The sequence below is a fragment of the Aromatoleum sp. genome, assembly GCF_035254505.1.
Lineage (GTDB): Bacteria > Pseudomonadota > Gammaproteobacteria > Burkholderiales > Rhodocyclaceae > Aromatoleum.
The window spans coordinates 1-114,895 of record NZ_DATFAO010000066.1; the positions used below are offsets into that span (position 1 = coordinate 1).

102 protein-coding genes, 2 tRNA genes, 2 pseudogenes and 1 riboswitch (1 of these 107 cut by a window edge) are annotated in these 114,895 nt (G+C 63.4%); of the genes and pseudogenes, 44 read left to right on the forward strand and 62 right to left on the reverse strand.

Going from position 1 to position 114,895, the window contains the following annotated elements:
- Positions 1–246: 246 nt before the first annotated feature.
- Positions 247–1,352 (reverse strand): IS3 family transposase gene (locus tag VJ673_RS13220; RefSeq protein ID WP_414635654.1). Its coding sequence is split into 2 segments (ribosomal slippage): positions 247–1,094 and positions 1,094–1,352, totalling 1,107 coding nucleotides; the frame shifts between segments, so codons are not numbered across the junction.
- Between the two features lie 123 nt (positions 1,353–1,475).
- On the opposite strand from VJ673_RS13220, the pseudogene VJ673_RS24650 reads away from it, so the two are divergent.
- The 5 genes and pseudogenes from VJ673_RS24650 to VJ673_RS13235 all read left to right on the forward strand — a co-directional run.
- Positions 1,476–1,643 (forward strand): annotated as a pseudogene (locus VJ673_RS24650) (transposase); the annotation flags it as partial.
- Positions 1,644–1,873: 230 nt separating this feature from the next.
- On the forward strand, positions 1,874–2,134 hold the full coding sequence (gene tnpB, locus VJ673_RS13225) for an IS66 family insertion sequence element accessory protein TnpB (protein ID WP_324126580.1): 261 nt from the start codon (positions 1,874–1,876) through the stop codon (positions 2,132–2,134).
- A 149-nt stretch (positions 2,135–2,283) separates the two neighbouring features.
- On the forward strand, positions 2,284–2,883 hold the full coding sequence (locus tag VJ673_RS13230) for an IS66 family transposase zinc-finger binding domain-containing protein (protein ID WP_324126581.1): 600 nt from the start codon (positions 2,284–2,286) through the stop codon (positions 2,881–2,883).
- Positions 2,884–3,279, forward strand: a pseudogene (locus VJ673_RS24655) (IS66 family transposase).
- A complete protein-coding gene (locus VJ673_RS13235) occupies positions 3,233–3,832 on the forward strand; it encodes an IS66 family transposase (protein WP_324126582.1) in 600 nt (199 codons plus the stop codon). Before VJ673_RS24655 ends, VJ673_RS13235 begins: the two are co-directional and overlap by 47 nt.
- A 429-nt stretch (positions 3,833–4,261) precedes the next feature.
- Here VJ673_RS13235 and VJ673_RS13240 read toward each other — a convergent pair whose 3' ends face one another.
- From VJ673_RS13240 to flgA, 3 genes are all read right to left on the reverse strand, one after another.
- Positions 4,262–4,735, reverse strand: coding sequence for a flagella synthesis protein FlgN (locus VJ673_RS13240; protein WP_324126583.1), 474 nt, complete (start codon positions 4,733–4,735; stop codon positions 4,262–4,264).
- 10 nt (positions 4,736–4,745) lie between these two features.
- Positions 4,746–5,042, reverse strand: a complete 297-nt coding sequence (flgM, locus tag VJ673_RS13245) for a flagellar biosynthesis anti-sigma factor FlgM (RefSeq protein WP_324126584.1) — start codon at positions 5,040–5,042, stop codon at positions 4,746–4,748.
- A gap of 87 nt (positions 5,043–5,129) precedes the next feature.
- Positions 5,130–5,840 (reverse strand): flagellar basal body P-ring formation chaperone FlgA, encoded by a 711-nt coding sequence (gene flgA, locus VJ673_RS13250; protein WP_324126585.1) that lies wholly within the window; start codon positions 5,838–5,840, stop codon positions 5,130–5,132.
- Between the two features lie 253 nt (positions 5,841–6,093).
- Here flgA and flgB point away from each other — a divergent pair, with 253 nt between their 5' ends.
- The 12 genes from flgB to VJ673_RS13310 all read left to right on the forward strand — a co-directional run bounded on the left by flgB (position 6,094) and on the right by VJ673_RS13310 (position 16,380).
- A complete protein-coding gene (flgB, locus tag VJ673_RS13255) occupies positions 6,094–6,498 on the forward strand; it encodes a flagellar basal body rod protein FlgB (RefSeq protein WP_324126586.1) in 405 nt (134 codons plus the stop codon).
- Between the two features lie 16 nt (positions 6,499–6,514).
- Positions 6,515–6,922 (forward strand): flagellar basal body rod protein FlgC, encoded by a 408-nt coding sequence (gene flgC, locus VJ673_RS13260; protein ID WP_324126587.1) that lies wholly within the window; start codon positions 6,515–6,517, stop codon positions 6,920–6,922.
- A gap of 16 nt (positions 6,923–6,938) precedes the next feature.
- The gene (locus VJ673_RS13265) at positions 6,939–7,616 is read left to right on the forward strand and encodes a flagellar hook assembly protein FlgD (RefSeq protein WP_324126588.1); all 678 of its coding nucleotides are present in this window, start codon (positions 6,939–6,941) and stop codon (positions 7,614–7,616) included.
- A gap of 28 nt (positions 7,617–7,644) precedes the next feature.
- Positions 7,645–8,904, forward strand: a complete 1,260-nt coding sequence (gene flgE, locus VJ673_RS13270) for a flagellar hook protein FlgE (protein ID WP_324126589.1) — start codon at positions 7,645–7,647, stop codon at positions 8,902–8,904.
- 36 nt (positions 8,905–8,940) lie between these two features.
- A complete protein-coding gene (gene flgF, locus VJ673_RS13275) occupies positions 8,941–9,684 on the forward strand; it encodes a flagellar basal-body rod protein FlgF (protein WP_324126590.1) in 744 nt (247 codons plus the stop codon).
- Positions 9,685–9,821: 137 nt separating this feature from the next.
- Positions 9,822–10,604 carry a flagellar basal-body rod protein FlgG gene (gene flgG / locus VJ673_RS13280; protein WP_324126591.1) on the forward strand — a complete coding sequence of 261 codons (783 nt, stop codon included), beginning with the start codon at positions 9,822–9,824 and terminating at the stop codon, positions 10,602–10,604.
- A 10-nt stretch (positions 10,605–10,614) separates the two neighbouring features.
- Positions 10,615–11,289, forward strand: coding sequence for a flagellar basal body L-ring protein FlgH (locus VJ673_RS13285; RefSeq protein ID WP_324126592.1), 675 nt, complete (start codon positions 10,615–10,617; stop codon positions 11,287–11,289).
- A gap of 40 nt (positions 11,290–11,329) precedes the next feature.
- On the forward strand, positions 11,330–12,427 hold the full coding sequence (locus VJ673_RS13290; protein ID WP_324126712.1) for a flagellar basal body P-ring protein FlgI: 1,098 nt from the start codon (positions 11,330–11,332) through the stop codon (positions 12,425–12,427).
- A 1-nt stretch (position 12,428) separates the two neighbouring features.
- Complete coding sequence (gene flgJ, locus VJ673_RS13295) at positions 12,429–13,436, forward strand: flagellar assembly peptidoglycan hydrolase FlgJ (protein ID WP_324126593.1); 1,008 nt, start codon at positions 12,429–12,431, stop codon at positions 13,434–13,436.
- A 65-nt stretch (positions 13,437–13,501) separates the two neighbouring features.
- On the forward strand, positions 13,502–14,950 hold the full coding sequence (gene flgK / locus VJ673_RS13300; RefSeq protein WP_324126594.1) for a flagellar hook-associated protein FlgK: 1,449 nt from the start codon (positions 13,502–13,504) through the stop codon (positions 14,948–14,950).
- Between the two features lie 15 nt (positions 14,951–14,965).
- Positions 14,966–15,910, forward strand: coding sequence for a flagellar hook-associated protein FlgL (gene flgL / locus VJ673_RS13305; RefSeq protein WP_324126595.1), 945 nt, complete (start codon positions 14,966–14,968; stop codon positions 15,908–15,910).
- Positions 15,911–15,933: 23 nt separating this feature from the next.
- Positions 15,934–16,380, forward strand: a complete 447-nt coding sequence (locus tag VJ673_RS13310) for a hypothetical protein (protein WP_324126596.1) — start codon at positions 15,934–15,936, stop codon at positions 16,378–16,380.
- Positions 16,381–16,394: 14 nt separating this feature from the next.
- Here VJ673_RS13310 and fliR read toward each other — a convergent pair whose 3' ends face one another.
- The 13 genes from fliR to fliF form a co-directional block, all read right to left on the reverse strand.
- Positions 16,395–17,183 (reverse strand): flagellar biosynthetic protein FliR, encoded by a 789-nt coding sequence (gene fliR / locus VJ673_RS13315; RefSeq protein WP_324126597.1) that lies wholly within the window; start codon positions 17,181–17,183, stop codon positions 16,395–16,397.
- Between the two features lie 11 nt (positions 17,184–17,194).
- Positions 17,195–17,464, reverse strand: coding sequence for a flagellar biosynthesis protein FliQ (gene fliQ, locus VJ673_RS13320; RefSeq protein WP_324126598.1), 270 nt, complete (start codon positions 17,462–17,464; stop codon positions 17,195–17,197).
- A gap of 16 nt (positions 17,465–17,480) precedes the next feature.
- Positions 17,481–18,239 (reverse strand): flagellar type III secretion system pore protein FliP, encoded by a 759-nt coding sequence (gene fliP / locus VJ673_RS13325; RefSeq protein WP_324126599.1) that lies wholly within the window; start codon positions 18,237–18,239, stop codon positions 17,481–17,483.
- Positions 18,229–18,651 (reverse strand): flagellar biosynthetic protein FliO, encoded by a 423-nt coding sequence (gene fliO, locus VJ673_RS13330; protein WP_324126600.1) that lies wholly within the window; start codon positions 18,649–18,651, stop codon positions 18,229–18,231. Before fliO ends, fliP begins: the two co-directional genes overlap by 11 nt.
- Positions 18,652–18,795: 144 nt before the next feature.
- Positions 18,796–19,272 (reverse strand): flagellar motor switch protein FliN, encoded by a 477-nt coding sequence (gene fliN, locus VJ673_RS13335; RefSeq protein ID WP_324126601.1) that lies wholly within the window; start codon positions 19,270–19,272, stop codon positions 18,796–18,798.
- Positions 19,265–20,272, reverse strand: a complete 1,008-nt coding sequence (gene fliM / locus VJ673_RS13340) for a flagellar motor switch protein FliM (RefSeq protein WP_324126602.1) — start codon at positions 20,270–20,272, stop codon at positions 19,265–19,267. Before fliM ends, fliN begins: the two co-directional genes overlap by 8 nt.
- Positions 20,273–20,286: 14 nt before the next feature.
- Positions 20,287–20,853, reverse strand: coding sequence for a flagellar basal body-associated FliL family protein (locus tag VJ673_RS13345; protein ID WP_324126603.1), 567 nt, complete (start codon positions 20,851–20,853; stop codon positions 20,287–20,289).
- A 94-nt stretch (positions 20,854–20,947) separates the two neighbouring features.
- Positions 20,948–22,063: a flagellar hook-length control protein FliK gene (locus VJ673_RS13350; protein WP_324126604.1), complete on the reverse strand. Its 1,116-nt coding sequence runs from the start codon at positions 22,061–22,063 to the stop codon at positions 20,948–20,950.
- 385 nt (positions 22,064–22,448) lie between these two features.
- The gene (fliJ, locus tag VJ673_RS13355; RefSeq protein ID WP_324126605.1) at positions 22,449–22,904 is read right to left on the reverse strand and encodes a flagellar export protein FliJ; all 456 of its coding nucleotides are present in this window, start codon (positions 22,902–22,904) and stop codon (positions 22,449–22,451) included.
- Positions 22,905–23,006: 102 nt separating this feature from the next.
- Positions 23,007–24,410, reverse strand: coding sequence for a flagellar protein export ATPase FliI (gene fliI, locus VJ673_RS13360; RefSeq protein ID WP_324126606.1), 1,404 nt, complete (start codon positions 24,408–24,410; stop codon positions 23,007–23,009).
- Positions 24,407–25,105: a flagellar assembly protein FliH gene (locus VJ673_RS13365; RefSeq protein WP_324126607.1), complete on the reverse strand. Its 699-nt coding sequence runs from the start codon at positions 25,103–25,105 to the stop codon at positions 24,407–24,409. The genes fliI and VJ673_RS13365 overlap by 4 nt, the downstream gene beginning before the upstream one ends.
- Positions 25,106–25,141: 36 nt before the next feature.
- Complete coding sequence (fliG, locus tag VJ673_RS13370) at positions 25,142–26,143, reverse strand: flagellar motor switch protein FliG (RefSeq protein ID WP_324126608.1); 1,002 nt, start codon at positions 26,141–26,143, stop codon at positions 25,142–25,144.
- On the reverse strand, positions 26,140–27,801 hold the full coding sequence (gene fliF / locus VJ673_RS13375) for a flagellar basal-body MS-ring/collar protein FliF (RefSeq protein WP_324126609.1): 1,662 nt from the start codon (positions 27,799–27,801) through the stop codon (positions 26,140–26,142). The genes fliG and fliF overlap by 4 nt, the downstream gene beginning before the upstream one ends.
- Positions 27,802–27,975: 174 nt before the next feature.
- Between fliF and VJ673_RS13380 the strand changes: the two genes are divergently transcribed.
- From VJ673_RS13380 to VJ673_RS13395, 4 genes are all read left to right on the forward strand, one after another.
- Positions 27,976–29,136 carry a sensor histidine kinase gene (locus VJ673_RS13380; RefSeq protein WP_414635655.1) on the forward strand — a complete coding sequence of 387 codons (1,161 nt, stop codon included), beginning with the start codon at positions 27,976–27,978 and terminating at the stop codon, positions 29,134–29,136.
- A 2-nt stretch (positions 29,137–29,138) separates the two neighbouring features.
- Complete coding sequence (locus VJ673_RS13385; protein WP_324126611.1) at positions 29,139–30,557, forward strand: sigma-54-dependent transcriptional regulator; 1,419 nt, start codon at positions 29,139–29,141, stop codon at positions 30,555–30,557.
- Between the two features lie 110 nt (positions 30,558–30,667).
- Positions 30,668–30,991, forward strand: a complete 324-nt coding sequence (fliE, locus tag VJ673_RS13390; RefSeq protein ID WP_324126612.1) for a flagellar hook-basal body complex protein FliE — start codon at positions 30,668–30,670, stop codon at positions 30,989–30,991.
- Between the two features lie 72 nt (positions 30,992–31,063).
- Positions 31,064–31,154: riboswitch (cyclic di-GMP riboswitch) on the forward strand.
- A gap of 71 nt (positions 31,155–31,225) precedes the next feature.
- Positions 31,226–34,216, forward strand: coding sequence for a M10 family metallopeptidase C-terminal domain-containing protein (locus VJ673_RS13395; protein ID WP_324126613.1), 2,991 nt, complete (start codon positions 31,226–31,228; stop codon positions 34,214–34,216).
- A 15-nt stretch (positions 34,217–34,231) separates the two neighbouring features.
- Here the strand turns inward: VJ673_RS13395 and VJ673_RS13400 are convergent, their stop codons facing one another.
- The 26 genes from VJ673_RS13400 to VJ673_RS13525 all read right to left on the reverse strand — a co-directional run bounded on the left by VJ673_RS13400 (position 34,232) and on the right by VJ673_RS13525 (position 69,777).
- Positions 34,232–34,993 carry a flagellar brake protein gene (locus VJ673_RS13400; RefSeq protein WP_324126614.1) on the reverse strand — a complete coding sequence of 254 codons (762 nt, stop codon included), beginning with the start codon at positions 34,991–34,993 and terminating at the stop codon, positions 34,232–34,234.
- 29 nt (positions 34,994–35,022) lie between these two features.
- A complete protein-coding gene (locus tag VJ673_RS13405) occupies positions 35,023–35,346 on the reverse strand; it encodes an EscU/YscU/HrcU family type III secretion system export apparatus switch protein (RefSeq protein ID WP_324126615.1) in 324 nt (107 codons plus the stop codon).
- A complete protein-coding gene (gene fliK, locus VJ673_RS13410) occupies positions 35,336–36,637 on the reverse strand; it encodes a flagellar hook-length control protein FliK (protein ID WP_324126616.1) in 1,302 nt (433 codons plus the stop codon). Before fliK ends, VJ673_RS13405 begins: the two co-directional genes overlap by 11 nt.
- A 56-nt stretch (positions 36,638–36,693) precedes the next feature.
- Positions 36,694–37,032 (reverse strand): flagellar protein FliT, encoded by a 339-nt coding sequence (locus VJ673_RS13415; protein ID WP_324126617.1) that lies wholly within the window; start codon positions 37,030–37,032, stop codon positions 36,694–36,696.
- Positions 37,033–37,040: 8 nt separating this feature from the next.
- Positions 37,041–37,454: a flagellar export chaperone FliS gene (gene fliS, locus VJ673_RS13420; RefSeq protein WP_324126618.1), complete on the reverse strand. Its 414-nt coding sequence runs from the start codon at positions 37,452–37,454 to the stop codon at positions 37,041–37,043.
- Between the two features lie 21 nt (positions 37,455–37,475).
- Positions 37,476–38,882, reverse strand: a complete 1,407-nt coding sequence (gene fliD / locus VJ673_RS13425) for a flagellar filament capping protein FliD (RefSeq protein ID WP_324126619.1) — start codon at positions 38,880–38,882, stop codon at positions 37,476–37,478.
- Positions 38,883–38,900: 18 nt separating this feature from the next.
- A complete protein-coding gene (locus VJ673_RS13430) occupies positions 38,901–39,308 on the reverse strand; it encodes a flagellar protein FlaG (protein WP_324126620.1) in 408 nt (135 codons plus the stop codon).
- 91 nt (positions 39,309–39,399) lie between these two features.
- Positions 39,400–40,239: a flagellin N-terminal helical domain-containing protein gene (locus VJ673_RS13435; RefSeq protein WP_324126621.1), complete on the reverse strand. Its 840-nt coding sequence runs from the start codon at positions 40,237–40,239 to the stop codon at positions 39,400–39,402.
- A gap of 240 nt (positions 40,240–40,479) precedes the next feature.
- The gene (locus VJ673_RS13440; protein ID WP_324126622.1) at positions 40,480–41,322 is read right to left on the reverse strand and encodes a flagellin N-terminal helical domain-containing protein; all 843 of its coding nucleotides are present in this window, start codon (positions 41,320–41,322) and stop codon (positions 40,480–40,482) included.
- Between the two features lie 332 nt (positions 41,323–41,654).
- Positions 41,655–46,250, reverse strand: a complete 4,596-nt coding sequence (locus tag VJ673_RS13445) for a glycosyltransferase (RefSeq protein WP_324126623.1) — start codon at positions 46,248–46,250, stop codon at positions 41,655–41,657.
- A gap of 108 nt (positions 46,251–46,358) precedes the next feature.
- Complete coding sequence (locus VJ673_RS13450; protein WP_324126713.1) at positions 46,359–47,243, reverse strand: hypothetical protein; 885 nt, start codon at positions 47,241–47,243, stop codon at positions 46,359–46,361.
- Entirely contained in the window at positions 47,201–48,310 is a 1,110-nt protein-coding gene (locus tag VJ673_RS13455) for a radical SAM/SPASM domain-containing protein (RefSeq protein WP_324126624.1), read from the reverse strand. Before VJ673_RS13455 ends, VJ673_RS13450 begins: the two co-directional genes overlap by 43 nt.
- Before the next feature lie 164 nt (positions 48,311–48,474).
- Positions 48,475–49,533, reverse strand: a complete 1,059-nt coding sequence (locus VJ673_RS13460; protein ID WP_324126625.1) for an NAD-dependent epimerase/dehydratase family protein — start codon at positions 49,531–49,533, stop codon at positions 48,475–48,477.
- Positions 49,530–50,075, reverse strand: coding sequence for an NUDIX hydrolase (locus VJ673_RS13465; RefSeq protein ID WP_324126626.1), 546 nt, complete (start codon positions 50,073–50,075; stop codon positions 49,530–49,532). Before VJ673_RS13465 ends, VJ673_RS13460 begins: the two co-directional genes overlap by 4 nt.
- On the reverse strand, positions 50,072–51,232 hold the full coding sequence (locus VJ673_RS13470; protein WP_324126627.1) for a class I SAM-dependent methyltransferase: 1,161 nt from the start codon (positions 51,230–51,232) through the stop codon (positions 50,072–50,074). The genes VJ673_RS13465 and VJ673_RS13470 overlap by 4 nt, the downstream gene beginning before the upstream one ends.
- Before the next feature lie 9 nt (positions 51,233–51,241).
- The gene (locus VJ673_RS13475) at positions 51,242–52,912 is read right to left on the reverse strand and encodes a B12-binding domain-containing radical SAM protein (RefSeq protein ID WP_324126628.1); all 1,671 of its coding nucleotides are present in this window, start codon (positions 52,910–52,912) and stop codon (positions 51,242–51,244) included.
- Between the two features lie 58 nt (positions 52,913–52,970).
- Positions 52,971–54,833 (reverse strand): thiamine pyrophosphate-binding protein, encoded by a 1,863-nt coding sequence (locus VJ673_RS13480; protein ID WP_324126629.1) that lies wholly within the window; start codon positions 54,831–54,833, stop codon positions 52,971–52,973.
- Positions 54,834–54,836: 3 nt separating this feature from the next.
- The gene (locus tag VJ673_RS13485; RefSeq protein WP_324126630.1) at positions 54,837–56,327 is read right to left on the reverse strand and encodes an N-acetylneuraminate synthase family protein; all 1,491 of its coding nucleotides are present in this window, start codon (positions 56,325–56,327) and stop codon (positions 54,837–54,839) included.
- A gap of 10 nt (positions 56,328–56,337) precedes the next feature.
- Positions 56,338–57,747 (reverse strand): lipopolysaccharide biosynthesis protein RfbH, encoded by a 1,410-nt coding sequence (gene rfbH, locus VJ673_RS13490; protein ID WP_324126631.1) that lies wholly within the window; start codon positions 57,745–57,747, stop codon positions 56,338–56,340.
- Positions 57,744–58,823, reverse strand: coding sequence for a CDP-glucose 4,6-dehydratase (gene rfbG, locus VJ673_RS13495; RefSeq protein ID WP_324126632.1), 1,080 nt, complete (start codon positions 58,821–58,823; stop codon positions 57,744–57,746). The genes rfbH and rfbG overlap by 4 nt, the downstream gene beginning before the upstream one ends.
- Complete coding sequence (gene rfbF / locus VJ673_RS13500) at positions 58,805–59,578, reverse strand: glucose-1-phosphate cytidylyltransferase (protein WP_324126633.1); 774 nt, start codon at positions 59,576–59,578, stop codon at positions 58,805–58,807. The genes rfbG and rfbF overlap by 19 nt, the downstream gene beginning before the upstream one ends.
- Positions 59,579–59,705: 127 nt before the next feature.
- Positions 59,706–61,550, reverse strand: coding sequence for a GGDEF domain-containing protein (locus VJ673_RS13505; protein WP_324126634.1), 1,845 nt, complete (start codon positions 61,548–61,550; stop codon positions 59,706–59,708).
- A gap of 444 nt (positions 61,551–61,994) precedes the next feature.
- Positions 61,995–63,794, reverse strand: a complete 1,800-nt coding sequence (gene lpdA, locus VJ673_RS13510) for a dihydrolipoyl dehydrogenase (RefSeq protein ID WP_324126635.1) — start codon at positions 63,792–63,794, stop codon at positions 61,995–61,997.
- A 12-nt stretch (positions 63,795–63,806) separates the two neighbouring features.
- Complete coding sequence (gene aceF / locus VJ673_RS13515) at positions 63,807–65,501, reverse strand: dihydrolipoyllysine-residue acetyltransferase (RefSeq protein ID WP_324126636.1); 1,695 nt, start codon at positions 65,499–65,501, stop codon at positions 63,807–63,809.
- A 21-nt stretch (positions 65,502–65,522) separates the two neighbouring features.
- Positions 65,523–68,192 carry a pyruvate dehydrogenase (acetyl-transferring), homodimeric type gene (gene aceE / locus VJ673_RS13520; RefSeq protein WP_324126637.1) on the reverse strand — a complete coding sequence of 890 codons (2,670 nt, stop codon included), beginning with the start codon at positions 68,190–68,192 and terminating at the stop codon, positions 65,523–65,525.
- Positions 68,193–68,574: 382 nt separating this feature from the next.
- Positions 68,575–69,777 carry an ABC transporter substrate-binding protein gene (locus VJ673_RS13525; RefSeq protein ID WP_324126638.1) on the reverse strand — a complete coding sequence of 401 codons (1,203 nt, stop codon included), beginning with the start codon at positions 69,775–69,777 and terminating at the stop codon, positions 68,575–68,577.
- 231 nt (positions 69,778–70,008) lie between these two features.
- Here VJ673_RS13525 and VJ673_RS13530 point away from each other — a divergent pair, with 231 nt between their 5' ends.
- The 15 genes from VJ673_RS13530 (at position 70,009) to VJ673_RS13600 (ending at position 87,451) form a co-directional block, all read left to right on the forward strand.
- Positions 70,009–72,723, forward strand: a complete 2,715-nt coding sequence (locus tag VJ673_RS13530; RefSeq protein WP_324126639.1) for a PAS domain S-box protein — start codon at positions 70,009–70,011, stop codon at positions 72,721–72,723.
- Positions 72,695–73,333, forward strand: coding sequence for a response regulator transcription factor (locus VJ673_RS13535; protein WP_324126640.1), 639 nt, complete (start codon positions 72,695–72,697; stop codon positions 73,331–73,333). The genes VJ673_RS13530 and VJ673_RS13535 overlap by 29 nt, the downstream gene beginning before the upstream one ends.
- 42 nt (positions 73,334–73,375) lie before the next feature.
- A complete protein-coding gene (locus tag VJ673_RS13540; protein WP_324126641.1) occupies positions 73,376–73,975 on the forward strand; it encodes a c-type cytochrome in 600 nt (199 codons plus the stop codon).
- 109 nt (positions 73,976–74,084) lie between these two features.
- Entirely contained in the window at positions 74,085–75,725 is a 1,641-nt protein-coding gene (locus VJ673_RS13545) for a methyl-accepting chemotaxis protein (protein WP_324126642.1), read from the forward strand.
- Between the two features lie 111 nt (positions 75,726–75,836).
- Positions 75,837–77,699, forward strand: coding sequence for a thiamine pyrophosphate-dependent enzyme (locus VJ673_RS13550; protein ID WP_324126643.1), 1,863 nt, complete (start codon positions 75,837–75,839; stop codon positions 77,697–77,699).
- 5 nt (positions 77,700–77,704) lie between these two features.
- Positions 77,705–78,313: an indolepyruvate oxidoreductase subunit beta gene (locus tag VJ673_RS13555; protein WP_324126644.1), complete on the forward strand. Its 609-nt coding sequence runs from the start codon at positions 77,705–77,707 to the stop codon at positions 78,311–78,313.
- Between the two features lie 341 nt (positions 78,314–78,654).
- Positions 78,655–79,527, forward strand: coding sequence for a bifunctional methylenetetrahydrofolate dehydrogenase/methenyltetrahydrofolate cyclohydrolase FolD (gene folD, locus VJ673_RS13560; protein ID WP_324126645.1), 873 nt, complete (start codon positions 78,655–78,657; stop codon positions 79,525–79,527).
- Positions 79,528–79,531: 4 nt separating this feature from the next.
- Positions 79,532–80,035, forward strand: coding sequence for a 5-(carboxyamino)imidazole ribonucleotide mutase (purE, locus tag VJ673_RS13565; protein WP_324126646.1), 504 nt, complete (start codon positions 79,532–79,534; stop codon positions 80,033–80,035).
- Between the two features lies 1 nt (position 80,036).
- Positions 80,037–81,188, forward strand: coding sequence for a 5-(carboxyamino)imidazole ribonucleotide synthase (locus VJ673_RS13570; protein ID WP_324126647.1), 1,152 nt, complete (start codon positions 80,037–80,039; stop codon positions 81,186–81,188).
- A complete protein-coding gene (locus tag VJ673_RS13575; RefSeq protein WP_324126648.1) occupies positions 81,175–82,248 on the forward strand; it encodes an L-threonylcarbamoyladenylate synthase in 1,074 nt (357 codons plus the stop codon). Before VJ673_RS13570 ends, VJ673_RS13575 begins: the two co-directional genes overlap by 14 nt.
- A gap of 55 nt (positions 82,249–82,303) precedes the next feature.
- Positions 82,304–82,379 (forward strand) — tRNA-Ala (locus tag VJ673_RS13580).
- Positions 82,380–82,667: 288 nt separating this feature from the next.
- A complete protein-coding gene (locus tag VJ673_RS13585; protein ID WP_324126649.1) occupies positions 82,668–83,639 on the forward strand; it encodes a hypothetical protein in 972 nt (323 codons plus the stop codon).
- Between the two features lie 313 nt (positions 83,640–83,952).
- Positions 83,953–85,275, forward strand: coding sequence for a hypothetical protein (locus tag VJ673_RS13590; protein WP_324126650.1), 1,323 nt, complete (start codon positions 83,953–83,955; stop codon positions 85,273–85,275).
- Positions 85,276–86,129: 854 nt separating this feature from the next.
- Positions 86,130–86,498: a hypothetical protein gene (locus VJ673_RS13595; protein WP_324126652.1), complete on the forward strand. Its 369-nt coding sequence runs from the start codon at positions 86,130–86,132 to the stop codon at positions 86,496–86,498.
- A 374-nt stretch (positions 86,499–86,872) separates the two neighbouring features.
- Complete coding sequence (locus VJ673_RS13600; RefSeq protein ID WP_324126653.1) at positions 86,873–87,451, forward strand: recombinase family protein; 579 nt, start codon at positions 86,873–86,875, stop codon at positions 87,449–87,451.
- 177 nt (positions 87,452–87,628) lie between these two features.
- Here the strand turns inward: VJ673_RS13600 and VJ673_RS13605 are convergent, their stop codons facing one another.
- The 4 genes from VJ673_RS13605 to VJ673_RS13620 form a co-directional block, all read right to left on the reverse strand.
- Positions 87,629–87,925: a hypothetical protein gene (locus VJ673_RS13605; protein ID WP_324126654.1), complete on the reverse strand. Its 297-nt coding sequence runs from the start codon at positions 87,923–87,925 to the stop codon at positions 87,629–87,631.
- A 47-nt stretch (positions 87,926–87,972) separates the two neighbouring features.
- Positions 87,973–88,266 (reverse strand): hypothetical protein, encoded by a 294-nt coding sequence (locus VJ673_RS13610; RefSeq protein ID WP_324126655.1) that lies wholly within the window; start codon positions 88,264–88,266, stop codon positions 87,973–87,975.
- Between the two features lie 126 nt (positions 88,267–88,392).
- A complete protein-coding gene (locus VJ673_RS13615; protein WP_324126657.1) occupies positions 88,393–88,539 on the reverse strand; it encodes a hypothetical protein in 147 nt (48 codons plus the stop codon).
- A gap of 202 nt (positions 88,540–88,741) precedes the next feature.
- A complete protein-coding gene (locus VJ673_RS13620; RefSeq protein WP_324126658.1) occupies positions 88,742–89,116 on the reverse strand; it encodes a hypothetical protein in 375 nt (124 codons plus the stop codon).
- Positions 89,117–89,154: 38 nt separating this feature from the next.
- On the opposite strand from VJ673_RS13620, the gene VJ673_RS13625 reads away from it, so the two are divergent.
- The 3 genes from VJ673_RS13625 (at position 89,155) to VJ673_RS13635 (ending at position 91,644) form a co-directional block, all read left to right on the forward strand.
- Positions 89,155–89,682, forward strand: coding sequence for a helix-turn-helix domain-containing protein (locus tag VJ673_RS13625; protein WP_324126659.1), 528 nt, complete (start codon positions 89,155–89,157; stop codon positions 89,680–89,682).
- Positions 89,683–90,142: 460 nt separating this feature from the next.
- Positions 90,143–91,465, forward strand: coding sequence for a PIN-like domain-containing protein (locus VJ673_RS13630; RefSeq protein WP_324126661.1), 1,323 nt, complete (start codon positions 90,143–90,145; stop codon positions 91,463–91,465).
- Positions 91,462–91,644 carry a hypothetical protein gene (locus tag VJ673_RS13635; protein WP_324126663.1) on the forward strand — a complete coding sequence of 61 codons (183 nt, stop codon included), beginning with the start codon at positions 91,462–91,464 and terminating at the stop codon, positions 91,642–91,644. Before VJ673_RS13630 ends, VJ673_RS13635 begins: the two co-directional genes overlap by 4 nt.
- Here VJ673_RS13635 and VJ673_RS13640 read toward each other — a convergent pair.
- The 5 genes from VJ673_RS13640 to VJ673_RS13660 are packed head-to-tail and all read right to left on the reverse strand — an operon-like array spanning position 91,629 to position 99,947.
- A complete protein-coding gene (locus tag VJ673_RS13640) occupies positions 91,629–93,425 on the reverse strand; it encodes a GmrSD restriction endonuclease domain-containing protein (RefSeq protein WP_324126664.1) in 1,797 nt (598 codons plus the stop codon). The two genes, VJ673_RS13635 and VJ673_RS13640, sit on opposite strands and share 16 nt — an antisense overlap.
- 13 nt (positions 93,426–93,438) lie before the next feature.
- Positions 93,439–94,950: a DUF8370 family protein gene (locus tag VJ673_RS13645; RefSeq protein ID WP_324126665.1), complete on the reverse strand. Its 1,512-nt coding sequence runs from the start codon at positions 94,948–94,950 to the stop codon at positions 93,439–93,441.
- A complete protein-coding gene (locus VJ673_RS13650; protein WP_324126666.1) occupies positions 94,947–96,161 on the reverse strand; it encodes a restriction endonuclease subunit S in 1,215 nt (404 codons plus the stop codon). Before VJ673_RS13650 ends, VJ673_RS13645 begins: the two co-directional genes overlap by 4 nt.
- A complete protein-coding gene (locus VJ673_RS13655; protein ID WP_324126667.1) occupies positions 96,158–97,780 on the reverse strand; it encodes an HsdM family class I SAM-dependent methyltransferase in 1,623 nt (540 codons plus the stop codon). The genes VJ673_RS13650 and VJ673_RS13655 overlap by 4 nt, the downstream gene beginning before the upstream one ends.
- A 16-nt stretch (positions 97,781–97,796) precedes the next feature.
- On the reverse strand, positions 97,797–99,947 hold the full coding sequence (locus tag VJ673_RS13660) for a DEAD/DEAH box helicase family protein (RefSeq protein ID WP_324126668.1): 2,151 nt from the start codon (positions 99,945–99,947) through the stop codon (positions 97,797–97,799).
- Positions 99,948–100,388: 441 nt separating this feature from the next.
- Between VJ673_RS13660 and VJ673_RS13665 the strand changes: the two genes are divergently transcribed.
- The gene (locus tag VJ673_RS13665; protein WP_324126669.1) at positions 100,389–100,784 is read left to right on the forward strand and encodes a hypothetical protein; all 396 of its coding nucleotides are present in this window, start codon (positions 100,389–100,391) and stop codon (positions 100,782–100,784) included.
- Positions 100,785–100,836: 52 nt separating this feature from the next.
- A complete protein-coding gene (locus VJ673_RS13670; RefSeq protein ID WP_324126670.1) occupies positions 100,837–101,406 on the forward strand; it encodes a GIY-YIG nuclease family protein in 570 nt (189 codons plus the stop codon).
- Positions 101,407–101,473: 67 nt separating this feature from the next.
- Here the strand turns inward: VJ673_RS13670 and VJ673_RS13675 are convergent, their stop codons facing one another.
- Positions 101,474–102,454: a site-specific integrase gene (locus tag VJ673_RS13675; RefSeq protein ID WP_324126671.1), complete on the reverse strand. Its 981-nt coding sequence runs from the start codon at positions 102,452–102,454 to the stop codon at positions 101,474–101,476.
- Positions 102,455–102,544: 90 nt separating this feature from the next.
- Between VJ673_RS13675 and VJ673_RS13680 the strand changes: the two genes are divergently transcribed.
- Positions 102,545–102,620: transfer RNA gene (locus VJ673_RS13680), tRNA-Ala, on the forward strand.
- A gap of 54 nt (positions 102,621–102,674) precedes the next feature.
- On the opposite strand, the gene VJ673_RS13685 is transcribed toward VJ673_RS13680, so the two are convergent.
- From VJ673_RS13685 to VJ673_RS13695, 3 genes are all read right to left on the reverse strand, one after another.
- Complete coding sequence (locus VJ673_RS13685) at positions 102,675–104,378, reverse strand: RecQ family ATP-dependent DNA helicase (RefSeq protein WP_324126672.1); 1,704 nt, start codon at positions 104,376–104,378, stop codon at positions 102,675–102,677.
- 71 nt (positions 104,379–104,449) lie between these two features.
- Positions 104,450–104,911: a (2Fe-2S)-binding protein gene (locus VJ673_RS13690; protein WP_324126673.1), complete on the reverse strand. Its 462-nt coding sequence runs from the start codon at positions 104,909–104,911 to the stop codon at positions 104,450–104,452.
- Positions 104,886–107,201 (reverse strand): xanthine dehydrogenase family protein molybdopterin-binding subunit, encoded by a 2,316-nt coding sequence (locus tag VJ673_RS13695; RefSeq protein ID WP_324126675.1) that lies wholly within the window; start codon positions 107,199–107,201, stop codon positions 104,886–104,888. Before VJ673_RS13695 ends, VJ673_RS13690 begins: the two co-directional genes overlap by 26 nt.
- A gap of 174 nt (positions 107,202–107,375) precedes the next feature.
- Between VJ673_RS13695 and VJ673_RS13700 the strand changes: the two genes are divergently transcribed.
- Positions 107,376–107,636: an enoyl-CoA hydratase-related protein gene (locus tag VJ673_RS13700; protein WP_324126714.1), complete on the forward strand. Its 261-nt coding sequence runs from the start codon at positions 107,376–107,378 to the stop codon at positions 107,634–107,636.
- Positions 107,637–107,886: 250 nt separating this feature from the next.
- On the opposite strand, the gene VJ673_RS13705 is transcribed toward VJ673_RS13700, so the two are convergent.
- The 3 genes from VJ673_RS13705 to VJ673_RS13715 form a co-directional block, all read right to left on the reverse strand.
- Entirely contained in the window at positions 107,887–108,531 is a 645-nt protein-coding gene (locus tag VJ673_RS13705) for an HD domain-containing protein (protein ID WP_324126676.1), read from the reverse strand.
- Between the two features lie 149 nt (positions 108,532–108,680).
- Positions 108,681–109,127: a cupin domain-containing protein gene (locus tag VJ673_RS13710; RefSeq protein ID WP_324126677.1), complete on the reverse strand. Its 447-nt coding sequence runs from the start codon at positions 109,125–109,127 to the stop codon at positions 108,681–108,683.
- 32 nt (positions 109,128–109,159) lie between these two features.
- On the reverse strand, positions 109,160–109,615 hold the full coding sequence (locus VJ673_RS13715) for a carboxymuconolactone decarboxylase family protein (protein ID WP_324126679.1): 456 nt from the start codon (positions 109,613–109,615) through the stop codon (positions 109,160–109,162).
- Between the two features lie 117 nt (positions 109,616–109,732).
- Here VJ673_RS13715 and pdxR point away from each other — a divergent pair, with 117 nt between their 5' ends.
- Positions 109,733–111,142: a MocR-like pyridoxine biosynthesis transcription factor PdxR gene (gene pdxR / locus VJ673_RS13720; RefSeq protein WP_324126680.1), complete on the forward strand. Its 1,410-nt coding sequence runs from the start codon at positions 109,733–109,735 to the stop codon at positions 111,140–111,142.
- 74 nt (positions 111,143–111,216) lie between these two features.
- Here pdxR and acnA read toward each other — a convergent pair whose 3' ends face one another.
- From acnA to VJ673_RS13735, 3 genes are all read right to left on the reverse strand, one after another.
- Positions 111,217–113,874 carry an aconitate hydratase AcnA gene (acnA, locus tag VJ673_RS13725; protein WP_324126681.1) on the reverse strand — a complete coding sequence of 886 codons (2,658 nt, stop codon included), beginning with the start codon at positions 113,872–113,874 and terminating at the stop codon, positions 111,217–111,219.
- Positions 113,875–114,039: 165 nt separating this feature from the next.
- Entirely contained in the window at positions 114,040–114,567 is a 528-nt protein-coding gene (locus VJ673_RS13730) for an NADH-quinone oxidoreductase subunit B family protein (protein ID WP_324126683.1), read from the reverse strand.
- A protein-coding gene (locus tag VJ673_RS13735; RefSeq protein WP_324126684.1) for a hydrogenase large subunit crosses the window boundary here: on the reverse strand, positions 114,567–114,895 show its 3' end. It continues 1,228 nt past the right edge of the window; the window shows 329 of its 1,557 coding nt (coding positions 1,229–1,557); the start codon falls outside the window, past its right edge; its stop codon occupies positions 114,567–114,569. The genes VJ673_RS13730 and VJ673_RS13735 overlap by 1 nt, the downstream gene beginning before the upstream one ends.

Below are 114,895 nucleotides of genomic sequence, written 5' to 3' on the forward strand. Positions count from 1 at the left end.
CCATCCCGAACAGGACCGTGAAACAGGACCGCGCCGATGATAGTGCCTCTCGTGGGTGCGAAAGTAGGTCATCGTCAGACTACCTCATCCCAAAAAAGCCGCCGACCTCACACAGATCGGCGGCTTTTTTACGTCTACGGCATCACTGCGCTATAGAGTGGGCGTAGACGACTGTAAGCGTTCAGCCGTCCCGCCTTCCGTGACCTGCCCCCCGAATTCAGTACGAGGGTTGACCTGCTCCCCAATTTAGTCCGCAATCGACATAGAGTCTGCGGTTAAGAAACTGTGTGCAAATTGGTTGGGCGTCAGGTAGCCCAGCGAGCTGTGGGGCCGCTGGCGATTGTATTCCTGCCGCCAGTCTTCGATGACCTGCCGGGCGTGGCGCATCGACAGGAACCAGTGCTCGTTCAGGCATTCGTCCCGGAACTTGCCGTTGAAGCTTTCTATGTAGGCATTCTGCTGCGGCTTGCCCGGGTGGATGAAACTCAAGCGCAGCCCTTGGCTATAGGCCCATTCATCCAGCGCCTTGCCGGCGAACTCGAGGCCATTATCGACGGTGACCGACTTCGGCAGCCCTCGATTCTCTGCCAGCCGCTGCAGCACGCCAACGACCCGCCGGCCGGGCAACGAAGTATCGACTTCAATTGCCAGGCACTGCTTGGTGAAGTCATCGACGATGTTCAGGCATCGCAGCCGCCGACCATCGGCTAGGCCGTCCGAGACGTAGTCCATCGACCAGCTCTCGTTCGGTGCTGAAGGTGCGACCTTGATTTGGCGCTCGACGCCGGCGATGCGCTTGCGCTTTCGTTTGCGCACCATCAGGCCGGCTCCGTGATACACCCGGTACGTGCGCTTCCGGTTGATCTCCCAGCCTTCCCGGCAGAGCAGGACATGCAGACGGCGGTAGCCATAGCGCCGCTTCTGCGCCGCCAACTCGCACAGCCGCTCCTTGAGTTCCGTGTCGGCCGGCCGCTTGCCTTGATAGCGATACAGCGACCGAGAAATACCGATCAGCCCACAAGCCCGCGTGATGCCCATCTGCTGCGTTGCCATCAGATGCGAAACTGCTGCTCGCTTAGCTTGTGGGCCTACCACTTTCGGCCCACGACCTCTTTCAAGGCGGCGTTGTCCAGCATCGCTTCCGCCAACAGCCGCTTGAGCCGGGCATTCTCGGTCTCCAATGCCTTCAAACGCTGTGCGTCCGACACGGTCATGCCGCCGAACTTCGCCTTCCAGTTGTAGTAGGTCGCCTCGCTGATGCCGTGCTTGCGGCACAGCTCCGCCACCTTCAGGCCGGCTTCAGCTTCCTTCAGGATGCCGATGATCTGTTCTTCGGTGAAACGCTTCTTCATGCTGCCTCCCCAGGAGGCAGACTCTACATCAATGCCGGACTAATCTCGGGGAGCAGGTCACCCGGAGCGAGGAGCCGATCATGAGCATAGTGTCCGCGACATTTTTAGTGGACACGTGGACACATGGACTCAGCACTCATTCCTCTTCCCGCGCCTCGGACATGGCGGCGACATTCACCGGAATTCAAGGCACGGGTGATTGAAGCTTGTCTGCAACCGCCAATCTCGATTGCGACAGTGGCGTTGGCCAACCAACTAAACACCAATTTCGTGCGTAAATGGGTCAAAGCCCATCGCGAGCGGGCGCGGCTGGAGATGTCGGCGAACGGGAGAGACGCTTGTACGATAGCGCCGACTCAGGAGTCCGTGGCCGCCTTCGTAGTAGTAACGGTGCAGACGCCCGCCGCCGAGCCCTCGAGCGACATTCGGATCGAGATCCGGCGGGCGCAGACGGTGGTGCAGATCAGCTGACCCACATCGCAGCCATTGGCCTGTACGCAGCGGTTGCGCGAGTTGTTGCGGTGATCCGACCTGGGCAGGTGTGGCTGGCCGTCGAGCCAGTCGATATGCGGATGGGCATCGACGGGCTGTCGCGCAAGGTGCAGTGGGCGTTGGGCCGCGCGCCGTGTGACGGCAGTGCGTACGCCTTTCGCAATCGCAACGGCAACCGGATCAAGCTGCTGATCTGGGACGGCACCGGGGTATGGCTGTGCGGTCGACGACTGCATCAGGGGCGCTTCACCCTGGCCGCAGGGCGATGCGCCTGTCTGTACGCTGAGTGAGGCCCAATGGGACTGGCTGGTCAGGGGCGTGGATTGGCGGCGACTCGACGTCATGCCGTCTTTGCACTGACAGGTCTGAGCGCGCTGGATGGCACTAACGCCTTGTGGCCAAAGGGGTTAGTGCCCACCCCAATGGTATAATTCGAGGCATGAACTTGTGCGCTGATCCGGCCCTGAATCGTACGATTTCCGCTCTGCCGGATTGGGTTCAGACGCAGAGCCAGGCGCTGCAAACCGAACTGGCCCAGCGCGAGGCCGAGCTCAAGCGAGGGGAAGTCAAGATTCAGCAACTCACGTTTGAACTGGCCCATCACAAACGCATCCGGTTTGGCGCCAAGAGTGAAGCGTTCTCGTCCGAGCAGCGCGACCTGTTCGTTGATGCCGCCGACGAGGATGGCCCGGCCACTGCGGCCGAGTTGGCGCAGCGGCAGGAGTCGGGCAGCGCGCCGCGCCGGCCCAAGCCAACCGGTCGCAAGCTCCTGTCGCCAGAACTGCCCCGCATCGAGCATCGCCACGAATCGGCCTCATGCTCTTGTGGGCAGTGTGGCCGGGACTTGGTGCTGATCGGCGAGGACATCAGCGAACAACTGGACGTGGAGCCGGCGCGGTTCTTCGTCCATCGTCACATCCGTCCGCAGTACGCCTGTCGCTCGTGCGAAACGGTGACGGCAGCGCCGGTGATGCCTTCGCTGATCGACGGGGGCTTGGTCGCGCCGGGTCTGCATGCTTGGGTGCTGATCCAGAAGTAGGTGGATCATCTGCCTCTTGACCACATCGAGAAGATCAGCGAGCGCCAGGGCGTACCGATTGCTCGCTCGACCTTGGCGCAATGGGTGGGGCAGTTAGGGGTGGGGCTGTAACCGCTGGTCGATCGGCTGGTGGTCCTACTCAAACAGGGTGCGGTCCTACATGCCGACGAAAACACTGCTCCAGCAACTGGACCCCGACGAGGGCAAGACGAAACGAGCGTATCTATGGCCTACCGCAGCAACGACCTGCAAGGCGCGTCCAGGATCGTCGTGTTCGACTATCAAACCAGTCGTAGCGGCGTGCATGCACGCAACTTCCTGCAGGACTGGCGAGGTCATCTGATGGTCGATGATTACGGCGATACAAAGCGAGCTTCCAGCAAGAGGGGTCATTGAGTCGGCCTGTCTGGCGTATTGCCGACGAAAATTCTTCGACCTGCACGCAGCCGGCGCTCACCCCCTGGCCGAAGAGGCATTGCGCCGCATCGGTGAGCTGTATGCGCTCCAAGCGCAGGTCCGTGACGCCGACGTCGCTTCCCGTTCGGTATTGCGCCACAACGAAGCGAAACCGCGTCTGAGCGCATTGCACGACCGGTTCATCGCCCAGCGCCTCAAGACCGCCGAGGGCAGCGGCCTCGCCCGAGCCATAGACTACAGCCTCAAGCGCTGGCGTGCCCTGATTCGCTACGCTGACAGCGGCGATCTGCCGATCGAAAACAACGTCGTCGAAAACGCGATCCGGCCCATTGCCCTTGGGCGCCGCAACTGGTTGTTCTGTGGCTCCGAGCGCGCCGGCCCTCGCGCTGCCGCCATCCAGAGTCTGCTGGCTACCGCAAAACCCAACGGTCTGGAGCCGTATGCCTGGCTCAAGGATACGTTGGAGAAACCGCTCGTCCGGCCTTACAGCCGTCTTGACGAGTTGCTGCCGCTGGCCCCTGTGCGCCCTTGATTACCGACGGGGAATGTTGCGGGAGACCGCTTACGTTGTTCAAGGCCCGGATCGCCAATCTTGCGTTGACGATGGCCAATCAGCTGAGCGCCAACCACGGTTCGCGGTTTCGCCGGTATGGAGCGGCCCGCGTGCACCTTTCCGTTGGAGTTTGGCGCTCACCAATGGTTAGTGGCTACATGTCCATTGGGTTTCACTGCGAGGTGAATTTCGCGATCCACGTGTCTGTCAGCATGCGAATTCTGAACCACTGGCTGTGAGCCGAGCAGAGACGATCTGCGTCGCGTGTTCCGCGCGGCTTTGCCACGCGATGGGAGCATCCATCTATCTCGCCTGCCACCATCTCAGCAGGCCCGTTTCCTGCGGGCAGCATGAGATAGTGTGGGTATCACTCAGCTGTGAGCAGTTAGAATTACCGGAAGCTGATGGTTATGCGCTGCCGAGATGACGTCCGATGCCGGTCGTGTGGGTCATGCCGGCAGCGTCGTAGAGTTGCGGTCGCTGGGTGGCGTTCAGCAGCACTGCGAGTGCGGCTTGATTGTGTTGCAGGCGCTCGGTAATCAATTTGCCATTGAGCACGTTACGTCGCTGCGCTTCGCGGGCGAGTTCGAGTACCTGCTCCCACCGGGTGGAGGTTGCCGGAAGCGGTGCACACACTTCGCGAATGGCCGCGTCGGTGTGAGGTTTGCGAAGTCGGGCGAGCAGCAGTGCGCGGTCGCCGTGGATGCGCTGGAGTTGGTGATAGCGCTCCGTCTTCTCCTGGCTCAGCACGAGCAGCGCATCGGCATCGCCTGCGACGAGCAGGCTTTCCTCACGTTCGAGCAATGCAACAAAACCCTGCAGCAGGGTCGCTTCAGTGTCGATCAGTTGTGCGATGCGCTGAACTTCCGGCTGGATGGTCACGTTTCGCCTTCTACGATTGGGCGTCAAGCATCTGGCGAACGCTTTCGATCAGCCCGTCGGCAATCCGGTTGGCGTCAATCTTGAACCGACCTTCCGAAATCGCTTGGCGGATTTCGTCGACTCGGCTGTGATCGACAGCAGGGGTCGTAGACAGGGCCGCTTCTGCCTTGCTGAGGCTTGTCGACAGGGAGGAAAGCTCGACTTTGTCGTCGCTTGGCGCGGTGCTGGATGCGTCGGATCGTGGGCGCACCCGACTTTCACCGGGCGTCGTGGTGCCGACCGGTTTAAGGGTTCCTTCGATTTTCACGGCCCAACTCCCATTAAATGATCTCTGACCGATTTAACGGCTCGTCGTAGGGAAACTTTAGCTCTTTTTTGTCGGCCTGGGCAGCCTTCAGAAGCGGATTTCAATGGCACCGTCCGCTCTGGCCGTGCCGGTTACAACCTGGCCGTTGGCAAGGCGCACCCGGACTGCCTCGCCTGCGGCCGCGGCGTTCATTGCGCGGCCTTCGTTCGCGACGGTGAAGCCTTCGCCGACGCCGAGGATCTTGACCGTTTGGCCTTGCCGGACGATCTGCGGAAGGATCAGCGCGTCGGTCGTGATCGCGCTGCCCGCGGCGATGCTGTAGCGGGCCCGCTGGCCTACGGCCTGGGTCGTATCGGTGAGCGGTGCCGCGGATTCGGCGGCGATGTCGCCCGTCCGGCGTTCGAGGTCGGACGGGGAAATGATCTGTCCACCCCGCAACGCGCGGCTTGCGACGAGATAGTCGGCCACGACAGTGATCTGGACGGGGAGATACGCCGTCCACGTCACGGGAGAGTCGCAACGTATTCCGAGGTTGATGCGGCCCCACGCGCGCGTGCCCGGCGGCAGGAAGGCGGCGATCGCCGCGCACGGTGGCAGCTGATTCCGGGGATCGAAGGGGGTGACCTGGATGCTGACTTTTCCCGGAAGTGCCGCGGTCTGTTGCTGCAGGAAGGTCCGTGCGGCGCGTTCGACGGGTTCGGGGTTTTGCTGCGCCTGGGCAGGCGCGCCGAGCGTGCTTGCGACGATGGCAAGCAGGGCTATCAGCGAGCGCGCGTGTCTTGAGATTTGATTGGGCATGGCGGGGATTGCATCACGCGCGAGACGCGGAGGCAACCCGGCTGGGACGGGGCGGCAAGGATTGCCGTTGATGACCGGACGGGATACGCGGGCGGCAGATCAAGCGGCGAAATTAGCCGGTATTTGCCGGTCTTATCGCTGCAAGGAGGGTGTGCAGCGGGGACTAAGATCGCTGGCATGGAAGGTGCAATGAGGCAGGTGCCGGACGTTAAGTGTTTATCGGCACGTGGCTCGCGAACTTGAGGTGATGCAAATGAAAACCCAACTGGACAATGCGCTGCAGTTTCAACAGACGGCTCTGAATCTGCAGGCCCAGCGTCAGCAGATGTTGGCTTCGAACATCGCCAATGCCGATACGCCGAACTACAAGGCGCGCGACATCGATTTCCGTTCGGCACTGAAGGGTGCGATCGGAGAACGCAGCGGACCGCTCGCGCTGAGCGGGACGTCGGAGAGGCATCTCACTAGTTCGGATAGTACGGCATTCGGGGCATATGTCGGTTATCGGCGGGATTTCCAGTCGAACGTGGATGGAAACACGGTGAACATGGACGTGGAGCGCGCCGCGTTTGCCGAGAATTCGGCGCATTACGAGGCGAGTATCTCGTTCATCAACAGCCTGCTGCGCGGTATGCAGACGGCGATTAGCGGTCAATGATCGGGAGTAGGCGATCATGAGCAGCATGTTCAACGTTTTCGGTATTGCAGGTTCTGCGCTGAATGCGCAGTCCGCGCGGCTGAACGCCACCGCATCGAACCTGGCAAACGCGGACAGTGTTGCGGGACCGGACGGGCAGCCATACCGGGCCAAGCAGGTGGTGTTTACGGCGACGCCGGTGGCAGGGCCGGGCAGTCTGGGCGTGCAGGTGAGTGGGGTGGTCGAAAGCGCCGAGCCGGGCCGGATGGTGTACGAGCCGAGCAGTCCGGCCGCAAACGCCGACGGCTATGTGCAGATGTCGAACGTGAATGTGGTCGAGGAAATGACGAACATGATCTCGGCCTCGCGCGCGTACCAGACGAACGCCGAGGTGATGAACACGGCCAAGTCGCTGATCCAGAGAACACTGCAGATCGGACAGTAATCAGGCGGAGTGAATCATGGCAACGGTTAACAACACGGTTTCGTCGGCGGCGGATGCGGCGGTCGCGCTCTTGGGGCGCAAGGCGACGGAGGCCGCGAAGGCGGACGCGGATACGCAGGGTCGCTTCCTGACGCTGCTGACGGCGCAGTTGAAGAACCAGGATCCGATGAATCCGATGGACAACGCGCAGGTCACCTCGCAGCTCGCGCAGATCAGCACGGTCGATGGCATCGAACGGCTCAATACGATGTTGGGGCAGCTGATGGACGGGCAGCAGTCGACCGAGGCGATGCAGGCGGCGTCGCTGGTGGGGCGCGGCGTGCTGATCCCCGGGAAGGGGTTGGCGCTGGGGGATTCAGGCGCGCTGGGCGGTTTTTCGCTGGACACACCGGCGGACAAGGTCACGCTGCATATCAAGGATGGGAGCGGCCTGGAGGTCGCGAAAGTGGACCTGGGCTCCTTCGATGCCGGGACGCACGATTTCCAGTGGGATGGAACGACGCTCGGGGGCAGTCGTGCGGCAAACGGAAAATATACGGTGAGCATCGAGGCATCCACTGCTGACCAAGCGGTGACGGCCGAGGCGCTACAGTTCGGTGCGGTGACGAGCATCTTGCGCGGCGCGAAGAGCACGGACTTGCAAGTGGGCGATCTGGGCATCTTCAAGATGTCGGACGTCAAGCAGATTGTTTGATTGATACGGGATTGGCAGGGAGACGGTCATGGCATTCCAGCAAGGGTTGAGCGGGCTGAGTTCGGCCTCCAAGGCGCTCGATGTGATCAGCAACAACGTGGCGAACTCGAATACCATCGGTTTCAAGGCCGGGCGGGCGGAGTTTCAGGATGTGTTCGCCGCGGCTCTGAATGGCGCGGCTTCCGGAGTGCAGGTCGGGATCGGTTCGGCGATCGGTGCGGTGACGCAATCGTTCTCGCAGGGGAACATCACCACGACGAACAATCCCCTCGATATCGCCATCAACGGCAACGGTTTTTTCCGCATGGCCGCGCCCGATGGGACGGTGGCTTATACGCGGAACGGTCAGTTCGATGTGAATAAGGACGGGTTCGTCGTCAACTCGCGGGGATTCGAACTGACGGGGTATTCGGCAGTTAATGGCGTGATTCTGGCCGGCGGTACGCCGAGCCCGATTCAGCTCGACTTTTCGGATGTGCAGCCGAGCCCATCGTCGACGATGACCTTGGCGATGAATCTGGATTCGCGCGATCCGGTGTCTCCGTCCTTCGATCCGACGAATCCGACGCCGCTGGATCGAAACAACGTGACGGCCGGCGGGTACAACTTTTCGACCTCGGCCACGGCCTACGACTCCCTCGGTAACGCACATACGCTGACCTTCTTCTTCCAGAAGGCGAGTGCGGGAACGTGGAATGGCTACTACCAGGTCGACGGCACCGGCAACGCGACGGCGATCCCGTCGCCGGGTTCGCCGCTCGCATTCGATGCCAACGGCGCGGTCACTTCTGGTGCCCAATTCAGCATTACCTTCCCTGAATTCGCCAGTACAGGCGCCTCGGCGACGCAGTCTATCGCCTTTGATCTGGCCGATTCCACTCAGTTCGGCAGCCAGTTCGGCGTAAATACGCTGCGGCAGGACGGCTTTGCTTCCGGTCGCCTGACCGGTATCACGATCGGCAATGACGGGGTGATCCTTGGTCGTTACAGCAACGGGCAGAGCCGTGATCTGGGGCAGGTGACCCTGGCGAACTTCCAGAGCCCGAATGGGCTGCTGTCGCTCGGTGGCAACCTGTGGGCCGAATCGTCGGATTCCGGGCAGCCGATCATCGGCGTTCCGGGCAGCGCGAACCTTGGGCTGCTGAATGCGGGTTCGCTCGAAGAGGCGAACGTGGATTTGACGGCGGAATTGGTGCAGCTGATTGTGCAGCAGCGCGCCTACCAGGCGAATGCGCAGTCGGTGCGGGCGCAGGACCAGATTCTGCAGACCATCGTGAATCTCGGCTAAGGGCGCTGACGTTACCCGGTAACGGAAGGAGGCATCATGGATCGCCTGATCTACACCGCGATGACCGGTGCGAAGAGCACCTTGGGGCAGCAGGCTGCGGTGGCGCACAACCTGGCGAACGCGTCGTCCACCGGTTTTCGCGCCGAGCTCCATCGGCTGCGATCGGTGCCCGTGCAGGGCGAGGGCTTGGCGACTCGGGCCTTCGTCGTCGATGCGAGTGCCGCGTCGAATTTCGAGACTGGGGCGCTGCAGCAGACGGGCCGGACGCTCGACGTCGCCGTACAGGGGAAGGGTTGGCTCGCCGTGCAGATGCCCGACGGCAGCGAGGCCTACACCCGCGACGGCAGCTTCGAGCTCAGTGCGAACGGGGTATTGCAGACGCGCCACGGGCAGCCGGTGGTGGGCGATGGCGGCCCGGTGACGATTCCTCCGGACAGCGAGGTCACGATCGGAAACGACGGTTCGATTTCGGCGCTGACTGGTGGCGGCGCCGAGAACGTCATCAACGTCGTCGGCCAGCTGAAGCTCGTCAATCCGCCCGAAGAGTCGCTCGTACGTGGGGATGACGGGCTGTTCCGGCTGGCGCAGGGCGGCGCCGCGCCGCGTGACGAGAACGTGCGCGTGGCGGGGGGATTTCTCGAAGGCAGCAACGTCAGCGTCGTCGATCAGATGGTGACGATGATTTCGCTTGCGCGCCAGTTCGAGATGCAGACGAAGATGCTGCAGACCGCGCAGGAGAACGATCGCGCGGCGACGCAGGTGCTTGCGCTCGGCGCTTGATCGGCGAGCGGCGACCAGGGGAATTAGCGGGTCTTTTCGGCGGGTGTTCCGGCGATTGAATCGACCTGACACGCCGTAAACTGGCCCCAATACTTGCAGGCAGAGTGTCTGCCGGCTCAGAAAAGGGAGTCAGGATCATGATCCGCTCGTTGTGGATTGCCCGTACGGGTCTGGATGCCCAGCAAACCCAGCTGGATGTCATCTCGAACAACCTCGCGAATGTTTCGACCAATGGTTTCAAGCGCGGCCGGGCGGTGTTCGAGGATCTGATGTATCAGACGATCCGTCAGCCGGGTGCACAGAACACGCAGCAGAACCAGATCGGTAGCGGACTGCAGATCGGTACCGGTGTACGCACCGTCGCCACCGAGCGTATTCATACGCAGGGCGCACTGCAACAGACCGGCAATCCACTGGATATGGCGATCCAGGGCAACGGTTTCTTCCAGGTGACGCTGCCCGACGGCACGACCGGATACACCCGTGATGGCGCGTTCCAGCTCGATTCGCAAGGCCAGCTCGTGACTTCGAGCGGCTATCCGCTCGAGCCGGCGATCACGATTCCCAACGACGCGCAGACGGTCACGATCGGCAAGGACGGCACGGTCAGTGTGTTGCAGCCGGCGCAAGCCGCGCCCACCGTCGTAGGCACTATCCAGGTCGCGACTTTCGTCAATCCGGGCGGTCTTTCGAGCGCAGGCGAGAACCTGTTCCGCGAGACGGCCTCGAGCGGGGTCGCGACGCCGAATACCCCGGGAACCAACGGATCCGGCGTGATCAACCAGCAGTATGTCGAGACCTCGAACGTGAACGTCGCCGAAGAGCTGGTGAACATGATCTCGACCCAGCGCGCCTACGAGCTCAATTCGCGGGCGATCCAGACCTCGGATCAGATGTTGGGTCGCCTGACGCAGCTGTAAGGAGTGCATCATGAATTCGGCCAGGAGGATCGCCGCTGCAGCGGCCCTGTGCCTGTCGGGCTGTGCATCGATCTATTCGACGCCGCCGACCGTCGTGCATCAGCCCATGAGTGTGCGGCCCGAAGCGGCACCGCAGATGCCGCCGGCAAACGGGGCGATCTATCAGGCGTCGATGGTGCGGCCCTTGTTCGAGGATCGGCGCGCCCGGCACATCGGCGACACGCTGACGATCAACCTTGTCGAGCGCAACACCGCTCAGAAGGCGGCGAACAGCAGCGCGACGCGTGGCTCGGACGTCTCCGGCGGCATCACCGCGGCATCGAAGGTCCCGCTCGCAGGCCTGGCCGGCATGAACCTGCAGGCGAAGGTCGATTCCGATTTTTCGGGCAAGGGCGCCTCGGCGGCCAACAACCTGTTCAATGGCACGATCACCGTGACCGTGATCGAGGTGTATTCGAACGGCAACCTGCTGGTTTCCGGCGAGAAGCAGATGGCGCTCAATCAGGGCAGCGAGTTCATTCGCTTCTCGGGCGTGGTCAATCCGAATTCGGTGACGACCGCCAACACCGTGCAGTCGATCCAGGTCGCGGATGCGCGGATCGAATACAAGGGCAGCGGTTACATCGACGAGACGAACACGATGGGATGGCTGCAGCGCTTTTTCATGAACGTCTTGCCGTTCTGAATCCGGGTTCGGGGAGCATGTGATGTTGGGCTTGGGCAGGATGATGCGGGTGGTGGCGGGCGTGCTGGGCATGCTCTGCGTGTGCGCCGCGGGCGCCGGCGAGCGGCTGAAGGACCTCGCGTCGATCGCGGGTGTGCGCGAGAACCAGCTCGTGGGTTACGGTCTCGTGATCGGACTGGACGGCAGCGGAGACCAGACGACGCAGACGCCGTTCACCGTGCAGAGCATCATCAACATGCTCGGCAACATGGGCGTGACGCTTCCGCCCGGGACCAATCTGCAATTGAAGAACGTGGCGGCGGTGATGGTCACGTCCAATCTGCCGCCTTTTGCGCGTCCGGGTCAGCAACTGGACGTGACGGTGTCGTCGATGGGCAATGCGAAGAGTTTGCGTGGCGGCACGCTCGTGATGACGCCGCTGAAGGGCGTCGATGGCCAGGTGTACGCGGTGGCGCAGGGCAACCTGCTGGTCGGCGGCGCCGGGGCGGCCGCGGGTGGAGCGTCGCAGACCATCAACCATCTTTCCGCCGGAAGGATTCCGGGCGGGGCGACCGTCGAGCGCTCGGTGCCGAATGCGTTGGGGCAGGGCGAGTTCGTCGTCTTCGATCTGAACGATACGGATTTCGGCACGGCTCGCCGCGTTGTCGATGCGATCAATCTTGCGACCGCCCCGGGCACTGCGCAGGCGCTGGATGGACGGACGATCCAGGTGCGGGCGCCGCTCGATGTCTCCGATCGCGTCGGTTTCCTCGGCAAGCTCGAGAACCTGGAGGTCACGCCCTACCAGCAGGCGGCGAAGGTGATCGTGAATTCGCGCACCGGGTCAGTGGTGATGAATCAGAGCGTGATGCTGCAGAACGTCGCGGTGGCCCACGGCAACCTGACGGTGTCGGTAGCGACGGGGGCCAATGTCAGCCAGCCGGCGCCGCTGTCGGGCGGCCAGACGGTCGTCGTGCCGAAGGGTCAGGTCGATATCCAGCAGGGCGCGGGGAGCTTGATGAACGTGCGGGCGGGGGCCAATCTCGCGGATGTCGTAAAGGCGCTCAATACGCTTGGCGCCACCCCGATGGACCTGATCAGCATCCTGCAGGCGATGAAGGCCGCGGGGTCGCTGCGGGCGGATCTGGAGGTGATCTGACATGGTCGCCGTACCGCAGATCAACGCGATGGATCCGAACGCGATGGCCGATCTGAAGCGGCTGTCGCGGGGCAACAATTCGCCTGAAGCCTTGCGTGCGGCGGCCAAGCAGTTCGAGGCGCTGTTCATGCAGATGGTGCTGAAGTCGATGCGCGAGACGGTGCCTTCGGACGGCATGTTCGATAGTGAGCAGACGCGCATGTTCCAGCAGTTGCAGGACCAGCAGACCGCGATGAACATGGCTCAGGGCAAGGGGCTGGGACTGGCCGACGCGATCTTCCGGCAACTGGGCGGCGAAGCCGCGCTGAAGGCGCGGGATGCGACGGGTTCGGAAGGTAGTCTCGACATTTCGCACGTGGTGCGTCGGCCGGCAATTACTGCCCCTTCGTCTGCCCTGGCGGCAAACGCTGCCGCCGCGGACATCGATTTGCCGGACATTGCCGGTGGCACGGACGCGACGGCGCGGGCCCGCAAGGACGTTGCGGGCGCCGCCAACGGGGTGAACAGTGCCGTCGGCGCGAATGGGCGCACTGTCGCCGACGGCGCGCGGGACTTCGTGAACCGGGTGTGGGACCAGGCGGCCGATGCGAGCCGCAGCACCGGAATCCCGGCGCATTTCATGGTCGCACAGGCGGCGCTGGAAACCGGCTGGGGCCGCGGTGAGCTGCGTCGTGCCGACGGTTCTGCGACCCACAATCTCTTCAACATCAAGGCGGGAAGCAATTGGAAGGGTGATGTCGTCGAACTGCCGGTCACCGAGTACGTAAACGGCCGGCCGCAGACGGAAACGGCGCGCTTCCGCGCGTATGGGTCTTACGGCGAAGCCTTCCGCGATTACGCGAACCTGCTGCGCGGCAGCCCGCGCTACGCGGAGGTGCTGGGGCAGACGGATGCTGCCGGATTCGCCCGCAGCCTGCAGCAGTCGGGCTATGCGACCGACCCGATGTACGCGGACAAGCTGACCCGGATCATCGGCGGCGCGACGCTGCGCACGGCACTTGAAGGGTGAGCGGCAAAATTGGCAGAAGTCTTGCTAATTAATGCCGTAAGAGCAGTAGTAACGAGGTAATCATCATGGCTGGACTTCTAAGCATCGGTTTGTCGGGCATCAACACTTCGCAGGCCAACCTCGCGACGACCAGCCATAACATCTCCAATGCGGACACGCCGGGCTTCAGCCGCCAGGCCGCCATTCAGACGACGATCGATCCGATCTTCTCGGGCGCGGGCTTTTTCGGCCAGGGTTCGAAGATCGACACGGTGCGCCGTCAGTACGACAGTTTCCTGTCCCAGCAGGTGCTGACTGCCTCGGCACGCAAGGAGGAGTTCTCGGCCTACGGCAGCCAGATCTCGCAGATCGACAATCTGCTCGCCGACACCAGTGCCGGCCTGTCGCCCGCGCTGCAGGACTTCTTCAAGGGCGTCCAGGACGTCGCGACCAATCCGTCCAGCATTCCCGCCCGGCAAGCGCTGATCTCGACCGGCCAGACGCTGGCTGCGCGCTTCAATGCGCTGGACACGCGGCTCGGCGAGATCCGAGACGTCACCGAAGGGCAGATCTCCAGCACGGTCGATTCGATCAACACCTTTGCCCGGCAGATCGCGGACATCAATGAACGCATTGCCGCCGTGCAGGTCGGCGGGCAGTCGATCCCGGCGAACGACCTGCTCGACCAGCGCGACAGTCTCATCGGCGAGCTGAACAAGCTCGTCAAGGTCAATACCTTCACGGAGTCCGATGGCTCGGTCAGCGTGTCGATCGGTAGCGGACAGGCCCTCGTGGTCGGGAATACCGCGTCGCAGCTGGTCGTCACGCCCGACTCTTCCGTACCGGCAGATCCGTTCCGCAGCGAAGTCCGGCTGGCGACGCCGGGCGGAGCGGTCCTGTTGCCCGATTCGATCCTCACTGGCGGGCAGCTCGGGGGCTTGCTGAAGTTCCGCGACGAGACTTTGGATTCGGCACGCGAGCAGCTCGGGGATCTCGCCATTGCCGTCTCCACCCAGTTCAACGCGATCCATCAGGCCGGCTATGCGATCGACGGCACGACGACCGGCACCGCATTCTTCACCGATATCAGCGGGCTGTCGGGCAGCGCGGCGGACCGTCGTTCCGCGGCCGGTGCCTTTGCCGTTTCGATCACCGACCCGTCACTGATCGCAGCCTCGGGCGCTGCCGATGCGAGCCGGGGCGTCACTGCGGGCGGCAGCAATAACGAAAACGCGCTGTTGCTCGCGGGCTTGCAGACGGCGCGCGTGATGAACGGCGGCACGGCAACCTTCCAGTCGAACTACTCGCAGCTCGTCAGCGCCGTCGGCAACAAGGCGCGCGAGGTGCAGATCGGCGAGAAGAGCCAGGAGGCGCAGCTCGAACAGGCAACGAATGCGCAGCAGTCCGTGTCGGGCGTGAATCTCGACGAGGAGGCGGCGAACCTGATCCGTTTCCAGCAGGCGTATCAGGCGGCGGCACGGGTACTCTCCGTGGCGGGTACGCTGTTCGACGAAATCCTGTCGGTCAGCCGCTGAGCATGAGGTGACATCATGAGAATCTCCACCAGCATGATCTTCGACGCCGGGCGCAACACGCTGATGCAGCAGAGCGCGGACATGGCGCATACGCAACAGCAGCTTGCGACCGGTCGGCGCATCCTGACGCCCTCCGACGACCCGATTGCTTCGGCGCGCGCGCTCGAAGTGAGCCAGAGCAAGAGCGTCAACGAGCAGTTCCAGACGAACCAGGGGTATGCGAAGGACGCGCTGTCCGTGCTCGAAAGCAGTCTCGGGAGCATTGGCGATACCTTGCAGTACATTCGTACCCGGGCCGTCGAGGCCGGCAACGGCACCTTCTCGCCGGGCGAATTGCAGTCCCTGGCGTCGGACGTCGAAGCGCAGTTCAATTCGCTGCTGGCGACTGCGAACAGCAAGGACGCGACGGGTGAGTACTTGTTCGCGGGCTTCCAGTCCGGGCAGACCTCGTTTTCAGGGGGAGCGGCGGTCGCGGGCGCGGGTCCTGCCGCGGTGGTGTATAACGGGGACGAAGGTTCCCGCACGATGCAAGTCGGGCCGTCCCGCGTGATGCCGATCGCCGAGCCGGGCAGCAAGGTCTTCATGGCTGATCCGACGACCGGGCAATCGCAGATGTTCTCGGCGATCTCCGACTTCATCACCGAATTGCGCAAGGCGCCGACCGATCCGACCCGAAACATTCCTGCTGCCGTGCAGTCGGCCATCGGGGGCATGGATGCGGCGATCGACAACGTCAGCACGATCCGGGCCTCGGTCGGTTCGCGCATGGTGGAGCTCGACGCGCAGGTGGACCTGTCGGCGCAGCACGACCTCGAATATTCCGACACGCTGTCGCGCCTGCAGGACCTCGACTACAACGAGGCGATCTCGCGCTTCTCGCAGCAACAGACGGTATTGCAGGCCGCGCAGCAATCCTATGTGCGCGTGACCGGCCTGTCCCTTTTCGACTTGCTCAGATGAGCCCAACTGCCGCCCGAACCTCTATGCGACGCCTTGCCTTGCTCCTGCTGTTGCCGGCCCTTGCGGGGTGTTCGTCGTTCAAGGAAAGCGGCGCCGGGATTGCGGGCGGAGTGGGCGGTGTGCTCGTCGCCCAGAAGGCGGAGCTCCTCAAGCCGGAGTTTCTCGCCGGCGCACTGGTCGCCTACGCGATCTACGATCCGCTCGCGCCGACGTGGGAAATCAACGCGACCAAGCTCGACGAAGATCGCGTGCGCTTCGACCTGTGCATGAAAGCGCTGATCACGGGCGGGGATGGCGAGGCGCGCCAGATCTTCCTGCGAAATGCGCGGCAACTCGCCGAGGGGCAGGGCGCAGCGGGTTTCGATGTCGTGCGCTTCGAGGAAGGCATCGACTCGACGCGTCCGTTTGCGCACCGCTTTGCGAGCGGCGAAGTCCGCCTCGTGCGCTCACGTATCTGGCCGACGCTATAGGATTGAAGGCTCGGCTAAGTCTTTCCGACGAAGACGCGCAGCATCTGATCGATGGCGTCGAAGCCGTGTTCGAAGAGCGACTGCAGGACAGGCGCGAAGCTGTTGAGGCTCACCAGCAGCACCAGGAAGCCGACTGAAAGCGTCACCGGGAAGCCGATCGCGAACAGGTTGAGCTGAGGCGCTGCGCGGGTCAGCACGCCGAGCGCGATGTTGGTGATGAGCAGCGCCGCGACCATCGGCAGCGCCATCAGCAGCGCCGAGGCGAACATCGTCGCCGCATGCGCGACGATCTGCATCCATCCGTCGGCTTTCGGAAATGTTCCCACCGGCAGCCATTCGAAGCTCGCGACGACGACATTTACCAGCATCAAATGGCCGTTCAGCGCCACGAAGATGAGCAGTGTGAGCAGGCCGATGAACTCGGTGACGACGGCCGTCTGGCCGCCGGTCTGCGGGCTGAAGAAGACGGCGAACGAAAGACCCATCTGCAAGCCGATGAGTTCGCCGGCAACGTCCACCGCGGCGAAGAGCACTCGCATCATGAAGCCGATCGCGATGCCGATGAAGGTCTGCTGCGTGAGGATGAGCAGCGCCAACATCGAGCTCGACGGTACAGGCGGCATGGGCGGCAAGGCCGGCAGGACGGCCATGGCCGCCGCGAGGCCGGCGGCGAGGCGCACCCGCACGGGGATCATGCGGTTGCTGAAGAAGGGGGCTGCCGAGATCAGGCCGAGGATGCGGGCCAGCGGAAACATCAATGCGGCCAGCCAGGCATCGAGCTGGGCGGAGGTGACGCTGAGCATCGCGTGTGCGGTTAGCCGATCATCGTCGGGATCGACTCGAGCAGTCTGCGCGTGAAGTCGATGATCAGGGTCATCATCCAGTGGCCGGCAATCACGAGCGACGCGAAGACGGCGACGAGTTTCGGCACGAAACTCAACGTCATTTCGTTGATCTGCGTGGCGGCCTGGAAGACGCTGACGATGAGGCCGGTGACGAGCGCGGCGAGGAACATTGGCGCGGCCATCAGCAGCGTGATTTCGAGGGCTTCGCGGCCGATGTCGACGACGGTACCGGGGTTCATGAAGGAGTCTCCTCGATTAGCTCGCAAAGCTCTCGACGAGCGACCCGACGAGCAGGGTCCAGCCGTCGACGAGCACGAACAGCATGATCTTGAATGGTAGGGCAACAATCACCGGCGACATCATCATCATCCCCATCGACATCAGCACCGAGGCGACCACCATGTCGATGATCAGGAAGGGGATGAAGATCAGGAAGCCGATCTGGAAGGCGGTCTTCAGCTCGGAGGTGACGAAGGCCGGCACGACGACGCGCATCGGCAGGTCTTCGGCCTTTTCGACCGGCGGCGTCTTCGACAGCTTGGCGAAGAGCGCGATGTCGGGTTCGCGGACCTGCTTGAGCATGAAGGCTTTCACGGGCACCGACGCACGCTCGACGGCGACGTCGAAGCCGATCTCGCTGCGCGACAAGGGCAGATAGGCGTCCGTGTACACCTTTTCGGCGACGGGCGACATGATGAAGAAGGTCAGGAAGAGCGCGAGGCCGAGCAGCACCTGGTTCGGGGGGGAGGTCTGGGTGCCCATGGCGGTGCGCAGCATGCCGAACACGATGATGATGCGCGTGAAGCTGGTCGTCATCAGCACGATCGCCGGCAGGAAGCTCAGCGAGGTGAGCATCAGCAGCGTCTGGACGCTCAGGCTGTAGGTCGTCGCGCCGCCGGGGCCTGGCGTGCCGGTGATCGCGGGGAGGCCTTGCGCCCGCGCGATCACGGGCAACACGACGAGGGACAGCATGGCGACGATGCGCACGGCCGCGCGGCTTGCGTCAGTTCGCATCGTTGCGGCGCTCCATCGAACGTTTCAGCCAGGCCTGGAAGTCGCCGAGGGGATGCGCACCTCCCGCGCCGCTTTCGGTCTGGATCGCATCGGCTGGCAAGGTGTGCAGCGTGCGGACGCTCGCGGCCGTAACACCCAGCACCAGTACCTGACCGCCGATTTCGACCAGCACGACACGTTCGCGCGGGCCGACCGGCACCGCACCCAGCACCTTGAGGCCGGCAGCGGCGCCACGCGGCGTCGATAGACGCTTGATCAGCCACAGGCTGCCGAGCAGTAGCGCGAGCACGATACCGAGGCCGAAGAGCATCTGGCCGATGCCTTCGGCCATCGCGGGTGAGCTTTCCGCCGCATGGACGGGCGCCGCAGCGAGCGCCAGCAGGGGGATGAAACGATGGTGGGTAGTGATCACGGCAGGGGCGACGGTTCTTCGGATGGGAGAAGAATACGCGCCACCTGTCCTTGCCAAGGCGGCAATAAGACGGAAAAAAGGGGGACTATTCGGAGCTTTGTCGGCCGGGCGGACGAGCGCCCCCGGCCCGATTGACGGCTGCGCTCAGCCGCGGATCTTCCGCATCCGTTCTGCCGGCGTGATGATATCCGTGAGGCGGATGCCGAACTTGTCGTTCACGACGACGACTTCGCCTTGCGCAATCAGCGTGCCATTGACGAGCACGTCCATCGGTTCGCCCGCAAGACCGTCGAGCTCGACCACGGAGCCATGCGCCAGTTGCAGCAGGTTGCGGATCGAGATCTTGGTGCGCCCGAGTTCGACGGTGAGCTGGACGGGGATGTCCAGGATCATGTCGAAATCGTTCAGGCTGCCCGCACGCGGAGCGCTCGCGCCGAAATCGGGAAAGAGGTGGCTCGCCGGCTTGGCCTGATACGGTGAGGCCGCAGCGGCGGCAAGATCGGCGGCAACCTGGCGGGCTTCGGCGTCGGCGCTACCTTCGGCCGTCGCCTGTTCCATCATCGCCGCAGCCCAATCGTCCTCGCTGACCTGCGAGTCGATGTCGTTGTCGTTGTCAGCCATTTTGGCCTCCGAATAGTGGCGAACGGCCGTCCTCGTTGGCGAGGAAGCGTTCGACCTTCACTGCGTAATTAGGACCCTGCCGTCCATAGGTCAGTTCAAGCACCGGCACCCCGTCGACCTCGCCCTGGAGCATTTCAGAGACGTTGATCGGAATCACGTCGCCGACGCGCATGTTCACGATGTCGCGCAGCGTGACCGTGGCGTTGCCCAGGTTGCAGACCAGTTCGACTTCCGCGGTCTGCAGTTGGCGGGTGAGCAGGCTGATCCAGCGGTTGTCCTGGCTCAGGTGATCGCTCTGCATCGTCGAGTACAGCACGTCGCGGATCGGCTCGACCATCGAGTAGGGGAAGCAGATGTGCATGTCCGCCTGCGAGCCGCCGAATTCGAGCGAGAAGCTGGCGGAGATCACGATCTCGGACGGCGTCGCGATGTTCGCGAACTGCGAGTTCATCTCCGAGCGCACGTATTCCATCTCGATGTGGAAGACCGGTGCCCAGGCGCGCGTGTATTCGGCGAACACGACGTTGAGCATGCCCTGGATGATGCGCTGCTCGGTCGGCGTGAAGTCGCGGCCCTCGACGCGCGAGTGGAAACGCCCGTCGCCGCCGAACATGTTGTCGACGACGAGAAACACGAGGTTGGGGTCGAAGACGACCAGCCCCGTTCCGCGCAACGGCTTGGCGATCACGAGGTTGAGGTTGGTCGGGACCACGAGGTTGCGCACGAACTCGCCGTACTTCTGCACCTTGACCGGGCCGATCGAGACTTCGGCGTTGCGATGCATGTAGTTGAACAGGCCGATGCGCAGGTAGCGTGCGAAGCGTTCGTGGATCAGTTCGAGCGTGGGCATCCGCCCGCGCACGATGCGTTCCTGTGTTGCAAGGTTGTACGGCCGTACGCCGGCCTGGTCGCCCTGTTCCTCTTCCTGATCCTCAGGCTCGCCCGCGACGCCCTTCAACAGGGCATCGACCTCGTCCTGGGAGAGAAAGTCGGAAGACATGGTCGATCACCTCCTCACTGGATGATGAACGAGTTGAAGCGAACGGCTTCGATCGGACCGGCCACCGCCTGCTTGGCGTTCTCGCCCTTGGGGGGCGGGGTGCCGGTCAGGACCTGGTTGGTTCGATTGACGATCTGCGTCGCAAGATCCTCGCGTCCCTCGGGCGTAGACAGTTCCGAAGGGAGTTTGCTCGACAGCAGCAGGTTGATCTCGTGGCGGATGTCCGGCATGAAGCCTTTCAGGTTTTCGGCAATCTTGTGGTCGCTGACGCGCAGTGCCATGACGACCTGCAGGTAACGGTCCCCTTCGGCGGGGGCCAGGTTCACGACAAAAGGATCGAGCGCGACGAAGGTCGGCGGATGGCTGAGATCGACGGTTGCCACGGCCGCCGGCTTTTCGGCATGTTCCTCTTCCGTTGCATGCCCCTTCCTGAGCAGCAATACGGCGACGACGGCGGCGATCACCACGACCACGGCCACGACGGCCAGGATGATGATGACCAGCAGCTTCTTGCCGCGCTTCGGGGCGGGCGCCGAAGCCGGTGCTTCAGCTGCCGGCTGCGGGGCGGGGGCTTTTGCCATGAATTCCTCCTATTTCCACAATTCAATTATGCGCGATCCGTGCCTGCGCCGAATTGCGGAAAAGTGGGCAAGTGCGGCCCCAATTCACTCGCTATCAGGCAAAGGTGTCGACCATTCCGAGGGCCGCACGTGACCAGTGCGAAGACGTCGCCGGTCGGATCTCGTCGAGTCCCGCCACTTCGTCGCCGCTGCTCCCGCGCGAATTACCCGCGGCGGCCGCCCGATTGTCGCGTTGCGCACGCTGGTCGCTGGAAGTGCTGACGTTCGTCTGGCCGAGATTGATGCCTGCCTGTTGCATCACTTCGCGAAGACGGGGTAGGGCCTGCTCGAGTGCGTCGCGCGCTGCCGCGGTGGCTGCGACGAAATGTGCGGTCGTCTGGTCGCCGGTGATCTGGATCGAAATTTCAAGTTTACCGAGATGTGCGGGCGTAAGCACGAGTTCCGCTTTCGACTCGTTGCGGCCGACCATCCACATCACGCGATTGCCCACGTCGTCGGCCCAGGCGGCTTGGCCGGCCGGCGTGTGAACGGGCAGCTGCGGCACATGCACCGCCTCGCTACGGGCGGTCTGGGTCAGGTTTGCCAGCTGCAGGCCGAGCGTCTGGCTGTCGGCGGGGGCGAGCTGAGACTGGACTGCGGGCGTCGCAGGCGAATCCTCGGCCGGCACGCTTCGCAGCAGTTCGGTGTTCTGCACGGTCCGGCTCAGGGCGGCCGGCTCGGCCAGTTCTTTCGTCGGTACGGCAAAGCCGGTGCCGGCGCCTGCTGATCCGGCAGTTCCGCCTGCGTCTGCTGCACCGTCCTTCCCGCCAGTCGTTGTCGGCAAGTGGGTGAGGCCGTCCCGCTGCAAGGTCGCCAGCACGGTCGACAAGACATGCGAGGAGGGCGCTTGGCCGGCTGCCAGCGTTCCGGTTTGCCCGTCCGTCGTACCTGCGGCGTCCGCCTGGGGAGGGGGGGCCGCCGGAACCTGGGCGGCGAGACCTTGGAGCAGGGCGGCAAGGTTTGCCGCTGCGGTCGTATCTGCCGGCAATTGCGTCGCCGCCGGCGCTTCTGCCGGTGCTGCATCGTCGGTTGCCACAGCGACCACGTCGGTGGCTGCGACTTCAGCTGTAGCGTCGGCCGGCGACCCGTCCCTCGCCGCATCTGCCGCGGACTTGGTGTCATCAGAGGCGCTTTGCGGGGTCGAGGTCGCCGGCGCGCTGGTTTCCCGCACGGGCCTGTCCGATTCGGCTTCGCGCGGCGGGCGGCGGGCGATGCGGGGCCCTTCGTCGTGTGATTCGGCGGATTTCCGCGACTGAACCTCGTCGTTGCGGTCCGTCGGCCCCCTACGGTCAGCCTGCTCAGAAGACGTGCTTGGCGGCAGATCGCCTGTGCGGCTGGATTCGTTGCCGATCCGGCGCCCCAGCGCAGAGGCGAAATCCTGACCAGCATCCGACTCGTCGGGCGGAGCAGTCCGCTCGGCCCTGAGGCCGCGGCTGCCAGCCGATGCGTTGCTTTGCAGGAGATTACTGACTAACGGAGTTGACATCGCCAATTCCCAAAAATGGCCGGTTCATGGCGATATGTGCAAGCCGCATGCCAGCGCCGCCTTGCCGGACTCAGCTTTCGGCGGAGTCCTCGCGGTCGCGGAAGCGCTTCGCCGAATGTTCGTCGGACTGGCGCTGCTCGATGCGCGCGGCCTTCTTCGATTCGCCCTGTTCGTGACGCTTCTGCAGGGTGTCGAAGGCTTTGACCTTGTTGCGCTGGGTCATCCAGTCCTGCTGCCCGGCGGCGGTCATCTGCTTCGAACGGTCGACCTGGGTTTTCTGGATTGCGATGGCTTCGTCGATGCGGCCGATGAAGGCGCTGTAGTTCCGCCAAGCGTCCGGCGAGAGGCCGTTTCGCGCCGCTTCCTGAAAGCGCTCGGAATACTCGTCACGATAGTTCTGGAGCAGTTCGAGTTTGCGCTGGCCTTCCTGCTCGCTGGCGATGAGTTCGCCCAGGCGTCGAGCCGCTTCATCCATGCGGTTTTGCGTCAGGTCGAGGAGGGGCTTGAGCGGAAACGGAGTGGTCATCTTTTTCGATACGTATTGCCGCGAGGCTTCTTGCTGGGTCCGGCGATGTTAATCCTGTAACCGAATTTTGCGGCTCAATTTTTGTTTCAGCCGTGACTTGTCTCAGCCCGCAAGGAAAAGACTGCCGAGATGGTTCGTTGCGCGAACGTAAGTTTCCTGCTCGTCGATGCGCTGCTGCAGGAAGGCTTCGAGCTTCGGATACATCGCCACGGCCTTGTCGAGCATCGGGTCGGATCCTGCCTGGTAGGCGCCGACGGCAATCAGGTCGCGGGACCGCTGGTAGCGCGAGAACATCTGCTTGAAGCGTCTGACGAGGTCGAAATGCTCGGGCGAGACAAGGCTGTGCATCGCGCGCGAGATCGATTGCTCGATGTCGATCGCCGGGTAATGCCCCTGGTCTGCCAGCGAACGCGACAGCACGAAGTGGCCGTCGAGAATCGCGCGCGCGGAGTCGGCGATCGGATCCTGCTGGTCGTCGCCTTCGGCGAGCACGGTGTAGAAAGCGGTGATCGAGCCGCCGCCCTCGAGACCGTTGCCGGCACGTTCGACCAAGGCCGGCAGGCGCGCGAAGACGCTCGGCGGATAGCCGCGCGTCACGGGCGGCTCGCCGATCGCCAGCGCGATCTCGCGCTGCGCCATCGCATAACGCGTCAACGAATCCATGATCAGCAGCACCTGCTTGCCCTGGTCGCGGAAGTATTCCGCGATGGTCGTCGCGTAGGCTGCCCCCTGCAGGCGCATCAGCGGGCTGGTGTCGGCTGGAGCCGCGACGACGACCGAACGCTGGCGGCCTTCCGCACCGAGGTTCTGCTCGATGAACTCCTTCACTTCGCGGCCCCGTTCGCCGATCAGCCCGACCACGATCACGTCGGCCGCGGTGTAACGCGCCATCATGCCGATCAGCACCGACTTGCCGACGCCCGAACCGGCGAAGAGGCCCAGGCGCTGGCCGCGGCCGACGGTGAGGAGGGCATTGATCGCGCGGATGCCGACGTCCAGCGGCGTGTCGATCGGCGCGCGGCTGAGCGGGTTGAAGGGCCGGCTCTGCAAAGAACGCCCTTCCGTGCCGTCGAGCGGGCCAAGACCGTCGAGCGGTCGCCCGGCGCCGTCCACGACGCGGCCCAGCAGCTTGTCGCCGACGGGGAGATGTTTGGCGCGATCGGACGTGCGTCGCCGCGGCGGCGCCGACTTGCCGACCGCAATCTTGGCGGGATGAGGTTCGACAGGCAGGACCTGCGCCCCCGGGGCGAGCCCGAACACGTCGTCAGTCGGCATCAGGTAAAGCCTTTCGCCGTTGAAACCGACGACTTCCGCCTCGACCACGGCGCCGCCTGAGGCCATGATCCGGCAATCAGCGCCGAGCGGTAGTTTCAGGCCGGCGGCTTCCATGACGAGGCCGTTGATCCGGGTGAGGCGTCCCGATACTTCGAAGGGCGTGATCGAACTCACCAGCCGACGATGCTCGGTCAGGTGCTTCTTCCAGGACTCCGCGTGCGGGGCGTTCATTTGGGAGGTGTCCAGCCGGTCTCCGGGCGGCTCAGTCCTTCCAGGATGCGCCGCCAGCGCGTTTCGATCGTCGCGTCGATTTCACTGGTCGGCGCGGAAATCCTGCAGCCGCCGCGGGTCACGGTGTCGTCCTCGATCAACAGGTGATGAGGATGACCGGGCTGGTCCGCGAGGAATTCCTTCACCAGGCCGAGATCTTCCGGGTTCAGGTGGATGCGGACCTGGTTTTGCGGCAGCTGATGCAGCGCGTTGCGGACGACGTCGGTGATCGCTTCCGGGTGTTCCGCGAGGGTCTGCCGCACCATATGGCGCGCCACTTCGATCGCAAGCGCGACCACCTCGTCGGCGACCTCCTGGTCGATCTCCTTGAAGGATGCCGCGAGCGTATCGGCGAGTGACGAGATCCGGTCGGCCTGCTGTCTCGCCTGCGCCGCGCCCTCCTCAAGGCCGGCTGCAAAGCCGTCGCGGCGGGCGTCCTCGAACATCGCCTCGATGTCCGCGGCCGTCGGGAGCTGGATGGCCGGTTCGAGCGGCATGTCGGGCGCGAATTCGGGCTGAGGCGCCGCTTCCGCGACCGGGTCGGGCGGGTGGTCTTCCGTTTCTTCGGCTGCCGCCGGCGCCGTCGACCCGTCGTCGTCGAATGCCGGCGGCTCCCAGCGGCGGTAGGCGCCGACGGCCTGGTGGCGCATGGTCATCGCGGGCTCCGGCTAGGGGTGAGGGGCGGGCGGCGATCAGACGAAGGCATCATCGCTTCCCTTGCCGCTCAGCATGATCTGGCCTTCTTCCGCGAGGCGGCGGACGACCTTGAGGATTTCCTTCTGCTCGGCTTCCACTTCCGACAGTCGCACGGGGCCCTTCGATTCGAGGTCTTCGCGCAGCATCTCGGCAGCGCGCTGCGACATGTTCTTGAAGATCTTCTCGCGCAGATCCGGTGCCGCGCCCTTGAGCGCGATGACGAGCGAGTCGGACTGCACTTCGCGCAGCAGCGTCTGCACGCCCCGGTCGTCGATGTCCATGATGTTTTCGAAGACGAACATCTCGTCGAGGATCTTCTGCGCGAGGTCCGGATCGTATTCGCGGACGTTGTCGAGCACTGCGGTCTCGGCCGCCGCGCCGACGAAGTTGAGGATTTCGGCCGCATGGCGCACGCCACCCATCGAGGCCTTCTTGACGGCCGACGCACCCGACAGCATCCGACCCAGCGCTTCGTTGAGCTCCTTCAGCGCCGCAGGCTGCACGCCGTCCAGGGTCGCGATGCGCAGGATGACGTCGTTACGCAAACGGTCGGTGAACTGCTTCAGGATCTCGCCCGCCTGGTCGTACTCAAGGTGCACGAGAATCGTCGCGATGATCTGTGGGTGCTCGTTCTTGATCAGGTCCGCGGCCGTGATCGCGTCCATCCACTTCAGGCTTTCGATGCCAGCGGTATCCGAGCCCTGCAGCACGCGCGCAATGATGTGACCGGCGCGCTCGTCGCCGAGCGCCTTGGTCAGCATCGCACGGATCTGCTCCTCGTCGGCCTCGACCGGCGCGCCCTTTTCGCGATGCGCATCCAGCTCGTCCAGCACCGCTTCGACGCGCGTGCGCTGCTGCGCGGGCAGGTTCGCCATCGCCATGCCGAGCTTCTGCACTTCCTTCGGTCCGAGCAGCTTGAGCACTTCGGCCGCCTCGTCCGAGCCCAGCGCGAGGAGCAGCAGCGCGCTCTTTTCGAGTCCGTCCTCAGGCGTCGTCATTTCTTCGCCTCCTCATTGGTCCCCATCCATTCCTTGATCAGGTTGGCGATGACCTTCGGATCCGTTTTCGCGAGTTCCTTCGCCTCCGCGAGCTTGTGGTCGAAGCTGCGCTCGGCCGCCCCGGACAGGCTGACGAGCACCTCCTCCTCGCCTTCGGCTCCGGGTTCGTGGGCACCCTCCAGCCCTTCGGCTTTCGCCGGCGCCACGCTGCGGATCAGCGGGCGGATCACGCCGAAATACACGAACGCGAGCGCCACCAGGATCACCATGTACTTAAGCACTTCCTTGCCGATCTCCTGAATTTCCGGATCCTTCCAGATCGGCACGGCGGCCACGCCTTCTTCCTTCGCGGCGGCGAACTGCGCACTGGACACGTTGAGCGTATCACCGCGCTTCTGGCTGTAGCCCATCGCTTCACGCACAAGACTGGTGATGCGATTGACCTCCTCGTCGGTCAGCGCCACCTGCCGCGTCTGTCCATTTGGCAGCGTTTCGCTGCGCTGGTTCACGACGATTGCGACGGACAAGCGCTTCACCTGCCCGACGGACTGCTTGGTGTGCTGGACCGTCCGGTCGAGTTCATAGTTGATCGTTGCTGCCCGATTACCGTTGACTGCCGCTCCAGCGGCTCCCGTCCCGCCTCCGGGGACATTAGGCGACGTGATCGGGGCGGTCGCCGGCACCGGCGGCTGGTTGGTCAGTGCTCCGGGAACGCCCTGCGCCCCCGGCTCCCGGACCGACTGCTCGGACGTCTGCTGGCTGCGGATCGCCTGGTCGGGCGAGGGGTTCGGCTTGAAGGTCTCCGCCGTCTCCTCAACCTGATTGAAGTCGACATCGGCGGTAACCTGGGCCTTGAAGTTGTCGGGGCCGACGAGCGGGGTCAGGATTGTCTCGATGCGGCGGATGTAGCTGTTTTCGACCTCGCGCACGTAATTGAGCTGCGTCGCGTCCAGACCGGCGTTGCGCAGAGGGTCGGACCGGCTGGTGAGGAGATTCCCGTTCTGGTCGATGACGCTTACGCGGTCGTTCGCGAGCTGTGGCACGCTCGATGCGACGAGGTGCACAATACCGGCGACCTGAGCGGCGTCCATCGTCCGCCCAGGATGGAGATTCACCATCACCGACGCCGTCGGCTTCTGCTCGTCGCGCAGGAAACCCGACTGCTTCGGGATTGCCAGGTGCACACGTGCCGATGCGACCGACGAGATCGACTGGATCGTTCGCGCGAGCTCGCCTTCGAGCGCACGCTGGAAATTGACCTGCTCGTGGAACTGCGACACGCCGAGCTTCTGATTCTCCATCAGCTCGAAGCCGACCAGGCCGCCCTTGGGCAGCCCTTGCGCAGCCAGACGCAGTCGTATGTCGTGGACCTGGTTCGCGGGGACGAGGATCGCATTGCCGCCGGGCGAGAAGCGGTAGGGCACGTTCTGCTGCTGCAGCGTCGTCACGATATTGCCGCCGTCGCGCTCTTCGAGGTTCGAGAACAGCACTGCGTATTCGGGCTGGCGCGTCCACAGCCACACACCGACGAGCATCGCGATGGCGATCGCAATGGCTGCGGCGGCGGCGATCTTCTGTCGCTGCGTCAGCTCGTTGATACGCTGCAACAGCAGCTGGGCCGGCGTCGGTGCCGGGGCTGCGGTGTCGGCGGTAGCCATGGTCGAATCCTTGAATCAGGTCACACTTTTCCGGATGGCGGCATTGTCCTCCCGCCGCGTCAATTTGCTAGAAGGGAAAAGCGGCATTTTTTGCCGCCTATTTGCCGGTTACCATAGACGCGAACCGTCGTAATCTGCCAGCCGTCAAAACAGGTTTTCACCGGCTCGATGCCCATGTCCCCAGAACAGCCTCCGACCGAGCAGGCCTCCGGTCCCGCGCAGCGGCTCGATGCCGCGCAGCTCGCGGAGGCATTTGCGATGTTCTCGCGCGCATCCGAAGAGCTTTCGAGCGCCTACAACGCGCTGCAGGGGCAGGTCGCCCAACTCACCGAGCGGCTCACCGTGCTGCTCGGCGCCTTGCCGGCCGGTGTCGCGATGCTCGACCGCAACGGGCGCATCGTACAGTGCAATCGCGCCGCCGAGACCCTGCTCGGCGAGGGGCTCGCCGGCCAGGACTGGGATGCCTGCGCCGCCGGCCTCGTCGAGACCGAAACGCCGGGCGAGCTCACCGTCGGCAGCGAAGCGGGGGCGCGCCGCGTGTCCCTGTCGGAGGCGACGCTCGAATCCGGGGAAGGGCGCATCATCCTGCTGCATGACGTCACCGACACGCACCGCATGCGCGTGCAGGCCGAACGCAACGAACGGCTCGCCGCGATGGGCGAGATGGTCGCCGGCCTCGCGCACCAGCTGCGCACGCCGCTCGCGGCAGCCCTCTTGTACACCGGCAATCTGCGCCAGCCCGAGCTCGCGCCGGCCGATCGCACACGCATCGCCGACCGCGCCATCGAACGCCTGCGCTATCTGGAACGCCTGATTCGCGACATGCTGCTTTTTGCGCGCGGCGACAGCCTCGGGCGCCAGCGCTTTGGCATCTGCGACCTCGTCGGCGAACTCGTCCATACGCTGGAACCCTTGGCGCGCGCGCGCCAGATCGCCTTCTCTTCGGTCTGCGAATGCGGAGACGCCGCATTGCTCGGCGACCGCAAGGCGCTCGGCGGCGCGCTCACCAACCTGCTCGAAAACGCGATCCAGGCGACAGAGGCGGGCGGAGCGGTCTCGCTGACGGCGACGATCGAAGGCGAAACCGCGTGCTTTCATATCCGCGACAACGGGCGCGGCATCGAGCCGTCGCACCAGGCCCGGCTCTTCGACCCCTTCTTCACGACTCGCGCGGAAGGCACCGGCCTCGGCCTGGCGATCGCACGTGGCGTCGCCCGCGGACATGGAGGTGACATTGCCGTCGAATCCAGTCCCGGCAACGGATCGCTCTTCACGCTGAGCCTGCCGCTGCCCGAAGCCGACGAAGACGAAACCGGAAAGGATTCCAGAGCATAAGCATGATCGAACAGATCAACATTCTCGTCGTGGAAGACGACGCGGCACTGCGCGACGCGGTCTGCCTGACCCTGGAAATGGGCGGACACCGCGTCACCGGCGTCGATGGCGGCCCTTCGGCGCTTGCCGAAATCGAACAGCAGGCGTTCAACCTCGTCATTTCCGATCTGCGCATGCAGCCGATGGACGGCCTGCAACTGCTCGGCGAACTGCGCGCCCGGCTGCCGCAACTGCCGGTGCTGCTGATGACCGCCTATGGCGACGTCGACAAGGCGGTTGCCGCGATGCGCGGCGGCGCCTGCGACTTCCTGATGAAACCCTTCGAGCCGGAAGTCCTGCTCGAACACGTTCGCCGCTACGCGTCGCAGCCTCCCGGCGAAGACGACACGATTGCCGAGGACCTGCACACGCGAAATCTCCTCGGGCTCGCCGCGCGGGTCGCCGGCACCGACGCCACCGTGCTTCTGACCGGCGAATCCGGCACCGGCAAGGAAGTCTTCGCCCGCTACATCCACGCGCACTCGCCACGCAGCGATGGCCCCTTCATCGCCATCAACTGCGCCGCGATCCCCGAGAACCTCCTCGAAGCGACGCTCTTCGGCTACGAGAGGGGCGCGTTTACGGGCGCTCAGACCGCGCAGGCCGGCAAGTTCGAACAGGCGCAGGGCGGCACGATCCTGCTCGACGAAATCTCCGAAATGCCGCTCGGCCTGCAAGCCAAGCTGCTGCGCGTGCTGCAGGAACGCGAGGTCGAGCGTGTCGGCGGCAAAAAGCCGGTTGCGCTGGACATCCGCGTGCTGGCCACCAGCAACCGCGACATGGCGGGGGAGGTCGCCGCCGGGCGTTTCCGGGAAGACCTCTACTACCGTCTCAATGTCTTCCCGCTCGCCATCCCGAGCCTGCGGCAACGCCCCGGCGACATCCTCGCGCTGGCCCGACACTTCCTCGCGCAGCACGGCGAGCGTCTGCGCCGTACCGCGCGGCTCGGCGCAGACGCGGAACAGATCCTCGTCCGCCACTCCTGGCCGGGGAATGTGCGCGAACTCGAAAATACGATGCAGCGCGCGCTGATCCTCACCGCGACCGACACGATCACGGCCGAGACCGTCCGTCTCTGCCTGCCCAACTGGGTCGAATCGGCAGGGACTGCGGCAACTGCGCCTGCAAGCTCTGCCGCCTTGCCACCCGGGCCGGCGAGGATTGCCGTCGAACCGGCAGGAATTGCCGCTCCAACGCCTTCCGGCTCGGCACCTGAAGCGGCTCGCTCGGCAAACATGAAGGACCTCGAACGCGAGCACATCCTCTCCACACTGCGCAGCGTCGGCGGTTCGCGCAAGCGCGCCGTCGAGCAGCTCGGCATCTCGGAACGAACCTTGCGTTATAAGCTGCAACAGTACCGGGACGAGGGCTTCGAAGTGTGAAGCCGGCATTGCCGCGCGACCCTTGCGCGGACGTCAGATTTTCCCTCATGGCATGACGATTGCTCTGCTAGACTGAGAGCTACGGTCACTCGGTCGTAGAGGTCGAGATTATGGATACGCGAGGAATCAACCAGATGATCGGCGAGCTGCGCTCCACCGCGCAGGCTGCCGCAAGCAAGCCGGCTGCGCAGGGCGCGCAGGCGGCGGGCGGTGTCGATTTTGCCGAAGTGCTGCAGGGCGCCTTGAAGGACGTCAGCGCCGCGCAGCAGGAAGCGCGCGGCATGGCGCAGGACTTCTCCGCGGGCGATCCCAACGTCAATCTGCAGGACGTGATGGTCAATCTGCAGAAGGCGAACCTGTCGTTCCAGCAGATGGTCCAGGTGCGGAACCGCCTTGTGTCAGCCTACCAGGACATCATGAACATGCCGGTCTGAAACCGGCCTGCAACTCCGTTATTTCCCCGCAGGGGGCTGAGTAAATCCGCCGGCAGCGTGCTATAGTCGGCGGAATTTTTATGGCAAACGGGTGGGAAACCCCCGGACGCAAAGCCGCGGACCCTTCCCCTGATCGCTCAGGGCGGGTGGCCAGGTTGCCTGCCCCTTCGTTTCACGCATCGGCAATCCATCCCATCGTCCGTCGTGCTATGCGCACACTTGGACGGAACGGGAATGGCACTTCCATCGTGGACGAACCAGCAAATCATCGACCAACTCGTGTCCGGCCAGAGCTGGTCCGGCACCACGATCACCTACGCGGTTCCGACAACGTCCAGCGCAATCTACGGCTCCTCGGAAGGTACGGGCTTCCAAGGCCTCGATGCGACCGAGCAGGCTTACGCCGAACTGGCCCTGACCGCGTGGAATGACCTGATCGCCGTGAATTTCGCCCGCACGACGAGTTCCGCGTCGAACATCGAGTTCGGGATGAGCAGCACCGGCGTCGATTACGCCCAGACCTACTTCCCGACCACGGGTAGCGTCTGGTTCAACGTCACCGAGAGCACGCTCACCTCACCCGAAATCGGCAAGTACGGCTTCGAGACCTATGTGCATGAGATCGGCCATTCGCTGGGCCTGGATCACATGGGCAATTACAACGGATCGGGTTACTGGACCCCGTCGAGCTACCAGGACAGCACCGTCTACTCCGTGATGTCGTATTTCGGGCCCTCAATGGGAACCGGATCCGACGCCGGCGAAGGGCTCGTGGCGTGGGCGGACTGGGTCGGCGCCGATGGCAGGACCTACTCGCCGCAGACGCCGATGCTCAACGACGTCATGGCGATCCAGACGATCTACGGCGCGGACACGACGACGCGTACCGGTGACACGACGTATGGCTTCGGCTCCAACGTGGTCGGGCCGATGGCTGCGATATTCGATTTCTCGATCAACCAGCACCCGATCCTCACGATCTACGATGCTGGCGGCAACGATACGCTGGATCTCAGCGGCTGGACGACCGACAGCGTCGTCAATCTGGCGCCGGGATCGTACTCGTCGTGCAACGACATGACGTACAACATCGCGATCGCGTACTCGACCAATATCGAGAATGCGGTGTGCGGCGCCGGCGCCGATGCCGTCGCGGGCAACAGCCTCGCGAACGATCTGAATGGCGGCGCGGGCAACGACAGCCTTTACGGCCTCGACGGGAACGACGAGCTGAGCGGGGGCGCCGGAAACGACTACATCGACGGAGGCGCCGGGAGCGACTGGGCCTTCTTCTCGGGCTCCATCTCGAGCTACACGGTCACCTACAATTCGGGCAGCCAGAGTTTCACCTTTTCGAGCGATCTGACCGGCGTGGACACCATCGTCGGAGTCGAGTATTTCGCGTTCGCCGGGGATGTGACGCGGTCCGCCAGCGACTTCACGGGGCAGGCGGGTGTGCAAGCGCCGGTTGTTTCGCTGGCGAGCGATGTCGCGTCGCAGTTCGAGGGCGACGGCGGAGCGGCGGTCTATACCTTCACGGCAAGTCTTAGCGCCGCCGCCGATACGACACAGATGGTGGCCTGGAGCGTCGCCGGGTACGGCGCCGATTCGGCCGATGGTGCGGATTTCAGCGGCGCCACGAGCGGGACCTTGACCTTCGCGCCGGGAGAGACGCAACACACGTTCACGGTCTCGGTAGCGGGCGACCTGACGGTCGAGGGTGACGAGTCCTTTGCTGTCACGCTTTCGGCGCCGTCTTCGGGCTTGCAGCTGGGTGACGCGACGATCAGTGCAGTCGTCCTCAACGACGATGTGGCGATCCAGTCCGACGACTATCCGATGGACATCAGTACGACGGGCAATGTGGACGTGAATGGGACGGCCCAGGCCGGAGTCATCGAGACGGTGAATGACGGCGATCTCTTTGGCGTCAGCGTTGTGGCGGGTACCACCTACGTCTTCTCCCTCGAGCGGACGAGCGGCAATCTCGACCCCTTCCTGGAGTTGCGCGGCTCGAACGGGGTGCTGCTTGCCTATAACGACGATGCACACGGGAGCCTCAATTCCGAGATCCGCTATACGGCGATCCAGAGCGGCACCTTGTACCTCGCCGCCTTTGATGCGGTCGACGGCACCGGCAGCTACGCGCTCGAGGCGACGACACTGCCGGGCGTGACGGTGAATGGCGACGACGCCGCTAACAAGCTCGTCGGAACGACAGGCGACGATCTGATCTACGGGTTGGGTGGTGCGGACACGCTCACGGGCGGCAGCGGCAACGACTGGCTGGACGGCGGCAGTGGGGCCGACAAGCTCTACGGCGGAGCCGGGGACGACTCCTACGTCGTGGGCGACGCGGGGGACAAGGTGACCGAGTTGCTCGGCGCCGGCGTGGACCAGGTGGTGTCGTCGGTTTCCTACACGCTCAAGAACAACATCGAGGACCTGACCCTGGTCGGTACTGCGAACACGAATGGCACTGGCAATGCGCTCGCAAACGTCCTCACCGGCAACGACGGAGACAATCTGCTGGTCGGCGGGCGGGGGCTGGACACCTTCCGCGGTGGCCTGGGTAACGATACCTTCGTGCTCGATCAGGCTGGCGAGCTTGAAAACGTCTGGGAGGTGGTTGCCGGCGGTACGGATGCCGTGCAGATCGCGTATTCCAACACGTCGAAGCTGTTGGCGATGTCGGTCGATCTGCGTGGTGGGTCTCTTTGGGCGATCGAGAATGTCACGGTCACGGGCAAGGGGCTGTTCGACGTGTACGGTAACGAACTCGACAACGTGCTGAGCGGCAACGCGTCGTCCAACCGCCTCGAAGGCGGAGATGGCAACGACCACCTGGACGGCAAGGCGGGTGTCGACGTGCTGGTGGGCGGCGGCGGCACGGACGTCCTGACCGGCGGTGCGGGCAAGGATACCTTCGATTTCAACAGTCTTTCGGAAATGGGCGTCACCAGCTCGACCTGGGACGTGATCACGGACTTCAAGACCAGGTCCGACCGGATCGATCTTTCTGCCCTTGATGCGAATTCGGCGACGGCCGGAGACGATGCGTTCAGCGTCGCCATCCTTGGGGTCGATGCCGCCTTCACGTCGGCCGGCCAGCTGAAGTTCGCGGGAGGCGTGCTTTACGGCAACACCGATGCGGATTCGGACGCGGAGTTTGCGATCCAGCTGACGAACCTTGCGTCCCTGTCGGCGTCGGATCTCATTCTCTGATCGCGACGCGGCCACTCATGTTCGCAGCGAGCGCTCCAGTCTGAACATGTAGCGCTGGATCCGGGCCATCATCTGCCGCGAAAGCCCGAAGAATTCACAGCCGGCACGTGTGACCGTGCCGCTGCCGGGCTTTTCCACGGTGTAGAGGTTGCGCACTTTCAGCCCCACTTCCAGCGCTTCGTTGTCCGGAAGCTCAAGGTGGCAGCGGTTGAATTCCATACCGGGCAGGAAGGGGAGTTCGTCAGGCGGCACGACGATCGCAAGTCCGCCTCCGCTGATGTCGAGGATGCGAAGCTTGACCGTCTTCTTCCGGCCGTCCGGGAGCGAATGGCTAATCGAACACGTCACCGGCTCCGACTGCGGGGTCGGGAGTCGGAAAAATTCCCGCCGCTGCAGCCGCAGGATGCTTTCCGGCAGCGCTGCACGCAGAGCGGGACGATGGTCGTAAGTGTCCGGCGCGGCGGCCTCGACCGTGAACTGGATGTTCACCTTTTCAAGCCGCGTCGTGCAGACCAGCTGAGCGGCATTCGCGGCCAGAGCGCTCTTCGCCTCGTCAGCCGGCGCATCAAGGACCAGCGCGTTGCCGTCGGAGGAAATCGCCAGAACCTTGGTAACGAACCACGGGCCGGCGTCGATGTAGGTCGTGACCGGTTCGCGCCGGCTGACCAGTGCGTTCAGAAGCTGCAGGATCTCCCGCCGGTCATGGATGGCATAACGGGCAAAGGCACCGGGGTCCAGGGGCGGGTGCGGAATGCTGCGATCGGCGGGCGCGCTCATGCGAAAGGTCGCGAATCAAAAAATAACCTTTATAGCACGGATGGCCGGGGCGGCGGGCCTGCGAGCTGGGCCGCCTGGCCGCCTTGTTCGACCTTGTAGATCCACGCCAGCAGTTCTGCCACCGCGACGTAGAGCTGGGGCGGAATGCGCGCGTCGAGATCGACCTGCATGAGCAGTCCGACGAGTTCGGGCGATTCATGGACGAAGACGCCGGCCTCGCGTGCCCGTTCGATGATCTCGCGCGCGATCAGGCCGCGGCCCTTGGCGACGACCCGCGGAGCGGCGTCGCCCTTGCTGTAGGTGAGTGCGACCGCCTCGCCGCGCTTTTCGGCGGCCGATTCATTACCCTTCATGACGTCGCTCCGCGACAAAGCCGGTCAAGGGAACGTTGGCCGCGGCCAGTGCGGCGTCGAGCTGCGCGCGCGCGCCGTCGAGGGCGGCGACGGTTTCGCTGTCGTCTGCGAGCAGGCGCATCGCAACACCGGCCGGCGTCAGGACGAGCCGGGCTTCGAGTCCGCCGAGGCGGGGAAGCGTCAGCCGCAAGGTGGTCTTCCACTCGTTGGGCAAGTCTTCCCCGACAGCCCCCTCACGTTCACGCCGCGGATCCTCGACTTCCCATTCCATGCGCTGACCGGGCCAGACCTGACCGTGCCAGACATAGGTTTGTGTCGCCATGCCATCGAGCTGCTGGTGAATCACTGGCATCAGCCGTTCGGGCACCGCCGCCGCGCGGGCCGCCGTGTTGCCTCCGTTCGCTGCATCGGTACGGAGTGCCGAGTCGGCGGCGTCGAGTGGCGCCGACGATGCAGGGGAAAGCTGGTCGACGTCACCGCCAAGCTGATCGGTCTCTCGCAGAGGCGTTGCCCCGCTGCGGGTGTAGGGTTCGCCTGTGCGGCTCACGGCCCCCGTGGTTTCACGGCCTTCCAAGGTCTCGCCTGGGGGCAGAGGTAGCGCGGCGGCGAGGGCGCCGGGGCGCGGCATCGCGAGGCCGTCTGCGGCGCTCGAGGCGCCCGTTTGGCCAGGCGCCGCCGTTTGCGCGGGTACAGGCTGCTGGCCCTGGGGTTCCTGGAGCAGCGCGACGGTCGGGAGTTTTCCCGAAATCCATTGCAGTTGATGCGACTCGTAGAAAAGTCCGCTTTCGGAAACGGCCTGCTTGAGAACGGGCGCCAGCGTTTCGCCTCCCGCCACGGGCGGTGCGTCGAGCAAGGGTTGGCCGCCGGCAAGTTCGGTCGGCTTCGCCGTAGGTTGGCCGGTCAGCAGGAAGCCGATCAGTCGGCCCACGGCACTCAAATTCGGGCGGGCTTCGGCCGCACTCTCGTTCACGGCTGGGCCAGGCGGTGTGACGAGCTGGGCGAAGACGGTGTTCGGGGTATTCTTGGTGACGACGAGTTCGACGGTGTCGCCCGCACTGGCGGCGCTGTTGAGCGCGAGGGTGTAAGTCTTCCCCGCGATGATCGCCTGGAAGGTGCCATCCGGCAGGCTGCGTTGCAGGGCGGCCGTGTAGCGCTCGCCCGCCTGCAGGGCCGGAAGGTCGGACTGGATCGCCCGGACGCGCGCCGACCCTTGCAGCGGCGCCGGTTCGCTGTCGAAGAAGCTCGCTTCGGCGAGCATGCGGAGGCGGGCGGCGAGATCGGAAGGGATCATGTCTGCTGGGCCTCGGCCGACGTCACCCCGCGCGCATCAGCGGCGCGCCGGGCGGGTCAGGGTTCGAAGGCGCCGTAAGCGGCGCGCACCGCGCGGTCCCGGACACCGACCGAAAGCAGTTTGCGGGTGCTCTCAAGCCACGGTTCGACGTGAGTCCGGATTTCGCGGTCGTTTTCGAGCATCTGGCTCAGAAGCTCGGCCTTGTGTCGGATGTCCTCGGGACTGAGCGATGCGGCTGCCGGATCTTGCTGGGCGTCAAGCCGCATCGCCTCATGTCGCAGGCGGGCCATCTCCTCTTCGAGCGCAGCGAGCTGCTCCCATGCGTTGGCGCGAGCTGCTTCGACCATGCCAACGGAGAGGGCGTGCATCGATTCGAACAGCGGGAGCGTGCTCATGGTGTGCCTCAGGCGGCTTCGGTCGCCATCGCGTTGGGGGCGATGCCTGCCCACGCTTCACGCAACGTGTTCAGGAGTCCGGTGACCTCGTCCAGTGCCGGCCGGCTGTTGTACAGATTGGCGTAGAGCAGCCGCTCGCCCATGTATTCGTACAGCGCCGCCAAGCGTGCCGCCAATTCGCCGCCGGCTTCTTGGTCGAGGCTCGCGCGCAGGCCGTTCAGGATAATTTCGATGGCCTTGGAGATCGCTTCGCCTTTGGCCGCGATGTCCTTCATGTCCATCGACGCGCCGGCCGTCGCAATCGACATCAGCGCGCCATCGAAGAGCATCAGGATCAGCTTGTGCGGGTCGGCGGTCATCACCGACGTTTCGATCCCCACCTTTGCATAGGCATCGGCACGACTTTGGAATTTTCCGAACATTCGAATGTTCCTCGGTGTTTCTTAACGGTTTGCACTCAGGGAAGCGAGTTGCTGCGTGAGGTACTGGCTGGTGGCATTCATGCTCGACATCGTTGTGTCCAGTGCCGTGAATTGAGCCTGAAGTCGTGATTCGATCTTGGTCATCCGCACCTCGAGCGAGTCCTTGCGATCATTCAGCCGGCGGATCGTGGCGTTGATGCCATCGGTGCGGTTGCTCAGCAGGCCGCCGGTTCCGAGCATGGACTTGGACATCGAGACGATATCCGCTGCGACGCCCGAGGTGCCAGCAGCGTCGCCGAAGATTGCGCTGACGTCCTTGGTCGGATCCGACAGCGCGGTGTCGAGCTTGCTGGAATCGAGTTTCAGCGAGCCGTCGGCCTGGAAGCTGATGCCGACGTCGGCGAGGCGTGAAAAGCCGCTCGAAAGTCCGGAAACGCTCTCGTTGATCACCGAGCGCATGCGCGAGGCGACAGTGCGCACGGTCGAATCCCCGTTCAAGGCCCCAGCGGTCTTCGTGTTGGCGTCGAAGGCCGTTTGAGTCTTGATCATCGAATTCAGATCGTTGTAGGCCTTGACGAAGGCTTGGATATTACTCTTCACCGTATCCTGGTCCGACGCGACCGTCAGTGTCGTCGTGCTGCCGAGATTGGTCTTGGTGAGATTCAGCGTGACACCGGGAATGGCGTCGGAAACGGTGTTGGTCGAGCGGGTGATGGCAATGCCGTCGATTTCGAGCTGGGCGTCTTGTGACTGGATCTTCTGTTCCATCGCACCGGTATTGGCGACGGGATCGTAATCGAGACCGGTGATGCCCGACATCCGGATCGTGTTTGCCGTTCCCGAGTTGTTCGACGTGATCACGAGCCGAGCGGGTGAGGCCGATCCGTCGTTCACGATGGTCGCCGTGACGCCCTTCTTTGCGGCATTGATGGCGTTCCGCACGCCCTCGAGGGTGTTATTCGTGCCGTCGACGGTGATGGACAGCGTCTTGCTCGCATCGGCCGTGTAGGTGCCGCCCGCGCCACCGGTGAGCTGGCCAAGCTCGATGGTCAGGGTCCCGGTGTTCACTGTCGCTGAGTTGCTTGCGAAACCGGCCGACGCCAGTTTATGAGCCTGGGCGAGGTACTTGACTTGTACGGCGTAGCTTCCGGCGGTCGCGGTCGTGCCCGCGGCGGCGCTGAACAGCGTGGAGTCGGCGACGGTGGCCTTGAATGCGGAAAACTTGTCGGTCTTGCTGAGTGCTTCGGCTGCGGTTTGAAGCGCTGACAGGCCTCCCTTCAGCTGGCCTAGGGCCGATAGCTTCGACTGGAAGGAACTGACCTGTTTCGTGAGCGCCGTGATCGGTTGACGCTCGATCGACATGAGCTGGGAAATGATCGAGGCGGTATCCAGTCCTGAGCCAATTCCGCCGGCGGAGATCGTAGCCATGTCTTTGCTCCAGAATGATCAGGCCGTCTGCCGCAGCAGCAGACCTTGCAACTTGTCGAGTGCCTTGGCAATGGAAAGCACTTCCTCGCTCGGAATTTGCCGGATGGTCTCGTTGGTGCTTGAGTCGACGACCTTGACCACGGTTCTTCCCGAGTCTTCGTCGATAGAGAAAAGCAAATTGCTTGCCTGCGCTTCGACGACCTTCTGAACCTTCTTGACGGCATCTTCGACGTCAGTCTTGGTTATGGATGTCGGAGCCTGCGCCGACACGACGTTTGCCGACGCGGCCTGGGCCCCTGCGGCGCTTGTCGATTCGGGGGTAGCCCCGGTGGCGACACCACTTTGTGCGAGCGGGCGCGGCTGATATTGGGCGACAGGCAGCATTGAACCTGGTGGGCCGGCGCTTGCAAGGGATTCGATTGCCATAATGGAACCTCCAGCGTTCATTCTAGCGCAAAAGGCTGGAGTGCCCTTCGGACACTCCAGCCCTCGATGTTACGGTGTTGAAGTGTCCGCGTTATCCGCGCAGCAGCGTCAGCACGTTGTTCGGCATCGAGTTCGCCTGGGCGAGCATCGCGGTACCGGCTTGTTGCAGGATCTGACCGCGGGTCATGTTCGCGGTTTCCTGGGCGAAGTCCGCATCGACGATCCGTCCGCGGGCGGCGGCGATGTTTTCCGACGAAACCTGAAGGTTCTGCACGACGGACTGGAAGCGGTTCTGCACAGCGCCCCAGTTCGCACGGGCGGTATTGACCTTGTCGAGGGCGCTGTCGATCGCCACCAGCTCGGCGCTGGCGCCGGCGAGACCGCCGGAGATCGAGCCGCTGACACCGGTCAGTGCGCCGGAGACGCTGACCTGGCTCGCCGAAACCGTGATGCTGTCGTTGGTCGCGGTGCCCGCGCCGACCTGGAACTTCGTGTCGGCGGTGATGTTCAAGGTGTTGATGCCGTTGAACTGGGTGCCGCTGAGCACGCGGTTGACTTCGGACTTCAGCTGTTGGTATTCGGTGTCGAGGTTCGCCGCGTCGCTGCCGGTGCCGGTGGTGATCGTGCCGTTCATCGCCTGCACGGCCAGTTCGCGCATCCGCTGCAGGTTGTCGGTGATCGATTGCATCGCGCCTTCAGCGGTCTGCGCCATCGAGATGCCGTCGTTCGCGTTGCGGATTGCGACGTTGAAGCCGCGCACCTGGGCATTCATGCGCTCGGAAATCGCGAGACCTGCCGCATCGTCCTTTGCGCTATTGATACGCAGGCCTGAAGACAGGCGCTGCACTGACGTGGCCAGCATGCTTTGCGAGGTGGACAAGTTCCGCTGAGCATTCAGGGACATCGTATTGGTGTTGATTGTTGCAGCCATGATGGCCTCCGTCTTTCAATGGTTTAGGTTGTTCGGGGCAGGGGCTTTGCGGTCACCGTGTCGTGCCTTGCAGCTCTGCTCAAGTGTGATAACGGGCCATCCTCAGAAAACTTTAGATAAATTTTCTTGCGGGCTGAGTGTTGCAACCGACACTCATTACTGCAAAAGGAAACGGGGTGGGCGGTGCAGCCTCGAAGGCCGCGCCGTCCACCCCGTGACGGGTGTGAGGCAGATCGGTGATCAGCCGCCGCGCAAGAGCGTCAGCACGTTGTTCGGGATCGAGTTCGCCTGGGCAAGCATCGCCGTGCCGGCCTGCTGCAGGATTTGGCCGCGCGTCATGTTCGCGGTTTCCTGCGCGAAGTCGGCGTCGATGATCCGGCCGCGCGCCGCGCCGATGTTTTCCGACGAGACCTGGAGGTTCTGGATCACCGATTGGAAGCGGTTCTGGACCGCGCCCCAGTTCGCACGGGCGGTATTGACCTTGTCGAGCGCGGCGTCGATCGCGACCACCTGGGCGCTGGCGCCAGCGAAACCACCGGAGACGCTGCCGGTGACGCCGGTCAATGCGCCGGACAGGCTGATCTGGCTGGCGGACACGGTGATGCTGTCATTGGCGCCGGTGCCGGCACCGACCTGGAACTTGGTATCAGCGGTGACATTCAATGCGGGTTGGCCATTGAACGTGGTGCCGCTCATGACGCGATTGATTTCAGACTGCAATTGCTGATATTCGGTATCGAGATTCGCCGCGTCGCTGCCGGCGCCGGTGGTGACGGTGCCGTTCATTGCCTGAATTGCCAATTCGCGCATGCGCTGCAGGTTATCGGTAATTGCCTGCATTGCACCTTCGGCCGTTTGAGCCATTGAAATGCCGTCATTGGCATTCCGAATTGCCACGTTAAAGCCGCGCACCTGCGCATTCATGCGTTCCGAGATTGCGAGGCCCGCAGCGTCATCCTTGGCGCTATTGACCCGAAGACCCGAAGACAGTCTTTGGATGGCCGTCGCGAGTCCCGCTTGAGACGAGCTCAAATTCCGCTGCGCGTTGAGCGATATTTGATTGGTGTTAATCGTGGCAGCCATGATGTCCTCCTTGACTTGGTTTCAATTGGCTATGTCCTGGTACTGCTCCACAGCAAAGAGAATGCCAGCGTTTGAAAAGGCTTGATCTGTGGAAATGAAGACCAAAAAAGGGTCAATTCGTTCGGAAGGCGCGACGGCGGCGGCAAGGTTTGCAGGCCGGAGGATGTTTTTGCCGGTTGGTCGGCAAATATGGTTGCGCGGTCGAGCGCAGGTTCGGAATTGTGGTGTGCCAGGGGACGAGAACGATGCGGGATGCGGGATCCGGCATCCAGCATCGTTCTCGGGAGACAACTCCGGATGGTCGGAGTCCGAAGGAGGGCTCGACGCCCGGCTTACTTTGCCTTCACGAGGGCGTCGAGCCAGTCCGGCAGGCGCTTTTCGAGGATGAAGTCGTTTTCCACCCATTGCCTCAGTTGCTGGCCTTGGGCGCGGGCGGCATCGCGGTCCGACAATATTTCCCGAATGGCGTTGATCCACGCTTTCGCGCGATTCGGAACGCGGGTGGCCGGTGCATCTTGGTAGGGATAGATGTCGGTGCAGACGACGGGCCAGCCCATTGCCCCATACTCGAGCAGCCTGAGGTTGCTCTTGGCTTCGTTGAAGGGGTTCTGGTCGAGCGGCGCGATCGCCAGGTCGAGATTGAGCGTCGACATCTTGTAGGCGTACGCGGAGAGTCCGTGCGTCCAGCCGTGGGCCTCTTTGACGAAGGGGCGGATTTCAGGCGGACACATGCCCATGAAGATCCAGTCGACTTCGTCGGCGAGTTCTTCGACGACGGGGAAGATATGCTCCAGGTCGCCGTAGTGCTGCTGGGCCCCGATCCAGCCGACGCGCGGTTTTTCGCCCGGCGCGTGCACCGGCTCCAGCTTGCCCCAGATGTCCCATTCGAGGCAGTTGGGCATGACGACGACGTCGTCGATGAGGGGGCGGCAGAGTTCGGCGAGCGGTTCGGTGCTGACCACGGCGCGGTCGCACAGATCCAGGCAGGCCCTGAGGCGCGGCCGGACGTCGATCGAGCGCTGGCGGTACCGTGGATGCTTGGCGGGCAGGAGCGAGATCAGGTCGTCCAGTCCCGTGACGCGCAGGATGTTGGGGCGGTATTTCCTGTAGCGCTCTAATGCTTCGAGGTGCAGCGGCGTAATGGCTTGATGCATGACGATGACATCGGGTTCGGCGCGGACGAGTTCGGTCAGCGACGGGATGCGGATCTGGTGCCCGACCGGCTCGATCACGCAGGTCTGGGCGAGTCCGGCCTGGGAGAGGGCGCGGAAGGGGGCGATGACGCGATATTCGCCTGAACCGCCCGTCAGCGGAAAGCCCAGGAGTCTGCGCCGTTCGTGGAAATTGACGTCCCACGGAACGGTGAATTGGGCGTCCGGCTGGTAGGGCGTACTCAGGCTCAGGTTGCGGTTGTAGAAGGGGTCGTTTGCCAGCGTCGGGAGCCACTTGCGCAGCAGATTCTCGTTTTCCTGCTCGCGTGCCGCCAGTTGCGTAAAGCGCGCGTTGCCGCTCGGCGCGACGTGTCGCGAGCCTGAGTTGTAATGGGCGACGGTCGCATATGGGGTCCAGACGATCCAGTGCTTGGTGTCGCGCAGGCGCAGGCAGAAGTCGAGGATCGCGTAGTCCTGCGGGTAGTCCTTCTCGTCGAAGCCCGCCAGTTCATGGAAGAGCTTGGCGCGAACCATGAAGCAGGCGGGCGATACCGCGGAGACGTTCCGATCGACGGTTGCAAGGCCCTGGTAGCCCGGTTCGTCCGGTTCCAGCAGGTTGTCCCAGGCCGGGGCGGCGGAGCCGCCGAGTCCGAGAACCTGTCCGGTATCCCGGATCCTTCCGCTTCCCGGGTAACCGAGGCGGGGAGCGGCTATGCCCACTTCGGGACGCGTCGCGATGTTCAGCAGGCGGTCGATCCAGTCTTCCTGCAGGATCACCGTGTCGTCGTCGAGGAAGACGAGGTAGTCGCCCTTGGCTGCCTTGGCCGCCGCGTTGTAGCGCGCCGCGAGGTTCGGCAGCTGCGACAAGTCGAGGATCGTGACCGGAAACTTCGTCGGGCCGGCGGCGAGGCTGGCGAGAAGCGAAGTGGAGTCCGGATCGGTATTCCCCCCGTCGATGAGCAGGATTTCGAGATTCGAATAAATGCTGAGCGACTGGATGCTGTCGAGGCAGGGTGCCAGGAATTCGGCTTTGTTGGTGCTCAGGATGACGATCGAAACCTTGGGCTCGTCGTTCGGCGTATAGAGGACACGACGAGTCGCGAAGCCATGGCCGTCCACGATCCTCGCGGTGACGCCGCAGCGCGCGAGATGGTTTGCGAGCGCGGTACGCTCCGATTCGACCGCGATCTCGCGCATGGAGAGGGCGGGCGAGTGATAGACGACCTCCGCAATGTGGCCAATCGTCGACACGCCGAAATTGTCGAGGATGCGCAGGGCGATGTCGTAGACTTCCGCGCCCCTGTCCTCGCCGAGACCTCCGGCTTGCAGGAGGGCCTGTCGCCGCACGATGCACAGACTGCCCAGGTAATGCATCGAGCGCAGCAGATCGAGATTGAGGTCGGGCTTGAAGCGCGGAGTCGTCAGTTCGCCGTTCGGATTGACCACGTCGTCGTCGGAATAGACGAAGAGCCAGGACGGGTGCGTGGCAATGTAATCGCCGTAGACGAGCAGCGCGTGGGGCTCGAGGCGGACGCCGGGTTCGAGGACAGCGATCCAGTCCGAATCGGTCTGTTTGAAGGCGCGCTGCATCGCGGCCGTCACTTGATCGGCACTATCGACGGTGACCCATTGGATATGGGGCAGGTTCAGGAATTCCGGATCCGGCGCCGCGAAGGGGGCGACAATGGTGAATTGCCAATCCTGATAGAGCTGGCAGTCGAGCGCGTCGAGCGTGTCGGCGAGGAGCGATTCCTCCCCCGCCCGCAATTCGAGGGCGAAATGAAACCGGGGCCGCGACGGCCATTTGCGCATCATGCGTTCGGCAAAAAGCTCGGCGTCGATTTCGCGGACGATCTTATTCGAACGCCATTGCTCGTAGTTCGATCCCTCGATATTGGGCGCGGCAAAACGCCAGCGACGCCAATGCGAGAAGACCGATTCCGGTTCGCTGATATGCACGTTTTCCGGACGTGGGCGAATCGTTAGTTGCTGCGTTTGGCGGATGAAATTCGAGAGCTGCTGGGGAAAGCGATTCGCGAGATCGATATATTGCGTCCGGATCTGGCCGACGGTTTCCCGCGCCTGATGGAGCGCATCTTCGTTGTCGTCGAATGCGAGACCCTGATCGCCGTACGCGAAGAATCCCCCCGGGTGAGGACGTTGGCCCGGCGCCTGAACGTAGACGACGGGGCAGCCGCAGAGGGCCGCTTCGAGCGCGAGATTGGATTCGCCGAAGCAATAGAGTCGGTCCGCCTGGCGCAGCACCTTGACCAATTCGTCCTGGGTCGCGGGATGGCTGCGCGTGATCTCTTCGCATTGCGAGAGCAGGCCGGCGTACAGCTTGTGGGCGTCCGGGAAGCCGCCGGTGTAGGCGAGAACCCGCGGGCGCTCACCAGTCGCGCCATCGGAAGAAAAGCGATAGCGGTCGACAATGGGGACGAAGAGGAGCTGATCTTCAGTGGCGTCGGCGGGGAGCAGATCGGGCGCCGCCGCAAACAGGAGTTCGCCAGGAACGGCCTCCAGCGCCGCGCGGACCGCGTATCGAACCACGCTTTCCCCGGCGAGCGGGTTGCCGGCGACGTCGTCGGCATAGACGTGGATCGGGACGACCCCGGCCGAGCGGTGCTGTTCCTCGATGGCGAGGGTCAATGGCGGGGTGCGCAGTTCGGGCGCGGTTCGACCGCAAACCATGTAGGCTTCGGCGCCCGCCAGATTGAGGGCGTGACAGAGCTGATGCATGGCCCGCACGCGGCTGTCGACGCGGGTGTAGTCGTCGGCGACGATGTAGTAGGGGCGGCGGCGGTCGAACAGCGGCAAATCTTCGGTCCGCGCTTTCACCGATGACGATGCCACCGGCAGGCCAGTGCCGGTGAGAGATGCAGCCTTCGAGTTGCGGGCCTGCTCTTGGGTGAATTCGACAAATGCTTCGAGCTGGGTCCAGAACTTCTCTTCGAGCGCCTCGTAGACCTTCGCAACCTCGCCGACGCTGCGGCGTGCTTCATCCAGCGCCTGCTCGTCGTTGGAACGCGCGAGCCCGACGTTGAAGCCGAGTTGTCCGCCGAACGGTTTGTCGAGATCGATGAAAGGGCTCGGGAGCAGCACGACGGGGCAGCCGCAAAGTCGTGCTTCGAGGTGCAGCGTGGTGTTCTCGAAGCAGTAGAGACGTTCGCTGCGTCGGAAGAGGTCGGCGAGCTCAGGGTGGGTGGCCGGGAATTCCTTTGTGATAACCGTGCAATTGTCGGCCAGATCCTTCCAGATCTTTTTGCCTTCCTCGTAGCGGCCGAAATAGATGCAGGCGCCGTGACGGTCGTTGTCGAAGGGATTATCGAAGTTGTTGAAGATCGACGCGTCGGTCGTGGGCAGGAAGAGCAGTCCGTTGCAGCGATCCAGATGCTGCGCGAGTTCGTCGGTATGAACGTAAAAGAGGTCCGAGTCGCGATAGGCGGGGCGTTGGCCGAGCAATCCCGGAACGTTCAGGATATATCGGACGACGACCGGGCAATCGAGCGGATTTTCGGCGATCACTTCGGGGTAGACCGCGATCGGCCTGAGCCCCGCTGCTTCGTGTTCGCGGCGGACGCTCATGGTCAATAAGGGCGTATTGAGCGAGGGGTCGGTTTCGGGACAAGTGATCCAGGCTTCCTCGCCTGCGAGATTCAGCGCGTGGCACAGCCGGTGCATGACGCGGATGCCCGCCGAGGCGCGGGAATAATTCGGGGCCGTGATGTAATAAGGTTGGCGGCGCTCGCGATACAGCTTTTTGAATGAATTCGGCATCGGCGGTCAGGGCGGAGGAGGGGCCGCCAGGATGCGGCCCGTGAGGGTTCAGGCCGGACCCCCGCACGGCAACGGTCGGTGCGTCGGGAATCCGGGTCAAGGTGCGAATTATCCCAGGACGGACAGCCCGCACCACCAATATTCCGCCATCTTGTCGTGGTGTCCGCGGTGATTGAACGTCAGGTTCAGGCCGTAGGCTTCGAAATGAAAGCCGGAGGTCTTGTCTTGCGTTTCGAGTGCTCCGAGCCACAGGAGCGGCGGATAGCCGTCGGCGCGTATCAGCAGGTCCGGCGTTCCGACGAGCGCCGCACAGGTGTCATAGCCGCCCGCGAGCGTGAATTGTTCGGGCAGAAGCTTCGTTTGCGCAACCGCGCCGGGGACCGAGTATTCGGAGAGGCAAGGAAAATAGATGCCGACGACCGCGGAGCGGCCTGCCGCTTCGATCAGCGATTCGTGGCGCGACCCGGAAACGATTCCAAGTTGGCCGTCGAGCGGATGGCGGTTATGGTTCTTGAACGTGGCGTCCGGGAGCTTTTCGTGAAACGCGGCCGCGACGGCGGGCAAATAGGTTTTTTCGAGTGCCGCGCCAATATCGGCTTCAGTCGTCTTCGGGACGATGAAAGGTATGCCGACTCCGCGCGTGATGTTCTTCGTCGCCAGGTCCTTGGACAGGCCTTCGAGGATCGATTCGACGCGCGCCTGGAATCGCGCTGCGTCGAGTTCGTCGGCGATGGAATTGCCAAAGTGGCGCACGCTGCGCTCCAGGATCGCCGCGTAATCAATTTCCGGTTTGGCGATCTGGAAATAGCGCCGCGATTTCCGGTGGGCGCCGACGGATTCGGCCGGAATGCAGCGGCCGAATTCGTCGAAGAGGTCGGCAGGATTATTTTCGGACATAGATTTGAATGAAATATCGGGAATGATCGGTGCGGTCGTGGCGGCCGCGGAAATCAATCGACGAGGGAATCGGAATCCGAAAAGCCTTTGCCCCATGGCACCGGGAGCAGGACGGAATTCTTGGTCTTTTCGGTATGGAGCTTGATGAATTGCGGGTCTTCTCCGATCAGGCAATCCGGGCGATGCGGTCCGAGCCAGGGGTTGCGCATGCCGCGATCGAGGATTTCGGCCAGGGAGGTTTCGCGCAGATTGCCGAGGGAAAGGTCGATGTAGGGGCAAGGCGTGACTTCGGCGGTCGAGGTGACGGTGATCAGCCCCTTCACGGTGATGCAGCCCTTGAATGAGCCGTAGGATGGCGTCATGTGCGTGAAGACGTTGTACTTCTTCTCGAACTCGCGAACGATATCCGCGTCTTCCTTGGTGATGACGAATTCGGGATGCTCGGTGCAGGAGCCGGTCGGTTTCGCGTACGACACATAGAGCCCGATTCCCTTCTTCGTGCAGAACTCGCACATTTCCCTGAACTCGTCGGTTTTCGCGCGGCCCTTCACGAGCACCGTCGAGAGGATGAGGTTGAGGCCCGCATCGATCGAGGCGTCGATCGCGCGCATCACGCGCTTGTAGGAGCCGGGCTTGTTGCGGAAGGCGTCGTGCTGTTCGGGGATGAAGCTGTCGAGCGAGAGCTGGACCTTCTCGACACCGATCGCCTTCAGATGCTTGGCGCGTTCGTAGTCCAGGAACCAGCCGTTGGTGTCGGTAATCACGTAATGCTTGTCGGGGTCGATGGCCTCGACGACGGCGTCGAAATCCTTCATCACGAGCGGCTCGCCGCCGGTGATCACGAAGCGCGCGATGCCGAGCTCGTCGGCCTGGCGCGAGAGTTCGCGGATGTCGTCGAGATCGATCTTGCGGCGTTCGTCCTCGATCTTGAAGACCTTGTGCAGATGGCGGTCCATGTAGTACTCGGCCGAGCAGTGCGTGCATTGGAAGTTGCACAGATAGCTCTTTTCCAGCCGGATGATCGGACTGATGTCGCCGCGCGCCTCCATTTCGCTGATGCGGGCGAGCTTGGCCGCGACGTACGGCTTGCGCGAGGCGAGGTCGTTTCGCTTCGCGGCTTCGGCGGCGGTCAGGCCGGTATCGGCAATTTGGGTGGCGCTCATGATGGTGTTCTCCGTGATGATCTGACGCGGGGCAGTCAGGGTTCGGCTGCCGGGCGTGTCGGGGTGCTGCTTATCGGCCGTTCTGCGCGGCTTTATTGGTAATGGGATGCATTGTGCGGTCGGTCATGCTTCCTCCAAGGTCGGAATACGGGCGGCGGGGCGGCCTAATTTGCCGTTTTGGCCGCGATCTCGGCGGTACGCAGGATCGATTCGTCGAGCGAGGTCCAGAAGTCCAGGCCCAGCTCGGTGCGGGCGCGACGCACTTCCGGCACATACACGTTACGGGTCACCGGGCCTTCGACCTGTCGCAAGATGCGTACCGGTTTCTGCGGCGCGACGAGGTGCCCGATGCGGCGGGCAAGATCGCCGATCGTGACGGGCTCGTCCGAGCCGACGTTATAGGCCCGGCCGTTTTGGCCGCGCGTGAGCAGCGCGAGGAGCCAGACCATCAGGTCTCCGGTGTACATGTACGAGCGGATCGGTGTGCCGTCGCCGGCGACGGTGATGGCGTCCCCATGCAGGGCGTCGCGGATGAAATTGCCGGCGGCGTAGTGCAGGTCGAGCGGCAGGTGGGGGCCGAGGAAGGTGAAGCAGCGCGCGGTCGAAAACGACAGATTGTGCCGGTCGGCGAATGCCGAGCACAGGAATTCGGCGGCGCGTTTCGCATGGCCGACACTGACTTCGAGGTTGGTCGGCTCGGGCGCAGCGGGGTAGTTCTCCGGGTAGCTGTCGTACTCGGGCAGCAGCGGTCCGTAGTAGGAGCCGGAGCTGAGCATCAGCATGCGGCCGATCCGTCGTTCCGCGGCGAATTCGAGCGTGCGGCGGGTGCCATAGTAGGACGTGTCGAATTTCGTCAGGGGATCTTCGGTCCGGTGGAAGGTCGCCGCCGCGGCGGTCGTTGCGGCATGAATTACGTGCGTGAATTCGCCGGCGGGAAATTCGAAGTCCCGTACATCGCCGCGGTGAAACGCGATCGACGGGTGTTTTTCGAGGTCCGGGACCTCGGCGAGAAAACGTTCCGGTGCGCGGCTGAGCGCGGTGACCTGGAGGTCGAGGCCGAGCGTCTCGTCTGCGCGGGCAAGCAGGGGGAGCAGCCAGCGGCCGAAATAGCCGGTGCCGCCGGTGATGAACAGGCGTGCGCCGCGCAGGGTGTCCCAGCCGGTGTCGAAGCGGCGGACGACGGCATCGATTTCCTGTTCGAAGAGTGGATCAGTTGCAGTCATGCGTTGCCGGACCCCGCGGCATCGAGCCAGGGCCTGTAGATTTCGTGGACGCGGATGAGGTTGTCCGGGCTACCCGCGTGCCAGGCCCAATCGCCGTTGCGCGGGTTTTGCGGGTCGAAGCGGCGCTGCTCGTCGAGCGGCGATTCGAGCCGGCAGGTGTAGAGCAGCGAGATGAAGTGGCCGCGGATGTCGCGATTCGGATTCGTGATCTCGTGGAGGCACAGCGGCTGCGGTTCGGCGCTGACGCGTGCGCCGAGCTCGCGGTCGGCGACGGCGGCAATGCGCTCGCCCGACGCCTCCTTGAAGCGGATGATCCCTCCCGGGATGTGCCAGCCGGGGCCGTAGAACTGGTCGTGGCGCCAGGTGAGCAGCGTGCGGCCGCCTTCGTCGCGGATCAGCAGATCGACGTTGATCATCGGCGTGAGGCTGCTGACGAAGAGAAAGACTTCCTCAGGCAGTCCGGCGCGTGCGGAGCCGATCGCTGCCTGCAGGGTCGCGATCGCTTCCCGGATCTTGTCGACCGGCACGTGTTCGCGATTCATTGCGCCGCTCCGTCGATCACGGTTTCGAGGCGGTTGTCGCGCAGCACCGCGACGCTGAAACGGTTGCCGTGGCGTTCGCGGAGGATGCGCGCGACCTCGTCGGAATAGCTCGCCGCGAGCACGATGACGGCTTCCACGTTGCCGGCCTCGTCGTCGGAAAGGCGCTCCGGAGCGACGATCGGCAGGTGCGTGGCCGGCGTGAAGCGGCCTTGCTTGAAGGGGGCAGAGTCGAGCACGCAGCGGATGCGCGGCGCGATGCCCATCAGGCTGATCAGCGCCAGCGCCTGGTGGCCGGCGCCCCAGATCGCGACGCGGCCGGCGCCGAAGCGGTCGAGAAAGGCGTCGAACGAAGCTTTCAGGGTGGCCTGGCATGCGGCGAGCGGGGTGAGGTCGAGCGGACAGCGTTTGCGCACGGTTGCCGACAGCACGTAGTCGTGCCATTCGGGGCGGCAGTCGAGCACTTCGAAGCCGTTGCGTTCGAGCAGGCCGGTGAGCGTCTCGCGCGTGAAGTAGTAGAGGTGGTCCGGAATGAACTCGGCGAACAGGCCTTGTTGCACGATCATGTCGAAGTTCGGCACTTCGACGAGACCGGTCGCGCCGTCGGAGAGGTTGGCGGCGATTCCTTGCAGCGTGCGGTGTGCGTCCGGAATGTGTTCGAGGAAATTCAGGATCGCGAAACCGTCGAACGGGCCGTCGGCGAGCTGCGTCTCGGGGCCGTCGAGGAAGGCCTCCTCGACGCGCAGGCCCGCGGCTCGACAGGCCTGCACGGACTCGCTCTTGTGCTCGATGCCGAAGGCGTCGGCGCCGCACTCGGCGAGCAGCGCCAGGTATTCACCCCCGCCGCAGCCGACTTCGAGCACCTTCCGGCCGGTGAGTCGATGCGTATCGAGCCAGGTGCCGAACTGGGCGAGGCGGAAGCCGCGCATCTCCGGCGAAGTGCCGGCGGCGCGGATCACGTCTCGCCAGTAGGGCACCGGCGCGTTCGTCAGCTGCACGAGTCCGCAGCCCGCGCATTGGTGCAGCGCGAGGCTGACGCCGCAATCCGCCGCCAGCCCATCGGCCGTGGGCAGCCCCTGGGCCGCCGCCGGCATGTCATGCTGGACCAGCAGCGGCGTGGGGAAGAGCGGGTGGCCGCAGATTCGACAGGTATTGCTCATCGATACCGCTCAGGCTGCTACGGGGATCTTGGCCGGACCGGCAGTGAGGCCGAAATGCGCGAAGTAGTGTTGCCAGAAGGGGCTGGTCTCGACGATGCGGGCTGCGGTCTCGCGGAACTCGGCCGCTTTGTCGTGGCGACCGAGGCGCTCGTGGCACTGTGCGGCGAAATGGTAGGCGAAGGCGTGGTCGCTCTTCGCGCGGAGGGCGTTCTGGAAGCCCTTCAGCGCGCTTTCGTACTCGCCGAGACGCATGTCCGGGTTGTGGATGAAGTTCAACTCGAGGTTGATCAGGTACATCTGCTCCTGGATGAATTCGGCGGAGAAGTGCTCGGTTTCGACGACGGCGTTCTTGTAGTCCTTGCCGATGTAGCCGTCCTTCAGGTAGCCCTTGGATTCGCAGATTTCGTGCATCTCGCTGCCGACGAGCGGCGACGCGGCGAGCACGATGAACCAGTTCGCGTTGACCGTCTTGAGGAAAGCGCGCGTGTCTTCGATGTCCTGCTTGGTCTCGCCGGGCAGGCCGATCAAGATGTTGGCGTTGGTGTAGATCCCGAGTTCGCGGCAGTCGTCGGCGACGCGCTTCGCGATGTGCAGCTTCAGCGGCTTCTTCATGATGTCCTTGAGGACGCGGTCGCTGCCCGACTCGATCGCCAGCACCAGATGGTTCACGCCGGCGCCGCGCAAGGCCTCGAGCATCGGGCGTTCGAGCGCGTAGAGCGCGAGGCCGTTCTGGAAGACCGCGGTCATTTTCAGCTCGCCGATCATGTCGACGATCGCGCGGGCGCGTTCCTTGTCGCCCATGAAGTGGTCGTCCTGCACGACGAGCGTGCGGGCGCCGTAGCGGTCGCGCAGCCGCTCGAAGTCCGCCCGGACGCGTTCCAGGCTGTAGTAGCGCATCCGGCGGCCATGGACCTTGTGCGAGGCGCAGAAGGTGCACTTGAAGGGGCAGCCGCGCGAGGTCATCACGTGGAAGTTGTTCGACTTGTCCTCGATTGCGGCGTAGGCGGTCATCGCCGGGTTGATGCCGTAGCGCTCGACTTCGCACAGTTCGTAGTCGTAGAACGGCAGATCGTCGAGGTCATCGACGAAGTCGTGGGCGAACATGTCGCCACGCGCAATCTTGGCGTCCGTGACCCACGACGGGCTGCCCTCGATGTAGGCGCGGCGGTCGGCGGCCCGGACGAGGTCCAGCAGCGGCTTTTCGCCTTCGCCGTAGCACAGCGCATCGAAGTCGGGGCAGTTCTTCAGCACGTGCTTGTACATGCTCGACGGCACGCTGCCGCCGGCGATCACGAGGGCGCGCGGGAACAGGGCGCGCGCGCAGCGGCCGAGGTCGAGCAGGTTGAAATATGAGGGGCTGAACAGCGAGGAGACGCCGACGATGTCGGGATCGAAGTCGGCGTAACGCTCCGAAAGGAAGGCCGAGAAGTATTCGGCGAAGGACGCAGCATCGAAGCGGTCGAGCGCGTTCAGTTCGATATTGAAGTCGATCAGGCGGATGTCGACATCGGTCGCCGCCTTGAGATACGCGCTCATCGACAGGATGCCGATCGGCATGTCGGTGGCGAGGTTGCCGTAGAGGCGGCCATCGGACTTGCGGACCTGGCGGGTGTTCTCCGCCGGCTGGACATATTTCTCGTACGAAAGATTCGGCGGAACGATGAACAGGATCTTGGTCATGGGCTACCTCTTGGGGCGGATCACTCTGGGGGGGACCGGGAAAAAGCCTTCCGTGGGCTCATTCCTCGGTTGCGGCGGCTACGGGGGGCATGGCGGGTCTGGCAGCTTCGAGCGATGTTGACAATAACGGCACGATCATCTCGTTCTTGAGAATTTCCAGGGGCAGCAGCGGGCTCATATCCTCGAGCGGCATCGACACGATCGAGCCGTCGGCGCGCGGGATCGCGGCGCACTTGGGCGCGAGCGTCTCGTCGGGCATCAGCCGGACGTCGATCAGGCACGGGCGCGGCAGTTCGAGCGCGCGGGCAAGACCCTGGGCGAGGTCGGCAGCATCGTCGATCGCGAGGTAGGGCAGACCATACACCTCGGCGACTTTCGCGAGATCGGGCATCGTCAGTCCGGCCTCGGGACCGGTGCCGATGTAGCGGCCCTCGAAGTAGTTGCGCTGAGTGTTGCGGATCGAGCAGTAGCCGCCGTTGTTCATGACCATCAGGCAGATCGGCAGGCGCTGGCCGGCGAGTGTCGCCAGTTCCTGCAGATTGAGCTGCAGGCTGCCGTCGGATTCGACCGCGACCATCGGCTGGCGGCCGTTGCCGAGGCAGGCGCCGATGGCGGCGGGTAGGCCGTAGCCCATCGCGCCGAGGCCGGAGGTCAGGAAGACGCGCTGCCCTTCGCGGTTGCGGAAGGCGGTGTAGAAGGCTTCGACCGCGAGGCCGGAACTGCCGGTGCCAACGAGGGTGTTTTTCGGAATGACGTCGGATAGCGCATCGGCGAACTGGAAATGGCTGATCGGGCCGCTCTCGGGGAAGGGGCGGCCATCGGTGATCGGATAGCGCTGCTTCCAGTCCGCGATGTGTTTGTGCCACGGCGCGTGGTCGGCGGCAGGAACGCCGCGGGTTGCAGCGGCGAGTGCGTCGATGAATGCGCCGGCGTCCATCGCGAAGCTGTGCGCGATGTCCATGTCGAGCTTGTCGAGCTCGGCAGCGTCGACGTCGACCACGACCTTGGTTGCCGCGCGGGCGAAACCGCGGGGGTTGTAGGCGGTGATGATGTTGTCGAGACGGCAGCCGACGGCGATGAGGAGGTCGCAGTTCTGGACCGCGAAATTGGCACCGCGCAAGGCGACGACGCCGGGCCGGCCGGCATTGAGCGGGTGGTCCCAGGGCAGGATGTCGAGCGCGTTCCAGGTCGTCGCGACCGGGACGCCGAGCGATTCGGCCAGATGGCGCAGGCTCTCGGCTGCGCCGGATAGGCGCACGCCGTGGCCGGCGAGGAAGAGGGGGCGCTTCGCGTCGCGCAGCAAGGCGGCAACGGGTTTCACGTTGGTTGCGGGAGCGGTTGTTGCAGCAGGCTCGGCGCGCGGTGGCAGTGCTGCGGGATCGATCGGTGCGGCTTGGATATCGAGCGGCACGTCGATCCAGACCGGGCCGGGGCGGCCGGATTTCATCGCCTGCAAGGCTTCGTCGAGATGCTTGCCGACGTCGAGCGGATCAGTGACGGTCGCCGCGTACTTGGTGATCGACTTCACCATCGACACCACGTCGACTTCCTGTACGCCGCCCTGGCGCAGCGGGCGGCCGTTCAGCCGGTCGGCGCGTTTGACCTGGCCGGAGATCACCAGCAGCGGTACGGAGTCGATCCACGCGCCGGCAACGGGCGTGATCACGTTGGTCGCGCCGGGACCGGTCGTGACGAGCGCGACGCCAAAGCCGGGATTGTCCGGGTGGCCGGTGCGCCCGTAGGCCTCGGCTGCGATGCCGCAGGCTTGTTCATGGTGGCAGGGGACGGCGGTGAGCCGCGTTTCGCAGGCCAGCGCATCATTCAGATGCATGGCGCCGCCGCCGGGCAGGACGAAAACGTGGCGCAGGCCTTCGTCGGCCAGCCGTTGCATGATGAAGTCTGCGACGCGAATCGAGGTCATTGCTTACATCCAATAGGTGAGCCAGGTCTTGCGTCGCGGGTTCTGCGCGATCGCGGGGTCGGTGTAGAAGGAGTCGTCCCTGTAATGGGTCGACGAGATTTCTTCGAATACCACGCCGCCTTCGGTGTGGAACTTGTGGCGTACGCCCCGGTTCACCGTGATCACGTCGCCAGCCTTCGCTTGCTGCTGCTCACCGTCCAGCCACAGGGTGAGGTCGCCGTGCAGCACGACGAAGGTCTCTTCCTTCTGTTCGTGATACTGCTCGGGATGGGTCTGGTCGGGCAGCATGACCAGCAGCTTCTTGCAGTACTCGCGGTTGACGACGGTGACCATCGTCAGGCCGAACTCGTCGAAGCGCTCCATGCCGTAGTGGTGCGAGATCTCGAGATCGGACTTGCCCGGCACGACAATGTTACCGGCCTTCAGCAGCGTCTTCACGGCGGTCACCGCCTGCAGCACCTTGCTGCGCAGATGGTGTTCCGCGACGCCGACGTGCATGACCGGTGCGCCTGCGGCGATCGTTTCATTGGCGACGAAGCGCGCGTACTTGGACCATTCGTTCGCCGTCACCTGGCCTTCGCTCGGCGGGAAGGCGAACTCGATCATGCTGTTGTCGATCTCGGCGCCGGCGGGAATGTCTCGCAGCGCGAACACGCCGCGACGCAGGCTGTTCAGGCTGGCGCGTTCGACGGTCGACGGCGCATAGCGTTCGTTGCTGCCGCAGATCTGCATTGCACGGCGCGCCGCGGTGAGCCAATCGCGGATCTGGCCAGGATCGGCCGAGTAGGCGTTGGCCGGGTAGCGCTCCGTCGGCAAGACCACGTGCTTTTCGAACACCGAGGCGCCCTTGGCCATCGCGAGCATGACGGCGACGGTGTTGTCGGGTGACTCGTGGGTGGAGTAGCCGATGCGGCAGTCCGGGTAGCGTTCGCGCAGCAGGCCGATCTGGTTGACCTGCAGGGCGTCGTCGGGTGTCGGGTATTCGGCGACGCAGTGCATCAGCGTCAAATCCTTGCCGCGGTGCAGGAAAAAGCTCACGACGTTGTCGATTTCTTCGAGCGTCGAGCCGGCCGTCGAGGCGATCACGGGCTTGTCGGCCCGGGCGATGCGTTCGAGCAGCGGCCAGTCAGTGAAGGAGCAACTGGCGATCTTGATCGTATGGATGCCGTGTGCCTCGATGCGATCGACGGAGGGCTCGTCGAAGGGCGTGCACACCGTCCTGAATCCCTGGGCCGCCATCTCGGCAACGAGCGAGCGGAAGGCCTCGTCGGAGAGGCGCGTTTCCTCGAAGCGCTTGATGTATTTGACGTCGTCGCGGCCGCGCATCGAACTGTGGATGAAGGTGTCGAGATCGCGGTACTGGAGCTTGAAGGCGAAGTCGAACGCGTCTTCGAATCCTTCGCAGGCTTCGCGGATGGCGCGGATCGTACGGACGCCGTGATCGACGTCGCCCATGTGGTTGTTGGCCATCTCAAAGACGAAGAGCGGTTTCATGGCGTGATTCTCAATCAAAGTGAAGGCCGAAGAAGGTTTCGATCTGGGTTGCAGCGTAGTCGAGCATCTCGGTCGTCAAGCCGGGCCAGACGCCGATCCAGAAGGTGTCGGACATGATGCGGTCGGTCACCGTCAGATCGCTTGCGACGCGGTAGTTGCGACCGGCGAAGTACGGCTGACGGGTGAGGTTGCCGGCGAACAGCAGGCGCGTGCCGATGCGGTGCTGATCGAGCCATCCGAGCAGGTCGACGCGTCTTGTGGCCGCTTGCGGGGTGAGCGTGACGGGGAAGCCGAACCACGACGGATCGCTGGAGGGGGTCGCACGGGGGAGGTCGAGGAATTCCGCGCAGCTTTGCAGCCGTTCCGACAGATGGGCAAAGTTGCGGCGGCGGGCTTCGACGAAGCCGGGCAGGCGATCGAGCTGGGCGAGCGCGCAGGCGGCCTGCATGTCGGTGATCTTGAGGTTGTAGCCCAAGTTCGAATAGGTGTACTTGTGGTCGTAGCCCTCGGGGAGGCTGCCGAGCTGCCAGTCGAAGCGCTTGCCGCAGGTGTTGTCGCAACCCGGGGCGCACCAGCAGTCGCGGCCCCAGTCGCGCACGGATTCGGCGACCCGCCGGAGCAGGGCGTCGCTGGTCAGCACGGCGCCGCCTTCGCCCATCGTGATGTGGTGGGCGGGGTAGAACGAGAGCGTCGCGAGATGGCCGAAATTGCCGACGTGGCGGCTGCGGTCGTTGTCGGTTCCGCGCTGCCAGAGCGCGGGATCGTCGTGCGTCGGGGTGCGCGGCAACCAGACTTCGGCGTCCGGGGACAGCGTATAGCTCGCGCCCAGCGCGTCGCAACAATCCTCGACCAGCCACAGGTTGTGGCGCGCGCAAAACGCCGTGACGGCCGCGAGATCGTAGGGATTGCCGAGCGTGTGCGCGAGCACGACGGCGCGAGTCCGGGGCGACACTGCCTTCTCGAGCAGGGTCGGATCGATGTTGTACGTTCCAGGCAGGATGTCGATGAAGACCGGGACCGCGCCGTTCTGCAGGATCGGGTTCACGGTCGTCGGAAACCCCGCCGCGACGGAGACGATCTCGTCGCCCGCGCGGATCGCGCCAGGGCCGAGCATCGGCGAGAACAGCGTCGAGACGGCCACCAGGTTGGCCGAGGAGCCCGAATTGACCGTCAATGCCTGGCAGCTCTTGCCAACGAAGTCTGCGAGGCGCTGCTCGAAATCGGCGTTGAAGCGCCCGGTGGTCAGCCAGCCGTCCAGCGCCGCTTCGACCATCGCCTGGGTTTCGGCTTCGCCGATCACTTTCCCGGAAGGTGGGACAGGGGTTTCACCGGGGACGAAGGCGCGAGGACCTGCATTTTGTTCGCAGTAGCGGTGGACCGCGTCACGGACTGCGCTGCGAGGATCCGTGCTTGAATTCATTGTTGGACTCCACAGGCGGCTTCGTAGGCGCTTACTTGTTCGAGGGTCAGCGCGCGTGCGTCTTCGCCGCGGCTCGCGCGTGCGTACCAGTCTGCCGTCAGTTCCAGCGCTTGCACGAGCGTCCAGCGGGGCGCCCAGCCCAGTTTGAGCATCGCGTGACTGCTGTCCAGACGCAGGACCGCCGCCTCGTGGGGATGTTCGCCTTCGTCATGGCGCCATTCCCCGCCGAGCCGCTTGCACAGCACCTCGCAGAGCGCCGAGACGGACTGCATATCGCCTAGCGCCGGCCCGAAATTCCACGCATCGGCGAAAGAGCGGTCTCCCGCGAGCAGGCGAGCGCCGAGCATCAGATAGCCGGCAAGCGGCTCGAGGACGTGCTGCCAGGGTCGGATGGCGGCCGGGTTGCGGACGAGAACAATCTGCCCCGAACCGATCGCGCGGACGACATCCGGTACAAGCCTGTCTGCGGCCCAGTCGCCGCCGCCGATCACGTTGCCGGCACGCGCCGTCGCGAGCAGGGGCGCATCGTCGGCCTGCCAGTAGCTGGAGCGCCAGGCCGAGGCGACGAGTTCTGCGCAGGCTTTGCTCACACTGTACGGATCGTGGCCGCCGAGACGATCGCTCTCGCGGTAGCCGGAGTCCCAGCCCCGGTTTTCATAGCATTTGTCGGTGGTCACCACAACGATCGCGCGCACGGACGGGCAGTTCCGCGCGGCTTCGAGCACGTGGGCAGTGCCCATAACGTTGGTGGCCAAGGTTTCGATAGGTGCAATGTAACTGTGCCGCACCAGTGGCTGGGCGGCGAGGTGAAAGACGATCTCGGGCGCGGTGTCGGTCATCACGCGCTTGACCGCTTCGACGTCACGAATGTCCGCTAAGTTCGATTCGACCGTTTCGCCGAGTCGCAGCGCGTCGAACAGGGACGGGTTCGTATCGGGGGGCAGGGCGAGTCCACAGACGGTCGCGCCGAGCCGTTCGAGCCACAATGCCAGCCAGCCGCCCTTGAAGCCGGTATGCCCCGTCAGGAGGACGCGCCGACCGGCGTAGTCCGCGAAGCTCATTGCCAGACTTTCCACGGCGCCGTTCCGTCGTTCCACAGGGATTCCAGGTAGTGCTTCTCGCGCAGCGTGTCCATCGGCTGCCAGAAGCCGTTGTGCCGATATGCGGCCAATTCGCCGTCGCGCACCAGGGATTCCATCGGCGCCGATTCCCATGGCATGTCGTCGTCCGAAATGCGATCGAGGACCTTGGGCGACAGCACGAAGAAGCCGCCGTTGATCACGGTTCCATCCGTCGAGGGCTTCTCCTTGAACCGGGCGACCTTGTGGTTGCGCAGTTCAAGCGTGCCGAAGCGGCCCGGCGGCGATACGGCGGTCACCGTGGCGAGGCGCCCTTGTTTGCAATGGAATGCCTGCAGCGCGGTCAGGTCCACGTCGCCCAGTCCGTCGCCATAGGTGAAGAAGAAGGCTTCCTCGCCTTCGAGATACTTGCGCACGCGCGCAAGCCGGCCGCCGGTCTGGGTGTTTTCCCCGGTATCGACGAGCGTCACGGACCACGGCTCGGCATGCTGCTCGTGAACGACCATCGCGTTCGTGCGCATGTCGAAGGTGACGTCCGAGGTGTGGAGAAAGTAGTTCGCGAAGAATTCCTTCACGACGTAGCCACGGTAGCCGAGGCAGATGATGAACTCGGTCACTCCATGGGCGGTAAACATCTTCATGATGTGCCACAGGATCGGGCGCCCGCCGATTTCGACCATTGGCTTGGGCTTGAGGTTTGTCTCCTCGGAGAGGCGACTGCCCAATCCGCCCGCAAGAATTACCGCCTTCATTCGCTGCCCTCCTTAATTGCGGCCGAGCGTATTCTATTCGCCGTGAGTGGGCGTTGCGGCCGGAATTAGCGTGGCTTTTTGGAGCCTATTTCGCGTTGTGGCTGTCAGAGTGAGGCCAAAGGGCGTGTCAGGCGGACGTCGGATTGACCGCCACGACCTTGTTCTTCCCGGTCTGTTTGGCCTGATACATCGCAGTGTCGGCGCGGCTGATGACGTCGTTGAACTGTTCCGTCGGATCCCACTCGGTCACGCCTGCGCTGAATGTGATCAGGATCTTCTTGTCCTCGGCGAGGAAGAAATTCCGCGTGAGCTCGCGTTGCAGGCGTACGAGCGCGGCGTGGGCCTGGTCGAGCGCGGTGTCCGGATAGAGGAGGATGAATTCCTCGCCGCCATGTCGTGCGACGGTGTCCTGGGGGCGCAGGTTCTGGCGCACGATCGTCGACAGGTGAATCAGCGCATCGTCACCGGTGCGGTGCCCGAAGCTGTCATTGAGGCGCTTGAAGTTGTCCAGATCGAGGAGCGCGACGCTGAGCGGTCGGTCGTGGCGACGAGCGCGGGCCGCTTCCTTTTCGAAGGTTTCCTCGAGTCCGCGGCGGTTGAGGACGCCAGTGAGCTGGTCGTGCCGCATCATGCGGGAGGCTTCATCGAGCTGTTGCTGCAGGTCGGTGATGCGCGTTTCGGCCTCGCGGACGCGTTCGCGGGTGGACTGCAGCTCGTCGCGCGAACGTCGGGCTTCGTCGCGGATCGCGAGTGTCTCGCGCATGACTTCGCCGAGCAAGCCGCTGATTTCGGTGATGTCGTGGGCGGCGGAGATCTGCTCCGCGCAGCGTCCCATGCGGTCGTGATAGCTGCCGGTCGCCTCGGTGAAGCTCGCGAGGTGATCGACGAAGCCTGCGAGCATCTCTCTGAGCGAGCGCTGGGCTTCGGAGAGGTTGTGCTTGAGCTGGCTTTGCTTGTAGATGACTTCCTTGAGCCGCCGCTCCGCCGCGTCGATGAGGCGCACGTTGGCCGGCTTGCCGACCACGTCGCGCAAGACTTCGATCTGACCGTGCAGCCAACGGTCGTCGACGACGATCTGGTCAATGTTTTCGAGCAGCAGACGGAGCAGGTTGGTCAGTCCCGCATTGACCTCGGCGTTGTCGCCCGCCACCATTTCCAGACGGTAGGCGAACTTGCGTAATTGGGCGGCGATGGGGCGCAGGTCCTCCGCGCGCTCGGCCGACTTCACCGATTGCGCGAACTTGGCGATTTCGCGCGTGAGTTCAGGATCATCCGCCAGGAATGCCGGCAGCACGGATTCGAGGGTGAGCAGCAGCAGCTCGCGCAGATTCGAGAGCAGTTCGCCGGCCTCGCCGCTCGCGATATGACGGATTTCCGCGGCTGCGGGGGCGGGTAGTCCGTCGCCCGCTGGCTGGGGAACGACCGCCGCGTTCGGGGCTACACCCAACGCCGGGGACGCGTCGACGAGTTCGCGCGGGGCCGGTGATTCGGGATTCGAGGGCGCCTGAATCCATGATCGCACGAGCCCGTAGAGCCGCCCATAGAGCGTCGCAGGATCGTTGGCCGCGAGGACGCGTTCGAGCGACTCGCGCTTGCGTGCGGTGGTCCAGCCGATCTGGCGCAGTTCCCACTGCTTGAGGAGATTGCCGATCAGTTCGTTCCACGCCTGGGGCTGCTCGGTCTTGAGGCTGGTGAGGTATTGCCCCAAGGCCCGTTGCCCGGTGTCCGGGTCGCCCGCGGTCAGCGCCTGATCGAGCTGTCGGGCGAGCCGCGTCCGTTCGGCGGTGTCGCGCGGCAGTTGAAGCGCGAGGGAGCGCACGAATTTTTCGGGGAAGGCCCCCTCGTCGGACGTGATGCCGGCGACCTCGTTATACAGCTTACGGAAATTGTCGGGCGTCGGAGGAACGCGCCGGGTGGCGATCAGGCGCAGGACTTCGCGAGCGATTTCCGATGGCTGGGTGGGGGCGGGCATGTATGGCAGAAGTTATAGATGTCGTCCGCGCGATTATACGGCCCCGCGCGTCGCCATCTTTCTGCCGACATCGTGAACATGCCCGGCATCGCTGCCCGGGGCGATGCGGCTTACCGGCTGCTCGGGTCCGCGTGGGTTCTCAGAAGCCAGACGGTGAATATCGTGGCGCACGCTAGCGTTGTCGCCTCGACGGTCTGCCCCGTTCCGAGCATCAATCCGGCCATGCCGCCACAACCGAGAAGCAGACGCGTAATCCATCGTTCCATGTTGGTCTCCGTCAGGTAAGGGCCGTTTGAGAGCCTCGTTGTTGATGACTGTAAGTATATACAGTAGTAAGCCGAAAGTGCAATGCCCGATGAGCGCTGGCCGAATTGCGATTTGCCGGCGACAGGACAAAAAAAACGGCGACCCGGAGGTCGCCGTTCGTGACGCGTGAGAAGCGTCTTACTTCTTCTTGCGCACCGGCGGGATGTCGGTGCAGCTGCCGTGCGCGACTTCCGCCGCCATGCCGACGGTCTCGCCGAGGGTCGGGTGCGGGTGGATGGTCTTGCCGATATCCACTGCGTCCGCGCCCATCTCGATCGCGAGGCAGACTTCGCCGATCATGTCGCCCGCCGAAGGACCGACGATTGCGCCGCCGATCACGCGATGCGTTTCGGCGTCGAAGATCAGCTTGGTGAAGCCGTAGTCGGCGCCGTTGGCGATCGCGCGGCCGCTGGCGGCCCACGGGAACTTCGCGGTTTCGATCTTGCGGCCTTCCTTCTTCGCCTCTTCCTCGGTGTAGCCGACCCACGCCACTTCCGGATGGGTGTACGCGACGCCCGGGATCACGGTGGCGTCGAACGCAGCCTTCTCGCCCGCCGCGACTTCGGCCGCGACGTGCGCTTCATGCACCGCCTTGTGCGCGAGCATCGGGTTGCCGACGACGTCGCCGATCGCGAAGATGTGCGGCACGTTGGTGCGCATCTGCGCATCGACCGGAATGAAGCCGCGGTCGGTGACGAGGATGCCCGCCTTGTCGGCGCCGATCTTCTTGCCATTGGGCGAGCGGCCGGCGGCCTGCAGGATCATGTCGTAGCGCTGCGGACCTTGCGGCGCCTTCTCGCCTTCGAACGTGACCCACAGGCCGTCGTCCTTCGCCTCGACGGCGACGGTCTTGGTCTTGAGCATCACGTTGTCGAAGCGCTGCAGGTTCTGCTTCTCCCACACCTTCACGGCGTCGGCGTCCGGGCCCTGCATCAGGCGATCGAGCATCTCGACGACATCGACACGGGTGCCGAGCGTCGAATAGACGGTCGCCATCTCGAGGCCGATGATGCCGCCACCGATGACGAGCATCTTCTGCGGCACGAAGCGCAGCTCCAGCGCGCCGGTCGAGTCGACGATGCGCGGGTCGCGCGGGATGAAGGGCAGATGCACCGCGGCGGAACCGGCTGCGATGATGCACTGCTTGAACTTGATGACCTTCTTCTCGCCGGTCTTGTCCTGGCCTTCGCCGGTCGTGACTTCGACCTCGACGTGGTTCGGGTCGAGGAAGACGCCGTAGCCGCGCACGACGTCGACCTTGCGGCCCTTGGCCATGCCCGCGAGACCGCCGGTCAGCTTGCCGACGACCTTGTCCTTGTGGGCACGCAGCGCGTCGATATCGACGGTCGGCTTCGCGAAGGTGATGCCGGCGGCCGACATGTGTTCGGCTTCGTCCATCACCGCGGCGACGTGCAGCAGCGCCTTGGACGGGATGCAGCCGACGTTCAGGCACACACCGCCGAGGGTCGCATAGCGCTCGACGATGACGGTCTTGAGACCGAGGTCGGCCGAGCGGAACGCAGCCGAATATCCGCCGGGACCGGCGCCGAGCACGAGCATGTCGCACTCGATGTCGGCACCGCCGGCATGGCTGGCGGCCGCAGGGGCCGGTGCCGCTGCAGGTGCCGCCGGGGCGGCTGCGACGGCAGTCGGGGCGGCCGGGGCCTGTAGTTCGCCGGCCGCTTCGGGCAGCGATCCGGAAGCCTCGATCTTGATCAGCGTGACGCCTTCGGAGACGCGGTCGCCGACCTTGACCAACACTTCCTTGACCACGCCGGCGGACGACGACGGCACGTCCATCGTCGCCTTGTCCGACTCGAGCGTCGCGATCGCGTCGTCAATCTTGATGGTGTCGCCCGGCTTCACGAAGAGCTCGATCACCGGCACGTCGGAGAAGTCGCCGATGTCGGGGACTTTCACTTCAATCAACTGGCTCATGGTGCGGCCTCCTTACAGCATGACCCGACGGAAGTCGGCCAGCAGTTGAGCGAGATACACGTTGAAGCGGGTCGCCAGCGCGCCGTCGATGACCCGATGGTCGGCGGTCAGCGACATCGGCAGCGTCAGGCGCGGCACGAACTGCTTGCCGTCCCATACCGGCTTCATCACCGACTTGTTGACGCCCAGGATCGCGACTTCCGGCGCATTGACGATCGGCGCGAAGTAGGTGCCGCCGATGCCGCCCAGCGACGAGATTGTGAAGCACGCGCCCGACATGTCGGCGGGGCCGAGCTTGCCGTCGCGGGCCTTCTTCGCCAGTTCGCCGGATTCGGCGGCGATCTCGAATACGCTCTTCTTGTCGGCGTTCTTGATCACCGGCACGACGAGCCCGTTCGGGGTGTCGGCGGCGAACGCGATGTTGAAGTACTTCTTGTAGATCAGATTATCGCCGTCGAGCGAGGTGTTGAACTCGGGGAATTGCTGCAGCGCGCGCACCGACGCCTTGATGATGAAGGCCAGCATCGTGAGCTTCTTGCCGGATTTCTCATATTCCTTGTTCATCTGGACGCGGAAAGCTTCCAAGTCCGTGATGTCGGCGTCTTCGTGATAGGTCACGGCCGGGATCATCACCCAGTTGCGGGCGAGGTTCTGGCCGGAGATCTTCTTGATGCGCGACAGCGGCTTGCTTTCGATTTCGCCGAACTTCGAGAAATCGACCTTCGGCCAGGGCAGCAGATCCAGCCCGCCGCCGAGGCTCGCGCCCGCGCCAGCCGGAGCGGCCTTGCCCGGGACGACGCCGGTCTGCATCGCGCCCTTCACGAAGGCGGTGACGTCTTCCTTCAGGATGCGGCCCTTCGGCCCGGTGGCCTTGACCTGCCCGAGATCGACGCCGAGCTCACGCGAGTAGGCGCGCACCGACGGGCTCGCATGCACCTTGCCGCCGAGCGTGACGGCGGACGGCGCCGCGGGAGCGGCCGGCGCCGAAAGCGCCGATTGGCTGAAGGCGGCGGTCGACGCAGCCGGAGTGGCCTGCACGGCGGTGTTGCCGGCCGCGGCGGGAGCCGCGGGGGCAGCCGGAGCCGCAGCGGCGGCCGGTGCAGCGCCGGCGCCTTCGACGACGATCAGCACGGAGCCCATCGACACCTTGTCGCCGACCTTGACCTTCACTTCCTTGACGACGCCAGCAGCCGAGGAGGGCACGTCCATCGTCGCCTTGTCGGATTCAAGCGTCGCGATCGCGTCGTCGACCTTGATCGTGTCGCCGACCTTCACGAAGAGCTCGATCACCGGGACGGAATCGAAATCGCCGATGTCCGGCACGGCGACTTCGATCGGGCCGGAGGCGGCCGGCGCTGCAGCAGGCGCAGCGGCCGGAGCCGGCGCGGGGGCGGCAGCGGCGGGCGCGGGCGCAGCCGCAGCCGCCGGAGCGGGGGCCGCAGCCGGTGCTTCGGCCTTGTCGCCGTTGACCGTCTCGACCTTGATCAGCAGGCTGCCTTCGCCGACCTTGTCGCCGACGCCGACCAGCACTTCCTTGACGACACCGGCGGCCGACGAGGGCACGTCCATCGTCGCCTTGTCGGATTCCAGCGTCGCGATCGCGTCGTCGACCTTGATGGTGTCGCCGACTTTCACGAACAGCTCGATCACCGGGACGGAATCGAAATCGCCGATGTCCGGGACTTTCACTTCAATGATTTGGCTCATGTTCTTGTCTCCCTCGCTCTCTTAGACGCTCATCGGGTTCGGCTTGGCGGGATCGAGGTTGTACTTCAGCAGCGCGGCTGCAACCTTGTCGCGCTCGATCTGGCCTTCGTCGGCCAGCGCCTTCAGTGCGGCAACCGTGACCCAGTGGCGATCCACCTCGAAGAAGTGGCGCAGCTTTTCGCGGGTATCCGAACGGCCGAAACCGTCGGTGCCGAGGGTGACGTAGGTGTTCTTGACGAAGGGACGGATCTGCTCGGAGAACAGCTTGATGTAGTCGGTGGCGGCGACGACCGGGCCGACCGCGCCCTTGAGGCACTTCTCGACGTGGCTCAGACGCGGCGCTTCCATCGGGTGCAGCATGTTCCAGCGTGCGGCGTCCTGGCCTTCGCGGGCCAGTTCGTTGAAGCTCGGGCAGCCCCAGATGTCGGCTTCGACGCCCCAGTCGTTCTTCAGCAGGTCGGCCGCGGCGATGACTTCGCGGAAGATCGTGCCGGAGCCCAGCAGTTGGACGCGCAGTTTGCCGTCAGCGCCCTTACGGAACGCGTACATGCCCTTGATGATGTCGGCTTCGGCGCCGGCAGGCATCTCGGGATGTTCGTAGTTCTCGTTCATCACCGTGATGTAGTAGTACACGTCCTGCTGCTCGGCGAACATGCGGCGCATGCCGTCCTGGACGATCACGGCGACTTCGTACTGGAAGGTCGGGTCGTAGCTGACGCAGTTAGGGATCATGTTCGCGAGGATCAGGCTGTGACCATCCTCGTGCTGCAGGCCTTCGCCGTTGAGCGTCGTGCGGCCGGCGGTACCGCCGACCAGGAAGCCGCGGGTGCGCTGGTCGCCCGCTGCCCAGCACAGGTCCATCGTGCGCTGCAGGCCGAACATCGAATAGAAGATGTAGAACGGCACCATCTGCACGCCGTGTACCGAGTAGGCGGTACCGGCGGCGATCCAGTCCGCCATCGCACCCGCTTCGTTGATGCCTTCCTGCAGCACCTGGCCGGTCTTCGATTCCTTGTAGAACATCAGCTGGTCATGATCTTCCGGCACGTAGTTCTGGCCTTGCTGGTTCCAGATGCCGTACTGGCGGAACATGCCTTCCATGCCGAAGGTGCGCGACTCGTCGGGGACGATCGGCACGATGTGACGACCGATCTGCTTGTCCTTGAGCAGCGTGTTCATGATGCGCACGATCGCCATCGTGGTCGACAGCTCGCGGCCTTCGCCTGACGCCTTCAGCAGCGCAGCGAAGTTTTCGAGCGCAGGCACGGCGAGCGGGTCGGCAGTGCGGCGGCGCTGCGGCAGGAAGCCGCCGAGCGACACGCGACGCTCCATCATGTACTTGTACTCGGGCGAATCCTCGGCGAACTTCAGGTAGGGCAGTTCGGCGATCTTGTCGTCCGGCACCGGGATGCCGAAGCGGTCGCGGAAGCGGCGGATCGCCTCTTCGTCGAGCTTCTTCTGCTGGTGCGAGATGTTCATCGCTTCGCCCGCCTGGCCCATGCCGAAGCCCTTGATGGTCTTGGCGAGGATCAGCGTCGGCTGGCCCTTGTGCTCCACGGCCGCCTTGTAGGCCGAGAAGATCTTGAACAGATCGTGGCCGCCGCGGTTCAGTTGCCAGATCTCGTCGTCGGTCCAGTCGGCGACCATCGCCTTCAGTTCCGGCGTGTTGAAGAAGTGCTCGCGAACGTACGCACCGTCCTTCGCCTTGAAGGTCTGGTACTCGCCGTCGACCGCGTCCATCATGCGCTTCTTGAGCAGGCCCTTGGTGTCGCGGGCGAGCAGGGCGTCCCAGTGCGTGCCCCACACGAGCTTGATGACGTTCCAGCCGGCGCCGCGGAATTCGGCTTCCAGTTCCTGGATGATCTTGCCGTTGCCGCGCACCGGACCGTCGAGGCGCTGCAGGTTGCAGTTGATCACGAAGACCAGGTTGTCGAGCTTTTCACGCGCGGCCATGCCGATCGCGCCCAGCGATTCGACTTCGTCGGTCTCGCCGTCGCCCAGGAACGCCCAGACCTTGCGGTCCTGCGCCTTGGCCATGTCGCGGCTGTCCATGTACTTCATGAAGCGGGCGGCGTAGATCGCGCACAAGGGGCCGAGGCCCATCGACACGGTCGGGAACTGCCAGAAGTCCGGCATCAGCCAGGGGTGCGGGTAGGACGAGATGCCCTTGCCGTCGACTTCCTGACGGAAGCTGTCCATCTGCTCTTCGGAGAGGCGGCCGAGCATGTAGGCGCGCGCATAGACGCCCGGGACCGAGTGGCCCTGGAAGAAGATCAGGTCGCCGCCGTGGTTTTCGGACGGGGCGCGCCAGAAGTGCGAGAAGCCGACGTCGTAGAGGGCTGCCGCCGAGGCGAACGAGGCGATGTGGCCGCCGACGTTGGTGTGCTTGTTCGCGCGCACGACCATCGCCATCGCGTTCCAGCGGATGTAGGAGTGCAGCTTGATCTCCATGTCCGGGTTGCCCGGGTACTTGGGCTGCTGCGCGGCGGGAATCGTGTTGATGTACTGCGTGGTCGCCGAGTAGGGGATGTCGATGCCTTCCTCGCGGCCGGCTTCGATCAGCTTCTCGATCAGGAAGTGGGCGCGGTCCTGGCCTTCATTGGCGACGACGGCCTGGAGGGCGTCCAGCCATTCCTGCGTTTCTTGGGTGTCGGGGTCGGGTTGCAGCGTGACGTTGGGTGCGGCGGCCATGCTCTGTCTCCTCAAACGTTGAGCTCAGCTGTTAGCGGATCCCGCTTTTTGTGGAGCGGGCGATTTGAAACCGTGGGTTGCCGATTCCGATGATCAGCGACGGTTTTCACATTCTAAAAACAGATTTCGGGATGTGCAATAACTTTTTGCCCGGAGCGCCATCGAAGGCGAGTGCGCGGCCGCGTCGCCGCTGACGGAAATACGGCCGGACTGCAGGTGCGAGAACAGGATGGGCGAGCGCCAGCGGGCACTGGCGACAGTGCCCGAAACGGGGAAAACGCGAAGAGCGGGGAAAAAGCGGAAAAAAATCGGCCGGGAGATAGAGAGGGAGGGAGAGGTTTTTCTCCCGGCCGATCAGGAAAAGCGGCGGATGCCGCGGGCGTCATTGGCGCGATGCCCGGCGGCGGTCCTCGTCGTAGGCGAACACGACTCGCCCGTTCTGCACTTCGCCCATGAAGACATCATGGACGCTGTTGATGGTCTCGTGGCGATCCTTCGAAAACGGGCGGCTGTAAGTCATGATGACCCCCTCGACCCTTTCTTGCAGGTTTTCGAGCGCCTCGCGGATTCGATCGCCATCCGTGCTGCCGGCCTGGCGGATGGCGGCCGCGAGCAGAAGCGTGGAATCATACCCTTGCGCGGCGGCCGGTGGCACCGGAATGCGTGTGCTTCCAGTGGCATTTTTCCATGCATCGAGGAAGGTCTTGCGGCGCGGCGTCGTCGGCTCGGGGATGAAGGTCTGCGGCATGCGTGCGCCTTCCCCGTTGGGGCCGGCGTTGTCGATGAAATTCGACATCGCGAGCGTCCAGCTGCCGATCAGCGGCACATGCCAGTTGAGCCGCGCCATGCCATTGACGATCTGCGCGAGCTCGGGGCCGATGCCGTAGGTGAGGATCGCCTCGGCGCCCGCCTGGCGCGCCCGGCGCAGCTGCGAGCTCATGTCGGGCTGGGGGATCTGGAAGCGCTCGACGGCGACCGGCACGATGTTGCGCTCGGCGAGCGTCCGTTCAAGGTCCTCGCGGCCGAGCTGGCCGTAGTTCGTCGCGTCGTGGAAGATCGCGACGCGCTTGATGCCGCGGCGGTCGACGGCCTCGGCGACGATCATCGCCGCCTGCAGCGTGTCGCTCGCCGAGACGCGGAAGACGAAGTTGTCCGGGTGCAGCGGCGGCAGGAACTGTTTGGTGATCAGCGATCCGGTCGCCACCGACGTGATGATCGGGATGCGCGCCTGCTGGTAGAAGCGCTGGCTCGCAAGCGCGACGCCGGTGTTGGCGATGCCGAGGCCCGCGACCACGTGCTCGCGGTCGATGAGCTCCTGCACGACCTGGGCGCCGCGCTCGTTGCGCGCTTCGTCGTCGCGTTCGACGAGTTCGACCTGCCGCCCGAGCACCCCGCCGGCCGCGTTGATTTCGGCCGCGGCGATGCGGATGCCCTCGCGCATCGAAATGCCCATCGGGCTCGACCCGCCCGTGAAGGGGCCGGACACGCCGATCTTGAGCGGACCGACCGGGCTCGCCGGGGCCGCCGCAACGGAGAATTCCGCGAGGGATACGAGGCACAGAAGCGCAATCAGGAGGCGCAGCACGCTGGAATCACTCGGGTTGAAGAAGGATGGCCGCACAATGTACGGCCGATGGCAGCAGCGTAGAATTGGCGAAAACCCCAAGCCTGTCATGGAAGCGCTTTCCGCACTGTCGGCTGTGCCGCGCTACGGAAAAACCCCGATTGCCGCTCGGCGGGATGCCATCGACAATCCCTCAAGGCATCTGCGGCGCTTTTGCGCGCCTGTTGCGTTTCTCCGATAGTTCCGATTTCGATGCCCCATTTCTCCGACTCCGGCCGCTTCGGCCAGGCCCGCTGGTACTGGACCGCTCCCTACGTCGCGGTCGGCATCTTCGCGCTGACGATGCTCGCGCTCGTCTGGCTGCTGCAGGCCCGTGACGTCGAGACGCAGCGCAATGCCGTCGCGCGAGATGTGCAGTGGGCCGAGCAGACGATGCGTCTGCACATGCAGGCGACCGAGGAATTCCTCGGCCAGGCCGCCCGTGATCTCGCCGCCGATGCCTTGAATCTCGACGGCTTCCAGGTCCGCGCCAACCAGTACATCGCCAACAACGGCGAACTCGTGAACATCGTCTGGGTGGGGCCGGAAGAAGTCGTGCGCTGGTCCGCGCCTTTCGACACCACGGACTGGCTGCAGGGCGACCCCTTGTCCGCGAATCAGACCGAAGCCTTCTACCGCGCCCGCGACCTGGGCCGCGCGGCTTACGGCGAGGCCTACATGAATCCGCGCAACCGCATGGTGCTGGAGGTGTACGTGCCGGTGCGCCACGGCCGCGAGTTCCTCGGCGCGATCGTCGGCGTGTACTCGATCGACCGCATGGTGCGTCATCTTGTGCCGAGCTGGTTCGACGAGAAGTACCGGCTCACGCTGCTCGGCGCCAACGGCGACACGCTGGCGGCGAACTCCGGCGTGCGCGCGATCGACGAGAGCGTCTCGTATTCGATCGCGCTCGATCCACCGGGCAATGGCCTGACCCTGCGTGCAACCGCCTTCCGCACCGCAAGCCAACTGCCGCAGATGCTCCCGACCGCGATGATCGTCGGCCTGTCGGTGATCGTGCTGTGGACCCTGTGGCTGCTGCGCACCCACGTGCAGCGCCGCGTCCAGGTCGAGAAGGAGCGCGATCGCCTCTTCAACCTGTCGCTCGACCTGCTGTGCATCGTCGGCCTTGATGGCGTGTTCCGGCGCGCGAACCCCGCCTTCGAGCGCATCCTCGGCTGTTCGCCCGATGACCTGCCGGGCCGGCCGCTGCTCGACATCGTGCACGCCGACGACGTGCCCTTCGCCGTCGACCAGCTCCGCCGCCTCGCCGACGGCCAGCCGGTGAGCTTCGAGATCCGTTGCCGGGGTGTCGATGGCAGTTTCAAGTGGCTCGACTGGAGCATCAACCCGGTGCGGGAGGAGAAGCTCGTGTATGCCGTCGCGCACGACATCACCGGACGCAAGGCGGCCGAGGAGGCCCTGCGCGCGGAGACGACCTTCCGCAAGGCGATGGAAGAGTCGGTGATCACCGGCATGCGTGCGATCGACCTCACCGGGCGCATCATCTACGTCAATTCCGCCTTCTGCCGCATGGTCGGTTTCGAGCAGGAGGAGCTCCTCGGCTCGAAGCCCCCCTTCCCGTACTGGCCCCCTGAGGACCTCGAGCAGTGCTGGCAGAACCTCGACCTCACGCTGCAGGGCAGGGCGCCGGTGAGTGGTTTCGAGATGCGCGTGCGGCGGAAGAACGGCGAGCGGCTCGATGCGCGCTTCTACCTGTCGCCGCTGATCGACAGCACCGGCACCCAGGTCGGCTGGATGGCGTCGGCGACCGACATCACCGAGCCGAAGCGCATCCGCGCCGCGCTCGAATCGGCGCACGAGCGCTTCGAGGCCGTGATCGACGGTCTCGACGCCGCGGTCTTCGTCGCCGATGCGCGCACCGACGAGATCCTGTTCGCGAACCGCGCCTTCAAGAGCATCCACGGGTTCGACGCGGTCGGCCGCACGGTGCGCGGCGTCGCCGTGCCGCAGCCCGAGCGCGGCGACTACCCGGTCGACCCGCGCGGCCTCACCCCTGCCGACCTGCCGCGCGAACTCTTCGACGGCGAGCTGCAGAATCCGCTGTCCGGCCGCTGGTATCACGTGCGCGAGCACGCCACGCGCTGGGTGGACGGGCGCGTCGTGCGCATGGGCATCGCGACCGACGTCACCGAGCGCAAGCAGACGGCGGAAGTGTCACGCCAGCAGGCCGAGCGGCTGCAGCGCACCTCGCGCCTGATCACGATGGGCGAGATGGCCTCGACGCTTGCGCACGAGCTCAACCAGCCGCTGTCCGCAATCGCCAACTACTGCATGGGCTGCGTCACCCGCATCCAGGGGGGCAATGCGCGCGACGAAGATCTGCTCTCCGCGATGCAGAAGGCGAGCTTCCAGGCCGAGCGCGCCGGCAAGATCATCCGCCGCATCCGCGAGTTCGTGAAGAAGAGCGAGCCGCGGCGCGGCGCGGTGCAGATCTCCGAGGTGCTCGACGACGCGATCGGCTTCGCCGAGATCGACGCGCGGCGGATGAGCTCGCGCATCGTGTCCGAGGTCGCGCCGGACCTGCCGCCGGTGTTCGCCGACCGCATCATGATCGAGCAGGTGGTGCTGAACCTCGTCAAGAACGGCATCGACGCGATGTCCGACCTGCCGGCCGAGCATCGGGTGCTGGTGGTGCGTGCCCGGGCGCTCGGCCCGCGTGCCGTCGAAGTGGCGGTGATCGACCGCGGCCACGGCATCGGCGAAGAGGAGCGTTCGCGTCTCTTCACCCCCTTCTACACGACCAAGACCGAAGGGATGGGCATGGGGCTGAATATCTGCCGTTCGATCATCGAGTTCCACGATGGCCGATTGATTGTCGACGACAACCCGGAAGGGGGTACCATCTTCTCGTTTACGCTGCCTACGGAGATTGCGAGTGAGCGAGCAGCAGTCCGCCGCGCCTGACCAGTACATCCATATCGTCGACGACGACGAAGCCCTGCGCGATTCGCTTGTGTGGCTGCTCGAATCGAGCGGCCATCGCGTGCGCTCTTACGAGTCGGCGGAAGCCTTCCTGGCCGACTTCAATCTCGCGATGACCGGCTGCCTCGTGCTCGACGTGCGCATGCCCGGGATGAGCGGGCTGGAGCTCTTCGAGGAACTGCGGCGGCGTCACTGTTCGCTGCCGGTGATCTTCATCACCGGCCATGGCGACGTGCCGATGGCGGTGTCTGCGGTCAAGAAAGGGGCCGTCGATTTCATCGAGAAGCCCTTCAGCGAGCGCGACATGCTCGACCTGATCGCCGAGTGCCTTGCCGCCGAGCAGGCCTCACGCGGGCGGCGCCAGCTCGAAGCGGAGACCGTGCGCCGCCTCACGCAGCTCACGCAGCGCGAGCGCGAGGTGCTCGACCTCATCATTGCCGGCAAGCTCAACAAGCAGATCGCCGACGTGCTCGGCATCAGCATCAAGACCGTCGAAGTCCATCGCGCCCGCGTGATGGAAAAGATGGAGGCGAATTCGCTCGCCGAGCTCGTGCAAAACGTCCTGGCGGCCGATGTCGGCCAGGGACGTTGAGCGTTGGACAAGATTCATACAGGGCAAATGATCGCTGGAACTATGAATATCGGGTACGCGACCCTGTTGATGCTGGCACTCGCCGCGGCCGCGTCGGTGCAAGCGGCCGAGGACCGTCCCGCCGAGAAGCTCGTGCGCGAACGCTGCCAGAAATGCCACGGCTTCGACGGTGAAAGCAGCGAGCCGGAATTCCCGAAACTCGCGGGGCAGAACGTCGATTACATGACGCGCCAGATGGCGAACTTCAAGACCGGCCTGCGCAAGAGCACGCGCATGAAGGAAAAGGTCGAGGACTTGAGCGGGGGCGAGATGCGCGCCCTCGCTGAGTACTTCAGCACCAAGACGCTGGTGCCCGAACGGAGCGCGAAGACCGAGTTGGTCGACGCCGGACGCCGACTCTATTTCAGTGGACACTTCGAACACGGGGTGACCGCCTGTACGACCTGTCACGGGCCGCTCGGCCGTGGCGCCATCTACCTCCCGCGGCTGGCGGGCCAGAACGTGAAGTACCTGGTCGGGCAGCTGCACGCCTTCCGCGACTACTCGCGTACGTCGCCCAACATGGTCATGCACACCGTCGTCGAGAACATTTCCGACGCCGAGATCGACGCCGTGGCCGAGTTTCTTAGCATAATGGAATAATTGACGCGGCAGCTGGAGCTGCCTCGCTCAAGGTTTCCGCACAGAATCCGATATACGGATAGGGCCCGCAGAGGCCGGTTTCTTAAATTCCTTTCGAGGGGGAAGGATCGTGGTCAATCTATACAAGGTAAGCGTGGGCACGCGCCTGCGTCTTATCGTCATCGTCGCGTTCGCATTGTTCGCGGTCGTCATGGTCGAGGCCGTCACCTCGCTTAAAGAGGTGATGCTCGAGGAGCGTCAGGCGAGCGTCCGGCATGCGGTCGAATCCGTGGTCGGGGTCGTGGAGCATTTCCAGAAGCTGGAGGCGGCCGGCGAATTGTCGAAGGACGATGCTCAGAAGGCGGCCAAGGCTGCAGTCAAGGGCCTTCGCTACGGCGACGGCGAATACTTCTTCATCACCGACATGGTGCCGCATACCCTGATGCACCCGATCAAGCCGGAGCTCGACGGCAAGGACATGCGGGATACGGCCGATCCGAAAGGCAAGCACCTGTTTGTCGAGTTCGTCGAAGTCGTGCGCAAGTCCGGCGCCGGCTACGTGGACTACCTGTGGCCGAAGCCGGGCTCGAGCGAGCCGCAGCCCAAGCTGTCGTATGTGAAGGGGTTCGCGCCCTGGGGCTGGATCGTGGGCTCGGGTGTCTACGTGAACGACGTCGACGAAGTCTTCCGGCATCACGCGCTTGACTCGGTTATCCTTGGCGTCCTTGCGGCTTTGGTCATTTTGGCCGTGTCGTGGTACATCGGCCGCGGCATCCTGAGCCAGTTGGGCGGCGAGCCTGCGGACCTGCAGCGCGTTGCCGCCAGCATCGCCGAGCGCGATTTGACCTCGCGCGTGACGGTGAAGGCGGGCGACAGCCGCAGCATCACCTACGCGATGGATCAGATGCAGTCGCGCCTCGTCGAAGTGATCCGCCGCGTGCGCGACAACGCGCATGACGTGAGCGAGGCGGTGCGCCAGGCCGCGGGCGCAGGGCGCGCGATCCACGACGCCTCGATGCGACAGACCGAAGTCGCCGGTAGCACGGCGGCCGCGATCGAACAGATGGCGGTGAGTGTCGCGCACGTCTCCGAGAACACCGAGGAAGCGCGCGGCAATTCGCGTCGCACCGCCGAGGTCGCCCAGCGCGGCGAGGAGCTCGCCCGCGACGCATCCGACGGTATCGCGCAGATCTCCGAGACCGTGACCAGTGCCGCCAAGCAGATCCAGGTCCTGCGCGACCGTTCGGGCGAGATCGGCCAGATCGCGAACGTCATTCGCGAGATCTCCGACCAGACCAATCTGCTCGCGCTCAACGCTGCGATCGAGGCGGCCCGCGCCGGCGAGCAGGGCCGCGGCTTCGCGGTCGTCGCGGACGAGGTGCGCAAGCTCGCCGAACGCAGCGGCGCCGCGACCGCACAGATCTCGCAGGTGATCGTGTCGGTCAAGGCCGAAACCGAAAGCGCCGTGGCGAGCATCGAGGAGATCGTGCCCAAGGTCGATTCGGGCGCGAAGCTCTCGAGACAGGCGGCCGAGGCCCTGCGCGAGATCCGCGGAGGCGCGCACGACACGCTCACCCGTCTCGAGGAAGTCGTGCTGTCGATGAAGGAGCTGACTTCGGCGAGCAACAGCGTCGCGACCAACATGCAGGAAGTCGCGGAGATGGCCGAACGCAGCAGCGACGAGATCCGCAGCAGCACCGAATCGACTGAAAGACTCACGCAGAGCGCCAGTGCGCTGGAACAGCTGACGGCGGGATTCCGCGTCGATTGAGGGTGACGCCGCCGGGGCGAGATCGCGAACGCGGGCAGGGTTGATCTGGGTCAATGGGGCAAAATTGACCGATCGGTAAGATTTGCTCTCCTTAACCTGGAGAGCCGATTCATGCCCGCATCCCAGACGCTCCTGGCGCCCGCGCGCCTGTTCCTGTCCGGCAACGACGCCGTTGCCCGCGCCGTCTGGGAGGCTGGCACGCGCGTCGCAGCCGCCTATCCGGGTACGCCCTCGACGGAAATCGTCGAGGTGCTGTCCCGCTATCCCGACCTCTACACCGAGTGGTCGGTCAACGAGAAGGTCGCGCTCGAAGTCGCGCTTGGCGCGTCGATGGTCGGCGCGCGTGCCTTCTGCGCGATGAAGCACGTCGGTCTCAACGTCGCGTCCGATGCGCTGATGACGACGACCGTCACCGGCACCGAGGGCGGCCTCGTGATCGCAGTGGCCGACGACGTCGGGATGTCCTCGTCGCAGAACGAACAGGATTCGCGCTACTGGGGTCGCTTCGCGCACGTGCCGGTGCTCGAACCCTCGGACTCGCAGGAAGCCTACGCGATGACGCTGGCGGCCTTCGAGCTGTCCGAGCGTTTCAAGGTGCCGGTGATCCTGCGCCTGACGACGCGCATCTGTCACGTGAAGGGGCTGGTGCAGACCGGTTCCCGCATCGAGGTCGAGCCTGCCGGCTTCGTCAAGGATCCACGCCACTGGGTGATGGTCCCGGGCAACGCCAAGCCGCGTCTGCCGAAGATGCTCGAACGCGATGCCGCGCTGCGTGCCGAAACCGAAGTCTCGCCACTCAACGAGGTGATCGACGGCAACGATCGCCGCGTCGGCTTCGTCACCTCCGGCGCCGCCTTCATGCACGTGCGCGACGCCTTCCCCGATGCGCCGGTGTTCAAGCTCGGACTCTCCTGTCCCGCGCCGCTCGAACGCCTGCGCGCCTTCGCAGCCTCGGTCGACACCCTGCTGGTCGTCGAAGAAACCGAGCCGCTCATCGAGACCGAGCTCAAAGCCGCGGGCATCGCGTGCCGCGGCAAGGACGTGCTGCCCAGCCTGCACGAACTTGTACCCGACATACTGAAACCGGCCGTCGCGCGCATGCAGGGCGAAATCGTCGAGCCGCCCCCGCACGTCGCCGCCCAGCAGGTCTTCCCGCGGCCGCCGACGATGTGCGTCGCCTGTCCGCACCTGGGCGTCTATTACACGCTCTCGCAGATGCGCAACATCATCATCTCGGGCGACATCGGCTGCTACACCCTCGGCGCGGGCCATCCGTGGAACGCACTCGACACCTGCATCTCGATGGGCGCGTCGATGGGCACCGCGCTTGGCATGGACAAGGGCAGGGGAGCGGCCGACGCCAACAAGAAGATCGTCGCCGTGATCGGCGACTCGACCTTCATGCACATGGGCATGCAGGGCCTGCTCGACATCACGTGGAACCGCGGCAACGTCACCGTGCTGCTGCTCGACAACCGCGCCGTCGGCATGACCGGCGGCCAGGACAACCCCGGCACCGGCCGCGACATCCACGGCGAGGAACGCTCGCGCGTCGACTTCGCCCAACTGTGCGAGGCGCTCGGCGTGCGCCGCGAACGCATCCACGTCGTCGATCCCTACCAGCTGCCGGTGCTCTTCAAGACGATCCGTGAGGAAACGAAGATCGAGGAACCCTCGGTCATCATCACCAACCGCCCCTGCGTGCTGATCGGCGACTACAAACCGACCACGCCCTACGTGGTCCAGGAAGATCGCTGCACCGGCTGCGGCAACTGCGTCGAGGTTGGCTGCCCCGCGATCCACGTCACGCGCCGCGACAAGGTCGTGAAGGCGTCCGGCAAGGAAGTCGACCTCTCCTTCGTGCGCATCGAAACCTCCGCCTGTACCGGCTGCGGGCTGTGCGTCCAGCCGTGCGCGCCGGAAGCGATCGTGCACGCCGAACCCGTCCAGACCCTCCAGTTCATCAGGAAGTGAGCGCCATGTCCCAGATTACCAACATCCTCGTCTGCGGCGTCGGCGGGCAGGGCGTCATGACCGCCACCGAAATCCTCGCGGAGGCCGCCATCTCCCTCGGCTTCGACGTCAAGAAGACCGAAGTCGCCGGCATGAGCCAGCGCGGCGGCGTCGTGACCTCGCAGCTGCGCTTCGGCAAGGAAGTCCGCTCGCCGCAGATCGGACCCGGCGAAGCGGACCTGCTGGTCGCGTTCGAATCCGCCGAAGCGCTGCGCTGGAGCCACATGCTGAAGCCGGGAGGCGTCGCCCTCGTCAATACCGGCTGCATCGTCCCGCCGGTCGTGAATCTCGGCCTGTTCCCGTACCCCGAAGATCCGGTCGATAAGATGCGCGCGCTCGGTCTCACCGTACACGCCTTCGACGCCACTTCGATCGCGCTGGGTCTGGGCAACATCCGCCTCGGCAACACCGTCATGCTCGGCGCGAGCTCCGACCTGCTGCCCTTTCCGGCAGCGGTGCTTCGCGACGCCGTCCTCGCCCGCTTCGGCGCTCGCAAGCCCCACCTCGTCGACGCGAACCGTGAAGCGTTTGAGGCGGGCCGAAAAGCTGTTGCCAGCGAACCCGTCGCCGCCTAAGCGCAGGTGCAGCCGTTCGTCCTGGCCCGTTGAAGAGTAGTAGGCGGACGTCGACAGGCTCGGCCAGAACGGGATCAGGCTGGTCGCGCCCGAATCAGAGGCGGGAAGCAACCGGTCTTCCCAAGTCTAGCCCCCGATGGCGGCTGTTCCGTGCTGAGGCGTCCGCTTGCGCCAACGAAGCGCGGAACAGCCGCCGTCGGGGGCGGATCGAAGCCGCCTAGCACCCCGAAGTTACCCCCAAGCGACGCCCGGAAATCCCCTAGCGACATCGCAGAATCGGATCGCACAAGCCCCTGATCTTCCGATAAAATGCCCGGTTTTTCCTTCAGGGCTTCAAGATCATGACGGCTCGCATCATCGATGGCAACGCGCTTTCCGCGCGCGTGCGCGGCGAACTCGCCGAACGTGCGGCGCAACTCACTGCGCAGGGCGTCCAACCCTGCCTCGCGGTGATCCTGGTGGGCGAGAATCCGGCCTCCGCCGTGTACGTCCGCAACAAGGTCTCCGGCTGCGAAAAGGCCGGCATCCGCTCGCTGCGCTTCGACTTCGCCAGCGATGTGGACGCCGACGTCGTCATGACCAAGATCGCCGAACTCAACGCGGACCCCGCCGTCCACGGCATCCTCGTCCAACTGCCGCTCCCCAAGCAGTTCAACGAAGCAGAAGTCCTCGAAGCCATCTCCGTCGCCAAGGACGTCGACGGCTTCCATGCCGAAAACGTCGGCCGCCTGTCGCAAGGCCAGGAAGCCTTCCTGCCCTGCACCCCGCACGGCGTCATGAAGATGCTTGAAGCCGAGAACATCCCCGTGCAGGGCGCTGAAGCCGTCGTCATCGGCCGCTCGAACATCGTCGGCAAACCGATGGCGATGCTGCTCACCAACGCCGGCGCGACCGTCACCGTCACGCACTCCAAGACCCGCGATCTTGCCTTCCACACGCGCCGCGCCGACATCCTCGTCGCCGCGATCGGCAAGCCGCGCTTCGTCAAGGCCGACATGGTCAAGCCCGGTGCCGTCGTCATCGACGTCGGCATCAACCGCCTGACCGAAGGCCCGGAAGCCGGCAAGCTCTGCGGCGACGTCGATTTCGAATCGGCGAAGGAGGTCGCCTCCGCGATCACTCCGGTCCCTGGCGGCGTCGGTCCGATGACCATCACGATGCTGCTCGCGAACACCGTCGAGTCGGCCGAACGCGCACTGCGCAAGAAGGGTTGAGACGATGAGCGCAGCAAGCGACAAGCCGGTCGTCGGCATCATCATGGGATCCAACTCCGACTGGCCGACGATGCAGGCCGCGGCGAAGATCCTCAAGGAATTCGGCGTGCCCTACGAGGCGAAAGTCGTCTCGGCGCACCGCACGCCGGACCTGATGTTCACCTACGCCGAAACCGCTCGCAGCCGCGGCCTCAAAGCCATCATCGCGGGCGCCGGCGGAGCCGCCCACCTGCCCGGCATGGTCGCTGCCAAGACCACGCTGCCGGTGCTCGGCGTGCCGGTGCAGTCGAAGGCGCTGTCGGGCCAGGATTCGCTGCTGTCCATCGTGCAGATGCCCAAGGGCATTCCGGTTGCGACCTTCGCGATCGGCGAAGCCGGTGCCGCCAATGCGGGACTCTTCGCAGTCGCGCTGCTCGCCAACCAAGATGCCGCGCTCGCGGCGAAGCTGGAAGAGTTCCGGGCCCGCCAGACCCAGGCGGTGCTCGACATGACGCTCGACGAGGCCTGATGTGATTCTCCCTCCCGCAACCCTGGGAATGCTCGGTGGCGGCCAGCTCGGCCGCTTCTTCGTTTCTGCTGCCCACGAAATGGGCTACAAGGTCTGGGTCCTCGACCCGGACCAGAACAGTCCCGCCGGCCTGATCGCTGACCGGCACCTCGTTGCGGCCTATGACGATTTCGCTGCGCTCGACGAACTCTCCGCCAACTGCGCGGCTGTGACGACGGAGTTCGAGAACGTCCCCGCGACGACGCTCGACTACCTGGCCAAGTTCATCCCCGTGCATCCGTCGGCGAGCGCCGTCGCGGTGTGCCAGAACCGCATCGCCGAAAAGACCTTCCTCGCCGACAACGACATCCCACACGGCCCATTTGCTGCGATCCGCAGCGAAGAAGACCTGCGCAATGCCGACCCGGCGCTGTTTCCGGCCGTGCTCAAGGTCGCGCGCTTCGGGTATGACGGCAAGGGCCAGGCGCGCGTCGCGAGCCTGGACGCTGCGATCCACGCCTTCCACCAGTTCGGCTGCGAAGCCTGCGTGCTGGAGAAGATGCTGCAGCTCGACGCCGAAGTCTCGGTCGTGCTCGCGCGCGACGAAGCCGGCAACGTGCGCAACTTCACCCCCGGCGAGAACAGTCATCGCCACGGCATCCTCGACGTCACGATCGTCCCCGCGCGCCTTTCGCCGGCGCTGACCGAACAGGCCTGCGACGTTGCCTGCCGCATTGCCGAGAGGCTCGGTTACATCGGCACGCTCGGCGTCGAGTTCTTCATCTGCGATGGCCAACTCGTCGTCAACGAGATGGCGCCGCGTCCGCACAACAGCGGCCACCACACCATCGACGCCAACCTCATCAGCCAGTACGAGCAGCAGGTGAGGGCGCTCTGCGGCCTGCCGCTCGGCGAACCGGGCGAACACAGCGCCGCCGTGATGGTGAACCTACTCGGCGAGCTGTGGTACGGGGCCGACGATCATTACCGCGAGCCGGACTGGTCTGTGCTGCACGCTGTGCCCGGCCTGCGCCTGCACCTCTATGGCAAGCACCACGCCCGTCCGGGCCGCAAGATGGGCCACTTCACGGTGATCGGCGACGATCCGGCGAAGGTGCTGGTGGCGGCGCTCGCGGCGCGCGAGGCGATCGGCATTCAAGATGACGAGCACTGATTCGCGGCCGGCGTCGGCCACAGCATCCGCTGACGACATCCACCGCGCGGCCGACCTGCTGCGCGCGGGCGAGCTCGTCGGTATGCCGACCGAGACCGTCTACGGCCTTGCTGCCGACGCGCTCAACGTCGACGCCGTGGGCAAGATCTTCAGCGCCAAGGGCCGTCCCGCCGACCATCCGCTGATCGTGCATCTGCCCGACGCATCGCACCTCACGCGCTGGGCGCGCGCCATTCCAAAGGAAGCGATCGCGCTCGCGAACGCCTTCTGGCCCGGCCCCTTCACGATGATCCTGAAGCGCGAGGCCGACGTCCCTGATTCCGTCACCGGCGGCCAGGACACCGTCGGCCTGCGCGTGCCCGACCATCCGGTCGCGCTCGCGCTGCTGAAAGCCTTCGACTCCGGCATCGCCGCCCCGTCGGCGAACCGGTTCGGCCGCATCAGTCCGACGACCGCCGCGCATGTGCGCGAAGAACTCGGCGACAAGGTCGCGCTTGTGCTCGAAGGCGGCGCCTGCCAGGTGGGCATCGAATCGACCATCCTCGACCTATCGCGCGACACGCCGACGATCCTGCGCCCGGGCGCGATCTCCGCCGAGGACATCGCCCGCGTGATCGGCCGTCGTCCGCAGCTGCGCGCGCCGCATACGGAGCAGGGTGTCGCCGGAGAGGCAGCTGACGCCGACACGCCGCGCGTCTCAGGCTCGCTCGCCGCGCACTATGCGCCGCGCACTCCGCTGCGGATGATTCCCGCCGCCCACCTCGCCGAGGAAGCGGGCACCCTCGCCGGCGAAGGCAGCCGCGTCGCGGTGCTCGCGCACACCTGTGCCGATCCTCACGACGCCCGCCTCACCTGGCGCGCGGCCCCGGCCGACCCCGCCGGCTTCGCGCACGACCTCTACGCTAACCTGCGCGACCTCGACGCCTGCGGCGCCGACTTCATCCTTGTCGAGGCACTCCCCGACTCCGCAGCGTGGCAAGCCATCGGCGACCGCCTCGGGCGGGCAGCGGTGGGCTCGGGCGAAAGTGATGGCGTCATCGACGAACGCGACGAAACGTGAACCGCGAGCGGCCTTCCACAATCAAAAAAGTGCGGCTATAATGCGCAACTCTTAAGGGCCGATAGCTCAGCTGGGAGAGCGCTGCGTTCGCAATGCAGAGGTCGGGAGTTCGATCCTCCTTCGGTCCACCAGGATTCTCTTTAAGGATCAGTAAGTTACGATAAGTAGCCTACTGGTCCTTTTCTCTTTTCTGCTCCCCGCGATCACATCCAGTGTGATCAAAGTGTGATCACGCACGGGCGGTTCGTTCGAGTGAGCCGTCCCGTCCAGAGTCTCACAAACGGCGTCACGAGCTGTCAAGCCGCGCTTCGTCGCCATCCGCATCAGAATCATTGTGATGACGTTGCCTATGTCATCTACATCGTTGCTGCGGGTATCCTAGCTGTTACTCTATGCCGTTCTCAGCGAGGAGCGACTGGATGAGCGACCTTTGCCCGGTATGTGATACGACTCTCAAGAAAATGGACGAGCGAGCCAGTGAAGATCGGTCGTACGTGGACTGTCCACGTTGTGGCCCATTTTCCGTCACAGGCTCCGTGATGCCTTGGCTGAAGGGAAAGGTTCAGCAAGGCACAGATGGTCCTGCACGCATGAGCTATGCACTGCGTCGAATGACCAATAACGAGCAATGGGCATTGCTTGATTCGCAGGTGCTGGACGATCTGATGCAAAGCGTCCGCCTTCCCAAACCTGCCGAGCAACTAAACCTGTTCGTTCAATGGTTGGGCGATAGACAGCCAGGCTACGGCGACGGTGCCCACTACGACGAGCATGAAATTGCAGCGACGATTGGTGCGAGCAACCAAGCTGGCCTCAATTTTGTGCTTACCGAAGCTTCTGGTCGTCATTTGATTTCGACGCACATTCAGGAAATGCTGAGCGGTGATCTCTTAGTGGCTGGCGAGCTACAGCTTACATTCGCAGGGTGGGCGCTTTACGACGAGATCCAGCGGGGGCATCTCGCTTCACGGACGGCGTTCATGGCCATGAAGTTCGGCGATACCGAGCTTGACAGTGTATTCAGGGACGCCTTTGTTCCTGCGGTCAAAGCGACCGGTTTCAACTTGCTGAGACTTGACGAGGTCGAGCGGGCCGGGTTGATCGATGACAAGCTACGTGTCGAGATCAGGCAGTCGCGTTTTCTCATCGCGGACCTGAGCCACCATAACAACGGCGCTTATTGGGAAGCGGGATTTGCTGAAGGTCTGGGAAAGCCGGTTATCTACACCTGTCGCCGGGATGTCTTTAACGACAAGACCAAGGGCACGCACTTCGACACGAATCATCATCTCACCATTGTCTGGGAGCCGGATCGACTCGAAGAGGCAGCAGAGCGGCTAAAGGCTACGATTCGTGCAACTCTGCCTGACGAAGCCAGATTTGCCACCTGACTGCTGCCTACATATCATAAATCGTCAGAAGGTAGGCTATAACTAACTGATTTTTCGCGCGTTTCGGCCTTACACGCTCTCGTTCAGTACGCTTTTTCGCCCCCGAAATGGGACAAAAAAGGGACAGGAGCCTAAGTCTTGAACTCCCAAATCAGTTGTAGGGCTTCCGTTTCGAGGCGTGAACTGCTTCTCGTCGTGGGACTTGGGTGAACCGCCTATACCGCCTTCCCTAAGCTTAGTCAGGTGCTCACTACAATCAATCGAAGGGCCGTCGCCACGGAGGCGTGGGCCGAAAATTTCGAGAGAGGTAGCGATGGACGTGTCTGGCAACGTAGAAAGGTGGGAGCGGTACTTTGAGCGGGAAACGGCCGCCCGACCCGAACTGGGTGCGCTCATTATCGAGTGTCTCAGGGATCAGCTGGTGGCCAAGGACCGGAGTTCAAAGAACTTTTGGCGCGACGAGGTGAAGCACAATGCACAAATGCTCGAGGAAGCGAAGCGGCTGATTGCCGGTGCGTGGAAGACAACACAGCAGCGGCTGCGCCTTCAACGGTATGACGAATACTGCATCATGGGGCCGAGGACGCGCGAACCCGCCGTGCCCGAACCGGCTGTCGTCGATTCGGACGAGCTGATGAACGCCTTGGATCATCTCTTGGCCGAGGCCGAGGTCGAGGGCAAGGTCGAGGGCAAGGTCGAGGGCAAGGTCGAGGGCAAGGTCGAGGTCGAGGTCGAGGTCGAGGTCGAGGTCGAGGTCGAGGTCGAGGTCGAGGGCGGGCTTTCGGTGGGGGAGGTGGCAGCGTCGGGTGCCGCACGGGCCTCGGAGAAGAGCGGCGTCGGGTCAGCCGGAAACGCCTACCCTAAGCTGCCGGTGGATTCGTCCGGCGCGAGTCAAGATGAACTGGTTGCGAGGTCTGTAGAGATCGCAAGTCGGTTTCGCGATGATGGTGATTACGAAGCGGTTCGGCGGGAGTATTTGGAGGTCTCGTTCTTGCTGAATCAGATCGGGTTGTTCGCGCCCGTGTTTCGCGACCAGCCTCGCATGCCGTTTCGCAAAGCCGAGTGGGAAAAGTACAGCGCGCTGTTGAATGATCAGATCGTCATCGACTTCCACTGGATGCACTGTCGTGGTGTGCCGATGAGGTCACGGTGGCCCGAGGTCACGAAGATGCTCAACGGCACGAGCGAATTCGACTCCGACGCCATTGCCGACCGGCTCGCGGCAAAGAAGTGGTCGTGCGACTTCCGCGTGGAGGAGCTTGTCTTCGTGAGTGACCGCCAGCAGATTCAGCTCGTGCAGCTCCGCAACACGAATTTGAAGGAGAGATACCGGGCGCTCGTTGAGGGCACCAGGCAGCGTGATCCAGGCAGCAAGCCTGCCCGCACCAAGGCCAGGGTGGCCCCGATCCGTAAAGCCATCACGAATTGGGCCGATCGTAATCATCGTGTCCGTGGCCAAGAGGACATGTATGAGTCGATTTGGATTGCGATGGAGCTGCTCGGTCCGGGCGCGAAGGCCGCGCACATCGGGGAGCTGGCGGCGCTGCGCGTCGGCGTAAAGCCGCTTGCCGCAAGGACGATGACGGATAAGATCGTCACTTTACAAGCGATGCTGAAGCAGGCCGGAGTGAGCTAGCGCAATTGCCGGGTGGTCGTCGGGGATGAGACGGGGAGTTGCCGGAGGAGGAGGCGGATGAGGAGCTGGAGGACCAAGGCGGGAGTAGGCGGAGGTGGTGAAAAGAATATGTGAATAAAATATTAATATAATCAGTGTGTTATACGCCTATCCTTCTATCCGTTCCGCCATATAGATGTAAGTAAGCAATGACTTATCGGAGAAGAGGTAGAAATACCTTTACGCTGCCGCGAGGCCGACCCGCCCCGCCGCGGGCGGGGACGGGTCGCATGTTGTAATCGTTCTTTCAGTTCATTTGACTATCGGCGGCACGGAACGTCGGCTTCGCCTCCGTTCTCCATCCGCGATGTGGGAAACGTAGTCCAGCATCAACAGGAGGCGGTGTCGGTGCATGCTCGGGCCTCGTGTCTTATGCATTCGTAGTGCGTGGTATGCTCGCGATCATCTAGGTAGCGGTTGAGTCATGCCCTTCGTCACGTACTATGCACTGGCGCCGGATCTGCCGGTCAGCGCGCCGGACAGCCTGTAGGCGAGCCTGTATGAAGGGATACCGAACCGCCTCGTGGGCTGAGTTCAGGCGGAAGGTGATCCGTCTCGACGGAGGTGTCTGCTCTGAGTGTGGGCGAGGCGTCGAGGACGGTGCAGTCCTTCACGTCCACCACAAACAGTACATCGCTGGGCGTCTGCCTTGGGAATACCCCTTCGATGCCTGCGAGACTCTGTGCGGTGGCTGCCATGCCGCCAAGCACGGGAAGGTGCCGCCCCGGACCGGCTGGTCGTTCGTGGGCGTTGACGACCTACAGGACTTGGTCGGCACGTGCGAGCTATGTGGGACTGTGATCCGGTACGTCTTCATGGTCGATCATCCGCACTGGCGCCCGATGGAGGTCGGCACCGACTGCTGCGACAATCTCACCTCGACCGAAATCGCTTCCGAGTTTATGGAGTCGAAACGTCGGCATGTGGAGCGCCTGAAGCGGTTCGTGTCCTCGTCGCGGTGGAAAGTTGGCCCTGGGGGCATCCACTTCATCAGGCACAACAGGCTGAGCATTGAAATATTGCCCGACAGTGGGAAGTTCAGACTCCGCATCGAGGGGCGGCGTGGCAAGCGGTTGTTCTCGGAAATCTTCGAGGCGAGGAGGTTCGTCTTTCAAGTAATCGAATCGGGTCAGCTTAACGAATATATGCTGAAGCGCTCAGCGCGCAGGCGCCTGTCGGGCTGATGATGACGTTCTGTTCATAAAGGTTCGCGAGGTTGCGAGGCGGCGGAGGCTCGTAGCCTTCTGCCTTTTCGGTTTTGAGCGTCGTCGCAGCCTCTATAAGATCACCATCACTTCCTCGGATTGACGACGACACTGCCCCCACCCGGTCTCTGAATGGTTAGGACTTCGCTCCTATAAGACGGTCTATAAGTCGGGCAATTCCGAGATCACATTTGAGCAAGTCAGCGCTTCAGCGATGACGAACGCCGGAAATCGACCGTATTCTGGCATCTCACGATCACCGGGTCGTGACCTGTCGGAATCCTATCCTTGTGGACTTTTTGACGGCGTCCTATTCTTGGCTACGTTTTCCAACGGGCATACAGGAGCAGACGATGGCCACCTTCGGTTACGGGCGGGTTTCGACGGCGACACAGACGACAGATAACCAGCGGCTGGAGCTTGAACAAGCCGGTCATGAGATTGACCCGGACTTCTGGTTCGCCGACGAGGGGATCAGCGGGAAGGTCGCTGCATCACAGCGTCCAGCGTTCAAAGCGATGCTCGGTCAAATACGTCGGGGTGAGACGCTGGTAGTCTCCAAGCTGGACCGGCTCGGTCGGGACGCCATCGACGTGCTGCAGACGGTTAGACAGCTTGGCGAACGCGGCATCAAGGTTGTCGTACTCCAGCTTGGGGATACCGATCTGACGGCACCGGCGGGCAAGCTGCTGCTGTCGATGTTGGCGGCGGTCGCCGAGATGGAGCGCGACCTGTTGGTGGAGCGCACGCAGGCTGGACTGGCGCGGGCGCGTGCCGAAGGCAGGACCCTCGGCAGACCCACTAAAACAACGCCAGAGCAGCGCACCGAGATTTTGCGTAGGCTGGATGACGGCGAGTCGGTTAGCGCGCTGGCGAGGCTGTATGGGGTTTCCAGGGCTAATATTATCGGCATACGGACACGAGCGGCGTGACTGTCCAGCGCGTCGTCGCGACCGGCACTGAAGGAAGCGCTGGCGCACTCCCTGAATCGAACAGCGTCTCAGATGGCCGCAGGCTGCAAGAGCGCCGCGCCCGTGCAACTATGTCTGCATCCTGGACTTTCGCGAAGGACGACCATCGTCCGAGGCCGCTTTCGCTATGCGTTCATCTTACTGAATGAGCTTTAAGGTTTGCCGATACATCGCGACGGCCTCTTTGCACTCCGATTTCGGAGGACGTGTTCCCCGCGGGTAGGTGCCTTCCGCATAGATGATGCCTTCGGCGAAGCCGCGCTTGATGTCTTGGTCGGAAAATCCTTGCATGAGCAGCGCTCTGTACTGGCGCTCGGTCTCGTTCGGCAACGGTGCTTTACCGGTGCATTTCTCATGAAGGATGCCCGCGATCATCAGTCCCTTTGCCGCACCCAGTTCATAGGCGCCGGCGTGCGCCGACGTTGCAAATAGCATTTGCAACGCAAGGGCCGCAGAGACAGCTGCCGAGCGCGAGCAGTGCATCACTCGGCCTTCGAGACGATGCGGATCATCTTGTCGTCCTTGTCGAACGAGACGCGGACACCGCGATGCTCGGCGCCGACGAGACTCGCCTGAACGTAGAGCCAAAGCACCGACTTGCGACCGTCTTCGGCATACTTGACGGACGCCGGCTTGCCGAGCCTCGCGACCGCCTCGCTGTAAGTGGTCACGCCCGGCTGCATGACTTCCACGTCAGACATGGCGAAGTTGGTGCCGCGGGTCGCGCAGCCGGTGAGAAGGGCCGCAGCGAACAACATGGTGGTGATGAGTTTCATTGACCTGCTCCTGATGACAAAGAAAAGCCCCGCAGAGCGCGAGGCTTCAAATTGGTGGAAGGTGGGCTGTTAGGCCTTGCCGGCGAGGATCGCTTCGATGGTGGCGATCTCGCTCATGGCGCCTCGTCAGTTGGTGTTGTCCATACAGTTTGCCCAGGTCTTCATGTGCGCGTCTTTCGCGTCGGCAGCCTGATCGTAACAGTAGTCGATGGCGAACTGGCTCAGGGCGTCGCCTTTGTCGCCCGTGTTCATGGCGCCGGCGGCGAGCCTCAAGTACTTCTCCTTTGGCTCTCCGCGCATGCGATCGTTATACACCGCAGGGCCATTCCGCCCATGTTGGAACAGAATGTCGCGCGCAAGGTGGCGTGTTGGTAGTCCTGCCCGCCCTGCGCGGTAGTGACTTTCATGGAAGTTCTTCTGACGATAAAGAAAACCCCGCGACAGAGGCGGGGCTGAATATCGGGCGCGGTGATACTTAGCCGTTGCCTGCGAGGATCGCTTCGATCGCGGCGATCTGCACCGGCGACAAGTCCTTCATCTTCTTGACCAGCTCGGTCTTGGTGGTCGTAGTCGGCTTATCCCTGGCTTTGCGTGCCTCGAAGTGCTGCCCCATCCGGGCGGGGTCGAGCTGGTCGAGCATCACTTCCACCACGTCACCCTGCTTGATGCCGAAGCGCTTGGCGACCTTCTTCAGCTCGGTGACGTGTGGCTCGTCCATCGTGACCATGTGGCGAACGAGGCCCTTTTCTTTGTAGAAAGCGCTCGGCCCGGTGCTTTCCTGCACTTTGTAGCCCTCGATAGCGTCGTCCTGCGCGTCGTCTGAGCGCAGTTGAAATTCATGTGTGTCCATATGTCACGATTGGTGCGTGGCCGATAAGAATACAATAAATGACATTCGCCGGGGTGAAGCTACCCCTGCGGAAACGATTCGGAATACGAGTAAAGGAGCTGAGACAAGCCACCGGCCTGTCTCAGGAGGCGTTCGCCGATCGCTGCGGCTTCGCTCGCAGCTACATGAGCCGCATCGAGCGTGGTGGGGCGAACCCGTCACTCGATGCTGTGGAGGCGCTGGCAGACGCGCTTGGCGTCGAAGTGCGGGTGTTGTTCGAGACGAGCGCCGCTGCGAACGACTCGACAGGCGTCATCGAGGTTCCATATGCGGCGGACGGGACATGCTTCAATCCCTCGTTGCTGCGCCCCCGAGCAAAGACATACGCCGTCGGCGAGAAAAGTGACACCTTGCGCTTCGACACCTTCGAGGCGGCTCTGGCGCACTTGAAGACGATGACGCCGGCCAAGTGGTGGCGCCCCAACGAGAAGGGTGACTGGGGCGTGGTGACGGCTGTGCGTTGGGCACCTCTTCCAGCCCAAACTTCAGCTCCAACCCCTCAGCCTTCAGATGACGGTAGCACCTAGGCGTCGCGTCACCGGTCATCGTCGCAAGTTCTAGCAGTTCGGCCGTGACGGCTGCTCCTAGGGGAATCAACGCTTGATCCGCCCGACGGTCCGGGCCTTACGGACGGATCTTACGTGAGCCTCTTCGACAATTCGACGAGCCAGCGAATGGAGTCGTCCCCCCGGCCGTTACCAACGCGATGGCGTTTTCATCAGGGCGCGACGTTTCCTGATCGCTTTGCCCGCGCCGATGTGGGTGGCAAGCGTTCGCCCACGATGCGAACGCCTGACTCAGATTTGTGCTCGTTTCGATGGCTGCAGAATGGGAGTTCGCGTAAGTCGCTTGAACGCGAGGCAACAGCGACTTCAAGCTTGCGTCCTTGGTTGTTTTGATTGCACTCATTGATACCAGGATGAGGGTATGCCTACGGGTTACATGATATGCTCCTTGGGACCTGGTACTGCAGTGAGGGTAGTTGGAATGAGGACGATGTTCCCGGGGCATTTCCCACCGATAGGTGCGGAGGTTGAAGGGCTATGGGCTGACTGCGTCTTCGTCCTCGACGCGAACATCCTGCTCAACTTGTACAGATACTCTGACGCAACGAGAGATGAGTTCGTCGAGATCCTGGAAGCTTTGAAAGACCGGCTTTGGCTGCCGCACAGAGCAGCAGAAGAGTACTTTGACAACCGGCTCACGGTCATTGCCCAGCAAGAAAAGGCGTACGAGGACGCGCTGAAGACGATAAAGGGGCTTGAAGAGAGCCTGTCCAACGCGCGCGAGCATCCGTTTCTTAGTGACGGTCTGATGCGGAAGTTTAGCGGTGTACTTCAGGAGGTTGTCGCTGAACTCGGCGAAACGAAGAAGAATCACGCGGGCCGTATGTCGCAAGACGGGGTCCACAAGACCGTTGCCGAACTATTCGACGGGCGTGTCGGCTCCCCTTATCCGAATGTCGAGCTTGAGGAAATCTGCAAGGACGGCGAGGACCGCTACGCGCGCAAAGTTCCACCCGGATACAAGGATGAGGGCAAGGGTGGCGCGGTGGACGCGTACAGAAAATTTGGAGACTTGATCGTCTGGCGACAGATCATGGACCGCGCCTCTGAGGTCAAAAAACCGGTGATTTTCATCAGCGACGACAAGAAGGAAGATTGGTGGCAAATCTTTCGAGGCAAGACCCTCGGCCCACGCCCCGAACTCATCGCGGAGTTCACAGCTACGACCGAACAGCAATTTTATATGTACCCGGCGGATCGCTTTCTTGAGTACGCAGCGAAGATAGTCAAGCGTGACGTTACGCCCGAGAGCGTCAATGAGGTTAGAGACTTGCGCAAACGGGACCTCGTTTTTCAACAAGCAAACCTTCCGTTAGCACCTTCTCATGTAGAGGAAGAGAGTGTGCGGTCGCATTTTTTGATCGCGGAGTTGGCGAATAAGGCTCACACCGCACGTAAGCGATTACACGAGGCCAAGCAACGGCTTCCTTCTCTGCGCATGAAGGCCGATTCGTTGCGGTTTGCCCTTTCTCTCCACCAAGAAAATCTTGAGAGGTCTAAGGGGAACGACGAAGAGGCGATAGCTGGAATCCGCGGAGTGACCGAGGAGGAGCGCGAGGTGGAACGAGAATTTGCCGCGCTGCGTCAGCTAGAGACGGAATGCTTCGCCCTGGAGAAGGCGCTTGAGGCGGCGCGTGATACCCAAGGGGACCACGTGCTTCGGCCCGCGTGGGCCGGTCTTTTCGACTCAGATTTACCCTCGAATGTGCGGTTAGTAGACCCGACACGTGTACTCAATCGTTGAAACCAGCTGATGCCTTCGTCACGTACTATGCACTTGCGGACCTGCTGGTCCGCGAGCGACATAGCCTGTGCTACCAGAACGAGAAGAACGAGCTGATGGCCTGTTCTGGCGCGACGTTGGGAACGCAGGCGTGGACTGACTCCGCCGCAGTGGTGACGCTACCTCAAAGCCCCTCGTAGTAAGCACGGATTCTCTCGGCCATGAGTTGCCGTCTCGCGGTCAGGAACTCGTCGAATCCTCGCTCATCCATCCCGAAGATCGCTTCCGGCACGCAGTTCGCAGCCAGATTGGCGCGCAGATTATCCATGTCGACGATCGCTCCGTATTTCAACGCCCCACCGTTGCATTGGCTCTGCATGTGATCGAAGTAGGTTGACGGCGCCTTGTTGCCGATCTTGATGTTGATCTCTTCCTGTGTATAGGCGTAGTTGGCGATCTGGTTGTATTGGCTCCGCGGCAACCCTGCCTTCTTCAGAAGGTCGCGGGGGAAGATGTGGTGAATGTCTCCGAGATGGCTGACCAGCTCCCTCACCGTGACGTCCCTGGATAGAAATCCTTTGTCATTTGCCCGGATTTGTGCGGCGACGAAGACCCAGAAATAGGGACTGCTAGTACCAGACGTCTCCAACTGCTGAACTAGTCCGAAATCCCAGAACGCTGGAGAGAGTTCAGCCTGTTCGACCCTAGCAAGGATCTCAGCGAATTCGCCTGCAGCGATTTGACGAATGTCCTTGTCGAACTGCGTCTCTGACGAGCCGGAATAGCGCCCCGTCAGCACAGACATGACGAACCATCGGCGTACCAGCGATTCGATCTTGCCGTCCTCGACTCCAGCCGCGCGAAGCCGCAGAAACACGATATAGGCAAAATTGAGCGCCCCCTGCGTGCGGATCATGCCGCCGTCGATGAAGCCCGCCGTCTTGATGATGATTATGAAGCGCTTGAAGTTCGACTCGTTGATGAAGTCCAGGACGCCGGACGTTAGCTTCCCGAATGACGCTTCGGCAATGGCTTCCTCATAGTCCTTCGTCTCAAAGTTGCGTCCCGACAGCAAGCTCACCAGATCAGGCAGCTTGGCGCGACCGAACTCCTTGGTAAAGGCGACGCGCAGCAGATCGTTGTACGACGGGTCGTATAAGTTGTCGTTTTCGTTGCGCAGCCATGCCATCTTCTGGAAAAACGGCGTTTCCGCGAAATCGGAATCCGCTTCCTTGATCTGCGAATAGAACTCGGGGGCAATCGCCATGTGGCAGAAGTAGTCGATGCATTTGCGCAGTTGCTGGCCGCCGTATTTCTGATCAGCAGCGATCTTGGACATAACGAAGTCTGCCTGCGACAGCACCGTACCCTTCGAGTTGATGCGAATGAAGATCTCCGTGACGGTCTCGATGTCAAGGTCGTGCGAAAGCTCGATGAGGCCGATCTGCTTTTTGGCGATCGCGGTCAAATTGGCTAGGGCTGCTTCGACCCGTTCAGGATCGGCGCTCGGGTTGGCATCCATGTACTGCCGATGCGCCTTTATCAGCCCAACCTGCCCACTGACCAGCGGCGCGACGTCAGAAATCCACGCCGCATCCTTTGTGATGGCCGGGTTCGTAACCTCGAAGCGCTCCTCGAGCGGATTGAACGCAATCGAGATCCGTACCTTGCGATAGTCCTTGTTGATGACCTGCTGACCGATAATCGCAGCCGTCAGTGCTGTAACGCGCTGCTGACCGTCGATCAGGATCATCTTCCCCGCTGCGACGGTGCCGTCCTTCAGCTGGACATCGGGGTTACGCCAAGCAATGAGGTAGCCAACGGGGTACCCCTGATAGAGCGAATCCAGCAGGTCGCGCACCTGGCTACTGTCCCAAACGAACGGCCGCTGGATTTCGGGAATCGCAATCTCGTTCTCGCGAACCTTGGCGAGGACACTTTCGATGAGGTACTGATTGACGGCGTATTTTTGCGTTTGCATTAGCCTATCGCTCTTAGTCTTCTTCGCTTAATGCCAACGTTCCCTGCTGCGGATCGCGCACATTCGACGCTGACGGTTTATTAGTCGGGCAGGCGTCGATCAAGACAACGTCCCGTCGCCCCGCAAGCCCCAGTTCGGAAAGGATGTCTTGAACCTTTCGGAATTCACTCAACGAAAAATAGAGAATGGCCTTGATCGATTTTGCCGTATCGTTCGCTGCCTCGTACACGCCAACCTGATGTTTCAGATTCTGTTTCAGCTTGGTGTTCGACGCCAGCTTGAACTCAATCAGCGTTTTATCTCGGCTGCCTTTAGAGACCTTGAAATCGACAGGACCCCGCCCGTTATTGACCTCACGATTGACATCGTAAACGGAGGCGCACCAAGTCAGCTTGTACATGAGCTGCAGGTCCGCCTCTCGATGAATCGGTTTGCCCCCGTGGTAGAAGATACGATAGCCGTCCTGATCCTCGATAACGGATTTCAAGTAATGCAGGCGCCGCAGGGACTCTTCAAAGCTGTCGGCCGCCTCTTGGTAGAACGCGGAGCCAACTAGCTTTTCATCCACCAGCGCGCGAATCTGATGGATGAATTGCTGCTCCGTGTCACGAACCCTCGAGCTGCTGACCTTATGAGCCTCCTCACCCGTGTCCTCCTTGTGCCGGATGTAATAGTCCAGCACCTGCGGATACTGTTCGATGGTGGTTGCGGCAGCCTCTCGAACCTCCTCATCATCGGCATCTTCCGACAAGCGCCGTAGGAAGTATTCATTGACCTGCGCACGCAACTGCTCGTCCGGCATCGACTGATAGATACCCTGAAAGTTGTCGAGCAGATCGCTGCGGTTGATCCAGGCCTCGTCCTTGGTCAGGAGGGCCTTCGGCGTCAACAGCACATAGTCGTTACCGAAAACCGGCAGGTGATAACGACCTCCTTTCCATCGCCTGGCTTCGTAATCAAAGGTCACCTTGTCGACGGCAAACTGCCGTCTAAACTGCGGCGCGATCTGGGTCTGCGCAAAGGTCTGGGTGTAGTCGAGCAGGTACCGCTTGATCAGGTTGGTCGTGAAGTCACTCAAGTGATCGCGGCCGACCTTGTCCGCCAGCAGGCACAGCTTTTCAAGATGACTTCCGCGAGTGATCGTTTCGCTGCCGAAGTCCTTGAACACCTGATGCAGATTCCGATGCAGGACGCCGGCGAACTGTTTGCCGAGACCGCTACCCTTGTTCCCCGTCTTGCTGAATCCGAGCCAGTTCTGGCTGACCTCCGGGAAAGCAAACCAGCTATCGAGCAATCCCTTGCTGATGCTGTCATCAGATGAGACATCGCGCAAAAACTTTACATAGCGGATGATTTCCTCGTGAAGTCGCTTGTGTTCCGGTTCATCACTGTCAAACAGCAAGAACGGGTCGATGAACAGCGGGAGGTCATTTATCAAAGAGATATTCAGAGCGCCGTAGTCCTCCAGCACCTGTGGCGGGACATCGAAGAAGTCCGTGAAATAAATCTTCGCGACTGTCGTCATACAGATAGTTCCGCACACTGGTTGAACGCCTTCGCAAGTAGCGCATCGAAAGCAGCTCGGGCCTTGGCAATGGCGGCAGACTGCTGCGATTGGATGGAGCGCGCCGAAGTGAATCGCTCGACGAACTCGGCCTGCAGCTCCAATGGAGGCAGCAAGACAGGAAAACCGCCGAGCTGGGTGCGATTGATGGTCGCTATACCAGTGGTTTTTTTGGCAATGCGGAGGAAATAGGCTTTCCCATAGTGGCTGCCGACCAGCTCGCGCAGATACTCTGGAAGCACCTTCTTTCGATCGGCGCGAACCTTGAAAATGTGATTCTGGTGAAGGCAGGTCTCGATTTCCCCGGACCATAGCGCTGCACGGCCTAGCTTGTCAGGGTCGCCGCCCTCGGTCATCAAAAGATCACCACGCATCAGACTGTATTTTTCGATCTCCCTGCGCTTGACCGCAATATACTTAACCTCGGCCAGGTCAAGGCGACCATCTTTCACGTTAGCAACGCGCATGTATGGCAACTCAATGGCTTCCGCAGGGTCTAGTCTCCTGCCCTTTGTTGCCCCCGAAATAATTTGTGCTACGTACTCGAGACTCGCACCTGGCCACCCCTTCTGATTCATGACCGGATCGCCGAACATATCGAGAAACAGCGCGGGGATGAGTTCGGCCGCTTTCTTCTCGGCCTCCCGCCGCAGGCGAACAATACCTTCGGCGCGGGAAAGCAGATCAACGATGCGACGTTGCTCGGAAATCGGTGGCACGGGAATCTTGGTGGCAGCAAGAAAGCTCGTCGGGACACGCTGCTGCCCGCCAGTTCCCGTAAAGTTCCGCTTCGCCTGCCGGCGAAAACTCGGCTGCCGGACGTAGTAGAAAAGCCATACTGGAAGGACTTCTCCTTTGGAGCGGAGGACATGGAACTCTGTTGAACCGAAGCCTGCATCGCCAATCAGGTTGTCCGCGATCGCGGCCTTGCCGTTCTCCATGCAAGGAGTGATCTTTGCGAACAGTACGTCGTCATTCATGAAGTGCGTATAGCCCTTCTTGACTTCCGCATATCGTCGAATTTGTCTATCCGCAATCGTTCCAGAGACTTCATCGACGGCTGCCATTGGCACGAACGTCACGCTTTGATCATCTGCGATCCCGTGTTCGCGCGGTAGCTTCGGATTGACGTCGCAAATCTCCCCAATCTGCTTCAATGGCCACGCTGTCATGCAACTCGCTCCGCCAGCACGGCCTTCAACGCTTCGACTTCCTCTACGATCTCGGCCTCGATGGCCGCCAGCTCGTCGAGGATTTCCCGCGGGTCGCGATGCTCCACGGCAGCTCGCGTCATGGGCCGGTGGCGTCCGACCGAGAGATTGAAGTCGTTGATCCGCAGCGTCGCCGCATCGGCAAACCACCATTTCGCAGCCCATTCCGCGCCGGCGTCGCGGGACTGCCAAGCTGCGAGATTCGCACCTCGCTCCCGGTACGCCGCCGCCAGTCCTGGCAGATCATCGGCGTCGATGGCCGTGTCGTGGTTGGCGTCGAGCTTATAGCCGTCGTTGTCGGCATGCAGAAACAGCACGTTCTCGGTGCTTCCGCCCTTCCTAAAGAACAGCACCGAAGTCTTCACCCCGGAATAGGGCTGGAACACGCCGCCCGGCAGCGACAGCACCGCCTCGACACAATTGTTCTCTATCAGTTGCCGGCGCAGTTCCTTGTGCGCGCCCGTGGAACCGAACAACACCCCCTCTGGCACGATGACGCCGCATCGACCGCCAGGCCGCAGGCTGTCCATCATGTATTTCAGGAACAGCAGTTCGGTGGCCGTGCTGGTACCGACCTTTACCTCCTCGACCACACGGTCCTTATCGACGCGCCCCGCAAAAGGGGGATTAGCGAGGACGACGTGATACCCCTCCTGCGGCAGACCAAGCTCTGCCTTGCGTTCGTTGTCCAGCGACGTGGTCAGGACGTTCCTCAGCAGTACGCGCACATTCGGCAGACCGCGCAAGGTCAGGTTCATGGTGGCGAGGCGCACCATCTTGGGATCGACGTCGTTGCCGAAGAAGGTGGCCGACTGCAGGGCCGAGCTTTGCTTGGCGGAAAGCTGGTCGCCCAAGCCCCGCTTCTGCTTCTTGCCGTCGAGTTCCACTTCCTGAATCGCGCTCGGCGACGAATTGGCGAGGCGGATATGGTTGTAGGCCGCCACGAGAAAGCCCGCCGTGCCTGCCGCGGGGTCGTAGATGGTCTCGCCGACCTTGGGATCGATAATCTCGACGATGGTGCGGATTACGTGCCGCGGCGTGCGGAATTGCCCAAGCTCGCCGGCCTGCCGAATCTGGCGCAGCACATGCTCGAACAGGTCGCCCTTGGTGTCCGAATCGGCAGCGTCCAGCCTCAGGCCATCGACCAGAGTGATCACTTGCGTCAGCACTGTTGGGTCGATGATGGCGAGTCGGGCGCCGTCCATGAAGTTGTGCGCCGCCGCCTCGCCCATCTCGGCGAAGAAGGGAAACACTTCGTCGCGGACGAAGCGCACCAGTGATTCACCGGACAATCCCTTGGCCCATACCGACCAGCGGAAGCGGTCGCGTGGGATGGAGGTCTGGTTCGCTTGACCGTTGAGGGGATTCCTGATCTGCCAGTCGCCCGCAAACAGGCTCTTATAGGGCTGTTTCAGCACCTTCGCCTTCATCTTGTTCTCAGCGTCGATACCTTCGACCAGATAGAAGAAGAAGAGGAAGGACAGTTGCTCGGCGTTGCTGACGGGATCGGGGTAACCGCCGCCGAAAAGGTAATCGCGAATCTGGTCGATCGACCGACGCATGTCTGGCGTCAGGGGCATTGCTGGTTCCTTGGATTTAGTGCGCGGAAGGGCGCTCGCCGCCCAGTCTCGAGCTGTCGTCGAGGTTATCGTTATCGTCAATGAAGACGGCCGCATTGAGTGAGGCTATCAGATCGTCGAGCGCTGCAGCGCCCCCGAAGACGCGCCTTGCCTCATTCAGGCCGCCGATCTGGGAAAAGACATGGAAGAAGGCGAAATGCTCGGCCATGACTTCGGTGAGCGCGTCGGCGTTCACCTTTATCTGGCTGCCGAGTAACCGCAGCCAGCGCTCCTGCTCGGCCGTCAGCTCAGCCCGCTGCAGCAGCCAAGCCTCGAAACGGGTGCCCAGCTCGTTCTGCCGCTGCTCGTCCGCGGCCTGGAACATCATGTTCCCGTTCTCATCAACGGTGATCCACTCGCGCGTAGTCGGATCGATGTGATCGTCGATGTCGAGGGCGAGCAGCCGGCGCGCTTCGTATTTCTTCCGCTTCTTCGGCTCCATGACGATGCCGCCTTCGGCGAACTCGTCAGCATCACCGTGATACTCGCACACGCCGACGAAGTCGAACATCGTGAAGACCGGCTTCTGGTCCGTCTTACGGGTACCCCGGCCGCGCATCTGCTGGTAGAGGATCGAGGAGCGCGTGAAACGGGCAAAGACCAAGTTGACCACGGCCGGACAGTCAAAGCCTGTGTCGAGCATATTCACCGACACAAGGATGCGGGGGAATGGCTCTTTCTTAAAGCGGCGGATTTTCGCCATACCGTCGAGGGAATCGTCCGCCCCTTGGCCCGATACCACGTAGTCGGCGATGCGGATGTCGGCCGAAGGTTTGTCGTGGGCGAACTCCGCGTCGAACAGCTGGGCCAGCGTTTCCGCGTGCCGTTTGTTGACTGCAAAAACGATGGTTTTTCCCAGCAGCGGTTTGCGCAGAACGCCCTTGTGGTCGGTGAAGCCCTCTTCCATCACGCGACGGAACTCGCGCACGATGGCGCGATTGCGCTCGGGAATGGTGAACCGGCGTTCGAGGGCAGCGGGGTCGACGACGATGCTCTCTCGTCCTTCAAACAGTTTGTCGAATTCCTCGCGGGTATCGCCACTCATTGACGACCAGTCCAACTCGCTGCGCTTCACCTCGAAGCCGCCCTCGGCGGCGGTCTTGACGGTCTTGGCCTTGTAGATCTGGTACGGCACCAGATGTCCGTCGGCGATGGCATCCTTCAACTTGTAGGAGAAGGTCGGTTTCTCCACCTCGAAGAAGCGCAGCGTGTCGCGCACGAACAGCTTGTCTTCCTCGTCGCCGCCCAACTCGTCGAGATTGGAGACGCAGGGTGTCGCCGTGAGGCCTAGCTGGATACCGTCGAAGTGTTTCAGTACCGCACTCCACTGGCCATAGATACTCCGGTGGCACTCGTCGGAAATGATGAGATCGAAGTAGCCCGGCGAGTAGTCCGCGTAGATATTGACCATGCTTTGCAGCGTGGTCACGGTGATGAGCTTTTCGTCCTGGAACCGACGGCCTGCCCGCAGCACGTAGCACGGATAGTCGGGTAGGTGTTCGACGAAGGCATCCTCGGTCTGCTTCGCGAGCGGAATCCGATCAACGAGAAAGAGGACACGGGTGATGGCGTTCGCCTCGAAGAGACGCTTGATGAAGGCGGCTGCGGTGCGGGTCTTGCCAGTGCCCGTCGCCATCTCGACCAACAGCTTGCGGCGGCCGGCGCCGATCTCGCTGCAAAGCTTATCGATGCAGGTGATCTGGTAGTCACGCTCGACGATACGCCGGTCGATGGTAACGCTCATCGGGTCGCGCCGAACCTGTCGGGTCGCAAACCGACGCTCAAGGTCCGACTGCTTGAAGAAGGTCTTGACGGCGTGCGGGTATGCTTCTGTTTCCCACTCCCAGAAGCGAACCTCGTCGCCGTTGGCTAGGAATACGTAGGAAACCCCCAACTGCTGCGCGTAACGCTTGCCCTGGTCAGTCGCGTCACCGGGATTGACCGAGAAACGCTTTGCTTCAATGACAGCCAGAGAACGACCATTCCGGTCGCACAGCACGTAATCGGCCCGAGTACCGTCCCCCAGGACAACCTCGTAGCGCACGCTGTTCGTGTCCTTCGTGTTCCACCCTAATGCTGCGAGCTGGGCATCGATGAGAACGCGGGCGTGAGCTTCGTTGTTGTTCATGGGCGTCCGGCTAGCACGGAGGAGGAGCGATTATCGCCGCAGATGCCTGAACCATGCCAGAAGGATTCGGCTGAAATGCCCTTGAAGTCATGGACGACCGCTCCACTACTTACTTCGGCTGCTGACCGGCCTTTGGTCCGCAATCGGCGCTCGTCGCCTCTATAAGACTCATGCTCAAGTACTCGGATTGAGGAACAGACCACCAACACCCGACTCGCCGTCTTCTAGGACTTCGATGCTACCTGTACATAGCACTCTTTGCCCCCTAGAACACTCCAATCTGCGGGCAAGTCACGGGCAAGTCACGAGCAAGCTTCAGTCGCACAACATCCCGTAACTGGCTGTTTACTTGGGCATTCTCATTGCCTATAAGGGATAAGTCAGAACTCACAATAATAGATCTGCTAACCGACCAATCTTATGCAGACAAGGAGTTTTGACATGACCAAGAACACGCTCATCCGCATCACAGTTGCCGACTTCATCGCCGATCGTCTCGCCGAGTGTGACAAGACACAGCGCGAAATCGCCATCGAATGCGGCTTCGAGAAGCCGAACATCATCACCATGTTCAAGAACGGTTCGACGAAAGTGCCATTGAACCGGATCGGGCCGTTGGCGAAGGCCATCGGGGCCGACCCTGCCCATCTGTTGCGACTCGTGATGCACGAGTACTTCCCCGACACGTGGCAGGAGATCGAGGACATCATGCAAACGACCGTGCTGACCGCCAACGAGCTTGAACTGGTTCGCAGGTTTCGCGAGGTCACTGGCGACAATGACGCGGTCCCGCTGGTCATCAATCGTGATGCAGTCATCGCGATCGTTGCTGCGTGACGATTTGTTGAACGCTTGCGGCGGTGCGAGCGACTTTTCAGGGAGGTCAGCCATGCTTGTAACTAATGATCCAGGTCTTTACATCATCCGCTGCAAAGCCAACGGCGCCATGTATGCCGGCGCCGGCAAAAAAGGTCGGAAACGACTGCAGGGGCAACTGAGAAGTCTGTCTCGTGGCGACAATGGCTGCGAGCTGCTTCAGGCCGACTGGAATCGTTACGGACCCGACGATTTCGAGATCCGGTGCCTGCACGTCTCGCCCGACGAACTGGCCTGGCTCGAACAGGTCGTCATTCGGCACCTGAAGAGCCTGGAGGAACACGGCGGCTATAACAAAGCCTTGGGCAAGCCGCGTGCATTGGCCGCACGCATTCGTGACACCGAAACGAAACTGTGCAGGAAAGGCAAGTTCACGCTGTTGAAGACGGTAGCACCGCATGCACGGATCGCGGAGGTGATTGCCAGAACCTTTCAGCAGCGATTCCATCGGTTGGCGGACGAAACGGATGCAGCGGAGCAAGCGATAACTTTCGACCCTGATTGGGCGGAAACGCTGCTTGGGGCTTTCGAGATCGTCGCGTTGGCGGAACTGACGAGGACGAAGAAGAAGGTACTCCACTGACCTTCACACGCTCCGCCCACCGTCATGCGCCTGCAGGGCGCCACGCCCCGCAAACGGGTCGCAGCCGCTAGGCGATCTTCTTGGCAAGTTCGGCGGCGCTGATGGAGACGTAGCGCTGCAACATGTTGGCAGTTGTGTGTCCCGAGATCGCCCGCAACTCCAGAACAGTGAGTCCGAGGTTCGCGAGTCGCGTCAAAGCGTCGTGGCGCAGGTCGTGGAAGGTAAAATTCTTGATCCCGGCTCGAGCCACTGCACGCTCATATGCCTGCTTCAGTGCTTCGATGGTGACGGGAAACACTCGACCATCCAGGGTCTCGGGGAGTCCCTTCATCATCGCCACGCAGGTGGATGACAGGGGAATCGTCCGAGGTTCGTCGGTCTTCGTCACGTCTAGTCGAGCAGTCGCGTTCAGGAGATCGACGTTTTTCCAGCGCAGGGCCAGGATTTCGCTTCTTCTGGCGGCCGTCTCGAGCGCGAAGATGACCACTGGTTTGACCCAAGGATTTCGGCAGCGGGTAAGCTCGTGAAGAAGCGCCGCGCGTTGCGCATCGGTCAGCACGCGGTCTCGGGGCTTTCCTGGCGAGGGTTTTCGGACGAGGGATACCGGATTCCCTTGCAGGTTGATTCCCCACTCGCGAATGGCCACCGTGAAGATGTGCCCAAGCAGCTGAAGTTCCCGGAGAACAGTCCCGGAGGAAACCTTCTTGAGTCGTTGATCCCGCCACGCCGCGATCATCTGGGCTGTGATGGCGGCGGCTGAATACTTCGCAAGTTCAAGTTCCTTGAACCGGCTGATCCTGATCAATTCACTTCTCGATCCTCGCTTGCTCGGACTGACCTCCTGGCCGTAGCGGTCGAGCAGCTCTCCTAGGGAGGTTCGCTTTGCCTCTGTTTGGTCAACCCATTCCCCGGCGTCCATGAGTCGTTCCTGCTGCCTGGCCCAGCGCTCCGCGTCCTTCTTCAGATCGAATGTCTTTGACTGTTGAGGATGTCCCCTTCGGCGGACGACAGCCTGCCACTTGCTGCGTAGCTGGCGAATAGTTGCCATGATTGCGTACTCCGGTGTGATCGGAGTGTGATCGCGACGGGGAGCAGGCGAGTGCGCTGGTGACGTAAGTTGCTGAATCGCAACTCTTAAGGGCCGATAGCTCAGCTGGGAGAGCGCTGCGTTCGCAATGCAGAGGTCGGGAGTTCGATCCTCCTTCGGTCCACCATCGAATTCGAGCAAATCAAGGGTTGGAGAAAGCCAGCCCTTTTTTGCGTCCACGTCAGTTCTTCCTTTTAGCCGCGGACGTCCCCCGTCTCGTCGCAGGCCGCACATACTCGGCGAGAAAGCTGCGGACGCTGCCGTCGGCGAAGGCGACGTCGACTTCCTCCGCACTTGCCGCGACCACCTTCCCCAGACCGTGGCGACGCACCTGCACGGCATCGCCTTCGGCGAAGGCGGCGCGCGCGGTCTTGTGCTCGGAGGTGGGCGTTGGCTCAGGCTCACGCGGGCGGCGCAGGGCCTCGCCGAGGCTCACGCAATTGTCACAGTGCCCGCAGCGCTCGAAAGGGATTTCGTCGCCGAAGTAGTCGAGAAGCAAGCGCCAGCGGCATCCCCCGCTTTCGGCGTAGGAGACCATGCGCTCGAGCCGTTCCCGGTCGGCGCCTCGTCGCAGATCGTGGTCCGCCAGGAGCCGCTCCAGACGTGCGGGTTCCGGCTTCGGGCCGCTCGTGCGGTAGTGGCGGGATGCGTCCATGCGGATGAGCCCGGCTTCGCGCAGAAGCTGAAGTGCAAGACGCAACTTCGTCGGCGGGACCCGCGCCCGATCGATCAGCGTGGCCAGATCGACCGCGCCCTGTTCCGCGCCGGCCTCGTCGAGTGCGCGCAAGGCGGCGCTCAAGTGATGGGCCGCCGGGTAGCGGCGCAGCGCGAAGAATTGCTGCACGCGCCGATCGGCCGGGTCGTTGAACAGCACGCAGTCGGCGGGATTTCCGTCGCGGCCGGCGCGGCCGGATTCCTGGTAATAGAAGTCGAGGCTGGCGGGAATCTGGAAATGCGCGACGAGCCGGATATCGGCCTTGTCCACGCCCATGCCGAAGGCGTTGGTAGCGACCATCAGCGGCATTTCTCCGCTCATGAAGGCGTCCTGAACCCGGCGGCGCTCTGCCGCCGGCAGGCGCCCATGGTAGAGACCGCCTTCGCGTCCCTCGGCGGCGAGTGCCTGCGCGACGCCGCTCGCCGCGTGCACCGTCGCGCAGTAGACGATCGCCGGTCCGCCTGCCGCATCCAGCGCGGCACGAAGGTGGCGCAGCTTGTCCTCTTCGCCTGCGACATGCTCGACGCGGTAACGAAGGTTCGGGCGGTAGAGGCCGGTTTGAACGACCCGGGAACGATCCAGTGCCAGGATGCGACCGATGTCGGTGACGACGTCCTCAGTCGCCGTCGCGGTCAGGGCCAGGACCGGCGGGCTGCCGAGACGACGGCGCGCGTCGGCGAGTTCGAGATAGGCTGGCCTGAAGTCGTGACCCCATTGCGATGCGCAATGCGCTTCGTCCACGACCAGCAGGCTGACCTTTGTCCTCGCCAGAGGTCGTGCCCATCCGCCCTCGGCGAGTTGCTCAGGCGTGATGAAGACGATTTTGCTGCGACGCTCCAACGCGTCGGTGAGTGCATGCACCTTATCGTCCTCGGTGACGGAGCTGTGGATCTGACCGGAGGCCACGTCGATTTCGCGAAGCTTGTCGGCTTGGTCCTTCATCAGCGCTATGAGCGGCGACACGACCACCGTCAGCCCCGGCAGCAGCAGGGCGGGCACCTGATAGCACAAGGACTTTCCGGCGCCGGTGGGCATGATGGCCAGCGTGTCGCGCCCGGCGAGCACGCTCTCGATGACTTCCTGTTGCCCGGGACGCAAGCGGTCGATGCCGAAGCGTTCGGCAAGGTGCCTGCGCCAGTTGCGCGGCAAGGTGCGGGGCGGTGCGGGCACGGTCTCCATGCTCGGCACGCGAGCAAACGGCGTGCGCGGGGGCGTGTCGAGGGCCCGGGACGTGCTGGTGGCTAAACGACGTTCCTCGCAGCCTCATGGATCGCCGCACGGATCCGGGGATAAGTGCCGCAGCGGCACAGGTTGCATTGCATGGCTGCATTGATCTCTGCGTCGGTGGGCCGCCGGGATCGCTTGAGCAGTGCGGCGGCGCTCATCAGCTGGCCGCTTTGGCAGTAGCCGCACTGCACGACGTCGATCGCGATGAAGGCCTTGCGCAACGCATCGGCTTCGCGTCCCGACAGTCCTTCAACGGTCGTGATCGTCTGCCGCCTCGTGAGGACGTCTTCGACGGTCGTGGTGCAGGCGCGGGCAGCGACGCCGTCGAGGTGGATCGTGCAGGCACCGCAGACGCCGACGCCACAGCCGTACTTGGTGCCGGTGAGCTTTAGTTCGGCGCGGAGGACCCACAACAAGGGGGTGTCCGGCTCGGCCGTGATCTCGTAGGGCTTACCGTTGACCAGCAGGCTTGGCATGGCAACTCCAGAGGGGGGCGGGCTTGAAGCGGAGCGGTAGCGAGCGTAGCCGCCGGCCAGTGAGCGCGAACAGGGCATTCGCAAGCGCGGGGGCGATGGGCGGCGCCCCGGCCTCGCCGACACCGGCGGGGGGCTCGTTGTTGGGAATGATCTCCGTTTCGATCTGCGGGCAGGTGTCGATGCGGACGACGTTCTGATCGTCGAAGGTGCGTTGCTTGACCCTGCCGTTCTCGATGACGATTTCGCCGTGCAGGGCGGCGCTGAGGCCGAAGACGATGCCGCCTTCCATCTGTTGACGGATCAGGTTGGAATTGACGGCGAAGCCGCAGTCGATGACGCAGACGACGCGATGCACGCGGATCTGCTCGTCCGTATCCAGCGATGCTTCGACCACCTGCGCGACGATGCTGCCGAAGCTCTCGTGCAGGGCGATGCCGCGGGCCTTGCGCTGTCCGTCCGGTGTAGGGGCGGGTGGATTCCGCCAGTCGGCAAGCGTGGCCGCGCGTTCAAGCACGGCGCGGTGGCGTGGATGGTTTTGCAATAGTGACAAGCGGAAATCGACCGGGTCGCGTCCGATCGCCACCGCGGCTTCGTCGATGAAGGATTCGGTGAAGAAGGCGTTGTGCGAATGTCCGACGGAGCGCCAGAAGCCGACCGGCACCGGAAAATCGACGCGCTGGTGCGCGACGCGGGCGTTGGGCCATTCGTAGGGCCGGTCGAAAGCGCCTTCGGAGGTCGTCCTGTCCCGAAAGGGCCAGGGCAGGCCGATCGTGCGCTCGACGACCTGATCGAGGATGGATTGGCTCGCGGATGTGTTCCACCAGGCGACGAGCCGGCTGTCGGCATCGAAGCCGGCACGGAAGCGCGATATGCAGGCCGGGCGGTAGAAATCGTGGGTGGTATCTTCGCCGCGCGACCACATCGTCTGGACCGGGGGCCCGCCCGCAGCCCGTGCGATGGCCGCGGCCTGCGCGATGTAGTCGACTTCGAGCCGTCGCCCGAGGCCGCAGCCGATCAGCAACACTTTGATCTCGACCTGACCCGGCGCAATCCCGAGGACCTTGGCGACTGCATGCCGCGCGGTCGTCGGGACCTGCGTCGAGGCCCACACGATGGCTTTGCCGTCCCTGACCTGGACCGTGCAGTTCATCGGCTCCATCGTCATGTGGGCGAGATAGGGGACGCGGTACTCGGCCTCGATGCGCTTGACGGCGCCGGCGAGGGCGCTTTCGACGTCGCCGGTCCGGTAGTAGCTGCGGCCGTGCTCGCTGTCCAGGGTCTTGGACAGTTGATCGAGTACGTGGGCGCCACTGATGCTTGCCATCGAGCCTTCGTTCCAGGTGATCCGGACGGCATCGAGCGCCTTGTCCGCATGCCAGGGTGTATCCGCGATCACGGCGACGCCGGCAGTGCCGCCGTGGAAACCGTCGACGGCGAGCACCTTGCGCACGCCCGCAAGCCGCATTGCCCCCGCGGGGTCGAAACTTGCGACCGTGCCGCCGAGTGCCGGACACATGCGCACACTCGCGTAGAGCAGTCCGTCGGGTAGCGCGTCGATGCCGAAGACCGCGCTGCCATCGAGTTTGGCGGGAGCGTCCATGCGTGCCAGCGGTTTGCCGATCAGCGTGAAGTCCTTGATGTCCTTGAGCGGTGGATCGTCCGGGAGCGCTTGGCGTGCGGCGGCCGCGGCGAGTTCGCCGAACGCGGCGGATCTGCCCGAAGGATGGACGACACGGCCGGAAGATGCCCGGCACTCGGCCGCCGGCACCTGCCACTGCTCGGCCGCTGCCGCGATCAGCATCTGGCGGGCCGCCGCGCCGGCCTTGCGCATCGGCAGCCACAGATCCTTGATGCTGGAGGAGCCCCCGGTCGTCATGATGCCGATCTCGCGCGCGAGCTTTGCCGTCATCCAGTCCGCCACGGGCTTGAGCGGGCTCGGGTCGTCGGCGCGAAACGGCAAGCTATCGACGGCGACCGTGATGTTGTTGTAGATCGCGTCGATCGGCACCATCTCGGTACGCACGCTGGACCAGTCGGCGTCCATCTCGTCGGCGAGGAGCATCGCGAGCGAGGTCATGATGCCCTGGCCCATCTCGCTCTTGGACAGCATCACGATCACCGCGCCGTCGGGGGCGAGCTTGACCCAGCCGTTCAAGGTCATCTCGTTGCCGCTCGCCGGCAACGGCTTCGAGGGCGTCATCCGCTGCCGGGGCGGCAGCACGGACCAACCTACGACGAGGGAGCCGAGCACCCCGGCCGTTCCGAGAATGAACCGGCGTCTGCTTACCATGCGGCCATCTCCGTCTCGAATGCGGGACGAACTGCACTTCTGCATAGCTGGCCGGCGCTGGCCGGTCAAGCCTGGTTACGCGGCGAAGGCGCTTCCGGTAATGGGCTTGCGGAATCGATTCGCATAACGATTGAGAAATCCCCAATCGAATCGGCTGGAAATATCGCCGAGCGGATCGGCCTCGTCACGAAGATCGTCGAACCCAGCGCCCCGCTGTTGGATCGCGCACTGTCAGTCGCCGCCCGCATCGCCGCGAATGCTCCGCTGGCCGTGCAGGCGGTCAAGAAGCCGTCGCGCCAGATCAGCCACCTCAGCGAAGCGGATGCACAGCAACTGATGGAACTTTACTGGGGCGTGCTGCGGGATAGCGCGGACCGCCTGGAGGGCCGCCAGGGTTTCGCTGAGAAGCGGCAGCCGCTCTATCGCGGCAGGTAAGCACGCCGGAATCCGGTGCAGGGAGCTCATGCGATTGGCAGCGCAGCGCCACGCCGGCAAACTCAATGCACCATCGCCTGGCTCACGCCCAGAGGACATCGAGGTGCTGTGCGAGTGGGTGGCGATCCATTGCGGGAAAGAGTCGACGAAGCCGGAGCTGCGGTTGGACCCTATCACGGAGTGACGGCTGAAATCTGCTTTGGGGCCGCTGACCGGACGTTCGTACTTCAGGAGGTTGTGAAGGACTTCTTCATCGCTCCCAGCGTGAGCCCAAAATGATGCTGCAAAGATTTCCCCGCTGAAGGTCAGGATCCCGATATGCGAGAAAATCATCATTGAATGTGCCAAATGTGCTGTCCGGCCGATGCTTCAGCCCTTGGTAGAACACTTCGATGACCTCATGCCCGAAATCGTGGCCGCGTGGATAAGCGGCAATCACTCCCTCACGCTCGTCCTCTGTGAAATGTTCATAGTTGCGGCCCGCCATATCCATTCCGGCTCCTGCCTGTACCAAGAAGACCTCCGGGGCCATATGTTCCGGGATACCTGGGGTCGTGTGGAGGGCGATGGCAAGCCAAACTTTCTCGATATCTCGTTCGTCGATCCCATGTCCACGCAGAAAATCGCGTGCGGCGTTCGCGCCGTCCACCTCGAAGCGTAGTCGGCTTTCGTGGTAGCCAGGGGTGATGCCGATATCGTGGAACATGGCCGCTGCGTAAAGCAGTTCCGGGTCAAATGCCAGGCTATTCCGTTTGCCGGTCAAGGCGCCCCAAAAATAAACGCGTGTAGAGTGGAGGAACAGCGCCTCACTCGCGACGCCGCGTATCAACTGTGTTATCTCGTCTGCAATACGGCTATCTGGAATCGTTACGCCAAAGATGTCGGTGCTGTTCACGATCTGATCCTCGTGCAATTCTGCAATCCTGCCTATACGCCCGGCGCTTCTTCTCTGTCAGCGGTAATGGCGCGGCGACCGTCTGGCGGGCCCCGCCGACGACCCGGGGATCACTAGCATCCCCAGGTTGAAACGCGAAATCTGCGTTTTTATTTGGCATCGGGAAAAACGAGTTGCTGTTCGCCCGAGTCCGTTACGAAGATGGCAAGGAGCTTCGCAGGGCGCTCCTTGCTGGCATTGCGCGCCACCTTATGATGGGCGCCCGGCGCCTCGTACCATCCTTCCCCTGCTCGGTAGAGGCGGGGCTTCTCGTCACCGACAGCGCTGACGATCTCGCCGGAAAGCACTTGGGCATAGATAAATGCGGACTTCGGATGCGTGTGCGCCGGGGAGGCGGCGCCCGGCGGGAAGAGGACTTCGGCCGCAATTAACGTCTTGCCAGGGACGTTGGGCAGCTCGCGCTTGAACAGCGGCGTGACTCTCTCCGGGGGCTTCAGCGCACCTGCGTTGGTGTGGTGTTGGGAACCGTGTGCGCCGGCCGGAAACGAAATTGCAGTAACGATGGTCGCGCAGGCGGAAAGAATGGCGTGCTTCATCTTAGAGTTCCATCTCGAAAGGCGCCCGGGGATTACTGCGCGGCCACTGCCGCCGGCGTGGCACGAAAGCTGATCGCCATCCGGTTGTAGGCATTCATCAGGCCAATCGCAATGGTGAGGTCGGCGAGCTGTCTTGGGTCGAATACGGCAGCCGCTGCTTCATATTCGGCGTCCGGGACTTCCGTTTCAGCTACGCGCGTCACTGTCTCTGCCCAGGCAAGCGCAGCACGCTCGGCGGTGTTGAACAGCGTACCGCCCTCGCGCCAGGCCGGGACCAACACGACCTTCTCGACGGCGACTCCTTCTTTCAACAGGTCGCGCGAATGCATATCGATGCAGTAGGCGCAGCCATTGATCTGCGACACGCGAAGATAGATGAGATCGACCAATACCTTGGGCAATCCGCTTTGCAGGATGTGGCCGTAAACACCACCCAGCGTTTTCATGCCCGCCGGTGTGGCGGCGCTGTAATCCAAGCGCTGCGTCATTGTTGTATCTCCTTAGTTTTGAAGCCGTTGAACGGGCTGGAGCCGTAGAAGAAGAATGCGCGCCACGGTGGTCATAAAAAAGCACCAAGACTGATTGATTTCTATGTACCATCATTCATGCGCTTTCTTCCTATCGACCTTAATCGCGCCAAGAAGACACCATTAGCCACGCAGATCTATGCGGCTATTCGGGAGGCCATCGAGTCTGGGCAGATTCCCGCCGCAGCGAAGCTGCCCTCCTGGCGGGATCTGGCGGCTCAGTTAGGCGTCTCTCGTGGCACCGTGCGCTTGGCCTACGAACGCCTTATCGACGAACAACTCGCAATCGGGCTCGGGGCGGCCGGCACTCGGGTAACCCAGCGCCCATCTACTCCCCCTGCATCCGGTTGGCCGCGAGAGACGCCGCCAATTCCGGAGCTCTTCCAAGCGTTCTCTGCCACGCCATTGACATTTCAAATGGGTGTCCCCGCTCAAGACGAGTTTCCGTACAAGCTTTGGTCACGCATCCTGGTCCGGGCCGCCCGGCACGCTGCAGCAGCCCCGGTCGGGTACCCAGACCCGCGTGGTGATCCAAGCTTGCGCAGGGAAATCGCGGCCTACCTGGGGATAGCCCGCGGGATTCAATGCAGCCCTTCCCAACTGCTGATAACGGCCGGCTTCTCCGGAGCGCTCGGACTGGCGATCCGTGGGCTTGAACTGGAAGGAAGGACTGCTTGGACGGAAGACCCCGGCTTTCCTCTGACTCGCACTGCGCTCGCCCTGGCCGGTATGACTGCAACAGCCATCTCCGTCGATGATGAAGGGCTTGATGTCGATACAGGTCTTCGGATCTGCGCCGACGCGGCTCTAGCAGTCATAACACCGGGACAGCAGGCACCGTTGGGCATGACGATGTCGCTCGCCAGGCGGCTCGCATTGCTTGCATGGGCCAGACGAAACGATGCCTGGATCATAGAGGACGATTATCTAAGCGAGTTGCAGCTAGTAGGACGTGCCGCTCCGGCGCTCGCGTCGCTCGATCATGGGGGGCGGGTGCTGCACATCGGCACTTTCAGCAAGACGATCAGCCCGGCGTTGCGTTTGGGTTTTTTGGTAGTGCCGCCTGAGCTGGCCCGCCGGTTTGGCGACCTTGCGGCGTGCCTGGCGCCGGCGCCAGCCGCCACCACCCAACTTGCCGTGGCCGATTTTTTGCGCGAAGGGCATTACCTTCGCCATCTGCGCCGCATGAAGCGGCTTTATGCCGCTCGAAGAGAAGCGCTCCTTCGCTGTTTGCGCGAAGAGGCCTTGGGCTCGATCGAAGTCCAAGCGACTGCGGGTATGGCTGTCGTCGCGCGGATTCACGAATCTGTGTCTGACGTGGACGTGGCTTTGTGCGGCCAGCAGCTCGGTCTGGCGCCATCCCCATTGTCCCCATGGTACGTCCAATCTCCCCGGCCGCGTGGCTTGCTACTCGGCGTGACCAATCTCAATCAAGATCGCCTTGCCGCACACTGCCGTCAGTTGGCGGAGTTGGCGCGATCACTCTGACGGAAGGACGGCATCTGCACTGTAGTGCAGGGCACCTCCTGCGGCGCCAATGGCCGAAACGCCCCGCCCACCCCTCACCCCGCCATCTGCCTCAACATATACTGCAACACCCCCCCATGCTCGAAGTAGTCCCACTCCTTTGCAGTATTGATCCTGACCTTGGCCCGGAAGGTCGTGCCCGTTCCGTCGGCTTTGCGCGCGGTGATCGTGACTTCCGGCGTGTGGGCTTGCAGCCCCTCGATATCGAACACTTCCGTCCCATCCAGCCCCAGCATCGCGGCGTTCTGGCCGTCGACGAAATTGAGGGGCAGCACGCCCATCCCCACGAGATTCGCCCGGTGGATGCGTTCAAAGGATTCGGAGATCACGGCCTTGACGCCCAGTAGCAGCGTGCCCTTGGCGGCCCAATCGCGGGAGGACCCGGTGCCGTATTCCTTGCCGGCCAGGATGACGAGCGGCGTTCCCTTGGCGGCGTAGCGTTGGGCGACGTCGTAGATGGGTTCGGCCTCATGAACGATGGCATTCACATAGGCTGATACGCCGCCTTCGATGCCCGGAGTCATCGCGTTCTTGATGCGGGTGTTGGCGAAGGTGCCGCGCATCATGATTTCATGGTTGCCGCGGCGGGAGCCGAAGCTGTTGAAGTCGGCGGGTTGGACGCCGCGGTCAACGAGGTATCGGCCGGCGGGGCCGTCGCGCTTGATGCTGCCGGCGGGGCTGATGTGGTCGGTGGTGATGGAGTCGCCGAAGACGGCGAGGCAGCGGGCGCCCTTGATGGGCTGGATGCCGGGCGGGGTTTTGGTGATGCCTTCGAAGTAGGGCGGGTTGCGGATGTAGGTGCTGGCGGCGTCCCAGTCGTAGGTTTCGGATGGGGTGACGCGGATCGAGCGCCAGCGTTCGTCTCCGGTCAGGACGTCGGCGTAGCTCATCCTGAAGAGTTCGGAGGTGACCGAGCGCGCGACCTCGGCCTGGATTTCCTGGTTGGAGGGCCAGATGTCGGAGAGGAAGACCGGCTTGCCGTCCTTGCCGGTGCCGAGCGGCTCGGTCGTGAGGTCGACGTCCGTGGTGCCGGCGATCGCGAAGGCGACGACGAGCGGGGGCGAGGCGAGGTAGTTCATCCGCACGTCCTGGTGGATGCGGCCTTCGAAGTTGCGGTTGCCGGAGAGCACGGCGCTGACGCTCAGGGCGTTGTGCTGGATCGCTTTGACGATCGGTTCGTTGAGCGGGCCGGAGTTGCCGATGCAGGTCGTGCAGCCGTAGGCGGCGAGGTGGAAGCCAAAGTGCTCGAGGTCGCGCAGCAGGCCGGATCGTTCGAGGTACTCGGTGACGGCGCGCGAGCCGGGGGCGAGCGAGGTCTTGACCCAGGGTTGGCTCGCGAGGCCGAGTGCGCGCGCCTTGCGGGCGAGCAGGCCGGCGCCGATCAGTACGTTGGGGTTGGAGGTGTTGGTGCAGGAGGTGATCGCGGCGATCACGACCGCGCCGTCCTTGAGCGTGAAGGTACCACCGCCGTCGGTGACCGTGGCCGGCCCTTGGGACGGGCGCAGGGCCTGTTCGGCTTCCAGCGCCTGGCGGGAATTCACTTTGACGGCGGAGAGCGGCACGCGGTCCTGCGGGCGCTTCGGTCCGGCGAGGCTGGGGACGATGGCGCCGAGGTCGAGTTCGAGCACGTCGCTGTATTCGGCCTCCGGGGCGTCGGGGCTCCACCACATGCCCTGCGCCTTGGCATAGGCCTCGACCACGGCGATCTGATGCTCGCTGCGGCCGGTGAGGCGCAGGTAGTTCAGCGTTTCCGTGTCGATCGGGAAGATGCCGCAGGTCGCGCCGTATTCGGGGGCCATGTTGCCGATGGTGTTGCGGTCGGCGGCGGTGAGCTTGCTGAGGCCCGGCCCGAAGAATTCGACGAACTTCTCGACGACACCGCGTTTCCGCAGCATCTCGGTGACAGTGAGCACGAGGTCGGTGGCGGTCGCGCCTTCGGCGAGCTTGCCGCTGACGCGGACGCCGATCACCTCGGGAATCAGCATCGACGAGGGCTGCCCGAGCATCGCGGCCTCGGCCTCGATGCCGCCGACGCCCCAGCCGAGCACGCCGATGCCATTGACCATCGTGGTGTGGCTGTCGGTGCCGAAGCAGGTGTCCGGGTAGAGCAGGCCGTCCTTGTCGAAAACGACGCGCGCGAGGTATTCGAGATTCACCTGATGCACGATGCCGGTGTCGGGCGGCACGACCTTGAAGTTGCGCAGCGCTTCCTGGCCCCAGCGCAGGAAGGTGTAGCGCTCCTGGTTGCGCTCGAATTCGATCTTCGCGTTGATGTCGAAGGAGTCCTTGCTGCCGTAGCTGTCGACCATCACCGAGTGGTCGATGACGAGTTCGACCGGGCACAGCGGATTCACGGCCGCGGCGTCGCCGCCGAGCTTCCGGATCGCATCGCGCATCGCCGCGAGGTCGACGACGCAGGGGACGCCGGTGAAATCCTGCAGGATCACGCGGGCCGGCGTGAAGTTGATGTCGTGGGCGGGGAGTGTCTTGAAGTTCGCTCCGGCCAGAGCTTCGATGTCGGCGCGGGTGGTGCTGACGCCGTCTTCGTGCCGCAACAGGTTCTCCAGCAGCACCTTGATCGAGTAGGGCAGGCGGGCGATCGGGTAGGCGGGCTCGAGGGCTTTCAGGCTGTAGTAGGCGTAGGTCCGGTCACCGACGGCCAGCGTTGTCCTGACGTTGAAGCTGTCTTTCATCACGGCATCTCTCCTGACTGATGAAGCGTCACGGGGCCATCGCTGCCCGCCCTATGCTATGAAAGCAGTATAGGAGGCAAGGGACGACATGGGCCAAGGCTTCGCCCTAACGGTATTTCGTTGCCGGGGTGACAGTTGGCGCCCCGGTTGAAATCCGTCGCTGCGTCAGGCTGTGACGCTCGATCCCCGCGCCCGCACTGCGGCGAGGATGCCCGCGAGGATGTCGGCGGGCGGGGGCGGGCAACCGGGGATGGTGACGTCGACCGGGATGACGTTCGAGACGCGGCCGCAGCTCGCGTAGCTCTCGCCGAAGATGCCGCCGGTGCAGGCGCATTCGCCGACGGCGACGACGAGCTTCGGCGCGGGCGTCGCGTCGTAGGTGCGGCGCAGCGCGACTGCCATGTTGCGCGTGACGGGGCCAGTGACGAGCAGCATGTCGGCATGCCGCGGGCTGGCGACGAAGCGGATGCCGAGGCCTTCGATGTTGTAGTAGGGGTTGTTCAGCGCGTTGATTTCGAGCTCGCAGCCGTTGCAGGAGCCGGCATCGACTTCCCGGATCGTCAGCGCGCGGCCGAGGATCGCGAGGATCTCGTCATGGATGGCATGCGCCGGCTGGGCGGAGCTTGCGGCCGGTTCCGGGGGTGGTTCGGCAACCTGACCGCGGCGGGCGACGTACTTCAGGATGTGCCACATCAGAGGTCCTGCCCTGAATAGCTGAGGTTGAAGGACTTGTTGATCAGCGGGAAGTCCGGGACGATGTTGCCGATGATCGCGTGTTCGAGGACGGGCCAGTTCTGCCACGACGGATCGTGGCAGTGGCAGCGCGCGACGCGTCCTTGGGCGCTGGTTTCGAGCGCGACGAAGATCTCTCCGCGCCAGCCTTCGATCCAGCCCGCGCCGACGCCTTCGCGGGAGACGGCGATCGGCGTGTGGATCGGTCCGGCGGGCGGCTTAGTGATCAGGGTGAGGAGCAGGGTGTCGATCAGACGCAGCGACGCGAAACATTCCTCGAAGCGCATCG

Excerpts from the sequence above, each read along its gene's own strand:
- VJ673_RS13695 (WP_324126675.1), bottom strand. The coding sequence starts at position 107,201 with ATGGTAAGCAGACGCCGGTTCATTCTCGGAACGGCCGGGGTGCTCGGC.
- rfbH (WP_324126631.1), bottom strand. The coding sequence starts at position 57,747 with ATGAATTCAAGCACGGATCCTCGCAGCGCAGTCCGTGACGCGGTCCAC.
- VJ673_RS13475 (WP_324126628.1), bottom strand. The coding sequence starts at position 52,912 with ATGACCAAGATCCTGTTCATCGTTCCGCCGAATCTTTCGTACGAGAAA.
- flgE (WP_324126589.1), top strand. The coding sequence starts at position 7,645 with ATGGCATTCCAGCAAGGGTTGAGCGGGCTGAGTTCGGCCTCCAAGGCG.
- flgJ (WP_324126593.1), top strand. The coding sequence starts at position 12,429 with ATGGTCGCCGTACCGCAGATCAACGCGATGGATCCGAACGCGATGGCC.
- fliK (WP_324126616.1), bottom strand. The coding sequence starts at position 36,637 with ATGATCCCTTCCGATCTCGCCGCCCGCCTCCGCATGCTCGCCGAAGCG.
- VJ673_RS13455 (WP_324126624.1), bottom strand. The coding sequence starts at position 48,310 with ATGAGCGCCACCCAAATTGCCGATACCGGCCTGACCGCCGCCGAAGCC.
- VJ673_RS13470 (WP_324126627.1), bottom strand. The coding sequence starts at position 51,232 with ATGAGCAATACCTGTCGAATCTGCGGCCACCCGCTCTTCCCCACGCCG.
- VJ673_RS13265 (WP_324126588.1), top strand. The coding sequence starts at position 6,939 with ATGGCAACGGTTAACAACACGGTTTCGTCGGCGGCGGATGCGGCGGTC.
- VJ673_RS13505 (WP_324126634.1), bottom strand. The coding sequence starts at position 61,550 with ATGCCCGCCCCCACCCAGCCATCGGAAATCGCTCGCGAAGTCCTGCGC.
- VJ673_RS13610 (WP_324126655.1), bottom strand. The coding sequence starts at position 88,266 with ATGAAACTCATCACCACCATGTTGTTCGCTGCGGCCCTTCTCACCGGC.
- VJ673_RS13465 (WP_324126626.1), bottom strand. The coding sequence starts at position 50,075 with ATGAATCGCGAACACGTGCCGGTCGACAAGATCCGGGAAGCGATCGCG.
- VJ673_RS13540 (WP_324126641.1), top strand. The coding sequence starts at position 73,376 with ATGAATATCGGGTACGCGACCCTGTTGATGCTGGCACTCGCCGCGGCC.
- VJ673_RS13385 (WP_324126611.1), top strand. The coding sequence starts at position 29,139 with ATGATCGAACAGATCAACATTCTCGTCGTGGAAGACGACGCGGCACTG.
- VJ673_RS13595 (WP_324126652.1), top strand. The coding sequence starts at position 86,130 with ATGGTCGATCATCCGCACTGGCGCCCGATGGAGGTCGGCACCGACTGC.
- VJ673_RS13605 (WP_324126654.1), bottom strand. The coding sequence starts at position 87,925 with ATGCTATTTGCAACGTCGGCGCACGCCGGCGCCTATGAACTGGGTGCG.
- rfbF (WP_324126633.1), bottom strand. The coding sequence starts at position 59,578 with ATGAAGGCGGTAATTCTTGCGGGCGGATTGGGCAGTCGCCTCTCCGAG.
- VJ673_RS13365 (WP_324126607.1), bottom strand. The coding sequence starts at position 25,105 with ATGACCATGCGCCACCAGGCCGTCGGCGCCTACCGCCGCTGGGAGCCG.
- VJ673_RS13730 (WP_324126683.1), bottom strand. The coding sequence starts at position 114,567 with ATGTGGCACATCCTGAAGTACGTCGCCCGCCGCGGTCAGGTTGCCGAA.
- flgK (WP_324126594.1), top strand. The coding sequence starts at position 13,502 with ATGGCTGGACTTCTAAGCATCGGTTTGTCGGGCATCAACACTTCGCAG.
- VJ673_RS13435 (WP_324126621.1), bottom strand. The coding sequence starts at position 40,239 with ATGGCTGCAACAATCAACACCAATACGATGTCCCTGAATGCTCAGCGG.
- VJ673_RS13665 (WP_324126669.1), top strand. The coding sequence starts at position 100,389 with ATGACCAAGAACACGCTCATCCGCATCACAGTTGCCGACTTCATCGCC.
- VJ673_RS13660 (WP_324126668.1), bottom strand. The coding sequence starts at position 99,947 with ATGAACAACAACGAAGCTCACGCCCGCGTTCTCATCGATGCCCAGCTC.
- aceE (WP_324126637.1), bottom strand. The coding sequence starts at position 68,192 with ATGGCCGCCGCACCCAACGTCACGCTGCAACCCGACCCCGACACCCAA.
- VJ673_RS13430 (WP_324126620.1), bottom strand. The coding sequence starts at position 39,308 with ATGGCAATCGAATCCCTTGCAAGCGCCGGCCCACCAGGTTCAATGCTG.
- VJ673_RS13380 (WP_414635655.1), top strand. The coding sequence starts at position 27,976 with ATGTCCCCAGAACAGCCTCCGACCGAGCAGGCCTCCGGTCCCGCGCAG.
- VJ673_RS13415 (WP_324126617.1), bottom strand. The coding sequence starts at position 37,032 with ATGAGCACGCTCCCGCTGTTCGAATCGATGCACGCCCTCTCCGTTGGC.
- VJ673_RS13345 (WP_324126603.1), bottom strand. The coding sequence starts at position 20,853 with ATGGCAAAAGCCCCCGCCCCGCAGCCGGCAGCTGAAGCACCGGCTTCG.
- VJ673_RS13575 (WP_324126648.1), top strand. The coding sequence starts at position 81,175 with ATGACGAGCACTGATTCGCGGCCGGCGTCGGCCACAGCATCCGCTGAC.
- VJ673_RS13405 (WP_324126615.1), bottom strand. The coding sequence starts at position 35,346 with ATGAAGGGTAATGAATCGGCCGCCGAAAAGCGCGGCGAGGCGGTCGCA.
- VJ673_RS13290 (WP_324126712.1), top strand. The coding sequence starts at position 11,330 with ATGATGCGGGTGGTGGCGGGCGTGCTGGGCATGCTCTGCGTGTGCGCC.
- VJ673_RS13285 (WP_324126592.1), top strand. The coding sequence starts at position 10,615 with ATGAATTCGGCCAGGAGGATCGCCGCTGCAGCGGCCCTGTGCCTGTCG.
- purE (WP_324126646.1), top strand. The coding sequence starts at position 79,532 with ATGAGCGCAGCAAGCGACAAGCCGGTCGTCGGCATCATCATGGGATCC.
- fliE (WP_324126612.1), top strand. The coding sequence starts at position 30,668 with ATGGATACGCGAGGAATCAACCAGATGATCGGCGAGCTGCGCTCCACC.
- VJ673_RS13675 (WP_324126671.1), bottom strand. The coding sequence starts at position 102,454 with ATGGCAACTATTCGCCAGCTACGCAGCAAGTGGCAGGCTGTCGTCCGC.
- VJ673_RS13625 (WP_324126659.1), top strand. The coding sequence starts at position 89,155 with ATGACATTCGCCGGGGTGAAGCTACCCCTGCGGAAACGATTCGGAATA.
- flgL (WP_324126595.1), top strand. The coding sequence starts at position 14,966 with ATGAGAATCTCCACCAGCATGATCTTCGACGCCGGGCGCAACACGCTG.
- VJ673_RS13650 (WP_324126666.1), bottom strand. The coding sequence starts at position 96,161 with ATGACAGCGTGGCCATTGAAGCAGATTGGGGAGATTTGCGACGTCAAT.
- VJ673_RS13230 (WP_324126581.1), top strand. The coding sequence starts at position 2,284 with ATGAACTTGTGCGCTGATCCGGCCCTGAATCGTACGATTTCCGCTCTG.
- VJ673_RS13715 (WP_324126679.1), bottom strand. The coding sequence starts at position 109,615 with ATGACGCAGCGCTTGGATTACAGCGCCGCCACACCGGCGGGCATGAAA.
- VJ673_RS13395 (WP_324126613.1), top strand. The coding sequence starts at position 31,226 with ATGGCACTTCCATCGTGGACGAACCAGCAAATCATCGACCAACTCGTG.
- VJ673_RS13400 (WP_324126614.1), bottom strand. The coding sequence starts at position 34,993 with ATGAGCGCGCCCGCCGATCGCAGCATTCCGCACCCGCCCCTGGACCCC.
- flgC (WP_324126587.1), top strand. The coding sequence starts at position 6,515 with ATGAGCAGCATGTTCAACGTTTTCGGTATTGCAGGTTCTGCGCTGAAT.
- fliQ (WP_324126598.1), bottom strand. The coding sequence starts at position 17,464 with ATGAACCCCGGTACCGTCGTCGACATCGGCCGCGAAGCCCTCGAAATC.
- acnA (WP_324126681.1), bottom strand. The coding sequence starts at position 113,874 with ATGAAAGACAGCTTCAACGTCAGGACAACGCTGGCCGTCGGTGACCGG.
- VJ673_RS13460 (WP_324126625.1), bottom strand. The coding sequence starts at position 49,533 with ATGACTGCAACTGATCCACTCTTCGAACAGGAAATCGATGCCGTCGTC.
- VJ673_RS13690 (WP_324126673.1), bottom strand. The coding sequence starts at position 104,911 with ATGCCAAGCCTGCTGGTCAACGGTAAGCCCTACGAGATCACGGCCGAG.
- fliF (WP_324126609.1), bottom strand. The coding sequence starts at position 27,801 with ATGGCTACCGCCGACACCGCAGCCCCGGCACCGACGCCGGCCCAGCTG.
- flgA (WP_324126585.1), bottom strand. The coding sequence starts at position 5,840 with ATGCCCAATCAAATCTCAAGACACGCGCGCTCGCTGATAGCCCTGCTT.
- VJ673_RS13710 (WP_324126677.1), bottom strand. The coding sequence starts at position 109,127 with ATGAAGCACGCCATTCTTTCCGCCTGCGCGACCATCGTTACTGCAATT.
- flgG (WP_324126591.1), top strand. The coding sequence starts at position 9,822 with ATGATCCGCTCGTTGTGGATTGCCCGTACGGGTCTGGATGCCCAGCAA.
- fliD (WP_324126619.1), bottom strand. The coding sequence starts at position 38,882 with ATGGCTACGATCTCCGCCGGCGGAATTGGCTCAGGACTGGATACCGCC.
- aceF (WP_324126636.1), bottom strand. The coding sequence starts at position 65,501 with ATGAGCCAAATCATTGAAGTGAAAGTCCCGGACATCGGCGATTTCGAT.
- VJ673_RS13670 (WP_324126670.1), top strand. The coding sequence starts at position 100,837 with ATGCTTGTAACTAATGATCCAGGTCTTTACATCATCCGCTGCAAAGCC.
- VJ673_RS13590 (WP_324126650.1), top strand. The coding sequence starts at position 83,953 with ATGGACGTGTCTGGCAACGTAGAAAGGTGGGAGCGGTACTTTGAGCGG.
- VJ673_RS13485 (WP_324126630.1), bottom strand. The coding sequence starts at position 56,327 with ATGAAACCGCTCTTCGTCTTTGAGATGGCCAACAACCACATGGGCGAC.
- flgF (WP_324126590.1), top strand. The coding sequence starts at position 8,941 with ATGGATCGCCTGATCTACACCGCGATGACCGGTGCGAAGAGCACCTTG.
- VJ673_RS13630 (WP_324126661.1), top strand. The coding sequence starts at position 90,143 with ATGAGGACGATGTTCCCGGGGCATTTCCCACCGATAGGTGCGGAGGTT.
- VJ673_RS13530 (WP_324126639.1), top strand. The coding sequence starts at position 70,009 with ATGCCCCATTTCTCCGACTCCGGCCGCTTCGGCCAGGCCCGCTGGTAC.
- VJ673_RS13640 (WP_324126664.1), bottom strand. The coding sequence starts at position 93,425 with ATGCAAACGCAAAAATACGCCGTCAATCAGTACCTCATCGAAAGTGTC.
- VJ673_RS13655 (WP_324126667.1), bottom strand. The coding sequence starts at position 97,780 with ATGCCCCTGACGCCAGACATGCGTCGGTCGATCGACCAGATTCGCGAT.
- fliP (WP_324126599.1), bottom strand. The coding sequence starts at position 18,239 with ATGCGAACTGACGCAAGCCGCGCGGCCGTGCGCATCGTCGCCATGCTG.
- lpdA (WP_324126635.1), bottom strand. The coding sequence starts at position 63,794 with ATGAGCCAGTTGATTGAAGTGAAAGTCCCCGACATCGGCGACTTCTCC.
- fliN (WP_324126601.1), bottom strand. The coding sequence starts at position 19,272 with ATGGCTGACAACGACAACGACATCGACTCGCAGGTCAGCGAGGACGAT.
- fliI (WP_324126606.1), bottom strand. The coding sequence starts at position 24,410 with ATGAACGCCCCGCACGCGGAGTCCTGGAAGAAGCACCTGACCGAGCAT.
- VJ673_RS13600 (WP_324126653.1), top strand. The coding sequence starts at position 86,873 with ATGGCCACCTTCGGTTACGGGCGGGTTTCGACGGCGACACAGACGACA.
- fliJ (WP_324126605.1), bottom strand. The coding sequence starts at position 22,904 with ATGACCACTCCGTTTCCGCTCAAGCCCCTCCTCGACCTGACGCAAAAC.
- fliS (WP_324126618.1), bottom strand. The coding sequence starts at position 37,454 with ATGTTCGGAAAATTCCAAAGTCGTGCCGATGCCTATGCAAAGGTGGGG.
- folD (WP_324126645.1), top strand. The coding sequence starts at position 78,655 with ATGACGGCTCGCATCATCGATGGCAACGCGCTTTCCGCGCGCGTGCGC.
- VJ673_RS13480 (WP_324126629.1), bottom strand. The coding sequence starts at position 54,833 with ATGACCTCGATTCGCGTCGCAGACTTCATCATGCAACGGCTGGCCGAC.
- VJ673_RS13440 (WP_324126622.1), bottom strand. The coding sequence starts at position 41,322 with ATGGCTGCCACGATTAACACCAATCAAATATCGCTCAACGCGCAGCGG.
- pdxR (WP_324126680.1), top strand. The coding sequence starts at position 109,733 with ATGCGCTTTCTTCCTATCGACCTTAATCGCGCCAAGAAGACACCATTA.
- VJ673_RS13445 (WP_324126623.1), bottom strand. The coding sequence starts at position 46,250 with ATGCCGAATTCATTCAAAAAGCTGTATCGCGAGCGCCGCCAACCTTAT.
- VJ673_RS13555 (WP_324126644.1), top strand. The coding sequence starts at position 77,705 with ATGTCCCAGATTACCAACATCCTCGTCTGCGGCGTCGGCGGGCAGGGC.
- fliR (WP_324126597.1), bottom strand. The coding sequence starts at position 17,183 with ATGCTCAGCGTCACCTCCGCCCAGCTCGATGCCTGGCTGGCCGCATTG.
- flgB (WP_324126586.1), top strand. The coding sequence starts at position 6,094 with ATGAAAACCCAACTGGACAATGCGCTGCAGTTTCAACAGACGGCTCTG.
- VJ673_RS13310 (WP_324126596.1), top strand. The coding sequence starts at position 15,934 with ATGCGACGCCTTGCCTTGCTCCTGCTGTTGCCGGCCCTTGCGGGGTGT.
- fliG (WP_324126608.1), bottom strand. The coding sequence starts at position 26,143 with ATGACGACGCCTGAGGACGGACTCGAAAAGAGCGCGCTGCTGCTCCTC.
- VJ673_RS13645 (WP_324126665.1), bottom strand. The coding sequence starts at position 94,950 with ATGACGACAGTCGCGAAGATTTATTTCACGGACTTCTTCGATGTCCCG.
- VJ673_RS13450 (WP_324126713.1), bottom strand. The coding sequence starts at position 47,243 with ATGGGGCAAAGGCTTTTCGGATTCCGATTCCCTCGTCGATTGATTTCC.
- VJ673_RS13620 (WP_324126658.1), bottom strand. The coding sequence starts at position 89,116 with ATGGACACACATGAATTTCAACTGCGCTCAGACGACGCGCAGGACGAC.
- VJ673_RS13550 (WP_324126643.1), top strand. The coding sequence starts at position 75,837 with ATGCCCGCATCCCAGACGCTCCTGGCGCCCGCGCGCCTGTTCCTGTCC.
- fliM (WP_324126602.1), bottom strand. The coding sequence starts at position 20,272 with ATGTCTTCCGACTTTCTCTCCCAGGACGAGGTCGATGCCCTGTTGAAG.
- VJ673_RS13235 (WP_324126582.1), top strand. The coding sequence starts at position 3,233 with ATGATTACGGCGATACAAAGCGAGCTTCCAGCAAGAGGGGTCATTGAG.
- VJ673_RS13585 (WP_324126649.1), top strand. The coding sequence starts at position 82,668 with ATGAGCGACCTTTGCCCGGTATGTGATACGACTCTCAAGAAAATGGAC.